102 protein-coding genes, 1 tRNA gene, 4 pseudogenes and 1 riboswitch are annotated in these 111,451 nt (G+C 71.1%); of the genes and pseudogenes, 59 read left to right on the top strand and 48 right to left on the bottom strand.

From position 1 onward, the window contains the following. Positions 1 to 184: 184 nt before the first annotated feature. Positions 185 to 1,576, top strand: a complete 1,392-nt coding sequence (locus tag AB0D31_RS04170) for an FtsW/RodA/SpoVE family cell cycle protein (protein ID WP_362716714.1) — start codon at positions 185 to 187, stop codon at positions 1,574 to 1,576. Then, entirely contained in the window at positions 1,573 to 3,030 is a 1,458-nt protein-coding gene (locus AB0D31_RS04175) for a penicillin-binding transpeptidase domain-containing protein (RefSeq protein WP_362716716.1), read from the top strand. Before AB0D31_RS04170 ends, AB0D31_RS04175 begins: the two co-directional genes overlap by 4 nt. 118 nt (positions 3,031 to 3,148) lie before the next feature. Here AB0D31_RS04175 and AB0D31_RS04180 read toward each other — a convergent pair. Next, positions 3,149 to 3,292, bottom strand: a pseudogene (locus AB0D31_RS04180) (Uma2 family endonuclease); the annotation flags it as partial. Between the two features lie 136 nt (positions 3,293 to 3,428). Next, positions 3,429 to 4,535, bottom strand: coding sequence for a ferritin-like domain-containing protein (locus AB0D31_RS04185; RefSeq protein ID WP_362716719.1), 1,107 nt, complete (start codon positions 4,533 to 4,535; stop codon positions 3,429 to 3,431). Positions 4,536 to 4,724: 189 nt separating this feature from the next. Between AB0D31_RS04185 and AB0D31_RS04190 the strand changes: the two genes are divergently transcribed. From AB0D31_RS04190 to AB0D31_RS04205, 4 genes are all read left to right on the top strand, one after another. Beyond that, complete coding sequence (locus AB0D31_RS04190) at positions 4,725 to 5,654, top strand: diiron oxygenase (protein ID WP_362716722.1); 930 nt, start codon at positions 4,725 to 4,727, stop codon at positions 5,652 to 5,654. Positions 5,655 to 5,707: 53 nt separating this feature from the next. Then, on the top strand, positions 5,708 to 6,430 hold the full coding sequence (locus AB0D31_RS04195) for a helix-turn-helix domain-containing protein (RefSeq protein WP_362716724.1): 723 nt from the start codon (positions 5,708 to 5,710) through the stop codon (positions 6,428 to 6,430). A 10-nt stretch (positions 6,431 to 6,440) separates the two neighbouring features. After that, on the top strand, positions 6,441 to 6,740 hold the full coding sequence (locus AB0D31_RS04200; RefSeq protein ID WP_362716727.1) for a hypothetical protein: 300 nt from the start codon (positions 6,441 to 6,443) through the stop codon (positions 6,738 to 6,740). Between the two features lie 105 nt (positions 6,741 to 6,845). Beyond that, complete coding sequence (locus AB0D31_RS04205; protein ID WP_362716730.1) at positions 6,846 to 8,054, top strand: NlpC/P60 family protein; 1,209 nt, start codon at positions 6,846 to 6,848, stop codon at positions 8,052 to 8,054. Here AB0D31_RS04205 and AB0D31_RS04210 read toward each other — a convergent pair. The 5 genes from AB0D31_RS04210 to AB0D31_RS04230 all read right to left on the bottom strand — a co-directional run bounded on the left by AB0D31_RS04210 (position 8,051) and on the right by AB0D31_RS04230 (position 13,664). Then, positions 8,051 to 9,310 (bottom strand): styrene monooxygenase/indole monooxygenase family protein, encoded by a 1,260-nt coding sequence (locus AB0D31_RS04210; protein WP_362716733.1) that lies wholly within the window; start codon positions 9,308 to 9,310, stop codon positions 8,051 to 8,053. The two genes, AB0D31_RS04205 and AB0D31_RS04210, sit on opposite strands and share 4 nt — an antisense overlap. Positions 9,311 to 9,408: 98 nt before the next feature. Beyond that, a complete protein-coding gene (locus tag AB0D31_RS04215; RefSeq protein WP_362716736.1) occupies positions 9,409 to 10,029 on the bottom strand; it encodes an ATP/GTP-binding protein in 621 nt (206 codons plus the stop codon). Next, positions 10,007 to 10,417 (bottom strand): DUF742 domain-containing protein, encoded by a 411-nt coding sequence (locus AB0D31_RS04220; RefSeq protein ID WP_362716737.1) that lies wholly within the window; start codon positions 10,415 to 10,417, stop codon positions 10,007 to 10,009. The genes AB0D31_RS04215 and AB0D31_RS04220 overlap by 23 nt, the downstream gene beginning before the upstream one ends. Continuing rightward, positions 10,414 to 10,929, bottom strand: a complete 516-nt coding sequence (locus AB0D31_RS04225; protein WP_362716740.1) for a roadblock/LC7 domain-containing protein — start codon at positions 10,927 to 10,929, stop codon at positions 10,414 to 10,416. The genes AB0D31_RS04220 and AB0D31_RS04225 overlap by 4 nt, the downstream gene beginning before the upstream one ends. After that, positions 10,926 to 13,664, bottom strand: coding sequence for a nitrate- and nitrite sensing domain-containing protein (locus AB0D31_RS04230; protein WP_362716743.1), 2,739 nt, complete (start codon positions 13,662 to 13,664; stop codon positions 10,926 to 10,928). The genes AB0D31_RS04225 and AB0D31_RS04230 overlap by 4 nt, the downstream gene beginning before the upstream one ends. 336 nt (positions 13,665 to 14,000) lie before the next feature. Here AB0D31_RS04230 and AB0D31_RS04235 point away from each other — a divergent pair, with 336 nt between their 5' ends. Next, complete coding sequence (locus AB0D31_RS04235; RefSeq protein WP_362716745.1) at positions 14,001 to 14,786, top strand: hypothetical protein; 786 nt, start codon at positions 14,001 to 14,003, stop codon at positions 14,784 to 14,786. Between the two features lie 223 nt (positions 14,787 to 15,009). Here AB0D31_RS04235 and AB0D31_RS04240 read toward each other — a convergent pair whose 3' ends face one another. Beyond that, a complete protein-coding gene (locus AB0D31_RS04240) occupies positions 15,010 to 15,465 on the bottom strand; it encodes a MarR family transcriptional regulator (protein ID WP_362716748.1) in 456 nt (151 codons plus the stop codon). 283 nt (positions 15,466 to 15,748) lie between these two features. Between AB0D31_RS04240 and AB0D31_RS04245 the strand changes: the two genes are divergently transcribed. Then, positions 15,749 to 16,573 carry a lysozyme gene (locus AB0D31_RS04245; protein WP_362716751.1) on the top strand — a complete coding sequence of 275 codons (825 nt, stop codon included), beginning with the start codon at positions 15,749 to 15,751 and terminating at the stop codon, positions 16,571 to 16,573. Between the two features lie 156 nt (positions 16,574 to 16,729). After that, complete coding sequence (locus AB0D31_RS04250) at positions 16,730 to 17,530, top strand: trypsin-like serine protease (protein WP_362716754.1); 801 nt, start codon at positions 16,730 to 16,732, stop codon at positions 17,528 to 17,530. A 65-nt stretch (positions 17,531 to 17,595) separates the two neighbouring features. Here the strand turns inward: AB0D31_RS04250 and lon are convergent, their stop codons facing one another. Next, entirely contained in the window at positions 17,596 to 20,010 is a 2,415-nt protein-coding gene (gene lon / locus AB0D31_RS04255; RefSeq protein WP_362716756.1) for an endopeptidase La, read from the bottom strand. Between the two features lie 235 nt (positions 20,011 to 20,245). Here lon and AB0D31_RS04260 point away from each other — a divergent pair, with 235 nt between their 5' ends. Beyond that, complete coding sequence (locus tag AB0D31_RS04260) at positions 20,246 to 20,917, top strand: GNAT family N-acetyltransferase (RefSeq protein ID WP_362716759.1); 672 nt, start codon at positions 20,246 to 20,248, stop codon at positions 20,915 to 20,917. Between the two features lie 118 nt (positions 20,918 to 21,035). On the opposite strand, the gene AB0D31_RS04265 is transcribed toward AB0D31_RS04260, so the two are convergent. After that, on the bottom strand, positions 21,036 to 21,704 hold the full coding sequence (locus tag AB0D31_RS04265) for a rhomboid-like protein (RefSeq protein ID WP_362717091.1): 669 nt from the start codon (positions 21,702 to 21,704) through the stop codon (positions 21,036 to 21,038). Between the two features lie 692 nt (positions 21,705 to 22,396). Here AB0D31_RS04265 and AB0D31_RS04270 point away from each other — a divergent pair. From AB0D31_RS04270 to AB0D31_RS04285, 4 genes are all read left to right on the top strand, one after another. Beyond that, the gene (locus AB0D31_RS04270) at positions 22,397 to 23,065 is read left to right on the top strand and encodes a spermidine synthase (RefSeq protein WP_362716762.1); all 669 of its coding nucleotides are present in this window, start codon (positions 22,397 to 22,399) and stop codon (positions 23,063 to 23,065) included. A gap of 90 nt (positions 23,066 to 23,155) precedes the next feature. After that, positions 23,156 to 23,893: a response regulator transcription factor gene (locus AB0D31_RS04275; RefSeq protein WP_267056350.1), complete on the top strand. Its 738-nt coding sequence runs from the start codon at positions 23,156 to 23,158 to the stop codon at positions 23,891 to 23,893. Continuing rightward, positions 23,890 to 25,080, top strand: coding sequence for a HAMP domain-containing sensor histidine kinase (locus AB0D31_RS04280; RefSeq protein WP_362716765.1), 1,191 nt, complete (start codon positions 23,890 to 23,892; stop codon positions 25,078 to 25,080). Before AB0D31_RS04275 ends, AB0D31_RS04280 begins: the two co-directional genes overlap by 4 nt. 280 nt (positions 25,081 to 25,360) lie before the next feature. After that, positions 25,361 to 29,167 (top strand): multifunctional oxoglutarate decarboxylase/oxoglutarate dehydrogenase thiamine pyrophosphate-binding subunit/dihydrolipoyllysine-residue succinyltransferase subunit, encoded by a 3,807-nt coding sequence (locus tag AB0D31_RS04285; protein ID WP_362716768.1) that lies wholly within the window; start codon positions 25,361 to 25,363, stop codon positions 29,165 to 29,167. 151 nt (positions 29,168 to 29,318) lie between these two features. Here the strand turns inward: AB0D31_RS04285 and AB0D31_RS04290 are convergent, their stop codons facing one another. Then, a complete protein-coding gene (locus tag AB0D31_RS04290; RefSeq protein ID WP_362716770.1) occupies positions 29,319 to 29,546 on the bottom strand; it encodes a DUF6191 domain-containing protein in 228 nt (75 codons plus the stop codon). A gap of 421 nt (positions 29,547 to 29,967) precedes the next feature. On the opposite strand from AB0D31_RS04290, the gene AB0D31_RS04295 reads away from it, so the two are divergent. Beyond that, a complete protein-coding gene (locus AB0D31_RS04295; RefSeq protein WP_030190019.1) occupies positions 29,968 to 30,153 on the top strand; it encodes a DUF6104 family protein in 186 nt (61 codons plus the stop codon). Positions 30,154 to 30,294: 141 nt separating this feature from the next. On the opposite strand, the pseudogene AB0D31_RS04300 reads toward AB0D31_RS04295, so the two are convergent. After that, positions 30,295 to 30,630, bottom strand: a pseudogene (locus AB0D31_RS04300) (hypothetical protein); the annotation flags it as partial. Positions 30,631 to 30,777: 147 nt separating this feature from the next. Between AB0D31_RS04300 and AB0D31_RS04305 the strand changes: the two are divergent. Both AB0D31_RS04305 and AB0D31_RS04310 read left to right on the top strand, forming a co-directional pair. Then, entirely contained in the window at positions 30,778 to 31,782 is a 1,005-nt protein-coding gene (locus AB0D31_RS04305) for a DUF4097 family beta strand repeat-containing protein (protein WP_362716773.1), read from the top strand. Position 31,783: 1 nt separating this feature from the next. Continuing rightward, on the top strand, positions 31,784 to 32,851 hold the full coding sequence (locus AB0D31_RS04310; RefSeq protein WP_362716776.1) for a helix-turn-helix transcriptional regulator: 1,068 nt from the start codon (positions 31,784 to 31,786) through the stop codon (positions 32,849 to 32,851). Between the two features lie 339 nt (positions 32,852 to 33,190). Here the strand turns inward: AB0D31_RS04310 and AB0D31_RS04315 are convergent, their stop codons facing one another. The 4 genes from AB0D31_RS04315 to AB0D31_RS04330 all read right to left on the bottom strand — a co-directional run bounded on the left by AB0D31_RS04315 (position 33,191) and on the right by AB0D31_RS04330 (position 36,532). Next, positions 33,191 to 33,733 (bottom strand): Clp protease N-terminal domain-containing protein, encoded by a 543-nt coding sequence (locus AB0D31_RS04315; protein ID WP_362716779.1) that lies wholly within the window; start codon positions 33,731 to 33,733, stop codon positions 33,191 to 33,193. Continuing rightward, on the bottom strand, positions 33,733 to 33,942 hold the full coding sequence (locus AB0D31_RS04320) for an HTH domain-containing protein (protein WP_100579604.1): 210 nt from the start codon (positions 33,940 to 33,942) through the stop codon (positions 33,733 to 33,735). Before AB0D31_RS04320 ends, AB0D31_RS04315 begins: the two co-directional genes overlap by 1 nt. A 146-nt stretch (positions 33,943 to 34,088) precedes the next feature. After that, positions 34,089 to 35,054, bottom strand: a complete 966-nt coding sequence (locus tag AB0D31_RS04325) for a zinc-binding dehydrogenase (protein ID WP_362716782.1) — start codon at positions 35,052 to 35,054, stop codon at positions 34,089 to 34,091. A gap of 260 nt (positions 35,055 to 35,314) precedes the next feature. After that, entirely contained in the window at positions 35,315 to 36,532 is a 1,218-nt protein-coding gene (locus AB0D31_RS04330) for an NADP-dependent malic enzyme (RefSeq protein ID WP_362716785.1), read from the bottom strand. A 615-nt stretch (positions 36,533 to 37,147) separates the two neighbouring features. On the opposite strand from AB0D31_RS04330, the gene AB0D31_RS04335 reads away from it, so the two are divergent. Genes AB0D31_RS04335 through AB0D31_RS04345 form a run of 3 tightly spaced genes read left to right on the top strand, consistent with a single transcriptional unit; the run spans position 37,148 to position 39,839 of the window. Then, positions 37,148 to 38,104, top strand: a complete 957-nt coding sequence (locus tag AB0D31_RS04335) for an ABC transporter substrate-binding protein (RefSeq protein WP_362716788.1) — start codon at positions 37,148 to 37,150, stop codon at positions 38,102 to 38,104. A 27-nt stretch (positions 38,105 to 38,131) separates the two neighbouring features. Further along, positions 38,132 to 39,067, top strand: a complete 936-nt coding sequence (locus AB0D31_RS04340) for an amino acid ABC transporter permease (protein ID WP_362716790.1) — start codon at positions 38,132 to 38,134, stop codon at positions 39,065 to 39,067. Between the two features lie 4 nt (positions 39,068 to 39,071). Beyond that, positions 39,072 to 39,839: an amino acid ABC transporter ATP-binding protein gene (locus AB0D31_RS04345; protein WP_323177915.1), complete on the top strand. Its 768-nt coding sequence runs from the start codon at positions 39,072 to 39,074 to the stop codon at positions 39,837 to 39,839. 99 nt (positions 39,840 to 39,938) lie between these two features. Here AB0D31_RS04345 and AB0D31_RS04350 read toward each other — a convergent pair whose 3' ends face one another. Beyond that, a complete protein-coding gene (locus AB0D31_RS04350) occupies positions 39,939 to 40,727 on the bottom strand; it encodes a class I SAM-dependent methyltransferase (RefSeq protein WP_362716794.1) in 789 nt (262 codons plus the stop codon). Between the two features lie 182 nt (positions 40,728 to 40,909). On the opposite strand from AB0D31_RS04350, the gene AB0D31_RS04355 reads away from it, so the two are divergent. Then, positions 40,910 to 41,524: a CGNR zinc finger domain-containing protein gene (locus tag AB0D31_RS04355; RefSeq protein WP_362716796.1), complete on the top strand. Its 615-nt coding sequence runs from the start codon at positions 40,910 to 40,912 to the stop codon at positions 41,522 to 41,524. On the opposite strand, the gene sodX is transcribed toward AB0D31_RS04355, so the two are convergent. Continuing rightward, the gene (sodX, locus tag AB0D31_RS04360) at positions 41,443 to 41,868 is read right to left on the bottom strand and encodes a nickel-type superoxide dismutase maturation protease (RefSeq protein WP_362716799.1); all 426 of its coding nucleotides are present in this window, start codon (positions 41,866 to 41,868) and stop codon (positions 41,443 to 41,445) included. The genes AB0D31_RS04355 and sodX overlap by 82 nt on opposite strands. 175 nt (positions 41,869 to 42,043) lie before the next feature. Here sodX and sodN point away from each other — a divergent pair, with 175 nt between their 5' ends. From sodN to AB0D31_RS04375, 3 genes are all read left to right on the top strand, one after another. Continuing rightward, entirely contained in the window at positions 42,044 to 42,439 is a 396-nt protein-coding gene (gene sodN, locus AB0D31_RS04365) for a superoxide dismutase, Ni (protein WP_267056334.1), read from the top strand. Positions 42,440 to 42,706: 267 nt separating this feature from the next. Further along, complete coding sequence (gene cpt, locus AB0D31_RS04370) at positions 42,707 to 43,270, top strand: chloramphenicol phosphotransferase CPT (RefSeq protein ID WP_362716802.1); 564 nt, start codon at positions 42,707 to 42,709, stop codon at positions 43,268 to 43,270. Between the two features lie 40 nt (positions 43,271 to 43,310). Beyond that, on the top strand, positions 43,311 to 43,721 hold the full coding sequence (locus AB0D31_RS04375; RefSeq protein ID WP_362716805.1) for a glyoxalase/bleomycin resistance/extradiol dioxygenase family protein: 411 nt from the start codon (positions 43,311 to 43,313) through the stop codon (positions 43,719 to 43,721). Positions 43,722 to 43,761: 40 nt separating this feature from the next. On the opposite strand, the pseudogene AB0D31_RS04380 reads toward AB0D31_RS04375, so the two are convergent. From AB0D31_RS04380 to AB0D31_RS04395, 4 genes and pseudogenes are all read right to left on the bottom strand, one after another. Beyond that, positions 43,762 to 43,857, bottom strand: a pseudogene (locus AB0D31_RS04380) (GntR family transcriptional regulator); the annotation flags it as partial. A 133-nt stretch (positions 43,858 to 43,990) separates the two neighbouring features. Continuing rightward, positions 43,991 to 44,437: a DUF6304 family protein gene (locus AB0D31_RS04385; RefSeq protein ID WP_362716807.1), complete on the bottom strand. Its 447-nt coding sequence runs from the start codon at positions 44,435 to 44,437 to the stop codon at positions 43,991 to 43,993. 262 nt (positions 44,438 to 44,699) lie between these two features. Next, the gene (locus AB0D31_RS04390; RefSeq protein ID WP_362716810.1) at positions 44,700 to 45,731 is read right to left on the bottom strand and encodes a polyprenyl synthetase family protein; all 1,032 of its coding nucleotides are present in this window, start codon (positions 45,729 to 45,731) and stop codon (positions 44,700 to 44,702) included. 113 nt (positions 45,732 to 45,844) lie between these two features. Further along, on the bottom strand, positions 45,845 to 47,242 hold the full coding sequence (locus tag AB0D31_RS04395) for a family 2B encapsulin nanocompartment shell protein (RefSeq protein ID WP_362716812.1): 1,398 nt from the start codon (positions 47,240 to 47,242) through the stop codon (positions 45,845 to 45,847). Between the two features lie 236 nt (positions 47,243 to 47,478). On the opposite strand from AB0D31_RS04395, the pseudogene AB0D31_RS04400 reads away from it, so the two are divergent. From AB0D31_RS04400 to AB0D31_RS04410, 3 genes and pseudogenes are all read left to right on the top strand, one after another. Then, positions 47,479 to 48,519: pseudogene (locus tag AB0D31_RS04400) on the top strand (FAD-binding oxidoreductase); the annotation flags it as partial. Positions 48,520 to 48,658: 139 nt separating this feature from the next. Further along, the gene (locus AB0D31_RS04405) at positions 48,659 to 49,249 is read left to right on the top strand and encodes a peptidoglycan recognition family protein (RefSeq protein ID WP_362716815.1); all 591 of its coding nucleotides are present in this window, start codon (positions 48,659 to 48,661) and stop codon (positions 49,247 to 49,249) included. 37 nt (positions 49,250 to 49,286) lie between these two features. Continuing rightward, positions 49,287 to 50,168, top strand: a complete 882-nt coding sequence (locus AB0D31_RS04410) for a pyridoxal-phosphate dependent enzyme (RefSeq protein WP_362716818.1) — start codon at positions 49,287 to 49,289, stop codon at positions 50,166 to 50,168. 187 nt (positions 50,169 to 50,355) lie between these two features. Here the strand turns inward: AB0D31_RS04410 and AB0D31_RS04415 are convergent, their stop codons facing one another. Next, entirely contained in the window at positions 50,356 to 51,954 is a 1,599-nt protein-coding gene (locus AB0D31_RS04415; RefSeq protein ID WP_362716821.1) for a Na+/H+ antiporter, read from the bottom strand. A 55-nt stretch (positions 51,955 to 52,009) separates the two neighbouring features. On the opposite strand from AB0D31_RS04415, the gene AB0D31_RS04420 reads away from it, so the two are divergent. From AB0D31_RS04420 to AB0D31_RS04430, 3 genes are all read left to right on the top strand, one after another. Then, entirely contained in the window at positions 52,010 to 52,270 is a 261-nt protein-coding gene (locus AB0D31_RS04420) for a UBP-type zinc finger domain-containing protein (RefSeq protein ID WP_362716824.1), read from the top strand. A 256-nt stretch (positions 52,271 to 52,526) separates the two neighbouring features. Beyond that, positions 52,527 to 52,940: an anti-sigma regulatory factor gene (locus AB0D31_RS04425; RefSeq protein WP_362716826.1), complete on the top strand. Its 414-nt coding sequence runs from the start codon at positions 52,527 to 52,529 to the stop codon at positions 52,938 to 52,940. A gap of 14 nt (positions 52,941 to 52,954) precedes the next feature. Then, positions 52,955 to 53,887 (top strand): RNA polymerase sigma factor SigF, encoded by a 933-nt coding sequence (locus tag AB0D31_RS04430; RefSeq protein ID WP_362716829.1) that lies wholly within the window; start codon positions 52,955 to 52,957, stop codon positions 53,885 to 53,887. A 100-nt stretch (positions 53,888 to 53,987) separates the two neighbouring features. Here the strand turns inward: AB0D31_RS04430 and AB0D31_RS04435 are convergent, their stop codons facing one another. Beyond that, a complete protein-coding gene (locus tag AB0D31_RS04435; protein ID WP_362716832.1) occupies positions 53,988 to 54,422 on the bottom strand; it encodes a hypothetical protein in 435 nt (144 codons plus the stop codon). Positions 54,423 to 54,518: 96 nt separating this feature from the next. Here AB0D31_RS04435 and AB0D31_RS04440 point away from each other — a divergent pair, with 96 nt between their 5' ends. Together AB0D31_RS04440 and AB0D31_RS04445 are read left to right on the top strand one after the other, a co-directional pair. Continuing rightward, positions 54,519 to 55,484: a diacylglycerol kinase family protein gene (locus AB0D31_RS04440; RefSeq protein WP_362716835.1), complete on the top strand. Its 966-nt coding sequence runs from the start codon at positions 54,519 to 54,521 to the stop codon at positions 55,482 to 55,484. A gap of 320 nt (positions 55,485 to 55,804) precedes the next feature. After that, on the top strand, positions 55,805 to 56,062 hold the full coding sequence (locus AB0D31_RS04445) for a WhiB family transcriptional regulator (protein ID WP_004937597.1): 258 nt from the start codon (positions 55,805 to 55,807) through the stop codon (positions 56,060 to 56,062). A gap of 242 nt (positions 56,063 to 56,304) precedes the next feature. Here the strand turns inward: AB0D31_RS04445 and AB0D31_RS04450 are convergent, their stop codons facing one another. Both AB0D31_RS04450 and AB0D31_RS04455 read right to left on the bottom strand, forming a co-directional pair. Further along, entirely contained in the window at positions 56,305 to 57,771 is a 1,467-nt protein-coding gene (locus AB0D31_RS04450) for a PAS domain-containing sensor histidine kinase (RefSeq protein ID WP_362717093.1), read from the bottom strand. A gap of 303 nt (positions 57,772 to 58,074) precedes the next feature. Further along, positions 58,075 to 58,686, bottom strand: coding sequence for a TetR/AcrR family transcriptional regulator (locus AB0D31_RS04455; RefSeq protein WP_362716838.1), 612 nt, complete (start codon positions 58,684 to 58,686; stop codon positions 58,075 to 58,077). 101 nt (positions 58,687 to 58,787) lie between these two features. Here AB0D31_RS04455 and AB0D31_RS04460 point away from each other — a divergent pair, with 101 nt between their 5' ends. Next, on the top strand, positions 58,788 to 59,540 hold the full coding sequence (locus AB0D31_RS04460) for an SDR family oxidoreductase (RefSeq protein WP_362716841.1): 753 nt from the start codon (positions 58,788 to 58,790) through the stop codon (positions 59,538 to 59,540). Positions 59,541 to 59,761: 221 nt separating this feature from the next. After that, positions 59,762 to 60,547, top strand: coding sequence for a glucosamine-6-phosphate deaminase (gene nagB / locus AB0D31_RS04465; RefSeq protein WP_362716844.1), 786 nt, complete (start codon positions 59,762 to 59,764; stop codon positions 60,545 to 60,547). 330 nt (positions 60,548 to 60,877) lie between these two features. Here nagB and AB0D31_RS04470 read toward each other — a convergent pair whose 3' ends face one another. From AB0D31_RS04470 to AB0D31_RS04510, 9 genes are all read right to left on the bottom strand, one after another. Further along, the gene (locus AB0D31_RS04470) at positions 60,878 to 62,047 is read right to left on the bottom strand and encodes an MFS transporter (protein WP_362716847.1); all 1,170 of its coding nucleotides are present in this window, start codon (positions 62,045 to 62,047) and stop codon (positions 60,878 to 60,880) included. 6 nt (positions 62,048 to 62,053) lie between these two features. Next, positions 62,054 to 62,593 (bottom strand): GNAT family N-acetyltransferase, encoded by a 540-nt coding sequence (locus tag AB0D31_RS04475; RefSeq protein ID WP_362716849.1) that lies wholly within the window; start codon positions 62,591 to 62,593, stop codon positions 62,054 to 62,056. Further along, positions 62,590 to 63,774 (bottom strand): type III PLP-dependent enzyme, encoded by a 1,185-nt coding sequence (locus AB0D31_RS04480; protein ID WP_362716852.1) that lies wholly within the window; start codon positions 63,772 to 63,774, stop codon positions 62,590 to 62,592. Before AB0D31_RS04480 ends, AB0D31_RS04475 begins: the two co-directional genes overlap by 4 nt. Continuing rightward, complete coding sequence (locus AB0D31_RS04485; RefSeq protein ID WP_362716855.1) at positions 63,767 to 65,086, bottom strand: DUF6271 family protein; 1,320 nt, start codon at positions 65,084 to 65,086, stop codon at positions 63,767 to 63,769. Before AB0D31_RS04485 ends, AB0D31_RS04480 begins: the two co-directional genes overlap by 8 nt. Beyond that, positions 65,068 to 66,138: a phytanoyl-CoA dioxygenase family protein gene (locus tag AB0D31_RS04490; RefSeq protein ID WP_362716857.1), complete on the bottom strand. Its 1,071-nt coding sequence runs from the start codon at positions 66,136 to 66,138 to the stop codon at positions 65,068 to 65,070. Before AB0D31_RS04490 ends, AB0D31_RS04485 begins: the two co-directional genes overlap by 19 nt. Positions 66,139 to 66,862: 724 nt before the next feature. Continuing rightward, the gene (locus AB0D31_RS04495) at positions 66,863 to 68,392 is read right to left on the bottom strand and encodes a glycoside hydrolase family 3 protein (protein WP_362716860.1); all 1,530 of its coding nucleotides are present in this window, start codon (positions 68,390 to 68,392) and stop codon (positions 66,863 to 66,865) included. 8 nt (positions 68,393 to 68,400) lie between these two features. After that, a complete protein-coding gene (locus AB0D31_RS04500) occupies positions 68,401 to 69,285 on the bottom strand; it encodes a carbohydrate ABC transporter permease (RefSeq protein ID WP_362717095.1) in 885 nt (294 codons plus the stop codon). A gap of 29 nt (positions 69,286 to 69,314) precedes the next feature. After that, entirely contained in the window at positions 69,315 to 70,313 is a 999-nt protein-coding gene (locus tag AB0D31_RS04505; protein WP_362716863.1) for a sugar ABC transporter permease, read from the bottom strand. Positions 70,314 to 70,388: 75 nt separating this feature from the next. Further along, positions 70,389 to 71,669: an extracellular solute-binding protein gene (locus tag AB0D31_RS04510; RefSeq protein ID WP_362716866.1), complete on the bottom strand. Its 1,281-nt coding sequence runs from the start codon at positions 71,667 to 71,669 to the stop codon at positions 70,389 to 70,391. A 461-nt stretch (positions 71,670 to 72,130) separates the two neighbouring features. Between AB0D31_RS04510 and AB0D31_RS04515 the strand changes: the two genes are divergently transcribed. The 16 genes from AB0D31_RS04515 (at position 72,131) to mctP (ending at position 88,782) form a co-directional block, all read left to right on the top strand. Continuing rightward, a complete protein-coding gene (locus tag AB0D31_RS04515; RefSeq protein WP_362717098.1) occupies positions 72,131 to 72,892 on the top strand; it encodes a GntR family transcriptional regulator in 762 nt (253 codons plus the stop codon). 300 nt (positions 72,893 to 73,192) lie between these two features. Next, entirely contained in the window at positions 73,193 to 73,429 is a 237-nt protein-coding gene (locus AB0D31_RS04520; protein ID WP_362716869.1) for a hypothetical protein, read from the top strand. 24 nt (positions 73,430 to 73,453) lie between these two features. Continuing rightward, positions 73,454 to 73,714, top strand: a complete 261-nt coding sequence (locus AB0D31_RS04525) for a hypothetical protein (RefSeq protein WP_362716872.1) — start codon at positions 73,454 to 73,456, stop codon at positions 73,712 to 73,714. A 51-nt stretch (positions 73,715 to 73,765) separates the two neighbouring features. Then, on the top strand, positions 73,766 to 74,785 hold the full coding sequence (locus tag AB0D31_RS04530; RefSeq protein WP_362716875.1) for a glycosyltransferase: 1,020 nt from the start codon (positions 73,766 to 73,768) through the stop codon (positions 74,783 to 74,785). 77 nt (positions 74,786 to 74,862) lie between these two features. Then, the gene (locus AB0D31_RS04535; RefSeq protein ID WP_362716878.1) at positions 74,863 to 75,822 is read left to right on the top strand and encodes a UbiA prenyltransferase family protein; all 960 of its coding nucleotides are present in this window, start codon (positions 74,863 to 74,865) and stop codon (positions 75,820 to 75,822) included. Then, the gene (locus AB0D31_RS04540; RefSeq protein ID WP_362716881.1) at positions 75,819 to 76,769 is read left to right on the top strand and encodes a lysylphosphatidylglycerol synthase domain-containing protein; all 951 of its coding nucleotides are present in this window, start codon (positions 75,819 to 75,821) and stop codon (positions 76,767 to 76,769) included. The genes AB0D31_RS04535 and AB0D31_RS04540 overlap by 4 nt, the downstream gene beginning before the upstream one ends. Before the next feature lie 37 nt (positions 76,770 to 76,806). Next, positions 76,807 to 78,237 carry an aspartate aminotransferase family protein gene (locus tag AB0D31_RS04545; RefSeq protein WP_362716883.1) on the top strand — a complete coding sequence of 477 codons (1,431 nt, stop codon included), beginning with the start codon at positions 76,807 to 76,809 and terminating at the stop codon, positions 78,235 to 78,237. Then, positions 78,231 to 79,277, top strand: a complete 1,047-nt coding sequence (locus AB0D31_RS04550) for an NAD-dependent epimerase/dehydratase family protein (protein ID WP_362716884.1) — start codon at positions 78,231 to 78,233, stop codon at positions 79,275 to 79,277. The genes AB0D31_RS04545 and AB0D31_RS04550 overlap by 7 nt, the downstream gene beginning before the upstream one ends. A 26-nt stretch (positions 79,278 to 79,303) precedes the next feature. Next, positions 79,304 to 80,368, top strand: coding sequence for a glycosyltransferase (locus tag AB0D31_RS04555; RefSeq protein WP_362717101.1), 1,065 nt, complete (start codon positions 79,304 to 79,306; stop codon positions 80,366 to 80,368). Then, entirely contained in the window at positions 80,361 to 81,518 is a 1,158-nt protein-coding gene (locus AB0D31_RS04560; RefSeq protein WP_362716885.1) for an endonuclease/exonuclease/phosphatase family protein, read from the top strand. The genes AB0D31_RS04555 and AB0D31_RS04560 overlap by 8 nt, the downstream gene beginning before the upstream one ends. 7 nt (positions 81,519 to 81,525) lie before the next feature. Next, positions 81,526 to 82,533, top strand: coding sequence for an endonuclease/exonuclease/phosphatase family protein (locus AB0D31_RS04565; RefSeq protein WP_362716888.1), 1,008 nt, complete (start codon positions 81,526 to 81,528; stop codon positions 82,531 to 82,533). After that, positions 82,533 to 83,528 carry an aldo/keto reductase gene (locus AB0D31_RS04570; protein WP_362716891.1) on the top strand — a complete coding sequence of 332 codons (996 nt, stop codon included), beginning with the start codon at positions 82,533 to 82,535 and terminating at the stop codon, positions 83,526 to 83,528. Before AB0D31_RS04565 ends, AB0D31_RS04570 begins: the two co-directional genes overlap by 1 nt. Then, complete coding sequence (locus AB0D31_RS04575) at positions 83,485 to 85,719, top strand: MMPL family transporter (RefSeq protein ID WP_362716894.1); 2,235 nt, start codon at positions 83,485 to 83,487, stop codon at positions 85,717 to 85,719. The genes AB0D31_RS04570 and AB0D31_RS04575 overlap by 44 nt, the downstream gene beginning before the upstream one ends. Positions 85,720 to 85,752: 33 nt before the next feature. Continuing rightward, positions 85,753 to 86,730, top strand: a complete 978-nt coding sequence (locus AB0D31_RS04580) for a helix-turn-helix transcriptional regulator (RefSeq protein ID WP_362716897.1) — start codon at positions 85,753 to 85,755, stop codon at positions 86,728 to 86,730. Positions 86,731 to 86,872: 142 nt separating this feature from the next. Beyond that, entirely contained in the window at positions 86,873 to 87,160 is a 288-nt protein-coding gene (locus tag AB0D31_RS04585; protein WP_362716900.1) for a DUF3311 domain-containing protein, read from the top strand. Next, a complete protein-coding gene (mctP, locus tag AB0D31_RS04590) occupies positions 87,157 to 88,782 on the top strand; it encodes a monocarboxylate uptake permease MctP (protein ID WP_362716903.1) in 1,626 nt (541 codons plus the stop codon). Before AB0D31_RS04585 ends, mctP begins: the two co-directional genes overlap by 4 nt. A 70-nt stretch (positions 88,783 to 88,852) precedes the next feature. Here the strand turns inward: mctP and AB0D31_RS04595 are convergent, their stop codons facing one another. Continuing rightward, positions 88,853 to 89,440: a Uma2 family endonuclease gene (locus tag AB0D31_RS04595; protein ID WP_362716906.1), complete on the bottom strand. Its 588-nt coding sequence runs from the start codon at positions 89,438 to 89,440 to the stop codon at positions 88,853 to 88,855. Between the two features lie 98 nt (positions 89,441 to 89,538). Further along, positions 89,539 to 89,683: riboswitch (cobalamin riboswitch) on the top strand. 123 nt (positions 89,684 to 89,806) lie between these two features. Here AB0D31_RS04595 and AB0D31_RS04600 point away from each other — a divergent pair. Together AB0D31_RS04600 and AB0D31_RS04605 are read left to right on the top strand one after the other, a co-directional pair. Then, on the top strand, positions 89,807 to 92,191 hold the full coding sequence (locus tag AB0D31_RS04600) for a ribonucleoside-diphosphate reductase subunit alpha (protein WP_362716909.1): 2,385 nt from the start codon (positions 89,807 to 89,809) through the stop codon (positions 92,189 to 92,191). After that, positions 92,191 to 93,207 (top strand): ribonucleotide-diphosphate reductase subunit beta, encoded by a 1,017-nt coding sequence (locus tag AB0D31_RS04605; RefSeq protein WP_362716911.1) that lies wholly within the window; start codon positions 92,191 to 92,193, stop codon positions 93,205 to 93,207. The genes AB0D31_RS04600 and AB0D31_RS04605 overlap by 1 nt, the downstream gene beginning before the upstream one ends. A gap of 107 nt (positions 93,208 to 93,314) precedes the next feature. On the opposite strand, the gene def is transcribed toward AB0D31_RS04605, so the two are convergent. The 8 genes from def to AB0D31_RS04645 all read right to left on the bottom strand — a co-directional run bounded on the left by def (position 93,315) and on the right by AB0D31_RS04645 (position 100,875). After that, complete coding sequence (gene def / locus AB0D31_RS04610) at positions 93,315 to 93,947, bottom strand: peptide deformylase (protein ID WP_362716914.1); 633 nt, start codon at positions 93,945 to 93,947, stop codon at positions 93,315 to 93,317. Between the two features lie 80 nt (positions 93,948 to 94,027). After that, positions 94,028 to 95,008: a hypothetical protein gene (locus tag AB0D31_RS04615; RefSeq protein ID WP_328309806.1), complete on the bottom strand. Its 981-nt coding sequence runs from the start codon at positions 95,006 to 95,008 to the stop codon at positions 94,028 to 94,030. 117 nt (positions 95,009 to 95,125) lie between these two features. Next, entirely contained in the window at positions 95,126 to 96,358 is a 1,233-nt protein-coding gene (locus AB0D31_RS04620; protein ID WP_362717103.1) for an HD domain-containing protein, read from the bottom strand. Between the two features lie 20 nt (positions 96,359 to 96,378). Continuing rightward, positions 96,379 to 97,821 carry an HD-GYP domain-containing protein gene (locus AB0D31_RS04625; RefSeq protein ID WP_362716917.1) on the bottom strand — a complete coding sequence of 481 codons (1,443 nt, stop codon included), beginning with the start codon at positions 97,819 to 97,821 and terminating at the stop codon, positions 96,379 to 96,381. Between the two features lie 292 nt (positions 97,822 to 98,113). Further along, complete coding sequence (gene rsrA / locus AB0D31_RS04630; RefSeq protein ID WP_053729872.1) at positions 98,114 to 98,428, bottom strand: mycothiol system anti-sigma-R factor; 315 nt, start codon at positions 98,426 to 98,428, stop codon at positions 98,114 to 98,116. Continuing rightward, the gene (locus AB0D31_RS04635) at positions 98,425 to 99,234 is read right to left on the bottom strand and encodes a sigma-70 family RNA polymerase sigma factor (RefSeq protein ID WP_362716919.1); all 810 of its coding nucleotides are present in this window, start codon (positions 99,232 to 99,234) and stop codon (positions 98,425 to 98,427) included. Before AB0D31_RS04635 ends, rsrA begins: the two co-directional genes overlap by 4 nt. A gap of 126 nt (positions 99,235 to 99,360) precedes the next feature. Then, on the bottom strand, positions 99,361 to 100,005 hold the full coding sequence (locus AB0D31_RS04640) for an alpha/beta family hydrolase (RefSeq protein ID WP_362716922.1): 645 nt from the start codon (positions 100,003 to 100,005) through the stop codon (positions 99,361 to 99,363). Between the two features lie 54 nt (positions 100,006 to 100,059). Then, complete coding sequence (locus tag AB0D31_RS04645) at positions 100,060 to 100,875, bottom strand: SOS response-associated peptidase (RefSeq protein WP_362716925.1); 816 nt, start codon at positions 100,873 to 100,875, stop codon at positions 100,060 to 100,062. 402 nt (positions 100,876 to 101,277) lie between these two features. Between AB0D31_RS04645 and AB0D31_RS04650 the strand changes: the two genes are divergently transcribed. The 4 genes from AB0D31_RS04650 (at position 101,278) to AB0D31_RS04665 (ending at position 104,792) form a co-directional block, all read left to right on the top strand. Next, on the top strand, positions 101,278 to 101,979 hold the full coding sequence (locus AB0D31_RS04650) for a M50 family metallopeptidase (protein WP_362716928.1): 702 nt from the start codon (positions 101,278 to 101,280) through the stop codon (positions 101,977 to 101,979). A 26-nt stretch (positions 101,980 to 102,005) separates the two neighbouring features. Continuing rightward, a complete protein-coding gene (aroA, locus tag AB0D31_RS04655) occupies positions 102,006 to 103,331 on the top strand; it encodes a 3-phosphoshikimate 1-carboxyvinyltransferase (protein WP_362716931.1) in 1,326 nt (441 codons plus the stop codon). Positions 103,332 to 103,346: 15 nt separating this feature from the next. Then, positions 103,347 to 104,360, top strand: coding sequence for a ribosome small subunit-dependent GTPase A (rsgA, locus tag AB0D31_RS04660; RefSeq protein WP_362716934.1), 1,014 nt, complete (start codon positions 103,347 to 103,349; stop codon positions 104,358 to 104,360). Between the two features lie 108 nt (positions 104,361 to 104,468). Then, a complete protein-coding gene (locus tag AB0D31_RS04665; RefSeq protein WP_328309823.1) occupies positions 104,469 to 104,792 on the top strand; it encodes a multidrug efflux SMR transporter in 324 nt (107 codons plus the stop codon). Here the strand turns inward: AB0D31_RS04665 and AB0D31_RS04670 are convergent. Continuing rightward, the gene (locus tag AB0D31_RS04670; protein WP_362716936.1) at positions 104,746 to 105,501 is read right to left on the bottom strand and encodes a TetR/AcrR family transcriptional regulator; all 756 of its coding nucleotides are present in this window, start codon (positions 105,499 to 105,501) and stop codon (positions 104,746 to 104,748) included. The two genes, AB0D31_RS04665 and AB0D31_RS04670, sit on opposite strands and share 47 nt — an antisense overlap. Before the next feature lie 156 nt (positions 105,502 to 105,657). On the opposite strand from AB0D31_RS04670, the gene hisN reads away from it, so the two are divergent. Both hisN and AB0D31_RS04680 read left to right on the top strand, forming a co-directional pair. Beyond that, positions 105,658 to 106,464 (top strand): histidinol-phosphatase, encoded by an 807-nt coding sequence (gene hisN / locus AB0D31_RS04675; RefSeq protein ID WP_362716939.1) that lies wholly within the window; start codon positions 105,658 to 105,660, stop codon positions 106,462 to 106,464. A 257-nt stretch (positions 106,465 to 106,721) separates the two neighbouring features. Next, a complete protein-coding gene (locus AB0D31_RS04680) occupies positions 106,722 to 107,120 on the top strand; it encodes a CBS domain-containing protein (RefSeq protein WP_362716941.1) in 399 nt (132 codons plus the stop codon). A gap of 115 nt (positions 107,121 to 107,235) precedes the next feature. Here the strand turns inward: AB0D31_RS04680 and AB0D31_RS04685 are convergent, their stop codons facing one another. Beyond that, positions 107,236 to 108,687, bottom strand: coding sequence for a catalase (locus tag AB0D31_RS04685; RefSeq protein WP_362716944.1), 1,452 nt, complete (start codon positions 108,685 to 108,687; stop codon positions 107,236 to 107,238). Between the two features lie 145 nt (positions 108,688 to 108,832). On the opposite strand from AB0D31_RS04685, the gene AB0D31_RS04690 reads away from it, so the two are divergent. Next, positions 108,833 to 109,249, top strand: coding sequence for a Fur family transcriptional regulator (locus AB0D31_RS04690; RefSeq protein WP_267056276.1), 417 nt, complete (start codon positions 108,833 to 108,835; stop codon positions 109,247 to 109,249). A 200-nt stretch (positions 109,250 to 109,449) separates the two neighbouring features. Here AB0D31_RS04690 and AB0D31_RS04695 read toward each other — a convergent pair. Together AB0D31_RS04695 and AB0D31_RS04700 are read right to left on the bottom strand one after the other, a co-directional pair. Then, positions 109,450 to 109,523 (bottom strand) — tRNA-Met (locus AB0D31_RS04695). An 85-nt stretch (positions 109,524 to 109,608) separates the two neighbouring features. After that, positions 109,609 to 111,441: a tetratricopeptide repeat protein gene (locus AB0D31_RS04700; RefSeq protein ID WP_362716947.1), complete on the bottom strand. Its 1,833-nt coding sequence runs from the start codon at positions 111,439 to 111,441 to the stop codon at positions 109,609 to 109,611. Positions 111,442 to 111,451: the final 10 nt, after the last annotated feature.

The raw sequence follows: 111,451 nt of genomic DNA on the forward strand, positions 1-111,451 counted from the left end.
CCGCCCCCGCGTCCGGCGGGGGCGGCGCCACGTCGGTGTACACCACCGCACGCTTTCACCTCGACGCCTCACGACATCCGACCGCTTACGACACTCGACGCCTTACGACACCGGACGCCTCACGACACTCGACGCCTTACGACATACGGGGATATAAGACCCGCATCTTGCTACGTTGCCTGGCATGACCGCACCGTCGGCGGCGGATGCCAGCCCGCCCGAGCTCCGCCACCCCAAGCGGCGGGGCGTCGAACTCTCCCTGCTCGTCGGTGCCGTACTCGTCGTGGTCCTCGGCTATGTCGACGTCGGGCTCGCCAGGAACGGCACCGTGCCGCACGATGCCGCACGGTACGGGGCCGGCCTCGGCCTGCTCGCGCTCCTCACCCATCTCGTGGTGCGCTTCCGCGCCCCGTACGCCGACCCCGTACTGCTGCCGATCGCGGTGCTGCTCAACGGGCTCGGCCTGGTGCTGATCTACCGGCTCGACCTCTCGACCCCGGGCAGCCGGGCCGCCCCCGCCCAGCTGGTCTGGTCGACGCTCGGGGTCGCCCTGTTCCTCGCCGTCGTCCTGGTCCTGCGCGACCACCGCGTCCTTCAGCGGTACGCCTACCTCTCGATGGCCGCCGCGCTCGCCCTGATGCTCGCCCCGATCCTCTTCCCGCCGGTCAACGGCGCCAAGATCTGGATCAGGGCCGCGGGGTTCTCCTTCCAGCCCGCCGAGTTCGCCAAGATCCTGCTCGCTGTCTTCTTCGCCGCCTACCTCGCGGCCAACCGGAACGCGCTCGCCTACACCGGACGCAGGATCTGGCGGCTCCAACTGCCCACCGGCCGGGTGCTCGGACCGATCGTGATGATCTGGCTGCTGAGCGTCGGCGTCCTCGTCCTCGAACGCGACCTCGGCACCTCGCTGCTGTTCTTCGGCATCTTCGTGATCATGCTGTACGTGGCGACCGGGCGGACCGGGTGGATCGCGGTGGGCCTGCTGCTCGCCTCGGCGGGCGCGGCCGCGGTGGCCCTGTTCGAACCTCATGTGCACGCCCGGGTCACCGACTGGCTCGACCCGTACGCCACCATCGACGCGGGCCTCGGCCCGAGCCAGCTCGCCCAGTCCCTGTTCTCCTTCGCCGCCGGCGGCACCCTCGGCTCCGGGCTCGGCCTCGGCCACTCCCTCCTGATCGGCTTCGCCGCCAAGTCCGACTTCATCCTGGCCACGGCCGGGGAGGAGCTCGGCCTGTCCGGACTGACCGCGATCTTCCTGCTGTACGCGCTGCTCGTCGCGCGGGGCTACCGCGCCGGGCTCAGCCTCATCAGCCCCTTCGGGCGGCTGCTCGCCATCGGGCTTTCCTCGATCCTGGCGCTCCAGGTCTTCGTCATCGCGGGCGGCGTGATGGGCCTCATCCCGCTCACCGGCATGGCGATGCCGTTCCTCGCGCAGGGCGGCTCGTCCGTGGTCACCAACTGGATCATCGTGGCGCTGCTCATCCGGATCAGTGACTCCGCCCGCCGCCCGCTGCCCACGGTGGAGACGGGCGTCATCGCACAGCCGCAGCCGACGATGGAGGAAACGGCCACGTGATCCGCTACATCCGGCGGGCGGCCGCCTTCTGCTTCGTCCTGCTGGTGGCGCTCCTGGTGAACGCGGCCCGCGTCCAGGTCTTCCAGGCCGACGCGCTCGACGCCAACCCCGCCAACCGCCGCCTGGCGATTGCCCGTTACCACCAGCCGCGCGGCGCCATCATGGTCGGCGACGAGCGCGTCACCGGATCGAAGGACACCGGTCAGCAGCTGCGCTACGAGCGGACGTACAAGAACGGGCCGCTGTACGCGAGCGTCACCGGGTACGCCTCCCAGACGTACGGCACCACGCTGGTCGAGAACGCCGAGGACTCCGTCCTTTCGGGCACCTCGCCGCTCCTCTCGGTGTTTCCGCTGTGGAACGACCTGACCCGCAGCCGGCACTCCGGTGGCCGGGCCGTCACCACCATCAAGGCGTCCATGCAGCAGGCCGCGTTCAGCGGCCTGGCCGGCAAGAGGGGTGCGGTCGCGGCGCTCGAACCGGCGACGGGCAAGATCCTGGCCCTGGTCAGCAGCCCCTCCTACGAGCCCGGTGTCCTGTCGGGCACGGGCAGGCCGGTGGCGAACGCCTGGTCGCGCCTGACGAGCGACCCCGACCAGCCCATGCTGAACCGCGCGATCCGGCAGACCTATCCGCCCGGCTCCGCCTTCAAGATCGTGACGGCGGCGGCCGCGCTCGACGCGGGGGTGGTCACGGATGTCGACGCGCCCACCGACACCCCGGACCCCTATGTGCTGCCCAACACCTCGACGACCCTGCCCAACGAGGCGAGCGGCTGCGGCAACGCCTCGCTCTCGTACGCGGTCAACGTGTCCTGCAACACGGTGATGGCGGGGCTCGGCGTGAAGGTGGGGCTGACCAGGATGGTGGAGGCGGTGGGGAAGTTCGGCTTCAACGACACGAAGATCAAGATCCCGTCGGGTGTCGCCAAGTCCAACTTCGACACCCGGATGAGCCCCGACCAGCTGGCCCTCTCCTCCATCGGCCAGTTCGACACGACGGCCACCCCGCTCCAGATGGCGATGGTCTCGGCGGCCGTCGCCAACGGCGGGGAGCTCAAGTACCCCTATCTGGTGGACCGTACGACGACGGCGCGCGGCACGACCGTCGCCACGACCCGGCAGCGGACCTATCAGCGGGCGATGAACCCGGCGACCGCGCTGCGGCTCCAGCAGATGATGGTGGACGTGGTGAAGACCGGCACCGGCACCAGCGCTGCGATCCCGGGGGCGACGGTCGGCGGCAAGACCGGCACCGCGCAGAACGGCATCGGCAACATCGGCAGCCCGTACGCCTGGTTCATCTCCTGGGCCCAGGCCGACGGCTCACCGCGTCCGGCGGTGGCGGTGGCGGTGGTGGTCGAGGACGCGTCGGCGAACCGGGGCGACATCAGCGGCGGCGGCGACGCGGCCCCGATCGCGAAGGCGGTGATGGAGGCGGCGCTGAGCCGGTGACCCGGGGCGCGGTCAGCGGCGGCGGTCCAGCGCGGTCAGGTCGATCTCGATGGGGAAGGGGAGGTCGACCTTGAGCTCCTTGTGGAACACTCCGGCCGGGCCGTACGCCTTGGTGCCTGAAGACGAGGCTCCTGTCGATCAGTTCCGTGTGGGGAGGGAGATTGGGGAGCCGGTCCAGGTCGTCCGCCGTCCAGCCACCCTCGGGGGGACGGGGCCACCGGTACTCGCCGTCCAGCTCGTGCTCACCTGTGCCGCCCGCGATCGCTCCGATGCCCCGGAGTCTGTCTCGCTCCCTGGCCCACCCAGGGGTCGCCCCGGATGTGCCACACGAACAGATGGCGGCCGGTCGCGCCGTTGGCGAGGAGGGCGGCGCGACCGGGGCCGGGGCCGGGGCGGTGTCAGGACGCCGCGCCCTCCTCGATCGCGCCCGCCACCTCAGCCACCCTCGCCGACTCCTCCTCCTCGAAGCGGTCGCGGTCGAGCTGCTCGGCGATCTCCTCGTCCTGGGCCATCAGGAGGTCGAGGTTGGAGTCGCCGAGGTCGAAGACGCCCATGTCGAGGTAGGCCTTCTGGAGGCGTTCGCCCCACAGGCCGATGTCCTTCACACAGGGGACGATGCGACTGAACAGCAGCTTCCTGAACAGGTGCAGGAACTCGCTCTCCTCGCTCAGCTGCTCGGCCTCCTTCTTCGGGATGCCGAAGTTCTCCAGGACCTCGACCCCGCGCAGCCGGTCGCGCATCAAGTAGCAGCCCTCGATGACGAATTCCTCGCGCTCCTTCAGCTCGGCGTCGGTGAGCTGCTTGTAGTAGTCGCGCAGCGCCATGCGGCCGAAGGCCACGTGCCGGGCCTCGTCCTGCATGACGTACGCCAATATCTGCTTCGGCAGCGGCTTGTCCGTGGTGTCGCGGATCATGCCGAAGGCGGCGAGCGCCAGGCCTTCGATGAGGACCTGCATGCCGAGGTAGGGCATGTCCCAGCGGGAGTCGCGCAGGGTGTCGCCGAGCAGCGCCTGGAGGTTGTCGTTGACCGGGTAGAGCATGCCGAGCTTGTCGTGCAGGAAGCGGCCGTAGATCTCGGCGTGCCGGGCCTCGTCCATGGTCTGCGTCGCCGAGTAGAACTTGGCGTCCAGGTCGGGCACCGACTCCACGATGCGGGCGGCGCACACCATCGCACCCTGCTCGCCGTGGAGGAACTGGCTGAACTGCCAGGAGGTGTAGTGCAGGCGCAGCTCGCCCTTGTCGCGTTCGGTCATCTTGGCCCAGTGCGGGGTGCCGTAGAGGGTCATCGCCTCGTCGGGGGTGCCCAGCGGGTCGTACGGGTCGACCTCAAGGTCCCAGTCGATGCGCTTGGCACCGTCCCACTGCTTGTCCTTGCCCTTCTGGTAGAGGGCGAGCAGCCGGTCGCGCCCGTCGTCGTACTCCCAGCTGAAGCGGGCTGCGCCGGTGGCCGGCACCTGCCAGAGCGTCTCCTGCGGGCCGTTCACATAGAGGTCGTGCGTCGACACGTGCGGCTCCTTCGCTCGCGGACGGCGTCGTCCAGCGGCTCAACTTCTGCACAACGTTGTGCAGTTGGCAGGTTCACACGGCGGTAGACGCGGGGTCAACAAGTCGCGCGCAAGGGATTGACGGGCTTGCTGACAAGGAGTCTCATAAGGGTTGACCCCAGGTAACCCAGCCACGAGGTGCCCCTCGCCATGACGACCGTGACCGAACGCGACGTACTCCGCGACGCACTCGGCCTGCTCAGGGACCGCGAGCAGGTCGCCGAGCGGCTGCTCGAATCGTCCGCCAAGCACTCCTTCGACCCCGACAAGGAGCTGGACTGGGACGCGCCGATCGAGGACGGCAAGTGGTTCTGGCCGCCGGAGCTGCTCTCCCTGTACGACACCCCGCTGTGGCGGAAGATGTCCGAGGACCAGCGCATGGAGCTGGCCCGCCACGAGGCCGCCTCGCTCGCCTCGCTCGGCATCTGGTTCGAGATCATCCTGATGCAGCTGCTCGTCCGGCACATCTACGACAAGTCGCTCACCAGCAACCACGTCCGCTACGCGCTCACCGAGATCGCCGACGAGTGCCGCCACTCGATGATGTTCGCCCGCATGATCAAGAAGGGCGGTGCGCCGGCCTACCGGGTGCCGAGGGTGTACCACAACCTCGCCCGCGTCCTGAAGACCGTCTCGACCACGCCGGGCTCCTTCGCCGCCACCCTGCTCGGCGAGGAGATCCTCGACTGGATGCAGCGGCTCACCTTCCCCGACGAGCGCGTCCAGTCCATCGTGCGCGGCGTGACCCGCATCCATGTGGTCGAGGAGGCCCGCCATGTGCGGTACGCCCGCGAGGAGTTGCGGCGTCAGATGGTCTCCGCGCCGCGCTGGGAGCGGCAGTTGACCCGGGTCAGCTGCGGCGAGGCGGCCCGCGTCTTCGCCACCTGCTTCGTCAACCCCCAGGTGTACGAGAACGTCGGCCTCGACCGCCGCGAGGCCGTGGCCCAGGTGAAGGCGAGCGGCCACCGCCGCGAGGTCATGCAGAGCGGCGCGGGCCGCCTCACCGAATTCCTCGACGACATAGGCGTGCTGAACGGGGTGAGCCGGCGGTTGTGGAAGAGCTCGGGGCTGCTGGCGTAGAGCCGGTCCGGACTCCCGGCGTACAGACCCGCCCAGGGGATTACGCTGCCCGTATGACCTCAGCCGCCACCCCCGCCTACCGCAGGCTCAGCGTCGAGGAGCGCCGCGTTCAGCTCCTCGGCGCCGCCCTGTCGCTCTTCGCGCACCGGGCCCCCGAGGACGTCTCGCTCGACGACGTGGCCGAGGCGGCGGGGGTGTCGCGGCCGTTGGTCTACCGCTACTTCCCGGGCGGCAAGCAGCAGTTGTACGAGGCTGCGCTGCGCTCGGCCGCCGACGAGCTGGAGCTGTGCTTCTCCGAGGTACACAGCGGCCCGCTCACCCAGCGGCTCACCCGCGCGCTCGACCGCTACCTCGCCTTCGTCGACCAGCACGACGCCGGGTTCTCGGCGCTGCTCCAGGGCGGCAGCATGGCCGAGACCTCGCGCACCACGGCCATCGTCGACGAGGTGCGGCGGGCCGCCGCCGAACAGATCCTGGTCCACCTGGAGGTCGCCGACCCCGGCCCGCGGCTGCGGATGATGGTGCGCACCTGGATCGCCGCGGTCGAGGCGGCCTCGCTGATCTGGCTCGACGAGGACAAGCGGCCCCCACTGCCCGAGCTGCGCGACTGGCTGGTGGACCATCTGGTGGCGCTGCTCACCGTCACCGCCGCCACCGACGAGCAGACCGCGGGGGCGGTACGCGCCGCGCTCGGCCAGGAGCGGGCCGACGGCGCGGCGGGTGTGCTGGCGCGCCGGGTGATACCCGTCGTGCGCGAGGCGGGCCACCTGCTGTGAGACTTGGGGGGTGCGAAGCGAGAACACCCTCTTTGTGGGCGGCCCCCTCGACGGGCGCGTCCTGCCGGTACTGACCGGCCCGACCGGCAAGCCCCCGCAGTGGTACGAGGTGCCCGTACCCGATGCGGAGGGCGGCTCCGCGACGGTGCACGCCTACCGTCTGGAGCCGGCCTCCCACACCAAGCGGCTCGGCCTCCCGCGCGGCTGGAAGTACACCTACGTCCCCGAGGGCCGCGAGCCGCGCCGCTGGCCGTGGACGAAGAAGAGCCCCGGCGCAAGCCCCCGCACCGGGCTGCCGCCGCACGAGTGAGCCGAATACCCCGTTCACCCTCTCCACGGAGATTGTCCCGGTAAGGCATGCCACGATCCGATCCGGTGGGGCCGGAAGGACCGGCCCGGGACCGGAGGTGAGGACATGTCAGCTCGCGTGCGCCCGGTGTGCGCGGCGGCCGTCGCCGTGGCCCTGGCGACGGCGGGGGTGGCCCCGCTCGCGGTGGCCGCGCCCCGGCCACCCGGCGAGTCCACGACCGCGCTCCCCGACCAGCCACCCGAGACCGCGACAGCACTCCCCGACCAGCCACCCGAGACCTCGGCCCCCGCCCTGCTCGGCCGGCTCCAGACGCTGTACCGGCAGACGGAGGAGGCGACCGAGGCGTACAAGACCACCGACGTCGAGCTGAAGCGCCGCGAGGCCGAGGACAAGAAGCTCACCGCGTCGCTGGCCACGGCACGGACCGCGCTCGCACGGAGCAGGGCAGACGCCGGCCGGCTCGCCCGCGAGCAGTACCAGGGCCGCAGCGATCTCTCCACATACCTAAGGGTGTTGCTCGCCGACGATCCGCAGAGCGCCCTCGACCAACGCCACTTCCTGGCCCGCGCGGCCGGTGAACGCCAGGCCACCGTGGACCGGCTCACCCGGAGCGAGCGACAGGCAGCCGACCTCGCGACGGCCTCACGCCGGGCACTCGCCGAGCAGCAGGCACTCGCCCAGCGGCAGCAGCGGGAGAAGGACGACGTGGAGCAGCGCCTCAAGGAGGTCGAGAAACTCCTCGCCGACCTCTCCCCCGAGCAGCTCGCCGAACTCGGCCGTCTCGAACAGCGGGGCACCGACCGGGCCCAGCAGAGCCTGCTCGCATCGGGCGCCCTCACGGGCACCCGGGCCCCGTCGCCGGAGGGCGACCGGGCGCTCACGTACGCGGTCGACCAGATCGGCAAACCCTATGTGTGGGGCGCGGAGGGGCCGGAGTCCTACGACTGCTCGGGGCTCACCTCGCAGGCGTGGTCGCACGCCGGCCGTGCCATCCCGCGCACCAGCCAGGAGCAGTGGGCCGAGCTGCCGCACATCGCGCTGACCTCGCTGCGCCCGGGCGACCTGGTGGTCTACTTCCCCCGGGCCACCCACGTGGCGATGTACCTGGGTGACGGTCTGGTGGTGCAGGCGCCCCGGCCCGGCGCGCGGGTCAAGGTCTCCCCCATCGCTGCCAACCCGCTGCTCGGCGCGGTCCGCCCGGACCCGGCGGCGGCCCCGCTCACCCCGCTCTCCGCGTACCACCCCCCGAAGCTCCCCGAAGGAGCGGCACAGGGGATGGACACGGGGTACTCCTCCGACGCGGAGCCCAACTAGCCCTGCGCGGCGCCCACTTCGGTCAGGTAGGCATTGGTCTTCTCCGGCTCGAAGAAGAAGTTCTCGAAGTCGGCCGGATTGTCGAAGCCGTTGGCGAACCGGTCGGCGACGGGCTGGAGCTGACCGGCCGCGCCGATCAGGTTCAGGACGTGCTCCGGCGGCACGCCCAGCATGGCGTTGGTCCACTTCGTCACGTGCTGGGCGGTGGACCAGTACCGCTCGAAGGTGGCCCGCATCCACGCCTCGTCGAACTCGGCATCACCGTGCTCGACGATGGAGGCGAGGTATGAAGCGGCGCACTTGGAGGCCGAGTTGGAGCCCTGGCCGGTGATCGGGTCGTTCGCCACGACGACGTCGGCGACGCCGAGCACCAGGCCACCGCCGGGCAGCCGGCCGACGGGGTTGCGCACGGTCGGCGCGTAGCGGCCGGCCAGGGTGCCGCCCGCGTCGGTCAGCTCGACCTTGGTGGCACGGGCGTACTCCCAGGGCAGGAAGCGCTCCATCAGCTCCAGGGTGAGCGCCAGGTGCGCGGCCGGGTCCTGTACGCCGTTGAACACGTCGAGGGGGCCGCCGGGTACGCCCTCCCAGAACAGGATGTCCGCGCGGCCCGACACCGTGAGGGTCGGCATGACGAACAGCTCGCCCACGCCCGGCACCAGGTTGCAGCGCACCGCCTCGAAGTCGGGGTGCTCCGGGCGCGGGCCGAGGCCGTGCACATAGGAGACGGCGAGCGCGCGCTGCGGCTCGGTGTACGGGGAGCGGGACGCGTCGCGGCCGAACATCGAGACCAGCTCGCCCTTGCCCGCCGAGACCAGGACCAGGTCGTAGGTGCGGGCGAAGAAGTCGAGGTCGGAGACGGCTGCGCCGTGGATGACCAGCTGGCCGCCGCGCTGCGCGAAGGTCTCCATCCAGCCGGCCATCTTGACCCGCTGGTCGACGGATTGCGCGAAGCCGTCGAGCTTGCCCACCCAGTCGATGGCCCGGGGGCCGATCTCGGGGGCCAGCTCGGGCGGCGCCGCCACCGAGACGCCGACGCCCTCGATCTTCGGGGCCTGGGACTCCCAGAAGTTCAGGGCCAGGTCGCGCTCGTGCTGCAACGCGGTGTGGAACATGCACTGCGTGGACATGACCCGGCCGGACCGGATCTCGTCCGCGGTGCGGTTCGACATCAGGGTGACCTCGTACCCCTGGGCCTGGAGTCCGAGGGCGAGCTGGAGCCCGGACTGGCCGGCTCCGACGATGAGTATTCTCCGCATGCGGGACCGTTCTCCGTTATCTGCGTAGCGAACCGTTGGGGGGCGGGTCTGTTCGGGGCGGGGGCTGATCTGGGCGGGGGTCTGTGCGAGGCGGGCCGCTATTCGGGGCACGCCTCCAGTGCGTGGCCGACCAGGCCGAGCAGGGACTCGATCACCGAGACCCGGTCGCGCGCGTCCATGATCACCACCGGGATGTGCGGTGCCACGGTGAGCGCCTCGCGCACGTCCTCGGGCTCGAACGACTCGGTGCCCTCGAAGTGGTTGACGGCCACGATGTACGGCAGTCCGCAGCTCTCGAAGTAGTCGAGCGCGGGGAAGCAGTCCGTCAGGCGCCGGGTGTCGGCGAGCACGACCGCGCCGATCGCGCCGCGCACGATGTCGTCCCACATGAACCAGAACCGCTGCTGGCCGGGTGTGCCGAACACGTACAGGACGAGGTCGTCGTCGAGCGTGATGCGGCCGAAGTCCATGGCGACCGTGGTGGTCAGCTTCTCCGGGGTCGCCGTGAGGTCGTCGGTGTCCTCGCTCGCCCGGGTCATCACCGCCTCGGTCTGGAGCGGGGTGATCTCGGAGACGGACGAGACGAACGTGGTCTTGCCCACGCCGAAGCCGCCCGCGACCACGACCTTCGTGGCGATGGGGGCCCGGCTGCGGTCCTGCTGCCAGGGTTGCAACTCCTCGTCGGGGAGCGGCAGTTCAGAGACGGCGGCGGAGTCCACTCAGCACCCTTTCGAGCAGTGCGCGGTCGGGCTGGCCCGGGGCGTGCCCGGTGCCGTAGACGCGTATCTTTCCCTGGTCGGCGAGGTCGCTGAGGAGCACCCTGACCACGCCGAGCGGCATCTTGAGGAGCGCGGAGATCTCGGCGACGGTACGCATCGCGCGGCAGATCTCCACGATGGCGAGCATCTCCGGCATGACCCGGTGCGTGCTGCCGCCGAGCTCCTTGCGCTCCGGGGGCGCTTCGATGGCCGCGACGAACGTCTCGACGAGCAGGACGTGGCCGAACCGGGTGCGGCCGCCGGTCAGCGAGTACGGGCGGACGCGGGCGGGCTTCCGGTCCGCGCCGCGTATCGGGAGCCGCGCGGATTTCTCGGCGGGCGGGGTCACTGGGCGGCCTCCATCGACTGGCGCAGTTGGCTGCGGACTTCGGGGGTCAGGACATGGCCGGCACGGCCCACGAAGAGCGCCATGTGGTAGGCGATGACGCTCATGTCGCAGTCCGGGGTGGCGTGCACGCCGAGCAGGGAGCCGTCACTGATGGACATGACGAAGACGCTGCCCTCCTCCATCGCGACCATCGTCTGCTTGACGCCGCCGCCGTCCATGAGCCGGGCGGCCCCCACGGTGAGGCTGCCGATGCCGGAGACGATGGTGGCGAGGTCGGCGCTGGAGCCGCGCGGGCCCTGCCGGGCGACGGCGACCTGGCGTTGCTCGGGGTCGGAGGAGAGCAGCAGCAAGCCGTCCGACGAGACGACCGCGACGGAGATGAGCCCTGGCACCTCCTCGACCAGGTTCCCCAGCAGCCACTGCAGATTGCGGGCCTCGGTGCTCGCTCCGATCGTTCCGGTGCCGGGCGTGCCGCTGCCGGGCCTGCCGTGGCCGGTGCCGGTCGCACTCATCCGCGTACCTCCTCGACTGTCTCCCCCGTGTCCGTGTCTGCCTGCTGTTTGTCCGACTGCTGTTCGTCTGCCTGCTGTTGCGTGGTGTCGAGCTCCGCCGCCACGTCGCGGCGGCCCTCGTTCGCGCCCTGCTGGAACCCTCCGAGCCGGCGCCGCAGCGCCTCGGCGGCGGCGCTGCCGCCCTTGCGCTCCGGCGCCTGGGCGGGCCCCGCCGCGACGACCCGGGGGGTCCGCTTGGGCAGCCCCTTGTCAGTGAGCCGCTGCGCGGGCTCGGGCGCGGGTTCGGGCTCGTGCAGCGCCCCCGGCTCGGGCAGCGGCTCCGGCTCGGGCTGCTGTCCCGGCTCGGGCTGCTGTCCCGGCTCGGGCTGCTGCCGCTCGGGCTCCCGCAGGGGTGCCTGCGGCTCGGGCGCGGCGGTACGGGGCTCGGGGAGCCGCATCTCGAAGGTCGGCTCATCGAGGAGGGCGGGGGCCGGCTCGGGCGCGGGCGGCTCGACGGGTTCGGCGGGCTCGGTCCGGTCGCGGGGCTCGGCCGGTTCGGCGGGTCCAGCCGCGGTCGGCTCGGCGGGGCGAGCCATCTCGCCCGAGCGCTCCGTACGCTCCGGGAGCACATTGGAGTTGGCCTCGGCGAGGGCGCCCGGCAGGGTGAAGCGCGGGGCGCCGCCCGGGGCGGACATCAGATGGGGGGCCGTCTCCGGCGGTGCGGCGGGCAGGATCGCGCCGGGCAGCACCACGACCGCGGCGACACCGCCCTGGTTCTGCTCGCGCAGCTCGATCCGTACGCCGTGCCGGTGGGCGAGCAGCGCCGAGACGTGCAGGCCGAGGCCGCCCGCTTCGGTGCCGGGCTCACCGGGCTCGTACGACGCCGGGTCGGCGAGCCGGCGGTTGAGTTCGGCGCGCCGCTCGGGCGGCACTCCGATGCCCCCGTCCTGGATGGAGAGCATGATGTCGCCGCCCTCCAACTGCCAGCCGGAGAGCTGCACTTGGGACTCGGGCGGCGAGAACGAGGTGGCGTTCTCCAGGAGCTCGGCGACCAGGTGGCTCAGGTCGTCGGCGGCGTACCCGGCGACCTGCGCGTACGGCGGCAGCGCCTGGATGGCGACCCGCTCGTACCGTTCGATCTCGCTGACCGCGGCGCGCATGACGTCGACGAGCGGGACCGGGCCCGGATGGTTGTGGTGGTGCTCGACGCCGGCCAGGACCAGGAGGTTCTCGCCGTGGCGGCGGATGACGGTGGCCAGATGGTCGAGCTTGAACAGGACCGCGAGCTGGTCGGGGTCCTCCTCGTGCTCCTCCAGGCCCTCGATCACGCTGAGCTGACGCTCGATCAGGCCGAGGCTGCGCAGGCCCAGATTGACGAAGGCGTGCTTCACGGTGCCGCGCGCCTTTTCGAGCTCTGCCGTCAACTCCCGTACGCGGGCGAGCAGTACGCCCTTGTCGGCGGCGAGCCGGGCCTGCCGGCCGCGCTGCCTGACGAGGTCCTCGTCGAGTCCTTCCGCCCGCGTGTGCTGCTCCGTGAACCGGCCGTGCAGCTCGTTGAGGGAGCGTACGACCTCGGCGAACTCGTCGTTGCGGCCGGTGAAGCGCACCGGCTCCTCGCTCTCCGGCGCCCCCGCGAGGCGGGCCGAGCCGCGCCGCAGCACCGCGAGCGGGCGGGTCAGGCTGCGGGCAGTGGCGGAGGAGACGCCGATGGCGAGCAGCACCAGCGCGCCGATCAGGCCGATCCGCAGTTCGAGGGCGCTCACGTCGTCGTCGCGCAGCTGCTCGAACCGCTTGACCTGCGCGGTGGCGAGAGCGGCCTCGGCGCCGCGCATCCGGTCGATCCGCGCGGAGAGCGCGGCGTTCACCGCGTCCGGGTCGGACTTGCGGTCGGTGGCGCTGAGCTGGGGCTGGTCGGTGAGGCGGGTGAGGTAGCCGTCGGCGGCCTCGACGTCGGGGCCGGTGACGGTGGTGGCGACCTTGTCGCGGGCGTCGGCGCCGGCCGCCTGGTCGAAGTCGGCCAGCGCGGACTGCTCGCGCACATGGGCCTGCTGGGCGGCGGCGCTCAGCGCGTCCCGCGCCCGGCCCGCGTCGCCGTCGCTCTTCTCCTTCTGTACGTACCTGCCGACGACCGGGTCGAAGACCCGGACGGACTGGCCCGCCGGCACCGAGAGCGCGCCGAGCAGCAGCCCGCGGGTGGCCGACGCCTGCTCGACGGCGCGGCCGAGCGCGCCGGGCGCCCGTACGGCCTCGGCCGCGCGGGGCGGCGTACGGTCGGCGAGTTCGTCGGCGACGGCGAGCAGGGTGGCCACGATGTCGGAGTACGCCTTCTGCGCCTCCAGGGCCGTGCCCTTGCCGGTGAGCGCGGTGCGGCGCACGGCCGGCACGGTGGCGAGGTCACGGGCGAGGGTCGCGGGGGCGGTGTCGCGGAGCTCGTCGATCTGCCGGTCGACGCGCGCCGCGGGTTCCTTCAGCGCCGCGTCCTGCCCGGCGGGCCGGCCGGCCGCCACGTACTGCGTGACGGCGTCGCGTTCGTCGCCCAGCGCGTGGGCGAGGCTGACCGCCTGCTGGTTCAGCTGGGCGAGGGTGGTCAGGTGCTGCGAGTCCGTGAGGCCCGCGGAGGCCGCGAAGAGGGTGGGCGCGCCGGCTCCGAGCACGGCGAGGGAGACGACGGCGACGGAGACGACCAGGCGGCTCCGCACCCGTACGGTGCGTTGTGCGCGTGTGCCGTCGTCGCCCCGAGGCCGCTTGTTCTGCACCGGTGCTCTCAACCTTCACTCGTGTTTGCCAGTCCACCAAGGAAGCCAAGGTGACGACTGGTCATGACGAGTAGTCACTGCTCGGCCACCTGAACGAGTGAACATCACTACGGAGTTGACCATCAACTCCCCCGGAGCGCCCCGGCACGCCCCCGTGAGACGCCGGTTGGAAGTTCCGCGCGGCCTTTGGCAGGATGCCCGCCCACAGCTGAGCGGAGTGACGGATTCACCCGTGATTATGCGGTTCGCGCCCAGGTACAGGCCAATTGACGGGGTGTCCGGCAGCCCGGGCGCGGTCGTGGAGGTGCCGTGAATGCGTCGTGCAGACTGGCTGACATGCGCATCCAGCTCGCCACCCTTCCCGGAGACCCCGCCCGCCCCAACGAGGACTGGGCCGCCACCGCGTTGCCCGCCTCGGGCCTGGGCGGAGTGCTTGTCGTCCTCGACGGAGTGACACCGTTGCCCGGCAATGGGGACTGCGTGCACGACGTGCCCTGGTTCACCGCGCGGCTCGGCGGCGCTTTGACCGAACTGTCGGCTTCCCGCCGGGATCTGACGCTGGCCGACATTCTGGCCGAGTCCATACGGCGCACCGCCGACCTCCATCGCACCACCTGTGACCTTTCTCACGCTCGCACGCCTCAGGCAACCGTGGTGCTCGCGCGGTGGGACGCGGCCGAGCTGGAGTACCTCGTCCTGTCGGACTCCGCGCTGCTCGTCGAGACGGCCGACGGGACGGTGCGGGCGATCCTGGACGACCGGCTCGACCGGGTGCCGCGGGCGTCCCTGGCGACCGAGGAGCTCGCGGACGCGCTGGTACGCAACAAGGAGGGCGGCTTCTTCACCGCGGCGGCGGATCCCTCGGTGGCGGCCCGCGCGGTGACCGGCCGCGAATCGCTCGCCGGGGTGCGGGCGGTGCTCGCCCTCACGGACGGCGCGACGCGCTGGGTCGACGTGTTTCGCGAGGGGTCGTGGGCGGATTGTGTGGGCCTGATCCGCAAGGCGGGGCCGGAGGGGTTGATCGAGCGGGTCCGTGAGCTCGAGGTCGCCGACGGTGAGCGGAACTTCCTGCGGCGGGGCAAGCGCCACGACGACGCGACGGTCCTCCTGGCCGAGCTGTAGCCCCACCCCCGGGCCCGGGTGCCCCACAGGTGGAACGGGCTGAGGTCCAAACCCCTGAGGCTCCGCCCCAGACCCCGTTCGCGCCTTGAGGGCGCTCGTCCTCAGACGCCGGACGGGCTGAGGATGCCGCGGCCAGGCACCCCGCCACGGGGGAGGAATGCCCAGACCATGCACCCTGCCAAGGGCAGCCCACCCAGGGGCGCGGGGAACTGCGCGGGACGGGTCAGTTGTCGGCTGCGGCGGCGTTCAGCTGGTGGAGGAGGCGGGCCAGCTCGGAGACCTCCGTACGGTCCCAGTTGGCCAGTTTGCGGACGTACCGCTCGCGCCGAGCGTCCCGCACCCGCCCGAACCTCGCCGTCCCCTCCCCCGTGATCCGCACCAGGGACGCACGCCCGTCCGCCGGATCGGGTTCCCGGGTGACCAGGCCCAGGTCCTCCAGGGCGTGCAGCTGGCGGCTCATCGTCGCCTTGCCCACGCCGAAGTACCCGGCGAGTTCCGTGGCCCGCTGCGGTCCGGCCTCGTCGAGGCGCACCAGCAGCCCGTACGCCGCCGGTTCGAGATCGGGGTGGACCTCGCGGGCCATTTCGCCGGACGAGGCCCTGGCCCGCCGCAGAAAAACGGCCAGCTCGCGTTCGAGCGCGAGGAACTCCTGATCCGGACCGTGCACGTCGGCTCCCATGCCCTAGGTGTGTCGTGACGGCACAGTATTTCCCAGCGAGCTGTGCGCCTCGCGTCCCGGATGACGCCGGACCCGGCCGCGGCTGAAAGTTTCCGCCGGACCACGCCGTCGCCGCAGCGTGTCGCGGCCGCCAAAGGTCTGAACCAACGGCATACCCTGAAGCCTCTTTCGCGCCAACGGTCTACGTGCGTAGCGTCGTTCGTGACATGTCCACAGCGATACGTCGCCATGTCGACCCGAGCCGTCAAGTCCCAGCCCCCACCGAGCCTTTCGGAGGCACGCAATGCCCGTGCACAGATCCGGAACGGCCCGCCGCGGACCCATCGCCGCGGCCGGGATCCTCCTCTCCTCCCTCGCCCTCGTCCTCGGCTCCACCGGGACCTCCGGCGCCGCCGACACCCCACCGCGCGGCTCCGCGACCCTGGGCATGGGCGTCGCCGCGCACGACGGCGTCGGCGGTCTGCCCCGCGGCACTCGTGCCGTCCAGACCGAGGGCGTCGACACCAGCAGCCACAACGGCAACGTCGCCTGGTCCACGCTGTGGAACACCGGCGTGAAGTGGGCCTACGTCAAGGCCACCGAGGGCACGTACTACAACAACCCCTCCTTCCCGCAGCAGTACAACGGCTCGTACGACGTCGGCATGATCCGCGGCGCCTACCACTTCGCCACCCCGGACACCACGAGCGGCGCCGCCCAGGCCGGCTACTTCGTGGACCACGGCGGCGGCTGGTCGCACGACGGCCGGACCCTGCCGGGCGCGCTCGACATCGAGTGGAACCCGTACGGAGCCGCCTGCTACGGCAAGTCTGCGTCCGGCATGGTCAGCTGGATCCGCGACTTCGCCAACGAGTACCGGGCCCGTACCGGACGGGACGCGGTGATCTACACCGCCGCCAGCTGGTGGAGCCAGTGCACCGGGAACTCCGGCGCCTTCGGGGCCACCAACCCGCTCTGGATCGCCCGCTACAACACCGACCCCGGCGCCCTGCCGGCCGGCTGGGACTACTACACGATGTGGCAGTACACCTCGTCCGGCCCGACGGTCGGCGACCACTCCCGCTTCAACGGGGCGTACGACCGGGTGCAGGCACTGGCCAACGGCTGACGCCTCCCCCACATGGACGGGGCCCCCGACGCTGCGTCGCCGGGGGCCTTTCCGTCTCTCCGGACCGCTCGGCCCACCGCGTCCGACCTCCCCGAACGGGCCACAAGCCGCACAGGTGACCCCATTCCTCGTGCTCCATGCGTCAGGATGGAGGCCATGCACACCTTGGGATGGGTGAGACGGGCGGCGACTCCGGTGGCCGCGGTCGCGGTCGTGCTGTTCGCCGGCGCGGGATGCGGCGGTCCCGCCGCGTCGTCCCCGCAGTCCGAGGCGGCACCCTCCGGCGCCCCCCGCACCCAGTCGAGCGCGGTGCCCGCGCCGAGCACACCCGCGGTCGGCGTCCTGGTCAGCGGGGGTGAGCACTACTGCACGGCGAGCGTGGTGAGCAGCCCGCGCGGCAACGTCATCGCCACCGCGGCGCACTGCGCGAACGCCCACCCGGCCGACGAGGTGGAGTTCGCACCGGGCTTCTCGGGGGCGGACGGGGGCACGTCTCCGTACGGGAAGTGGAAGGTACGGGCCGTTCAGATCGACGACCGGTGGACCGCGAACCAGGACGACGCGGTGGACTACGCCTTCCTCACGGTGGAGCCGGACGCGCAGGGCCGCAGCGTGCAGAGCGTGGTCGGCTCCTCGACGCCGGAGTGGGGCGCGGGGCCCGAGCAGCGGGTGACCGTCGTGGGCTATCCGATCGAGGACCACAACCCCGAGAACCGGCCCGTCATCTGCACCACCGACACCCACCGCGATACCGATGTGCAGGCGATGATGCGGATGCTGTGCTCGGGCTTCTGGGACGGTACGAGCGGCAGCCCCTGGCTGACCGGCTATCAGGGCGCCGACCGGATGGGCCGGATCATCGGCGTGCTGAGCGGTGGTGACACGGACGCGGAGTCGACGGCGGTCCTGTTCGACGCGGGCGCCCGCTCGCTGTACGAGCGGGCCACCCGCGCCTGACCTCAGGGAACCACGCGGTGCTCAGGCGCGGCCACCGGCGCCTGACCGCAGGAACCACGCGGTGCTCAGGCGGCCGCGGCCATCGCGACCTGCGCCGGGGCGAGCGCGATCTCCAGGACCTGGCGGACGTCGGTCACCGGGTGAACCTCCAGCTTCTCCAGCACCTCGGCCGGGACGTCGTCCAGGTCGGCCTCGTTGCGCTTGGGGATCACGACGGTGGTGATCCCGGCGCGGTGCGCGGCGAGCAGCTTCTGCTTGAGGCCGCCGATCGGCAGCACCCGGCCGGTGAGCGACACCTCGCCGGTCATCGCCACGTCGGTGCGGACCTGCCGTCCCGACAGGAGCGAGGAGAGCGCCGTCACCAGGGTGATGCCGGCGCTCGGGCCGTCCTTGGGGACCGCGCCCGCCGGGAAGTGGACGTGCACGCCCCGGTCCTTCAAGTCCCCTACGGGGAGCTCCAGTTCGGCGCCGTGCGAGCGCAGGAAGCTCAGCGCTATCTGCGCGGACTCCTTCATCACGTCGCCGAGCTGACCGGTGAGGGTCAGGCCCGCCGCGCCCGTCTCGGGGTCGGCGAGGGAGGCCTCCACGAACAGGACGTCGCCGCCGGCGCCGGTGACGGCGAGGCCGGTGGCCACACCGGGCACCGCGGTGCGCCGCTCCGCCGGGTCCTGCGCGGACTCCGGCACGTGGTGCGGGCGTCCGATCAGGCCCCGCAGGTCGTCGGGGGCGATGGTGAACGGCAGCTCGCGCCGGCCCAGTTCGTGCTCGGCGGCCACCTTGCGCAGCAGCCGGGCGAGGGAGCGCTCCAGGTTCCGTACGCCCGCCTCCCGGGTGTACTCCCCCGCGAGCCTGCGCAGCGAGGCGTCGTCGAGGACGACCTCGCCGGTGTCGAGCCCGGCCCGCTCCAGCTGGCGCGGGAGCAGGTGGTCGCGGGCGATGACGACCTTCTCGTCCTCTGTGTAGCCGTCGAGCCTGACCAGCTCCATGCGGTCGAGCAGCGCCTCGGGGATGGCTTCGAGGACGTTGGCGGTGGCGAGGAAGACCACGTCGCTGAGGTCGAGCTCGACCTCCAGATAGTGGTCGCGGAAGGTGTGGTTCTGCGCCGGGTCGAGGACTTCGAGCAGGGCGGCGGCCGGGTCGCCCCGGAAGTCGGAGCCCACCTTGTCGATCTCGTCGAGCAGCACCACCGGGTTCATCGACCCGGCCTCCTTGATGGCCCGCACGATACGTCCGGGCAGGGCGCCGACGTAGGTACGCCGGTGCCCGCGGATCTCGGCCTCGTCGCGTACGCCGCCGAGCGCGACCCGCACGAAGGTGCGCCCCATGGCGTGCGCCACGGATTCGCCGAGCGAGGTCTTGCCCACTCCGGGCGGGCCGACGAGGGCGAGCACGGCGCCGCCGCGACGGCCGCCGACGACCCCGAGCCCGCGGTCGGCGCGCCGCTTGCGCACCGCGAGGTACTCGGTGATGCGTTCCTTCACGTCGTCGAGTCCGGCGTGCTCGGCGTCGAGGACGGCGCGCGCTGCGCGGATGTCGTACACGTCCTCGGTGCTCTCGTTCCACGGCAGTTCGAGGACGGTGTCGAGCCAGGTGCGGATCCAGGAGCCCTCGGGCGACTGGTCGCTGGCGCGCTCCAGCTTCTCGACTTCCTTGAGCGCGGCCTCGCGGACCTTCTCCGGGAGGTCGGCGGCCTCGACGCGGGCACGGTAGTCGTCGCTCTCGTCCTCCTCGCCGCTCTCGCCGTTCAGCTCGCGCAGCTCCTTGCGTACGGCGTCGAGCTGGCGGCGCAGCAGGAACTCGCGCTGCTGCTTGTCCACGCCTTCCTGTACGTCCTTGGCGATGGACTCGGCGACGTCCTGCTCGGCGAGGTGCTCGCGGAGCTGTTCGGTGGCGAGCTTGAGGCGCGCGACCGGGTCGCTGGTCTCCAGGAGCTCGGCCTTCTGCGCGGTGGTGAGGAACGGTGAGTAGCCGGAGTTGTCGGCGAGCGCCGAGACGCCCTCGATCTGCTGGACGCGGTCGACGACCTGCCAGGCACCGCGCCGCTTGAGCCAGTCGGTGGCGAGCGCCTTGTACTCCTTGACCAGTTCGGTCACCTGGCCGGGCAGGGGGTCGGGCAGGGTCTCCTCGACCCGGGTGCCCTCCACCCACAGGGCGGCGCCGGGCCCGGTGGTGCCGGCCCCGATCCGCACGCGGTGGCGGCCCCGGATGAGGGCGCCGGGGTCGCCGTCGGAGAGCCGTCCGACCTGCTCGACGGTCCCGAGCACACCGGTCGCGGCGTACGTACCGTCGATGCGCGGCACGAGCAGCACCTGCGGCTTCCCGGCATCGGGCCGGGCCGCCGCCTGAGCCGCCTCGACGGCGGCCCGCACCTCGGCATCGGACAGGTCGAGCGGCACCACCATGCCGGGCAGCACGACCTCGTCGTCGAGCGGCAGCACGGGCAGGTTGGTCGAGGTGTACGCCGTGGACTCGGTAGCCATGATCTCCCCTTCGGCAGTCAAGTTGAGCTATGCCGACTCAATGCATGTGAGTCGAGGAATGTTCCCCGACAGGCGTTCGCTCTGAGCGATCACAAGAAAACCGCCTGCCAGCAGGCGCTCGCCGTGATCTCCTGCGTCGAATCCGGTTGCACGGAGACGGGGACGCAGTAAGGCGCAGACCGGCAATTCATCTATTACTAATTCTTCATCACCCAGGACAACCCAGGGGGCGGCAATGACGGTGACGACGGCGGCGGTACCGGATCGGGCCGCGATCGGGGGGCTCGTGCGGGCCTGGATCGACGGATGGGTCGTTTCGCGGGGGACGTCGGATCCCATGGACCGGCCGTGGGGCTGGACCATTGACGCCGGGCAGGTCCATCACGTGTCCCGGCACGTGCTTCCCGTGCCCGCCGAGGACGACGTGCGCGGGCTCGTCGCCGCCACGCGTGCGCCCGGGACATGGCTGAAGTTGTTCGCCGACGACGACACCGTGCGGCCGTGGCTCGGCGAGGGGTGGCAGTTCGACAAGCCGGGCTTCCTGATGTCCGTTCCGCTCGCCGCCGAGCGGCCCGAGGTGCCGGCCGGCTACACGCTCACCTCGTGGACCCGGGGCGGCGTCTCCCGCGTCCTTGTCCGTACCGCCGAGGGACACTTCGCCGCGCGGGGTCAGATCGCGCCGACCGGCTCGACCGCCGTGGCCGATCAGATCGAGACCGCATCCGGCCACCAGCGCCGGGGCCTGGGCAGCCTGGTCATGCGCACCCTGCAGAACACCGCCCACGCGGCGGGCGCCACCACCGGCATCCTGGTCGGCACCCCCGAGGGCCGCTCCCTCTACACCAGTCTCGGCTGGCAGACCCACGCCCCGATGGCGAGCCTCCACTTCACCCCGGCCACGGACTGACGGGTCTGTACGGGGCGGGCCTGTACGAGACGGGTCAGTACAAGACGGGCCTGTACGAGACGGGCCTGCCCAACGGCGGTCGGACCGCGTTTTCGGGGAGTGACACCCACCGGCGGCCTCAGCCCGTCGGCCCCGGCCGCCGTACCCGCCGTACCGCCGGCCAGCAGGCGAGGCCCACGAGCAGCGCTATCGGATGGCCCCACGCGGCGAGCGGGTCCGAGATGTCCAGCAGGTCCTGGGTCAGCAGCACCCCCACCACGGCGAGCGACGTCCAGCGCAGGAAGGGAGCGAGCAGCCCGGCCAGGGCGCCCACCGTGGCCATCAGGCCGAAGCTGATGCCGTAGTCCAGGCGGTGCAGCGAGGTCTCGGGGAGATGCCCTGCCAGCACCGAAAGAGCCACCGGGATCTCGGTGGCCAGCGTCGCCACGACGTGGCCGAGCAGGAAGACGCCCGCCGTGCGCCACCCTCCTATGCGGTGTTCGAGCGCGGCGAGGACGAAGACGAAGGCGACCGCGTACGGCGAAACGACACCCCCCGCTATCCACAGCGCGCTCGCGAAGAGCGCGAGGACCGGCCGCGTCGAAAGGTTCGCGACGTCGGTGCTCGACCCCTGGAGCAGGGCGTTCACGGTGTCCGGGTCGCCGTACCGGGCGTACAGCGAGGTCGCGAGGAGCAGCAGGGCATAGTCGAAGGCGAACGGGGTCACGGCGGGTGAGGGCAGCAGCCGCCTGATCCGCGCGAGGCCGCCGCCGCGCACGCCCGGCGCCGTGGACGGCCGGCCCACCAGCGGGCCCGGGGGCTCGCTCCTCGGCCACTGCGCGGGGATCGCGTCAAGGGCGGTGGCACCCGGCGGGCCCGCCACGTCGGGAGTCAGGGCGGGAGTCGGCCGGGGAATGAGCGGGCGAGCCGGCGCACCCGGGACGACGTTCTGCGGCACGACGGTGCGCGGAGCATCAGCTGAGGAGGCGTTCCCGGGCGTGCCGGGCTGCCTGATGTCGAGCGGGTGCACCGGGTGCGGCCCCTTCCCCGGGACGCGGCGGGCGCGCCCCGAACCAAGCCACGCCCGCGTACCCGGCCGTGCCGCGTACCGCTTGCGTCTGCTCGCCTGCATTCACTTGCCTGTGTCCCACGTGCGCGTGTCTGCGCCGCGGACGTCTGCCTGCTTCACCCGTGCCCACGTCGCCTCTGCTCTGCCCGCCCGCGCGTCTGCCCACCCACGTCCCTTCAACGCACACCTTCCGCGAACGACTCCAGCCGCGTCTATGGCGTGCGCCACACGAGACAACCTTTGACACATCCTGTGCGTCAGGGGTGTCCGGCACATACCCGGCCCCCCGGCCGGCGAACCGTGGGCCCGGCGGCTCCGGCGCACGCCACGGCCGTGATCGCCGGTCCGCGTGCGCGGCCGCCCGGTGAACACCCCCGCCGCGCCCGGCAATTGGGGTGCGCGGCGGCGACCGGCGCGGCATTCTCGCGGGCATGGACGACATCGCCACCCTCGACCGGCGCCAAGGACCGCACGGGGAGGTCGTGCTGCGCAGGCGCGGAGCCCATTTCGAGATCATCGCCAACGGGTGCTTCCTCATGGACACATCGGACGGCCGCTCGGAACGCCTTCTCGTCGATGCGGCGTACGACACACTTCTGCCAACCGTGAGCGACCCTCACGTTCTCATCGGCGGCCTCGGCGTGGGCTTCTCCCTCGCACATGCGGCGCAGGACCCGCGCTGGGGTCAAATCGCCGTGGTCGAGCGGGAGGACGCCGTCATCGACTGGCACCGCACCGGTCCACTCCGCGCCATTTCGGAGCGCGCGCTGTCCGATTCGCGTACCCGGATCATCCATGCCGATCTGGTCGATTACGTACGTACCGCCCAGGATCGCTTCGACGCGCTCTGCCTCGACATCGACAATGGGCCCGGCTGGACCGTCACCGAGGGCAACGACAGCCTGTACTCACCGGCCGGACTCGCCCACTGTGTACGGCGGTTGAACCCCGGCGGGGTGCTCGCCGTATGGTCCGCCCAGCCGTCCCCCGCCTTCGACCAGGCTCTCCGGAATGCCGGGTTCACCGGGGTAAGTACCAAAGAGGTCCGAGTTGCCCGGGGCGTCCCTGACGTGGTCCATCTCGGCGTTCGCCCTGCGTAGCCGAGATACGGAAAGTGCCTCTAGTCTCTGACCGACACAGGGGATCACCCCACGGATCCCCGGGCGAGCACAGTCAGGGCGGGGCAACCGATGGAGCAGACTCACACCGGCAACAACGGCGTCGCGGCGACCCCCGGCGCCCAGCGCAGGGTGCTGGTCGTCGAGGACGACACGACGATCGTGGACGCCATCGCGGCCCGGCTGCGGGCCGAGGGCTTCCAGGTGCAGACGGCACTCGACGGCCCCGCCGCCGTCGACACGGCCGAGGCCTGGCAGCCGGACCTCATGGTCCTCGACATCATGCTGCCCGGCTTCGACGGCCTGGAGGTCTGCCGCCGGGTGCAGGCCCGCCGCCCTGTGCCGGTCCTCATGCTGACGGCCCGCGACGACGAGACGGACATGCTGGTCGGGCTCGGCGTCGGTGCGGACGACTACATGACCAAGCCGTTCTCGATGCGCGAGCTCGCGGCCCGGGTGCATGTCCTGCTGCGCCGGGTGGAGCGGGCCGCGCTCGCCGCCACCACGCCGCGCACCGGCATACTCCGCCTCGGCGAGCTGGAGATCGACCACGCGCAGCGCCGGGTCCGGGTGCGCGGCGAGGACGTCCATCTGACGCCGACCGAGTTCGACCTGCTGAGCTGCCTGGCGAACACGCCGCGCGCCGTGCTCTCCCGCGAGCAGCTGCTCGCCGAGGTGTGGGACTGGGCCGACGCGTCCGGCACCCGCACCGTGGACAGCCACATCAAGGCGCTGCGCCGGAAGATCGGCGCCGAGCGGATCCGTACGGTCCACGGCGTCGGGTACGCGCTGGAGACCCCGGCGCCATGAGCCGGGCGGGAGACCGGGCCCGGCAGCTGCGCGGCAGCGGTGAGCGGCCCGGGTGGGACGAGCCGGGCAGACGCGGCCAATGGGCCCGGACCAGGCGGGGTCTGAAGGGCCGGATCGCGGCCGGGCTGCGGTCGGTGTCGATATCGATCAAGACGAAGCTCGGCAGCCTCGTCGTGGTCTCCGTCTTCATCACGACCGGGCTGCTCATGGTGGCCCTCCAGACCCGCACCGAGCTCCGCTTCATCACCGTCTTCTCGGTGATAGCGACCCTGCTGATCACCCAGTTCGTCGCGCACGGGCTCACCGCCCCACTGGACGAGATGAACACCGTCGCCCGCGCCATCTCGCACGGCGACTACACGCGCCGGGTGCGCGGCGCCGACCGCCGTGACGAGCTCGGCGACCTGGCGGGCACCATCAACCGCATGGCCGACGATCTGGAGGCCGTGGACCGCCACCGCAAGGAACTCGTGGCGAATGTCTCGCACGAGCTGCGCACACCCATCGCGGCGCTGCGCGCGGTCCTGGAGAACGTGGTCGACGGCGTCTCGGCTGCCGACCCCGAGACGATGCGTACGGCCCTGAAGCAGACCGAGCGCCTGGGCCGCCTGGTCGAGACCCTCCTGGACCTCTCCCGCCTGGACAACGGCGTCGTGACGCTGCGTGCCCACCGTTTCGAGGTGTGGCCGTATCTGTCGGGCGTCCTCAAGGAGGCCAACCTGGCGGCCGCCCAGCGCAAGCTCTCCTCGGGCTCGGGCAACCACCAGCGCACCGACGTCCATCTGCACCTGGACGTGTCGCCGCCCGAGCTGACCGCGCACGCGGACACGGAGCGGCTCCACCAGGTCGTGGCGAATCTCATCGACAACGCCGTCAAGCACTCTCCGCCGCACGGCCGGGTGACCGTACGGGCCCGGCGCGGCGCGCATCCCGGCTCGCTCGACCTGGAGGTCCTCGACGAGGGTCCCGGGATCCCGCAGTCGGAGTGGCACCGGGTCTTCGAACGCTTCAACCGCGGCACCGCGCCCTCGCCGCACGGGCCGGGCAGCGACGGCGGCACGGGGCTCGGCCTCGCCATCGCGCGCTGGGCGGTGGACCTCCACGGTGGCCGGATCGGCGTGGCCGAATCCGCGCGCGGCTGCCGGATCCAGGTCACCCTTCCGGGGACCCCCCATCCGCAAAATTGACGTAAAGTTCGAACCGGAAGCGGCCGTTCTGCGTGGTGATCAGCGGAAGCGGACCTTCCGGGGCGCGGTCCAGCGGGCCGCGGCCGCGCTCTCGCATACCCGAAGGCGCCGGGGAGAAGCGGAACCACGCTTGTTTCCCGCCATTTCAGGCCCCGAAACACGGGTTCCGGTGTGACTTACGCGACTGTGGCCTGCCCCGTCTGCGCGTCCCGGCCGGCAAGGCGTAGCCTTTATTTCCGCTGTCCATCACCTTGTGAAGCGGAAGAGGGCGGTTACCGCCGTGTCGTCTCAGTCCCCCAGTAATTCGAGCGTCTCGACCGACCAAGACGGGCAGGGCAAGAACCCTGCGGCCGGCTTTGGTGCCAATGAGTGGCTTGTCGACGAGATCTATCAGCAGTACCTCCAGGACCCCAATTCGGTCGACCGTGCCTGGTGGGACTTCTTCGCCGACTACAAGCCGGGCGCCACCGGCACGGCGGACAACCCTGTTCAGGGTGCTCCCACCGCGGCCGCGCCCGCCGCAGCCGCGCCGGCACCGGCCACCCCGGCCGCCGCCCCGGCGCCGGCGAAGGCCGCGGCTCCGGCCGCCGTCCCGGCTCCGGTCCAGGCGAAGCCGGCTGCTGCCGCGCCCGCTGCGCCCGCCAAGCCCGCCGCCGCACCGGCCGCCGCGAAGCCGGCCGCCAAGGCCGCCCAGGCGGCTGAGGCCACCGAGGCCCCGGCGGGCCCGGAGTACGTGACGCTGCGCGGCCCCGCCGCCGCGGTCGCCAAGAACATGAACGCCTCGATCGAGGTCCCCACGGCGACGTCCGTGCGCGCGGTCCCGGTGAAGCTGCTGTTCGACAACCGGATCGTGATCAACAACCACCTCAAGCGCGCCCGGGGCGGGAAGATCTCCTTCACGCACCTCATCGGGTACGCGATGGTGCAGGCGATCAAGGCCATGCCGTCGATGAACTACGCGTTCGTCGAGAAGGACGGCAAGCCGACCCTGGTCAAGCCGGAGCACATCAACTTCGGCCTCGCCATCGACCTGGTGAAGCCCAACGGCGACCGCCAGCTCGTCGTCGCCGGCATCAAGAAGGCCGAGACGCTCGACTTCTTCGAGTTCTGGCAGGCGTACGAGGACATCGTCCGCCGCGCCCGGAACAACAAGCTGACGATGGACGACTTCACCGGCGTCACCGTCTCGCTGACCAACCCCGGCGGCCTCGGCACCGTGCACTCCGTGCCGCGTCTGATGCCCGGACAGTCGGTCATCATGGGCGTCGGCTCGATGGACTACCCGGCCGAGTTCCAGGGCACCTCGCAGGACACGCTGAACAAGCTGGGCATCTCGAAGGTGATGACCCTCACCTCGACGTACGACCACCGGGTGATCCAGGGCGCCGCGTCGGGCGAGTTCCTGCGCATCGTCGCCAACCTGCTCCTCGGCGACAGCGGCTTCTTCGACGACATCTTCGAAGCGCTGCGCATCCCCTACGAGCCGGTCCGCTGGCTCAAGGACATCGACGCCTCGCACGACGACGACGTCACGAAGGCCGCCCGCGTCTTCGAGCTGATCCACTCCTACCGGGTCCGCGGCCACGTCATGGCCGACACCGACCCGCTGGAGTACCGCCAGCGCAAGCACCCCGACCTGGACATCACCGAGCACGGCCTCACCCTGTGGGACCTGGAGCGGGAGTTCGCGGTCGGCGGCTTCGCCGGCAAGTCCCTGATGAAGCTGCGCGACGTCCTCGGCGTGCTGCGCGACTCGTACTGCCGCACCACCGGCATCGAGTTCATGCACATCCAGGACCCCAAGCAGCGCAAGTGGATCCAGGACCGCGTCGAGCGCTCGCACTCCAAGCCGGAGCGCGAGGAGCAGCTGCGCATCCTGCGCCGCCTGAACGCCGCCGAGGCGTTCGAGACGTTCCTGCAGACCAAGTACGTCGGCCAGAAGCGGTTCTCGCTGGAGGGCGGCGAGTCGGTCATTCCGCTGCTCGACGCCGTCATCGACAGCGCCGCTGAGTCCCGCCTGGACGAGGTCGTCATCGGCATGGCCCACCGCGGCCGCCTGAACGTTCTCGCCAACATCGTCGGCAAGTCGTACGCGCAGATCTTCCGCGAGTTCGAGGGCAACCTCGACCCGAAGTCGATGCACGGCTCCGGCGACGTGAAGTACCACCTGGGCGCGTCGGGCACCTTCACCGGCCTTGACGGCGAGCAGATCAAGGTCTCGCTCGTCGCGAACCCCTCGCACCTGGAGGCCGTCGACCCGGTCCTCGAAGGTGTCGCCCGCGCCAAGCAGGACGTCATCAACAAGGGCGGCACGGACTTCACGGTCCTGCCCGTCGCCCTGCACGGTGACGCGGCCTTCGCGGGCCAGGGTGTCGTCGCCGAGACCCTGAACATGTCGCAGCTGCGCGGCTACCGCACCGGCGGCACGGTCCACATCGTCATCAACAACCAGGTCGGCTTCACCGCCGCCCCGGAGTCGTCGCGCTCGTCCATGTACGCCACCGACGTGGCCCGCATGATCGAGGCGCCGATCATCCACGTGAACGGCGACGACCCGGAGGCCGTGGTCCGCGTCGCGCGGCTCGCCTTCGAGTTCCGCCAGACGTTCAACAAGGACGTCGTGATCGACCTCATCTGCTACCGCCGCCGCGGTCACAACGAGGGCGACAACCCGCAGTTCACCAACCCGCAGATGTACAACCTGATCGACAAGAAGCGCTCGGTGCGCAAGCTCTACACCGAGTCGCTCATCGGTCGCGGCGACATCACCCTGGAAGAGGCCGAGCAGGCCCTGCAGGACTTCCAGGGCCAGCTGGAGAAGGTGTTCGCGGAGGTCCGCGAGGCCACCTCGGCGCCGGGCGAGATCCAGTCGTCCGACCACCAGGCGGAGTTCCCCGTCGCGGTCTCCACCGCGGTCTCCCAGGAGGCCGTGAAGCGCATCGCCGAGTCGCAGGTGAACATCCCCGAGCGGATCACCGTGCACCCGCGTCTGATGCCGCAGATGCAGCGCCGCGCCGCCTCCGTGGAGGACGGCACGATCGACTGGGGCATGGGCGAGACCCTGGCCATCGGTTCGCTGCTCATGGAGGGCGTCCCGGTCCGGCTCTCCGGCCAGGACACCCGCCGCGGCACCTTCGGCCAGCGCCACGCGGTCCTCGTCGACCAGGTCACGGGCGAGGACTACACCCCGCTCATGTACCTCTCCGACGAGCAGGCGCGCTACAACGTCTACGACTCGCTGCTCTCGGAGTACGCGGCGATGGGCTTCGAGTACGGCTACTCGCTGGCCCGTCCCGAGTCCCTGGTGATGTGGGAAGCGCAGTTCGGCGACTTCGTCAACGGCGCCCAGACGGTCGTCGACGAGTTCATCTCGTCGGCCGAGCAGAAGTGGGGCCAGACCTCCGGCGTCACGCTGCTGCTGCCGCACGGCTACGAGGGCCAGGGCCCGGACCACTCGTCCGCCCGCCCGGAGCGCTTCCTCCAGATGTGCGCGCAGAACAACATGACGGTCGCCATGCCGACGCTGCCGTCGAACTACTTCCACCTGCTGCGCTGGCAGGTCCACAACCCGCACCACAAGCCGCTCATCGTCTTCACCCCGAAGTCGATGCTGCGTCTGAAGGCGGCGGCGTCGAAGGCCGAGGAGTTCACCACCGGCGGCTTCCGCCCGGTGATCGGCGACGAGCACGTGGACGCGAGCGCGGTCCGCAAGGTCGTCTTCTGCGCGGGCAAGGTCTACTACGACCTGGCCGCCGAGCGCGAGAAGCGCGGCGCGACGGACACGGCGATCATCCGCATCGAGCGCCTGTACCCGCTGCCGGGTGCCGAGCTCCAGGCGGAGATCGCCAAGTTCCCGAACGCCGAGAAGTACCTGTGGGCCCAGGAGGAGCCGGCGAACCAGGGTGCCTGGCCGTTCATCGCGCTGAACCTGATCGACCACCTGGACCTGGCCGTCGGCGCGGACGTGCCGCACGGCGAGCGCCTGCGCCGCATCTCGCGCCCGCACGGCTCGTCTCCCGCGGTGGGCTCGAAGAAGCGCCATGAGCAGGAGCAGGAGCAGCTGGTGAGCGAGGTCTTCGAGGCGTAGCCGCTCCTCGAAGGCCGTACGCACGCGAAGGGCCCGGCACTCCCCATCCAGGGAGTGCCGGGCCCTTCGGCGGGGTGGCGATTCAGAGAGTGCCGAGCCCCTCGGCGTGGTCGCGATGCGGAGAGCGCTGGGCCCCTCAGCGTGGTCGCGCTCAGTTCTGGCCGGCGTCCCCGCTCGTGCCGTCGACCGCGCTCCTACCGTCGTCCGCGTGGTCGGCGCCGCCGGGTGGGGGCACCCGTATGACCACGCTGCCGCTGTCTATGGGGCCGCGCCCCGGATCGGAGTCCCCGACCTCGTCGAGCGTGATCTCCTGACGGCGGCGCTCCTCTTCCGTGTGCCGCCGCCCTGGCGCGAAAAGCTCGTCGAGCCCACCGAACATCCGAAGCCACCTCCGTCAGCCGTCCCGTACCTGCATAACGCCGTGCGGCGCCTGTCGGATCCCGATCATGGCCGCCGGTTCCGCCGGCCGCGCCCCGGGCAGACCCCGTGGCAGCGTTCGGTGACGCTGACCTCGCGGTACCCCGGTCCCGCCCGGCGAACCGGGCCCGCGGCCCTCACATGGTCGGCACAGCGAGCTTGGTGGCCGGCTCGGGGTGCCGGCGCCGGAGTTCGTCGACGAGCCGGCGCAGCGGCGATTCGGCGTGACCGGGAAGCTACCGGCGAAGTGCCAATGGACAGTCCATGCGGCTAAAGCACGCGTGCACGCGTAAAGCACGAGCGGCGCCCGCCCGGGGACGGCCGCCCGATACCCCCCGATACCCTGGGGCCGACCATCCGGCACGTCCTCCCAGGAGCAAGTTGTGTACTTCACCGACCGCGGCATCGAGGAGCTGGAGAAGCGGCGCGGCGAGGAAGAGGTCACCTTCGAGTGGCTCGCCGAGCAGCTGCGCACCTTCGTCGACCTGAACCCGGACTTCGAGGTCCCCGTAGAGCGGCTCGCCACCTGGCTGGCCCGGCTCGACGACGAGGACGAGGACGAGGAGTAGGGACAGGAGCAGGAGCAGGCGGTCCGGGGAAGGCCGGCGCTGCGGGGCGGGGGCGCGCCTGACGCGTAATACGCGTCAACCGCAGACGCGCCGGATGCGCGACGCGTCCCGCACCCGGTCGGCCCTTTCGCCCGGGGTCAGACCGACGGGCAGGGCCACCCCGGTACGGGCCAGGGCGTAGCCCGCCCGGGAATCGTCCCACCACAGCGCCAGCGCGGGGCGGCCCCCGCCGACCGTCAGCGCCCCCGTCCAGCCGGCGAGCACCTGGTCGACGGGGTCGTCACCGGACAGCCAGGACGTGGCCGAGGGGACGAGCACACTCCAGCCCTCCCCGGCCGGCGCCAGGAGCATCGGCTCGCGCAACAGAGGGGCGACGGGGCGGACCACCGCGGGTTCGGCGCGACAGAGGAGCAGCGCTCCGGGGGCGGGGACTGGGGGGACGCGCACGCCCTCACGCCAGGTCGCACAACGGGGTATTTCGCACCAGAGGCACCCGCGCGGGCGGCGCCGGCGGGGCGTGAGTACACCTTGACTTTCCCGAACCGCGATATATCGTGTTGAGTCAGAGACGCGATATGTTGCGTCTGATCGTATCCGTGCGCAGCGCCCCCAGGAGGTCAGTACATGCCCGAGTCCACGTGGGCCGTCCGAGAGTCGCAGAAGCTCACGTTCGACGAGCCGCTGACCAAGTTCCACGTCCGCGTCGTCAACGGAACTGTGAACGTGGTGGGCACCGAGGAAAGTTCCTCGCGCCTGGAGATCACCTCGGTCGAGGGACCACCCCTGATCGTGACGCGACAGGGCTCGACCCTCACCGTCGCCTACGAGGACCTGCCGTGGCGGGGCTTCCTGAAGTGGTTCGACCGCAAGGGCTGGAACCGCAGCGCGGTGGTCTCGCTCGCCGTGCCGGCGGACGCGGACGTTGAGCTGGGCATGGTCGGCGCGGGCGCCGTGGTCTCCGGGATCCGGGGGCGTACGGAGGTGCGGGGCGTCAGCGGTGACGCGACCCTCGTCCAGCTCGCCGGGACGGTCCGCGCCGACAGCGTCACCGGCCATGTGGAGGCCCAGGCGGTCACGGGCGACCTCCACTTCAAGACCGTGTCCGGCAATCTGACCGTCGTCGAGGGTTCGGGGGCGGCCGTGGCGGCCGAGTCCGTGAGCGGCGACATGATGCTCGACCTCGACCCGGGTACGAAGACCACCGACATCCGCCTGACCACGGTGTCCGGCGAGATCGCCATCCGGCTGCCGCACCCGGCGGACGCCCACGTCGAGGCCAACACCGCGAGCGGGGCCATCTCCAGCGCCTTCGAGGACCTGCGGGTCGGCGGGCAGTGGGGCATGAAGAAGATCACCGGCACGCTGGGGGCGGGGACGGGGACCCTCAAGGCCACGACGGTCTCGGGCTCGATCGCGCTGCTGCGCAGGCCGGCGGCGGAGGAGGGCCCGTTCGAGCCCCCCTTCGAGACCCCCTTCGAGAACACGCCGCCGGACGGCACCGCCTCCCCCACGACCGGCCGGCCGGGCCCGAACGACCCGACCGACGCGATCGACCCCACCGGACCCGTGGACCCCACCGGCCCCGTCGGCCCGACCGGCCCCGTCGGCCCGACCAAGAAGGTGCTCTGACATGCCCCCTGTCTTCGCCCACGGACGTCTCCGTCTCTACCTCCTCAAGCTGCTCGACGAGGCCCCGCGCCACGGCTACGAGGTGATCCGCCTGCTCGAAGAGCGCTTCCAGGGGCTGTACGCGCCGAGCGCCGGCACGGTCTACCCGCGGCTCGCCAAGCTGGAGGCCGAGGGTCTTGTCACCCACACCACCGAGGGCGGCCGCAAGGTGTACTCGATCACCGACGCGGGCCGTGCGGAGTTGGCGGGCCGGGGTGGTGAACTCGCCGATCTGGAGCTGGAGATCCGCGAATCCGTCTCCGAACTCGCCGCCGAGATCCGCGACGACGTACGCGGGGCGGCCGGCAGCCTGCGCGACGACATGCGCCGCGCGGCCCACGAATCCCGTACGGGTCAGGGCTCGGCCGGCGCCGGCCGGGGCGCCCGCAAGGGATTCCCGGACGCCTCCGACTTCTTCGACGGTACGTGGGGTGACGCGGAGGGATGGCAGCAGGCGAAGGAGGAGTTCAAGCGCGCGAAGCAGGAGTGGAAGGAGCAGGCGCGCCGGGCGAAGGACGAGTCCAGGCGGGCCCGCGACGAGGCCCAGGAGGCGCGCCGCGAGGCCAGGGAGGCGCAGGAGAAGGCGCGCGAGGACATGCAGCGGGTCGCCCGCGACGTTCAGCGCCAGGTGCAGGAGCACTTCGCGCGGGGCGACTGGCCGACGGGCGTACGCGAGGGTCTCGCCGAAATCACCAAGGAGCTGGGCCGCTTCGGCTTCGGCCCGACGGCCCACGAGCCTGCGGCTGAGCGGGAGCGGGCGGCTGAGCGGGAGCGCGCGGCCCGGCCGGAGCCTGCGACTGAGCCGGAGCCTGCGACTGAGCCGGGGTCTGCGGCTGGGCCGGAGCCCGAGTGGGCGCGGGAGGCGTCGTCCGGTGACCCGGCGCGGGATCTGGACCGGCTGCTCGACCGGTTCCGGGACGACATCCGGGATGCGGCCCGGGACCACGGGGTGACGGAGCCCCAACTGGACGCGGCTCGTGGCTACTTGGCGCGGGCGGCGGCGCACATCGCGGCCACACTCCGCCCCTGACGAGCGCGCCGGACGGCGCGGGAGCCGGCCGGGTCCGAGGCTCAGCCCCAGGGCCCGGCCTTCGGGTGCGGCCCGCGGGTGGCCGGTCGCGCCGTTCCCCGCGCCCCTGGGCGGGCTGCCCTTGGCGGGGTGCCCGCCAGAGGCACACCCGCCCCTGGCAGCTTGGCCCTGGCGGGGTGCCCAGCAGAGGCTCACCCAGCCCGTCATGGGCCCCTGGCCCTTAAGGCCTTGGGGGAGATTGAGGACAAGCGCCGTTCAAGGCGCGACCGGGGTCTGGGGCGGAGCCCCAGGGAGCTGCCACCCTCAAGTAGCCGCACGGGGGTGGGTGGGCAAGCCCCCTCAGATGCCGAGCACCCGCTCAACCTCCCCATACGTCCCCCCGAACTCCGCGAGGACCTCCCCCACCACACCCGGCATCACCACAAGCGCCAGCAGCACATGCTCGTCACCGATCGACTTCCGCTTCCGCGCCACAGCCATCCGCAGCGACTTCTCCAGCACCTTCTTCGCCCCCTTCGTGAAGGCCGGCCTCCCCGAGGGCCACGCCTTGCCCGGCTCCGCGCCGGAGAGCGCACCGGGCCCATGGGCTTCCTCCACCCGCGCGACGATCTCCTCGACGGAGATGCCGAGCCCCGCCAGCGCGTCCTCGTCCGCCTTGGACATGCCGCCCCGGCGCCGCGCGGCGGCCAGCGCCTCGGCGATCTCGCCGCGCCGGGCGGTGACGCCGAGGGAGCCGAGCGCGAGGGCCGCCCTGGTGCCCTCGCGATCGAGGAGGGCGAAGAGCAGATGTTCCTCGGTCACCACCGGGGACCCCGCACGGGACGCGTACTCGACCGCCCCCGTCACCACCCCCCGCGCATCCACCGTGAATCGCTCGAACATCAAGTCCTCCCGTGCTTCTTGTGGACGGCCTGGCGGCTGACCCCCAGCTCCGCGGCGATCTCCTGCCATGACCAGCCCTGATTGCGGGCGCTTCGTACCTGTACGGATTCGAGCTGTTCCAGGAGCCGTCGCAGCGCGGCGACGGCTCGCAGTCCGACCCTCGGGTCGCGGTCGCCGGCTCGTGCGGCGAGATCGGTGGCCTCGGTCATACATGTCAACTTACATTGACATCACGACCCCGTCAACCAAAGTTGACGCGCGGGCTGGAGAAAAGGCCGCGGCCCCGCGCACAAGAACAGGCGCGGAACCGCGGCCCCGAAGCCGGCCCGAATGGGCCGAACCGGCCGGCCCTGCCTCACCCCACCGTGAGCACGACCTTCCCGAACAGGTCGCCCGACGCCACCTTCTCGAAGCCCTCGCGCGCCCGGTCCAGCGGAAGCACCTCGTCGATGACAGGACGTACACCCGTCGCCGAGCAGAACGCGAGCAGGTCCTCCAGCTCGTCCTTGGTACCCATCGTGGAGCCCACGACCTTGAGCTCAAGGAAGAAGATGCGGGTCAGCTCGGCGTGGGCGGGGCGGTCGCCGCTGGTGGCGCCGGAGATGACCAGGGTGCCGCCGGGGCGCAGGGACTTCACCGAGTGCGACCAGGTCGCCGCGCCCACCGTCTCGATCACCGCGTCGACGCGCTGCGGCAGCCGCGCACCGGACTCGTACGCCTCGACCGCGCCCAGCTCGACGGCCCGCTTGCGCTTGGCCTCGTCGCGGCTGGTGGCGAAGACCCGGAGGCCGGCCGCCTTGCCGAGCACGATCGCGGCGGTGGCGACCCCGCCTCCCGCGCCCTGCACGAGCACCGAGTCCCCCGGCCGTACACCGGCGTTGGTGAACAGCATCCGGTAGGCGGTCAGCCACGCCGTCGGCAGGCACGCGGCCTCCGCGAAGCTCATCCCCTTCGGCTTGGGCAGCACGTTCCAGGTGGGCACGGTGACCTGCTCGGCGAAGGTGCCCTGGTACTTCTCGGTGAGGATCGAGCGGCCCTCGGCGGGGCCGACCCCGTGGCCGCTCTGGCCGATCACCGAGTGCAGGACGACCTCGTTGCCGTCCGCGTCGATCCCGGCCGCGTCGCAGCCGAGGATCATCGGCAGCTTGTCCTCGGTGATGCCGACGCCGCGCAGCGACCAGACGTCGTGGTGGTTGAGGGAGGCGGCCCGTACGTCGATGAGGCTCCAGCCGGGGCGTACCTCGGGGGCCGGCCGCTCCCCCAACTCAAGGCCGCTGAGCGGCTGGTCACGGTCGATGCGGGCGGCGTAGGCGGCGAACATGGCCCTGACCCTAGGGTGCGCGGCCCGGCTGCCGGAACCTCCCACGACTGTGACACCCCGCACGCCGCGCCAGGCCACGAAAGGGCCCCGCGGGGATCGCACGAAAGAGCCGTGCCGGGCTCCCCCGAAGGAGAGCCCGGCACGGCTCGTACGAACTGCTGCCGGTACTGGTGCCGGTACGGCTACCGGTACTGGTGCCGGTAGCAGGACCGGTCCGCGACCTACTGGTACTGCTACCGGTCCGTGGGCTACCGGTACGGCTACCGGCGCGCCACGCCCTCGGCGCGGGCGGCGGCCGCCACCGCGGCGGTGACGGCGGGGGCGACCCGCTCGTCGAACGGCGACGGGATGACGTAGTCGGCGGCGAGCTGGTCGCCCACGACGTCGGCCAGCGCGTTGGCCGCGGCGATCTTCATGCCCTCGGTGATCCGGGAAGCCCGGACCTGGAGGGCGCCCGCGAAGATGCCGGGGAACGCGAGCACGTTGTTGATCTGGTTCGGGTAGTCCGAGCGGCCGGTGGCCACGACCGACGCGTACTTGTGCGCGATGTCGGGGTGCACCTCGGGGTTCGGGTTGGCCATCGCGAAGACGAAGGCACCCGGCGCCATGGAGGCGACGGCGGGCTCGGGGACCGTACCGCCCGAGACGCCGATGAACACGTCCGCGCCGGCGAGCGCGTGCTCCAGGGAGCCGCTCAGGCCCGCCTTGTTGGTGAGCTCGGCGAGCTCCCGCTTGACGTCCGTCAGGTCCGTACGGTCGCTGCTGACGATGCCCTTGCGGTCGGTGACCGCCACATCGCCGAGGCCCGCTTCGAGCAGGAACTTGGCGATGGCGACACCGGCCGCGCCCGCTCCGGAGATCACGGCGCGCAGGTCGCCGAGGGTGCGTCCGGTGAGCTTCGCGGCGTTGCGCAGGGCGGCCAGGGTGACGACGGCCGTGCCGTGCTGGTCGTCGTGGAAGACCGGGATGTCCAGGGCTTCCTGCAGGCGCCGCTCGATCTCGAAGCAGCGCGGGGCCGAGATGTCCTCCAGGTTCACCCCGCCGAAGGAGGGCGCGAGGCGGACGACGGTCTCGATGATCTCGTCCGTGTCGGTGGTCGCCAGCGCGATCGGCACCGCGTCGACGCCGCCGAACTGCTTGAAGAGGATCGCCTTGCCCTCCATGACCGGGAGGGAGGCCTCGGGACCGATGTCACCGAGTCCGAGCACCGCGGTGCCGTCCGTCACGACGGCGACCACCTGCGACTTCCAGGTGTAGTCGTGGACCAGCTCCGGGTTCTCCGCGATCGCGCTGCACACCTTGGCGACGCCCGGCGTGTAGGCGAGGGACAGGTCGTCCTTGTCCCGGATCGGCACGGTGGCCTGCACGGCCATCTTGCCGCCGCGGTGGAGCGCGAAGGCGGGGTCGAAGGATTCGACGGAATCTCCGTAACCCTCCGTGCCGCTGTCGCTGCGAGGATTGACGATCTCCGCTGCCATGGTGTTGTACCCCTTAAGTCTTCATCAGTTGAGGGTGGCCACTCCTTGTTGAGGAGGGGTGGGCGGACCCGCGTACGTTCCCCACTGAGGGCGGTTGGCCCGCCCCGCGGGGAGGAGGTACGTACGCGCGGGCGCGCCGCACACGCGCCCTGAGCCCCGGATGAGGGGTGTAAGGATCCTTCTTACCGGACAGAGACGTCCGCCGACGAGTCCATAGTGGCCCAGCGCCGACGCTCCGTCGCAAGCGGCCTCCGTACCGTGACACGACTCTTCACGTGTTGTCACGACAAGTCGGTTACGCGGCATGAAACATGTCCGCGCCGCGAGATGAACCGGAGATTCTGCGGTCCGTGCGGGCCCTGCCCGCACATGGTCCGGCGCCCGGGGCCGGGATGTGGCGGCCTGGACGGTTTCGGGGGGTGACCCGTTATCCGATTTTGACATGGCTGCGACCCTGATTTCCGCGGTCCGAATGGCAAGATGCGACTTCACACGCGGTTCACACCGCGGTCGCGACACCCGAGGATGCGTGCACGACCACCGCCAGGACCTGTGCGTTCTCGCTGTGCGCACTCCATGGCCACTCCACTCACCACCTGCCGGAGGAACCCGACCATGACCGCAAGCACCACCCGCCGTACGACCGCCGCCACGTCCCGGATTGCCGCGGTCGGCGCGATCGCGGTCGCGGGCGCCCTGCTGGTCACCGGCTGCGGTGACCAGACGAAGAAGGGCTCGGCCCCCGAGTCCTCGGGCTCCAGCTCCGCCCCGCTGTTCTCCAAGCTCCCCGCGAACATCCAGAAGGCCGGCGTCATCAAGGTCGGTACGGACGCCACGTACGCGCCCATGGAGTTCAAGCAGGGCGAGAACATCGTCGGCATCGACCCCGACATCGCCGCGGCCCTCGGCAAGCAGCTCGGCGTGAAGTTCGAGTTCACCAGCGGCACCTTCGACACCCTGCTCGGCGCGCTGCCCACCGGCCGCTACGACGCGGTGATGTCCTCGGTGAGCGACACCAAGGCCCGCCAGGAAGGCCTTGACAAGAGCGGCAAGAAGACCGGTACGGGCGTCGACTTCGTCGACTACTACACCGCGAGCACCGGCATCCTGGTCAAGAAGGGCAACCCGCAGGGCATCAAGTCCACCGACGACCTCTGCGGCAAGACCATCGCCGTGCAGCGCGGCACCACCTATGAGCAGGCCGCCAAGGACCTCGCCGCCAAGTGCGAGAAGGACGGCAAGGGCAAGCTGAGCTTCGAGCCCTTCTCCACCGACGCCGAGGCGCAGACCCGCGTCAAGGCCGGCGGCGCCGTGGCCGACCTGAACGACTCCCCCGTCGCCGCGTACATCGCGAAGACCGCGGGCGGCGGCGCCGACTTCGAGTCGGTCGCCAACCCCTCGGACGCGGGCCCGTTCGGCATCGCGGTGGACAAGAAGAACACCCAGCTGCGCGACGCTCTGTCGCAGGCCCTTGACGCGATCATCAAGGACGGCTCCTACAAGGCGGCCATCGACAAGTGGGGCGGCGCGCAGGGCGCCGTCACCAAGGCAGCCATCAACGGCGGCTCCTGACCCGCGCACCACTGAAGGGCAGTCGCTGTGACTGACAAGCTCGACAAGACCCCCTCCGGCCCGGCCGACGCCGCGCCGGAGCAGGTCCCCCCGGATGTCATCCGGGCCATCCCGGTCCGCCACTACGGCCGCTGGGTCAGCGCCGTACTCGTCGTCGCCGTGCTCGGCGCGCTCGCGTACGCGTTCGCCCAGGGCAATGTGCGCTGGGCCACCGTCACGGACAAGCTGTTCGACTCCAGCATCCTGACCGGCCTGTGGCACACCGTGCTGATCAGCGTCGTCTCGATGGCGGTGGGTCTGGCCCTCGGTGTGCTGTTCGCCGTGATGCGGCTCTCGAAGAACCCGGTGACCAGCTCGGTCGCCTGGCTGTACATCTGGTTCTTCCGCGGCACCCCGGTCTACGTACAGCTCCTGATCTGGTTCAACCTGGCGCTGATCTTCCCGATCCTGAACCTCGGGTTCTACAAGGACTACATGACCGCGGTCATGACTCCGTTCCTCGCCGCCCTGCTCGGCCTCGGTCTCAACGAGGGCGCGTACATGGCGGAGATCGTCCGGGCCGGCATCCAGTCGGTGGACGAGGGACAGACCGAGGCATCGCACGCGCTCGGCATGACGCAGATGCAGACCATGCGCCGTGTGGTGCTCCCCCAGTCGATGCGGGTGATCATCCCGCCGACGGGCAACGAGTTCATCAACATGCTGAAGACGTCGTCGCTGGTCGTCGCCGTCCAGTACCAGGACCTGCTGCGCAGCGCCCAGGACGTCGCCGCGACCTCGTTCGCGGTGATGGAGATGCTCTTCGTGGCCTCGATCTGGTACCTGGCCCTGACCAGCGTGTTCAGCGTCGGCCAGTACTACCTGGAGCGCCGCTTCGCCCGTGGTTCGCTGCGCGCCCTGCCGCCGACGCCGCTGGAGCGCATCAAGTCGAACCTGCTCTCCCTTACCAACTGGCGGCGGTGACCCCATGACTGCACAACCGATGGTCAAGGCGGAGGGCGTCCACAAGTCGTTCGGCCCCGCCCACATCCTCAAGGGCATCGACCTGGAGGTGGCCGAGGGCGAGGTCTTCTGCCTCATCGGCCCCTCGGGCTCGGGCAAGTCGACGTTCCTGCGCTGCATCAACCACCTGGAGCAGATCAACGCCGGGCGGCTATATGTCGACGGCGAGCTGGTCGGGTACCGCCAGAAGGGCGACAAGCTCTACGAGCTGAAGGACAGCGAAGTCGCCCTGAAGCGCCGGGACATCGGCATGGTCTTCCAGCGCTTCAACCTGTTCCCGCACATGACGGCCGTCGAGAACGTCATGGAGGCGCCGGTCCAGGTCAAGCGGGAGTCGAAGTCGGTGGCCCGCGAGCGGGCGCTGAAGCTCCTCGACCGGGTGGGCCTCGCCGACAAGGCGGGCAACTACCCCTCGCAGCTCTCCGGCGGCCAGCAGCAGCGCGTGGCGATCGCCCGCGCGCTGGCGATGCAGCCGAAGCTGATGCTCTTCGACGAGCCGACATCGGCGCTCGACCCCGAGCTGGTGGGCGACGTCCTGGACGTCATGCGGGGCCTCGCCGAGGACGGCATGACGATGATCGTGGTCACCCACGAGATGGGCTTCGCGCGCGAGGTCGGCGACTCGCTGGTCTTCATGGACGACGGCGTGGTGGTCGAAGCCGGCCACCCGCGCGACGTCCTGACCAACCCGCAGCACGACCGGACGAAGTCGTTCCTGTCCAAGGTGCTGTAGGTCGCTCTGGCGCCGTAGGTCGCTCCGCGGAAACTCCACGGGAACTCCATGGGAAGGGGGGTTGAGGGCACGCGCCCTCAACCCCCCTTCCCGTGCGCGCTACTTGAGGGCGAGAAGCAGGGTGTCCGAGGGGGAGGCCCACACGGGCCGGGCCTCGGCGAAACCGGCGGCGCGCAGGGCCTCGGCGTGCCAGGAGGCGGACGACATGTCACCGTCGGCGTGCTCGCCGTAGATCTCGTAGCGCCGGGCGGTCGGTTCCGCGAGTACGGGATCCTTGGCGGCCAGCGCCCACCAGTCGGCCCAGTCGAGGGCCCCCGCGGCCTTGGCGCGGTCCATCTGGGCGTGGCGGTGGGCGCGCTCGGCGGCGTTGATGCGGGGCGTGGCGGGGTCGATCATGTGGTCGGCATTCATGAACACGCCAGCATCGCGGACCAGCCCGCCGATCTGCCCGTAGAGCACGGCGAGCGGTTCGCTGTGCAGCCAGTGCAGGGCGGTCGCCGTGAGCACGGCGTCGTAGGTGTCGTACGGGAGCGACGCGGCCCACTGCGGGTCCTTGAGGTCGGCGGTCACGAAGGTGACCCGGCCGTCCCCGGTGAAGGTGCCCTCGGCGATGGCGAGGAGCGCGGGGTCCAGGTCCACGCCCGTGCTGATGGCGTCCGGGAACCTCTTGAGGAGGCGGTCCGTAATACTCCCCGTACCGCACGCGAGGTCGAGCACGCGCGGTGCGGGCCCGACGCAGGCCTCGACCATGTCGAGCATCACCCGGAAGCGTTCCTCGCGGTCCGGCATGTACCACTCCTGCTGCCGGTCCCAGCTGTCCTGCCAGCCCCGCCAGGAGGCAGGAGCCCCGGCCCCGGCCCCTGCGGTCGGCGCCACACCCTTATCCATCCCCGCACCCGTACCCATATCCGTCCCCTTCCCCGTACCCGAACCTGTGCCCGTATCCGTCCCCATACTCGTCTCCGACACCGGAACCCCTCCTTGGGAGCCCACTGTGTAATACCCTCGAAGGGTACCCAGCCGTTACCTGAATCCCTCCCGACCCTAGACCGCCGCCGTAAGGACTACAAGTGGAACTGGCCTATTACTCGGACTATGCCGTACGCCTGGTCAACACCGAGGAGCCGGCCCGCAACAAGGACACGCTGACGTCGGTCGACGCGGTCCGCGAACTGTTCGGCGGCAACCAGTCGGCGGCCCGCAGGGCGACGGACGCGGACGTGACGCGCTTCCGCTCGGTACGAGCCCGGCTGAGGGCGGTCTTCGAGGCGGCCGACCGGGGCGAGGAGGTGCAGGCGGTCGACCTGCTCAACTCCCTGCTCCTCGAATTCCCCGTCAGCCCGCAGGTGTCGGGGCACGAACACCGCGACGCGGACGACCGGCCGCTGTGGCACATGCACCTGGCCGACCACCCCTCGAACGCGACGGCCGGTTACGCCGCGATCGCCTCCATGGGCCTCGCCTTCCACCTCACGGAGTTCGGCGTCGACCGGCTCGGCCTGTGCGAGGCAGCGCCGTGCCGCAACGCCTATCTCGACACCTCGACCAACCGCTCGCGCCGCTACTGCTCGGACCGGTGCGCGACCCGCGCCAACGTGGCTGCCTACCGGGCCCGCAAGCGCCAGGAGACCGAGCGGTCGGAGAGCACCGGCCTGACGGACGAGACGGCCCAGGAGGCCAGGTAGCCGACCGTGCGCCGGCGCCCGGCCGTCAGCGGCCGAAAGCGCCCGCGCACCCGGCCGAGCACGAGCTCGACCGGCACGGTGCCGAACGCCCTGCTGTCCACGACCTCGTCGTCGGTGTTGTCGCCCAGCACCCACCAGCCGCTCTCGCGCCGCTCCATCAGCCGCTTGACGATGAGCAGGTCCTGCTGGAGCGGATGCCGGAGCACGGCCACGTCCCCGGCCCGCAGCTCCGCTCCGTAGTGCACAAGCAGCTGATCCCCGTGCAACAGCGTGGGGACCATCGAGGTCCCCAGGACCTCCGCGATCCCCAACGGCACCCTCGGTTCCCGCCCCTCGTCCGTCATACGTCACCCGCCTCCAGGCCACCGGCACCCCGCCGCCACACCCACGGTACGTTCCGCCACGAGTCCCGGGGTGACCCTGGACTTTTGACCTAAGCCCATGGGGGCACCCGCGAAATACCGTCTCTCACCGAGTAATGTCCCACCTGAGAAGACGATCACGAGGAAGGACAGCTCAATGCTTTCCCGCCTGTTTGCCCCCAAGGTGAAGGTCAGCGCGCACTGCGACCTGCCCTGCGGTGTGTACGACCCGGCCCAGGCCCGCATCGAGGCGGAGTCGGTCAAGGCCGTACAGGAGAAGTTCCAGGCCAACGAGGACCCGCACTTCCGTGCGCGTGCCGTGGTCATCAAGGAACAGCGTGCGGAGCTCGCGAAGCACCACGTCTCCGTGCTGTGGAGCGACTACTTCAAGCCCCCGCACTTCGAGAAGTACCCCCAGCTCCACCAGCTGGTCAACGACACGCTCAAGGCCCTCTCCACGGCGAAGGCCTCGACCGACCCGAAGACCGGCGAGAAGGCGCTCGAGCTCATCGCCGAGATCGACCGCATCTTCTGGGAGACCAAGAAGGCCTGACCTCTGGTCAGCCTTCGTGGGCCTGCGACTGCCTCGGCGGTCGCGGAGTCTCCCCGTCCGCACCCGCTCCCCAGGCCGCCGACCATGGCGTCTCCTGACGGGGCGGGTGCGGCTTTTTCTGCGGCGGCGAACCGTCCGGCCCGGTGCAGTCCCACGACCTCTTGCGGTACATCACTCTCCAGATCACCGCTCCCCCCTGTTACTGGACCGTTCCCGGCCCGGAAATATTCGATGGGCCCACACGGCGCGTTGGCCTACGTTGGGGCCGTGACGGATCAGACGCATGCGTCCCGCTACCAGGTCATCGTGCTCAACGGCGGGTCCAGTTCCGGGAAGTCCGGGATCGCCCGGTGTCTTCAGGCGGTGCTGCCCGGGGCCTGGTTGACATGCGGGGTGGACTCCCTCGACGGGGCGATGCCCGCCTCCCTCCGGGGTGGCGGGGACGGTCTCGGGATCGGGGCGGACGGAACGGTGACCGTGGGGCCCGAGTACCGGCGGCTGTCGAACGCCTGGGCGTGCGGTGTCGCCGCCATGGTGCGGGCCGGCGCCCGCGTGGTCCTCGACGAGGTGTTCCTGGACGGCGCCGACGCGCAGAAGCGCTGGCTGCACGCTCTGGACGGGCTCGACGTGCTCTGGGTAGGGATCCGCTGCGACCCCGACACCGCCGCCGGACGCGAGACCGCCCGGGGCGACCGCATGCCCGGCATGGCCCGGGGACAGGCCGAGGCCGTGCACCGTGGGGTGCGGTACGACATCGAGGTGGACTCCGCCGGAGCCGAGGCGATGGCCTGCGCCCAGCTGATCACCGAGCACGTCCTGCCCTGCGCGTGATCGCGGGCACACCGCGGACGTTCCGGGTTAGGTTCGGGGCATGGAACCTCTGGAGCCTCCGTACCCCCGGCTTCTCGTCGACCGCTATGAGCCGGCCTTCCGCTTCTACGACGCGGTCCTCCCCGGACTCACCGGCTGCACCCTCGCCCGCGGCAACTCCGCTTCCGGTTACGCCAGTTGGGATGCCGGTGACGGACGCACCGCGCTCGCCCTGTTCGCCCGGGCCGCGATGGTCGCCGCACTCGGCGAGGACTCCGTGCCGGACGGCGGCGCGTCCCTCGTCATCCGCATGGCGACACCAGAGGCGCTCGACGCGGCCGTCTCGCTCTGCGCCGAGGCCGGCGGCACCCTGGCGGCCCCGGCACGTGAACTGCCCGCCTGGGGGCCCGGGTTGAGGGCCGCACACATCCTCGACCCGGACGGCAATCTGGTGGAGCTCCAGACCTACTGAGGGCCCGGGAGCCGGCTCCACACGCCCAATCCCCACACCCAAGCTCGATCAGCCCCTCCTCGCGCATGCGCTGGTAACCCCTCAGCGCCGTACGGAGGTTGACGCCCAGCGGGTCCGCGAGGGAGCGGGCCTACGGGCTTGAGGAGGGGTGCGGAGGGGCGGGGGCCGGGAAGATCGGAGCGGCCGCCCTGCACCGCGGAGTCCTGGGGACTCCCCGATGCGCGGCGGCCGCGTGAGGAACGGGGGGAGGGGGCTAGGGCAGGGACGGGCTAGATCGCATCCAGGGGCGACCGCTGGAGGCTTGAGCCGGACGGGAGTTGGCGCCGGATGTCGTCGAGCACCGAGCCGAAGTCGAGCTCCGCCCGGCCGCTGGCGTACACCGCTCCCCCGAAGTGCAGCGCGACCCCGAGGTCCGGCTCCGGCGGCTTGAGGGAGAGCAGACAGCTGAGCGTGGCCTCCTGAACGGCGCCGTCGTCCGAAGCGACGGGCACGGGCATGTCCCATTCGAGTACGAAGTCCCGGAGGTTGCCGCCGTCGAGCGCGAAGGTGCCGCTCTCCGTCGGTATCCCCGGCACCGGGCCGAGCGAGTCGAAGCTCGCTCCGGCGAAGTCGACCCCCCTGATGCGGGTCCGCAGTTGCGTCCCGTCAGTGGTGATCGTCAGCGCTTCTGATCCTAGGCGGTCGCGATACCAACCCGCCCATGACTGTGGTGTCATGGGCGGAGATTAGCGGCGTACCCGGCCGTTCGTCACAGGGGGTGACCGAAATGGGTGTTACCGCCGCCTTGCGTACTTTGACACGACCGCCCCGTTGTCGCACGTTCGCGACCCACTCAACTCGAAGCGGCGGGCGGCGAATTCACCCGGGACGATCTTGCTTCCGGCGCCTGACCGGGCATCGGGTAGGGCTGAGGTTCCGCGCCGTTGACGCGCAGTGAACACGGGCGGCGGGGCGCGTTCGCCGGCACCCCCATACGCCTCAGCCGCTGCGGCGGGTGACGAACTCGGCCAGGGCCAGTAGTTCACCTGCCGCCGTGAGGTCGGGTACGGCGCCCGCGAGGTGGTCGACGGCGCGGGCCATCCGGTCAGCGGCGTGGAGCTGGGCCCAGTCGCGGCCGCCCGCCCGCTCCACCGCGTCGGCCGCCTCGCGCACCGCGCCCTCCCCCATCGCGCCTTCGTACAGGGCGGCGAGTTCGACCGCGGCCGGGGTGCCCGAGCCGAGCGCGGCGACGACGGGCAGCGACTTCCCGTGGGCGGCGAGGTCGGCGCCGGCGGGTTCCCCGGCATGCCCCGGGTCGCCCCAGATCCCGATGAGGTCGTCGATGAGCTGGAAGGCGAGCCCGGCCTCGCGGCCGAACGCGTCCATGGCGGCGACCTCCTCCTCGCCCGCACCGGCGTACAGCGCCCCGAGTGCGCAGGCGCATCCGAGCAGCGCGCCGGTCTTCGCCATCGCCATCGCGAGGCATGCGTCGAGCGAGACGTCGTGCGGGGCCCGGCGCTCGAAGGCGCGGTCGGCCTGCCGGCCCGCGCGGAGTTCGACGACGCAGGCGGCGAGCCGGGCCGAGGCCGCGGCCGCCGCGGGGTGGCCGTCCTCGGCGATGAGACGCGGCGCGAAGGCGAGCAGCGCGTCGCCCACGACGACGGCGTCCGGAATGCCGAAGGCGGTCCGGGCGGTGGGGCGGTGGTGTCGTGTGGCGTCCGCGTCGATGACGTCGTCGTGGAGCAGGGTGAAGGTGTGGAGGAGCTCCACGGCGGCCGCCGCCCGCACCGCCGCTTCGGGGCGGCCGCCGAACGCGGTCGCGGCGGCGAACACGAGGGCCGGGCGGATCGCCGTGCCCGCCCGGGCGCCGGGCGGGGCGCCGTCGGTGCGCTCCCAGCCGAAGTGGTCCAGGGCGACCCGGCGCATGGATGTGGGCAGCGATTCGACGGTGGCGCGCAGGTGGGGCGTGATGACGGCGCGGGTCCGCGCCAGCAGCTCGACGGCCTCACGGCCCTCCATGGCATCCGGCATCGCCAACTAGGGTGACCTTTCTCGCGGTTGACACGGACGCCGGGCCGGGGCGCACCACGCCGGGGCACGCCCGGACCGGGCACACCACGTGGGGACACCCCCGGACCGTGATCTCACCGCCAGCGGCTGACCTCGACGTTCTCCAGGACGCCGAGCGCGTCGGGCACCAGGATGGCGGCCGAGTAGTAGGCCGTGACCAGGTAGGAGATGATCGCCTGCTCGTCGATGCCCATGAAGCGGACCGAGAGGCTCGGCTCGATCTCGTCCGGGATGCCCGACTGCTGGAGCCCGATGACGCCTTGTTCGGCCTCGCCGGTACGCATGCAGATGATCGAGGTCGTACGGGCCTCGCTCACCGGGATCTTGTTGCACGGGAAGATCGGCACACCTCGCCAGGCCATCACATGGTTGCCCGCGACCTCCACGGACTCCGGCACCAGGCCGCGCTTGTTGCATTCGCGGCCGAAGGCGGCGATCGCGCGGGGGTGGGCGAGGAAGAGCTTGTTGCCGCGGCGGCGCGAGAGCAGCTCGTCCATGTCGTCGGGGCTCGGTACACCGTCGTGCGGCTGGAGCCGCTGGCCGTAGTCGCAGTTGGTCAGGAGGCCGAACTCGCGGTTGTTGACGAGCTCGTGTTCCTGGCGCTCGCGCAGCGCCTCGACGGTGAGCCTGAGCTGGTGCTCGGTCTGGTTCATCGGCTGGTTGTAAAGGTCGGCCACCCGGCTGTGGACCTTCAACACCGTTTGCGCGACCGAGAGTTCGTACTCGCGGGGCGATCCCTCGTAGTCGACGTACGTGTGCGGGATGACCGCTTCGCCGACATGGCCGGCGGAGAGGTCGATCGCCGCCTCGCCGTAGGTGTTGGTGCGCTGCTCCGGCAGCCCCGAGACCGCCGTGAGGTGCGCGTGCAGCGACTCGGAGCGCTCGGCGAGGTTGAGCACGTCGGCCCGGGTCAGGACCAGGACGGTGCACGCGGTGGTGGCCCGGACCGTGCACTCCCAGGTGGCGTCGCCCGAGACCAGGGCCTGGTCGCCGAAGTACGCCCCGTCGGCGAGGAAGCCGAGCCCGGTCTCGTCGCCGTACTGGCCGGTGCCGACCTTCTCGACCCTGCCGTGCGCCAGCAGGAAGACGCGGTCCGTGACATCGCCCGAGGCGGCGATGGTCTCGCCCGCCGCGAACTCGCGCTGTTCGCAGCGGGTGGCGAGCTCACCGAGCACCGTCTCGTCCTCGTACTCCCGCAGGGCGGGCAGCTCGCCCAGTTCGGCCGGGATGACGGTGACCCGCTCCCCGGTCTGGACGAAGGTGATCCGCCCGTCGCCCACGGAGTAGCTGAGCCGTCGGTTGACCCGGTACGTACCGCCCTGCACCTGCACCCACGGCAGCATGCGCAGCAGCCAGCGGGAGGTGATCTCCTGCATCTGGGGGGCGGACTTGGTGGTGGTCGCCAAGTTCCGCGCGGCGGCTGTGCCGAGACTCTGCTGTGCGCGGTTCTCGGGACCTGCCTCGACCGACATGTGACTCCTTCTGGGCGCTCTCACGATCTTCAAGCTGCAGCGCCGAGAACCCTTCCATTACGGAGAGTCGACACGCCATTACTCAAACGAGTGGGATTGGAGTGCCGACGAGCCGGGAAGTCGCCGCGAAGCGCTCGAACAGGGCCCGCACACACCCGCGGCCGAGCGGGCGCCTGGACCAGCCCGGTCCCGCCGACCGGCCTTCCCCCACCATGTCCGCCTCCATGTGCGCCCACCATGTCCGCCTCCATGTCCGCGCCACGTACCTGGTCGACCACCCCGACGAGCGCCCGGACGTGATGCTCGGCCGCATCGCCCACAAGCACGCCTCGCTCGGTGTCACCGCCGAGCAGTACGAGGTCGTGCACGAGCACCTGTTCGCCGCGATCGCGGAGGTGCTCGGGGAGGCCGTGACCGCCGAGGTGGCCGCGGCGTGGGACGAGGTGTACTGGCTGATGGCGAACGCCCTCATCGCGATCGAGGCCCGCCTCTACGCGGAGCGGGGTGTGCTCGCGGGCGACGTCTGGCGCGAGTGGACCGTGGCCGGCCGCACCGAGGAGACCGCCGACTGCGCCACCTTCCGGCTGCGCCCCGCCGACGGCGCGCCCGCGCCCGCCTTCACACCCGGCCAGTACGTCTCCGTACAGGTCGAACTGGCCGATGGCGCGCGGCAGATACGCCAGTACAGCCTGAGCTCGGCGCCCGGCGGCCAGCTGCGCTCGATCACCGTCAAGCGCGTCACGGGCACGCCCGACGGTCGCGTCACGGGCACGCCCGACGGTGAGGTTTCCGGCCACCTCCACGCGCATCTGCGCGAGGGCGACTCGCTGCGTGTCTCGGCCCCGTACGGCGATCTCGTGCTCGATGCGGACGGGGCCCCGCTGCTGCTCGCGTCGGCGGGGATCGGCTGCACGCCGATGGTGTCGATGCTGGAGCAGCTCGCGGCCACCGGCCACCGCTCGCCGGTGACCGTGGTGCACGGCGACCGCTCCCCCGCCGCGCACCCGCTGCGCGAGGACCACGCGGCGCTCACCGCCAAACTCCCCGACGCGGCGGCCCACTTCTGGTACGAGGACCCCGAGCCCGGCCACCCCGCCGACCGCACCGGCCTGGTCGACCTGACGGCGCTGCCGGTCCCGTCCGGCACCCGCGCCTACCTCTGCGGCCCGCTCCCGTTCCTGCGCTCGGTCCGCACCCAGCTGCTCGCCAAGGGGGTGGCCGCCGCCGACATCCACTACGAGGTCTTCGGCCCCGACCTCTGGCAGGCCCACGCCTGACGCGGCGCACGGCGGCGGCGGCGAGGGGGTCCGGAGTGTCCGGATCGACTCGCTCACCAAACCGAACAGATCGCCCCATAGGGGGAGTTGGGGTACAAGCGGTACGAGATGTTCTGCACCGCTCTGGAAGGAGGCGGCCATGGCCCCACCCATGTCCGCAGACCAGTTCCTCGCCGCCCTGCGCGCCGAGGGCCTCACCGTCGTCGAGGTCGGCCAGTGGCGCAGCCACAACCGGGCCGGCCACGGCGGCTGGGGCCCGATCAACGGCGTCGTCATCCACCACACCGCCACGCACGGATCCGACGCCACGGTCCGTCTCTGCTACGACGGCTACGAGTCACTGCCCGGCCCGCTCTGCCACGGCGTGATCACCAAGGACGGCCGGGTACACCTCGTCGGCAACGGCCGCGCCAATCACGCGGGGGCCGGTGACGCGGACGTGCTGCGCGCGGTGATCGCCGAGAAGCGGCTGCCGCCGCCGGTGCGCAACGACACCGACGGCAACACGCACTTCTACGGCTTCGAGTGCGAGAACCTCGGCGACGGCGAGGACCCGTGGCCCCAGGCGCAGCTCGACGCGATCGAGAAGGCCGCGGCCGCCGTGTGCCGCCACTACGGCTGGACCGAGCGTTCCGTCATCGGTCACAAGGAGTGGCAGGTCGGCAAGGTCGATCCGCGCGGCTTCACCATGGACTGGCTGCGCGAACGCGTGCACGAGCGGCTGAAGTGACCCTGTGCGTGAGACGTGGTGACGTGACAATGGACGCATGAACCCCGAAACGCTCGCCCCCCGCCTGCCCTCCCCCCTGGAGGAAGCGGTGGACGAGCGTTTCGCGCGGCACGGGGTGCGGCTGTTCCTCAAGCGGGACGACCTGATCCACCCGGACCTGGTCGGCAACAAATGGCGCAAGCTCGTGCTGAACCTTCGGGCGGCGGCCGGCCGGCCCGTCCTCACCTTCGGCGGTGCCTACTCCAACCACCTGCGGGCGACCGCGGCCGCCGGGCGTCTCCTCGGCTTCCCCACGATCGGCGTCGTCCGGGGCGACGAACTGGCGGGCCGCCCGCTCAACGACTCCCTCGCCCGGTGCGCCGCGGACGGCATGCGGCTCCACTTCGTCGACCGCGCGACCTACCGCCGCAAGTCCTCGCCCGACGTGCTGGCGGACCTCCTCGACCTGCTCGGCCGTGACGCGTACGTCGTGCCCGAAGGCGGCAGCAACTCCCTGGCGGTACGCGGCTGTACGGCGCTCGGCGAGGAGCTGCGCGGGGTCACGGACGTGGCCGGGGTGGCCTGCGGCACGGGCGGCACCCTGGCCGGCCTGGCCGCCGGGCTCGCCCCGGGCCAGCGGGCGATCGGCGTACCGGTCCTGAAGGGAGCCTTCCTGACCTCGGAGATCCGCACCCTCCAACAGTCGGCCTTCGGCGGCCCCCGCGGCACCTGGACCCTGGAGGACCGCTTCCACTTCGGCGGGTACGCACGTGTCCCGCGCGAACTCGACGCGTTCGCGCGGGACTTCGAGGAGCGGCACGGGGTCGGGGTGGAGCGGGTGTATGTGGCGAAGCTGCTGTACGGGTTGGTCAGCTTGGCGCAGGAGGGAGCGTTCGCGCGCGGAGCGCGGGTGACAGCGGTGATCACGGGCCACCCCTGACCGCTCGGCCCCGCCCGACAGGGCCCCCTCAACCCGCCCTACCACTCGACCCCGGCCGACAGGGCCCCCTCAACCCACCTAACCGCTCGGCCCTGGCCGACAGGGGCCACCTCAGCCCGTCCGGCGATTGAGGACGAGCGCTCTTCAGGCGCGAACGGGGTCTGGGGCGGAGCCCCAAGGGGTGGGGTCAGGGTTCGCCCTCGCGGTAGGCCGCGGCCTCTTCCAGGTCCAGCCGGCGCAGCAACGTCCGCATCATCTCGTCATCGATCCGCCGAGCATCCCGCAGGGAAACGAACACCTCCCGCTCCGATTCGATCATCGCGCGCGAAAGCCGACGGTACGTGTCGTCCGCCGACTCCCCCGTCGCCTCGTTGACCGCCCCGAGCCGCTCCCACACCGCGTTGCGCCGCCGCTCAAGCACCGTCCGCAGCCGCGCGGCGAGCGGCGGCGGCAGGGCGTTGCGCTCATCGGTGAGCAGTTCGTCGAGGCGGGCCTCGGCCGCGCGTGAGGCCTCGCTCTGGGCCTGCGCCTCGGCGAGCGTCTCGGCCTGGGCGTCGCGCCCGGGAAGCTTGAGCAGCCGGATCAGCGGCGGCAGGGTCAGGCCCTGCACGACGAGCGTGCCGATCACCGTCGTGAAGGTCAAAAAGAGCACCAGGTTGCGCGCGGGGAACGCCGAACCGTCCTCCATGGTCAGCGGGATGGAGAAGGCGATGGCGAGCGAGACCACGCCGCGCATCCCGGCCCACCCCACGATCACCGGCGCCGTCCAGTCGACCTCGGGCTCCCGGCTCCGTACCTTCTCGGACAGCGCGCGCGGCAGGAACGTAGCCGGAAAGACCCAGACGAACCGGGCCGCCACCACCAGAGCGAACACCCCCACCGCGTACCAGACCGCCTCGCCGACCCCGTACTCCCCAAGTCCCTTGAGCACCACCGGCATTTGCAGCCCGATCAGCGCGAACACCGCCGATTCGAGAAGGAAGGCGACCATCTTCCAGACCGCCTCCTCCTGAAGCCGGGTCGCGAAGTCGACCTGCCAGGAGCGGTGTCCGAGGTAGAGCGCGACGACCACGACGGCGAGCACCCCCGACGCCCCGACCTGCTCCGCCGCCGCGTAGGCGATGAACGGGATGAGCAGCGAGAGGGTGTTCTGGAGCAGCGCCTCGTGCAGATGGCGGCGGAGCCAGTGGATCGGCAGCATGAGGACGAGTCCGACCCCGATGCCGCCGACGGAGGCGAGCGCGAATTCCTTGAGCCCGCCGCCCCAGGTGGCTCCCGCCCCGACGGCCGAGGCGAGCGCCACCTTGTACGCGGTGATCGCGGTCGCGTCGTTCACCAGGGACTCGCCCTGGAGGATCGTGGTGATGCGGCTGGGCAGCCGCAGCCGGCGCGCGATGGCGGTGGCCGCGACCGCGTCGGGCGGCGCGATCACCGCGCCGAGCACGAGCGCCGCGGTGATCGGCAGATCGGGCACGAGCAGATACGCGAGGTAGCCGACCACCACCGTCGCGAACAGGGTGTAACCGACGGAGAGCAGCGCCACCGGCCGCAGGTTGGCGCGCAGATCGAGGTAGGAACTCTCCAGCGCCGCCGTGTGCAGCAGCGGGGGCAGTACGAGCGGCAGCACGATGTGCGGGTCGAGGGTGTACGCGGGGACGCCGGGCACGTACGCCCCGATCAGCCCCACCGCCACCAGGAGCAGCGGCGCCGGCACCGGTGTCCTGCGCGCCCCTCCCGCGACCGCCGCGCTCGCCGCGATCAGTGCCACCAGCGGCAATGCATCCATCAGACCGTCCGTCCCCACTCACCCGCGCCGGGCGCTCCGTCGTAACCTGGCCATCATGAGCGAGTGTCCGCACGTTGCAGAACTGCCGCGCCCCGAGCCGTCCCCGCTGAACGACACCTGCCCCGAGTGTCTGAAGGAGGGTACGCACCCCGTCCAGCTGCGCCTGTGCCTGGTCTGCGGTCACGTCGGCTGCTGTGATTCGTCGCCCAACCAGCACGCCACGGCCCACTTCAAGGAGACCGGGCACGCGGTGATGCGGACCTTCGAGCCCGGTGAGAGCTGGCGCTGGTGTTTCGTCGACGGACTGCTGGTGTGACGGCGGGGGTTCGACGCCCCGGTGCCTGGGTACGTCAACCCGGTCCCGGTTCACAGCAATTGGGCACTGCAAACCTCTAGCCACTGTCCGTACTCATAGGCTTACCATGAGTGACAGCCGCCGGGAGAGCTTCCGGCGACAGGGCACCATGGATCGCGATAGCGTCGCCAGTCCAGGTACGGACCCCGTACCCACGGCCCGGGACTTCTCCCCTCCCCGGGCCCCGACAGAGCTTTGTGCCACCTTGGAGGTGAGGGTGTCCCAGATCGCAGGCGAGCCCGGGAATCAGGACTTCGTAGAAGTCCGGCTGCCGGCCGCGGGTGCCTACCTGTCAGTGCTGCGTACGGCCACGGCCGGCCTCGCGGCACGTTTGGACTTCACCCTCGACGAGATCGAGGATCTGCGCATCGCGGTCGACGAGGCCTGCGCGATCCTGCTCCAGCAGGCCGTACCGGGCTCCGTGCTGAGCTGTGTGTTCCGCCTCGTCGACGACTCACTGGAGGTCACGGTCGCGGCCCCGACCACCGACGGCCGGGCCCCGGAGCGTGACACCTTCGCCTGGACGGTGCTCTCCGCCCTGGCCGGCAAGGTCGACTCCTCCGTGGCCGACGACCGTACGGTCTCCATCAGCCTGTACAAACAGCGCGGCGCGGGACCCGGACCGGCGTGAGCGGGGAGGGTCCGGTGCGGGACGACGAGCGCATCCCCGACGTGCCGCGCTCCGCGGACATCCCGGAGCAGCAGGCCCGGCCGCACCCGGTGGACAGCCCTGTGGACGGCCCAGATGGCCTTTTGTACGCGGCGGAGCAGGCAGAGCGGGCGGCCTTTATGAGCGAGCACATCGAGCACAGGCACCACGATCCACATGATCGCAGCGGGGCGCGGGTGATGTTCGTCGAGCTGCGCAAGCTGCCCGAGGGCTCGCCGGAAAAGGCCGAGCTGCGCAACAGGCTGGTACGGATGCATCTGCCGCTGGTCGAGCATCTGGCGCGGCGCTTCCGCAACCGGGGTGAGCCGCTCGACGATCTGACCCAGGTCGCCACGATCGGTCTGATCAAGTCGGTGGACCGCTTCGACCCCGAGCGGGGCGTGGAGTTCTCCACGTACGCGACGCCCACCGTCGTCGGCGAGATCAAGCGGCACTTCCGCGACAAGGGCTGGGCGGTGCGGGTGCCGCGCCGGCTCCAGGAGCTGCGGCTCGCGCTGACCACGGCGACCGCGGAGCTCTCCCAGCAGCACGGCCGCTCACCGACGGTGCACGAACTGGCCGAGCGGCTCGGCATTTCCGAGGAAGAGGTCCTGGAGGGCCTGGAGTCGGCCAACGCCTATTCCACGCTCTCGCTCGACGTGCCGGACACGGACGACGAGTCGCCGGCGGTGGCGGACACCCTGGGCGCGGAGGACGAGGCGCTCGAAGGCGTCGAGTACCGCGAGTCGCTCAAGCCGCTCCTCGAAGACCTTCCACCGCGCGAGAAGCGGATCCTGCTGTTGCGCTTCTTCGGCAACATGACCCAGTCGCAGATCGCGCAGGAGGTCGGCATCTCGCAGATGCACGTCTCACGTCTGCTGGCGCGCACGCTCGCGCAGCTGCGGGAGCGGCTGCTCGTGGAGGAGTAGACGCGCGCCTCATCACCTACGGCTGCGGGGCCGGAGGCATTGCCTCCGGCCCCGCAGCCGTGTCCCCCATGGGGGCTGGACGTCGCGCATCTACGTGGGACTAGGCGTCGCGCACCGGTCCGCGGATGCCGAGCGCCTCGGTGGTGGCGGGGTTGACCAGGAGGACGAGCGCCGTGATGGCCACCGCCGCGAGCACGATGCCCGCGGGGATCCACGGGGCGCCGTCGGAGCGCAGGAACATCCAGGCGATCGGCAGCGCCATGATGTGGGTGATCATCGAGGGGCCCCGGCTCCAGCGGCGGCGGAGCAGCAGGCCCCGGGCGGCGATCAGCGGGATCAGGCCGAGGACCACGAGGGTCACCCCGCCGGTCTCGGCCTGGGTGGGCCGGTCCGGCTTGCCGGTCAGGCCCATCACGAGCATGAAGAGGCCACCGGCGACCAGGGCGAGCCCTTCGAGCGCGGACAGCGCGGCCGCGGCGGTCAGCCGGCCGGGGCGCGGTCCGACGGGGGCTTCGGAGGTCTGCTCTGTACTCACCCCGCCAGGGTAGCCCGGAGCCGTCGGGCCTCTCGGAGGGCCGGCCGGTCCGGCCCACGTACGTCCCGATACCCCCCGGTAGGTAGGCTGGCGCCCATGCGTGCACTTCTCGTGGTCAACCCGGCGGCTACCACCACCAGTGCGCGCACGCGTGACGTCCTCCTGCACGCGCTCGCCAGCGAGATGAAGCTGGAGGCGGTCACCACCGAGTACCGGGGGCACGCCAAGGACCTCGGGCGGCGGGCCGCCGAGAGCAGTGACATCGATCTCGTGGTGGCGCTCGGCGGCGACGGCACGGTCAACGAGGTCGTGAACGGGCTGCTGCACAACGGCCCGAGTCCCGAACTCCCGGAATTCGCGGTGGTCCCCGGCGGCTCGACCAATGTCTTCGCGCGCGCCCTCGGCCTCCCCAATGACGCTGTGGAGTCGACCGGTGTCATTTTGGATGCGTTGCGCGAGGAACGGAGCCGGACGGTGAGCCTGGGGCTCGCCTCCGGGGTGCCGGGCAGCGTGGACGAGGGCGTTCCCGAACGCTGGTTCACTTTCTGTGCCGGGTTCGGATTCGACGCGGGTGTGGTGGGCCGGGTCGAACAGCAGCGGGAGCGCGGAAAGCGCTCGACGCACGCCCTCTATTTGCGCCAGGTGGCGCGCCAGTTCTTCGGCGAGCCCCACCGCAGACACGGCCAGATCACGCTGGAGCGGCCGGACGTGGAGACGGTCGAGGATCTCGTCCTGTCGATAGTCTGCAACACCTCTCCCTACACCTACCTGGGCAATCGTCCGCTGTACGCGTCCACCGAGGCCTCCTTCGAGACGGCGCTGGACGTCCTGGCGCTGACCCGGATGACCACACCGTCGGCGACCCGTTACGCGACCCAGTTGCTCACTTCCACGCCAGATCGCGGTCCGCGCGGCAAGCACGCCGTATCACTGCACGACTTGACGGACTTCACCTTGCATTCCAAGGCCCCGCTCCCGTTCCAGATGGACGGTGACCACCTGGGCCTGCGTACTAGCGTCGCGTTCACAGGCGTACGCCGTGCACTGCGTGTGATTGTGTGAGTGGAAGGGCCCAAAGTCCTTTCACTCGAACGTTTAGGCTGGCATCCACCCCATGGAAGTACGACTGTGACCCAGTCGACACCGAGGAATCCAAAAAAACTTTCCTGAAGGGGTTGTATCCGCCGCCGAGGTTTGCGAATCTCTACATGGCGATCGGGACGGCCCGCAACACCGGCCTCCACTGAAAGCCAGAACCCCTCCTCAAAACCAGGACCACCACCAGTCCAACTGGAAGATGGCCCTTCCCTTGTTGAGGGATTCGTGAAAGCGTTCACATTCACAAGCACCCCCCGCACGTAACACAAAGAGAGGTAGCAGCCATGGACTGGCGTCACAACGCCGTTTGTCGTGAGGAAGACCCCGAGCTGTTCTTCCCCATCGGCAACACCGGTCCTGCGCTGCTGCAGATCGAGGAAGCCAAGGCCGTCTGCCGCCGCTGCCCCGTCATGGAGCAGTGCCTGCAGTGGGCGCTCGAGTCCGGCCAGGACTCCGGCGTCTGGGGTGGCCTCAGCGAGGACGAGCGCCGCGCGATGAAGCGCCGTGCCGCTCGCAACCGGGCGCGCAACGCGACCGCCTGAGCCCCCACTTCCTGCCTTAGCTTCGCGCGGCGCGTACAGAGCGTACGCACTCACCGCCCCCCGAGCCGCAGCGCGCAGCAGTAACAACCCACAGCATTCGAGCCCCGAACCGTGTCTCATGGTTCGGGGCTCGCTGCTGTGTACGCCGCGCCGCATACGGTCGCGGCGGGTCGAGTACGGCGATGGGGGCGGGTCGAGTACGGCGATGAGGACCGTGTACGTCGGTGAAGGTCGGGTACGCGTTACTTCTCGGGGCCCACCGGGATGTCGAGCACGACCTTCGTGCCGCGCTCCGGTGCCGGCACCATGTCGAAGCTTCCGCCCAACTCGCCCTCGACCAGGGTCCGTACGATCTGGAGGCCCAGATTTCCGGTGCGCTGCGCGTCGAAGCCCTCGGGCAGACCCCGGCCGTCGTCCCGCACGGTGATCAGCAGCCGCGCGTCCTCGCGGGTGCCGCCGCGCAGCGCCGCGACCTCGACCGAGCCCTGGTCTCCGGGGACGAAGGCGTGCTCAAGTGCGTTCTGCAGCACCTCGGTGAGCACCATGGACAGCGGGGTGGCGACTTCCGCGTCGAGTATCCCGAAGCGGCCGGTGCGACGGCACTCGATCTTGCCCGGTGAGATCTCGGCGACCATGGCCAGCACCCGGTCGGCGATCTCGTCGAACTGGACGCGCTCATCCAGGTTCTGAGACAGCGTCTCGTGCACGATGGCGATCGAACCAACGCGCCTGACCGCCTCGTTGAGCGCTTCGCGGCCCTGGTCGGAGTCCATCCGGCGGGCCTGGAGGCGCAACAGGGCAGCCACCGTCTGGAGGTTGTTCTTCACCCGGTGGTGGATCTCCCGGATGGTGGCGTCCTTGGTGATCAACTCCCGCTCGCGGCGGCGCAGTTCGGTCACGTCGCGCAGCAGGACGAGCGAGCCGATGCGCGTCCCCTTCGGCTTGAGCGGAATGGCGCGCAGCTGGATGACCCCGTCATCGCCCTCGACCTCGGCCTCGCGGGGCGCATAGCCGCTGGCGAGTTTGGCGATGGCCTCGTCCACCGGGCCGCGCGAGGGTGCGAGCTCTGCGGTGAGCTGGCCCAGGTGCTGGCCGACCAGGTCGGACGCGAGGCCGAGCCGGTGGTAGGCGGAGAGCGCGTTGGGCGAGGCGTACTGGACGATGCCGTCCGCGTCCAGCCTGATCAGGCCGTCGCCGGCGCGGGGCGACGCGTCCATGTCGACCTGCTGGCCCGGGAAGGGGAAGGAGCCGGCGGCGATCATCTGGGCGAGGTCGGACGCGGACTGGAGGTAGGTGAGTTCGAGCCGCGAGGGTGTACGGACGGTGAGCAGGTTGGTGTTCCGCGCGATGACGCCGAGGACCCGCCCCTCCCGGCGCACCGGGATCGACTCGACGCGGACCGGAACCTCCTCGCGCCACTCCGGGTCGCCCTCACGCACGATACGGCCCTCGTCGAGCGCGGCGTCGAGGAGCGGGCGCCGGCCGCGCGGGACGAGATGGCCGACCATGTCGTCCTGGTAGGACGTGGGTCCGGTGTTGGGGCGCATCTGGGCGACCGACACATAGCGGGTGCCGTCCAGGGTGGGGACCCACAGGACGAGGTCGGCGAAGGAGAGGTCGGAGAGCAGCTGCCACTCCGAGACCAGCAGATGGAGCCACTCGAGGTCGGACTCACTCAGAGCGGTGTGCTGGCGTACGAGGTCGTTCATGGAGGGCACGGTGCGAGCGTACCCGCGTCCACCGGCGGAAATGACTGCGGGCCGCGGCGCCGGGACGGGACCCTCGACCCGTCCGGGCACCGCAGCCCGGTTGCCGGCCGACGGGTGTGCGGTCCCCTCGGCCTTCACAGAGAGGTCACGGCGCGGTCAGGGCAGAGAGCGCCGGGGCCTCGGTTCCGCCCGCCTGTGCGGGGTGGGCGGAAGTCTGATGTGTTCATTGTGGACTAGACCATTCTGCCCTGTCCATCCATGTGCACGACGCAATATTCCGTGCCGGCATCGGGGGCGCAACCCTCAGGGGCGTAGCGTCGGCGCCCCGGGCCAGACGGTCATGGCCGCCACGGCGACCGCTTCGAGGTCGGCGCGGGTGGCGCCGTCCCTGGCCTGCTGGGACATGCCCTGGAAAACCGTGGCGACGAATCGGGCGAGGGTGCCCGCGTCGGTGGTTCCAGGCAGCCGGCCCGCCTCGATGTCGGCGGCGATCCGGGTCTCGATCGCGCCGAGGCCTGCGGTGCGCTGCTCGCGCAGGGCGTCGCTGACGGCCTCGGTCGTGCAGTTGGCCGCGGCGCTGATCACCATGCAGCCGTAGGGGTGCGCCGGGTCGGTGAACTCGGCGGCGGCCTCGCGCAGCAGCCGCGCGACGCTCTCCCGCGCGGTCGGCTCCTCGGTGAGCGCCCGCGTCGCGAAGGCCCCGTGGGTGGCCTGGTAGCCGCAGAAGACCTCCTCGAAGAGGGCCTGCTTGTCCCCGAAGGCGGCGTACAGGCTGGGCGCGCCGATGCCCATGGCCCGGGTCAGATCGGCGATGGAAGTCACCTCGTAGCCGCGCCGCCAGAACTCCATCGTGGCCTGCTCCAGAGCCGTGTCCCGGTCGAAGGATCGGGGCCGCCCGCGCTGTTTCGTCGCCATGCCACCATCCTACCCCTTCTGTAGCGCCCGCTAAAGAAAGCGTGTTACGTTGTTTCCGTAGCGACCGCTACAGAACTTATCGGGGCGGAAGGGGCGCGGCCATGGGCTCGCTCGACGGAAAGACGGCGCTGGTCACGGGCGGCAGCAGGGGCATCGGGCGGGGCATCGCCGAGCGGCTCGGCCGGGACGGGGCACGGGTGGCCGTGCACTACGCCACGAACGACGTGGCGGCGAAGGAGACGGTCGCCGCGATCGAGGCGGCGGGCGGTTCGGCCTTCACCGTCGGCCAGGAGCTGGGGGTTCCGGGGGACGCGGCGGCCCTGTGGGAGACCTTCGACCGGCAGGCCGACGGAGTGGACATCCTGGTCAACAACGCGGGCATCGGGTGGCCCGTGCCGTTCGGGGAGGTCACCGAGGAGACGTACGACCGCCTCTTCGCGGTCAACACCAAGGCGCCATTCTTCGTGACGCAGCTCGGCCTGGCCCGGCTGCGCGACGGCGGGCGCGTCGTCAACATATCCAGCGGACTGGCGCGCGCCGCGATGATGCCGCAGACGCTCACGTACGCCATGACCAAGGGCGCGCTCGACGTCCTGACCCGGAACCTGTCCAAGGTCCTCGGGCCGCGCGGGATCACGGTCAACTCGGTGGCGCCCGGGGTCGTCGACACCGACATCAACGCGGAGTGGCTGCGCGCCGACGAGCAGGCGTGGGCGGCGACGGCGGCGATGTCTCCGCTCGGCCGGGTCGGCGAGGCGTCCGACATCGCCGATGTGGTGGCGTTCCTGGCATCGGACGACGCTCGCTGGATTACGGGGCAGTGGCTGGACGCCACGGGCGGGGCGATCGCCTAGGGGGCAGGCGAGGCGGCGTCTCGCGACCAGGCTGCCCGCTTGACGTGGTGGGAATGCCCGGGGGGGCCGTGCCTCCGAATGGCCGCCTCCGCATGCGTTCCGGTCACCCCGCCGGTCGACCATGGGAGCGGCGCGACAGCCCGCCGGAGGGGCTGCCACTCTGCTAGATTGGTCTATACCACGTCCGTTGTAGTTTCACGTCTCCAGATCGGCAGGCCCTCGTGGAAGTTGTCATCGTCCCGGACGCCAAGGCAGGCGGCGAGCTCATCGCGGAGTCGATCGCCGCCCTGTGGCGACGCAAGCCCGACGCGCTGCTCGGCGTGGCCACCGGATCGACCCCGATCCCGATCTACGACGCGCTGACCGCCAAGGTCTCCGCCGGTGACGTCGACGTCTCGCGGGCCCGCGTGTGCCAGCTCGACGAGTACGTCGGGCTGCCCGCCGGGCACCCCGAGTCCTACCGGGCCACGGTGATTCGCCAGGTCGTCGAGCCGCTCGGGCTCGGCCCCGACTCCTTCATCGGCCCGGACGGCTCCGCCGATGACGTGCAGGCGGCGTGCGAGGCGTACGACTTGGCGCTGGCCTCGGCCGGCGGGGTCGACCTCCAGATCCTGGGTATCGGCACCGACGGGCACATCGGCTTCAACGAGCCCTGCTCATCGATCGCCTCGCGCACGCGGATCAAGACGCTGACCGAGCAGACCCGCGTCGACAACGCGCGCTTCTTCGACGACGACATCGACCAGGTGCCGCACCACGTGATCACGCAGGGCATCGGCACGATCCTTGAGGCCCGGCATCTGGTGCTGCTCGCGACGGGTGAGGGCAAGGCGGAAGCGGTGGCGCAGACGGTGGAGGGGCCGGTCGCCGCGGTGGTGCCCGCCTCGGCGCTCCAGCTGCACCAGCACGCGACGGTTGTCGTGGACGAGGCCGCGGCGTCCAAGCTGAAGCTGGCCCCGTACTTCCGGCACACCTTCGCCAACAAGCCGGTGTGGCAGGGGCTCTAGCGAACCCCGGGCGCGGGGCCACGCAGCTCCCCGCGCCCCTCGCCTCCGCGACGGGCCGCTCGTGCAAACCGGGCCCGTTACCCCCCAGGGCGCGGGGAACTGCGCGAGCCACCCAGCACGGCCCGCAGGCAAAAAGCGAACCGTCCACCCCCAGCGGCGCGGGGAACTGCGCGGGCGACCCACCACCGCCCGCGGACGAAAACGCGGTTGAAGGCGCCGCCCGCTCACCCGTCCTGGGCCGGGCCGGGCCGGGCCGCAAAGGGGAGCTCGTCCCGTCCTGGGCCGGGGTGCAAACGGGGAGCTCGTCCCGTCGTGGGCCGGGGTGGCGGGCTACACCCGGGCCAGCTGCGGGAAGCGGATCCGTGTCGCGCACAGCGAGACCAGCAGGGCCGACGCCGCCACCGCCCCCATTCCCCACGCCAGACTCGTCCCGTTCGCGATGAACCCGATCACCGCCGGCCCGGCCAACAACCCCGTCGTCCCCATCGCCGCGACCAGCGCCAGCGCGTCCGAGCCCTGGCGGGCCGCCGCGACGTACACGCACGGCGTCACCGCCGCGATGCCGAGGCCCACGCAGGCGAACCCGATCAGCGCCGGAACCACTCCCCCGGCCAGCAACGCGAGCGCGAGGCCCGTCCCGGCGAGCGCGCTGCCCGCCCGTACGATGCGGTCGTCGCCCCACTTCGTGCGCCAGCCGTCCGCGAAGAGACGGGCCAGCACCATCATCACCGAGACGACAGCGATGCCCAGCGGGGCGAGTTCCGCCGCCGCGCCCGCGCTGTCCTTCAGATAGAGCGCCGACCAGTCGTTCATGGCGCCCTCGGTCACCGTGCCGAACGCCATCGCGAGGCCCATCCATATCGTCACCCGCGTGGGGAGCGTCAGCCCGCGCCGCTTCGGTTCGGCGGGCTCGTCCGACCGTACGGGCTCCGGGGTCTCCCGCAGCAGGCCGCCGCGCGCGGCCAGTACCAGCACCACCACCAGCACCGCCGCCGCGCCGAAGTGGGCCGGCAGGGCGGAGGACAGTGACGTCACTCCGGATGCGAGTAGTGCCGCGAACAGCGAGCCCGCGCTGAACGTGGCGTGCATCCGGGCCATCGTCGTGCGCTTGTACGTGACCTCCAGCGCCGCCGCCTGCGCGTTCATCGCGACGTTCAGGCACCCCACCGCGACCCCGTCGCAGAAGACGATGAGTAGCGTGACGGGGTAGTCCGGCGTGACGGAGAGCGCGAGGAGGACCGCGCCGAGACCCAGCGCCGAGACCACCGCGAGCCGCCGCGAGCCCAGCCGTCGGGTCAGGGTGGCCACCAGCGGGAAGGACACCGCCGCGCCCGCCCCGCAGACCATCAGAAGCAGCCCGAGTTCCGCCTCGGACAGGTCGAGCCTCGTCTTCAGCGCGGGGATCCGCGAGACCCATGTGGCGTACTGGAAGCCGAGACAACAGAACAGGGCGGCGATCGCCACCTGCGACCGACGGTATGCGTCGAGGGCGCCGAACATACGGATTTAGCCTACTTCCATGGACATGTACACCGCGTTCGCGCCGTAACTCGACGGCAGTTCGACCTCGGGGTGGGGGCGGTAGCCCAGCGGTGCCCATACGACATGGGCCCCTCGCACGGCCACCATGGATATGTGGTCGAAGCCCAACTCCCTTGCTGCATGCAGGAGATGGGTGAGCAGGCGGGGGCCCAGGCCCCGGCCGCGCAACTCCTTGGCCATCACCAGGTCGTGCGCGTGCAGGTTGCGGGAGGCCGGCGATGCGGGGCCCTCCTCGGCCCTGCTGAGGTCCGGGCTGGTGAGCGGCGGGTACGGCAGGGCGAGGAGGTAGCCGCCGACGCGCCCCTCGTGTTCGATCACGAAGCAAGTCCCGGGAAAGTAACGGGACTTCAAGGCCGCGCGGCCCTCGGACAGGCCGTCCTCGGTGTAGGCATCCGCTTCGAGGGCGACGATCGCGTCCCAGTCGTCCTCGGCCAGTGGGCGGATGACGACGTCCGGGTCGAGGATGAGCGGGGCGTCCGGCGCGGTCACCGGCTGGGATGTCACTGCGAGCCTCCTATGCACGTGTACGGCAGCGGGTCGAAGCCGTTGAAGCCCTGGGTGGTGTAGCCGACGGCGTAGGCGCCGCAGGAGTGGATCCAGACGGGGTCCCCCGAGGAGGCCGCGGCGGGGACCCGCACCAGGCCGGCCTCGTGGTCGAACGCGTCGTCGCTGTCGCAGGTGGGGCCGGCCACCACGGCTGAGACGCGGTCACCCTCGATGTGGCCGGGGAACTCCAGGCGGTACTGCAACGCGTCCATCTCGTACAGGCCGTTGAACTTGCCGCAGCTCAGATACAGCCAGTGCCGGCGCTCGTCCGCACCGGTGCTCCCAGGGCCTGTCCGGGCGGTGAGCCGGGCCACCCGGGCCCGGATCGCGCCGTGGTCGGCGACCAGGTGGCGGCCGGGTTCCATCAGGAACTCCAGGGGCGACGCCGACTCCGCGCGGAGCCGCTCCATGCCCTCACGGAGCACGGTGAAGATCTTGTCCATCGGCGGGTCGAGGGGACGACCCGACGTGTCGAGGCAGCCGAGGGCGGGCAGGCCGCCGCCGAGGTTGATCCGGTCGAGGAGGATGCCGCGCCCGCCCAGCACCACGACCAGGTCGGTCAGGTCGTCGAGCGCGTCGCGCCAGGCCTCCGCCGTCATCTGCTGCGAGCCGACGTGCACGGAGAGACCCGACGGGATCAGGCCCGCGTCACGGGCCGCCTCCAGGACGCGGACCGCGTCCTCGGCCGAGCAGCCGAACTTCTGGCTCAGGCCCCACAGCGCGCCCTCGCCGCTGGTGGCGAGGCGGCAGAACACCCGTGAACCGGGCGCGTACCGGGCGATCGCCGCGACGTCCTCGATGCTGTCGGTGGCGAAGTCGCGTACGCCCATGCGGTACGCGTCGGCGATGTTCTCGTCCGACTTGATCGTGTTGCCGTAGTGGATCCGGTCGAGCGGTACCCCGGTCCTGAGGGCCTGCTCGATCTCGTTGGGTCCTGCCGCGTCGAAGCCCGCGCCCTGCCGGGCCAGGCAGGCGAGCACCTCGTCCACGGGGCACGCCTTCATGGCGAAACGGACCGAGATGCCCGGGAGTTCGCGCAGCAGCGCCGCGTACTGGCCCTCGATGCCGTCGAGGTCGAAGAAGATCCGGTCGTCGGTGGCGGCCGCGAGGGCCGCCCGGATGGCCGTGCTCTCACGCATCCTCGACACCCCGTACCGGACGCTCGGAGCGAGCGGCCGCCACCAGGGGCCCCCACGCCTCGATGAGCAGCGCGAAGTCCTCGATGTCGGCCTGCGCCTCGGCGAGCAGCCGTTCACGCAGCGGCAGCAGATGATCGGCGAACTCGGCGTATTTGGCGCCCAGTTGGCGGTAGCAGTGGTCGAGGACGTCGAGTCTGCGGATGTTCTCGGAGCGGTCCGTGGACGCGGCCTTCGCGGCGAGGTCGGCGATGGTCGCGGCGCGTACGTGGTGGTGTTCGTCGAGCAGCGCTCCGCGCGCCTCCTCCATCGCCGTGTAGACGGGGTAGAGGTAGAGCATCGACAGGAGGAACTTGGTGAACCGCAGTTGGTAGGCGGTGAATCCGGGGCCGGTACGCCGCTCGGGGGTGTAGTAGTTCACGATGTGCCGGTTGTGCACCACGCCGGGCAGTGTCGCGTCGCGCACCAGGTGGAGCAGGAAGTAGTCGCTGCCTATGGTGCTGGTGGCGGGCGGCAGCGGGACGCGTTCGTAGACCTCGTGGTCGAGGCCGATGTTGCACATGTCGACGCGCCAGATGTCGGGGGTGCCGAGCGTCGACTCGTCGTGGGTGAAGGGGTCGGTGCCGGCACCGACGAACGAGTCGTCGACCAGTTCGCGGCGCTGCTCGGGCGGGGTGCCGGCCTCGGCCCACAGGCCGACCACCTCGTAGTAGATCTCGGGGTCGAGCTCCCGGATCTCCCCGATGTCCACGGACAGTTCGCCCACGAAGGAGCTGCCGACCATCGCGACCGGCTTGGAGACGTCGGCCGGGTCGAGCCGGGTCCGGGTGACGCCGGGCACGGCGTCCACGGCGCGCTTGCCGAGGGAGAGCAGTTCGTGGTGGATGGGGTGGACGGGTTCGCCGTCCAGGATCTGGTAGCTGCTGTCGGAGTCCCTGCGGTGTACGGAATCGCAGCCCAGCGCGCTCGCGATGAGGAACGCGCGGTTGGTGCAGGCCCCGTACGACACGTCGGAGGGCAGCATGAGGTCGAGCACCAGGTCGGGCTTGGTGAGGCCGGCGCGCTCGATGACGCGCTGCAGGAAGTCGCGCTGCCTCGCCTCGTCGAGGTGGTGCACGACGATCCCGGGCACGGGCGCCAACTCGCGCACGGTGCGGGCGTGTTCGGCTCGGCTCGCTGGGTCGGAGGAGTCCAGGACGAGCAGGTGCACCTCGACGTCGAAGTGGGTGACGGCGTGGGCCGCCTCCTCGTGGACCGCCGCGATCGTGGCGGCGCAGGCCCGGTTGGTCGGCAGCGTCAGGCAGATGCGTCGCACGCGGGCTCCTCGGTCGGGGCGGCGGGCCCGGCGGTCCCCCACGATTCGAGGCCGAGCAGCTTCGCGCCGAGGTCGTTCAGGGAGGCGGTGGGGTACCGGAGGGACTCGTGGCGCCGGGCGTCGCCGACGAGCGTCTTGTTCCAGTCCGGGGTGCTGAGGCTGCGCCAGGACTCGACGCGGGACTTGCGCACCTCGTGGTCCGATTCGAGCGCGGGCATCATCGAGAGGTACTGGACCGCTCGGACACCGTTGTCGGAGGTGTTGCGGGCGACGCCGTGCGCGAGCAGGCCGTTCCAGATCAGCAGGTCGCCGGCCTTGAGCTCGGGCCGCACGACGGGGAACTCGGTGCGGTCGGCGCCCGGTCTGATCGGATCGCGGTCACCGGGCTGGGCGACCTTCCACTCCTCGAACCGGCGGAACAGCTCCGGCGAGCACTGGAAACCGCCGTGGTCGTCCTGGGTGTCGTTGAGCGCGATGATGCCCTGGACACGCTGCGGCAGCACACCGAGCGTGGTGTCGACGTCCCAGTGCAGCTCGATGTCGAAGCCGGTGTCGGTGGGCTCGATGTGAGCGCGGTCGCGGTCCTTGACGTTGGGCGGGTTCAGGTTGAGCCGGTCGAGGGTGACCCAGAGCTCCTCGCAGTCCCACACGTCGGCGAACGCGTCGTACACCCGCTGCGTCTGGCGGCTGTCCCACAGGAGCTGGTGGTGGTACGCCTCGACGAACCCGTAGACGTGCAGGTGCTGTTCGAGCTCGGAGGCGAAGGACCGGTTCTCGTCGTACCAGGTCTCGGGGCGCTCGGGGTCGAGGCCCTGGAAGTCCCAGGTGAAGTCGAGGAGTCGCTGGGCGGCGGTGGCCGGGATCGCCTCCTTCACTATGACGTAGCCGTACGTCTGCCAGAACGCGAAGTCGTCCTCGGACAGCACGCGCAGCGGGCGCGTCTTCTCGATGTTCCGCAGCGGGGTGCGGGCGAGGTAGGTCTCGCCGCCGTCGGAGCTGAAGTAGGGACGGCCGGAGGCGGCTCGGTAGAGGTATCGGTCGGGTGCCGGCATGCGATCACTCCAGAGTTCGGATGGTCGGTGGCTGAGCGGGTCCCCGGTGGCGCGGAGATCCGGGCCCTGGCGCGGGCGTCCTGAGGCGGGGATCGGCGGGGTCGGCGGGGTGGGGCGCGGCGGCCGGGCGGCATCGGCCGGCGGCCGGATGGGGGCACGGTCGGCGGCGGAGCGCGGCGGCGGGCGGCGCGCTCGGGCGGCCCTTGCCCCGGCCGGTGCGCCAACGAGCATTGCGCCGGCAAACAGGCCTGCGGAAACCGGAGTTGGTGAGCTCGGCGCATCGTCGCGCCGACCGGTCGTCCGGTGAAAGGAGGGGGCCTCCACGACGGCAGGGCCGGGGTTGCCACCTCCTCGCGCTCGGTGCCGCTCAGGGGTCGAGGGCACCCACACCGATCTTGCGTACCACCAAGGTGGACTAGACCAACTTGTGGTGTCAAGCCCGAAGTTGGGGCGGTGCGAAGCCCATTTCGGGCCGGTTCACGCACCGGACATACGGCAGATACGTACTGTCAAGTAGAGGGCCCCGAAACCGGGTTGGCGGCCTCGCGGCGGGCCGTCCGGAGCGCCACGCTCCGCAGGCTCCGCACAACTCGGCCCTTGCGTACATGGAAAGTCGGCCCGTTCGTACATCCCCTCCACCGGGCTCCGGCGCTACCCGCACATGCAAACGTGGCGGGGTGACGGTCCGCCGACCGTCACCCCGCCACGTGATCCCTGGGCGGTGTCAGACCCCCGCGATGGCCTCAGCCGCCGCCTTGCCGCACACCCGCGCCGCGCCGTGCGTGGCGATGTGCAGCGCGCCGCGCGGAGCCGCCAGCGGCACACCCATCTCGACCACGACCGTGTCCGGGCGGGCCGCGAGGAGCGCGTCGAGGGCCGCCGCCATCCACGGGTGGCGGTGCTCGTCGCGGACGACGGCGACGATCCGGCGCTCGCCGGCCGCCGCGAGGACGTCGGCGGCGGCACTGTCCGCGCCGTAGGTGCCGCTCTCGGTGCCCGGCAGCAGGGCCGTGAGCTCGCCGCCGATGCTCCACGGCGTCTCGCTGCTCACCGCGATGTTCATGACGGGCGTGAAGGTCGCCACATACGGGGCGCTCTCCAGCGGACGCCACGACGGCGACGCGGTGATCCGGGCGGCGCGGCGCGCGGCCACCAGGCCGATGCCGGTGGCGACACCGCTGTCGGTACCGGGCGCGGTCCCCTCCTGCACCGCCGCGCCCGGCCCCGTCACATCCCCCCTGGCCCGCTGGGCCCACGACGCCAGCGCACGCACCCGTGCGGCGGCGTCGGCCAGCCGGTCCTCGGCGAGGTCGCCGTCCCGTACCGCCTGGACCAGCGCGTCGCGCAGCCGCAGTACGGTGCCTTCGTCGCACAGGCCGCCGCCGACACACAGTGCGTCGGCGCCCGCCGCGATGGCGAGGACGGAGCCCCGCTCGATGCCGACGGTCCCGGCGATGGCCTGCATCTCCACCGCGTCCGAGACGATCAGCCCGTCGTAGCCGAGCTCCTCGCGCAGCAACCCGGTGAGGATGCGCGGGCTGAGCGTGGCGGGGCGGGCGGGGTCGAGCGCGGGAAGGAGGATGTGCGCACTCATGACCGACTTGGAACCCGCGGCGATCGCCGCGCGGAACGGCACCAGCTCACGGGCGTGCAGCGTGTCGAGGTCCACGTCGATGCGGGGCATCGCGTGGTGCGAGTCGACGTTGGTGTCGCCGTGGCCGGGGAAGTGCTTGGTGCAGGCGGCGACGCCGGCCGACTGGAGGCCCTCGATGTAGGCGGCGGTGTGCCGGGCCACCAGCGCGGTGTCCGCCCCGAAGGCCCGTACGCCGATGATCGGGTTGTCCGGGTTGGAGTTCACATCGGCCGACGGCGCCCAGTTGAGGTTGACGCCGCACTCGGCGAGCCGGCGGCCCAGCTCGCGGGCGACCTCACGGGTCAGCTCCAGGTCGTCGACGGCGCCGAGCGCCAGGTTGCCCGGGAAGGACGAGCCGGTGCGCACCTCTATGCGGGTGACATCACCGCCCTCCTCGTCGATCGCCACCAGGACGTCGTCCCGCTCGGCCCTCAACTGGGCTGTCAGGGCCGCCACTTGGGGCGCGGTGACGATGTTGCGGCCGAACAGGCCGACGGAGGCGAGGCCTTCGCCGATACGACGGAGCAGCCAGTCCGGCGCGGTGGTGCCGGTGAACCCGGGCTGGAGCACGGCGAGGGCGTCGCGGGTCAGTGTGTCGGAACCCGTGGTCATAGTCGTCATGGGCGGGGTTATCCCTTCACTGCGCCGGCCGTCAGACCCGCGGCCATCTTGCGCTGGACGAGGAGGAAGAGAATCACGATGGGAACGGCCATCATGGTCGATCCGGCCATCATCGGGGCGTACTCGGTGCCGTGCTGTGTGGTGAAGCTCGACAGCCAGACGGTGGCCGTCTGGTGATTCTGACTCATCAGCATGAGGGCGTAGAGGTACTCGTTCCAGGCCTGGATGAAACCGTAGACCGAGGTGGCCACCATGCCGGGGGCGAGCAGCGGGAAGACCACGCGGATGAAGGCGCCGGTACGGGTGCACCCGTCGACCATGGCCGCCTCCTCCAGCTCCTTGGGGACGTTGACGATGAAACCGCGCAGCGTCCACACCGTGAAGGGCAGGATGAAGGTCAGGTACGTGATGATCAGGCCCGAGAGCTTGTCGTACTGACCGAGGTCATTGAGGAGCAGGAAGACCGGGATGATCATCGCGACCAGCGGCACCATCTGGACCGTGAGGATGCCGACGATGACGATCTTGCGGCCGCGGAAGGCGAACCGGGAGATGGCGATCGCGGCGAGCAGGCCGACCGCGATGCCGATGACGACGACCACCAGCGACACCAGCAGGGACCGGCCGATCGAACCCCAGAAGTCGCCGATCTGGAGCGCACGCCGGAAGTTGTCGAGCGTGACGTGCGTCGGGAACAGGTGCGGGTTGGGGTCGATCGCTTCCTTGGCGGGCTTGAACGCGGTGTTCAGCATCCAGTAGACCGGGAAGCCCGCGGTGGCGAAGACGAGCAGGCCGAGCAGGTTCCAGCCCAGCTTGTTCTTCTTGCGGGAGGTCTTGGTGCGGGGGAGCTTGGTGCGCGTGGCGGCGGGCGCCACGGCGGTCGAGGCAGCCATCGCCACGCCGTCCTTTCCGATCGTGGCGCTCACTCGACGTCCCCGATCTTGAGCATCTGCCGCATGTAGACCGCGATCACACCGAGCAGCAGGACCACGGTGAGCAGGGCGATCGCGGAGCCCTGCGAGTAGTCGTTGACGACGAAGGCCTTGTCGTAGGAGTACGTGGTGAGGAGCTGGTACTCCGGTTCGGGGTGGCCGCCCCGCATCACGAAGACCTGCGGGAAGACGCCCATGTCCCAGATCACCGAGAGCGTCGCCAGCATGACGATGATGGGCTTGAGGATCGGCAGGGTGACGTGCCGGAACACGCCCCAGGAGCCGGCGCCGTCGAGCCGGGCGGCCTCTTCGAGCTCCTTGGGCACCTGGGTGAGGCCCGCGCTGAGCGTGATGACCACGAACGGCACCGCGCCCCACACCACGAGCAACATGATCACCGCGAGGCCCTGGGTGCTGCTGATGAACCAGTTGTGTCCGGTGACGTCGACGCCGGGGATTTGGCTGAGCAGCCAGTTCAGTACGCCGTAGTCGGTGTCGAACATCCACTTGAAGATGGTGATGGCGACGACGATCGGCATGCCCCAACTCGCCACCAGGGCAACGTTGATGAGGGTCTTGACCCATCCCGAGACGCGCTGGAGCAGCAGGGCTATGAGCATGCCGATGACCATCGTCAGGACGACGGCGGAGGCGGCGAACAGGATGGTGCGCACGACGACTTGCCAGAACTCGGCGTCACCGAGGACGGTGCTGAAGTTGTCGAAGCCGACCGATTCCGCGGCCTGGAAGCCCCAGAGCTGCGGCTGCCCGAACTTCTCGAAGGACAGGGTGACGAGGCGTACCAGCGGATAGCCGAGCACGAGGGCGAGGACGATCAGACAGGGCGCGAGCAGTGCCCAGGGCACCGCCGCTCCTCCGCCCGCGCCACGCTTCTTGTCCGGCTTTCCCGGCCGGCCGGATCCGGCGCCCGGTTGTGGGTCGCGCCGCGCCGGCGGCACCTTGGCGGTGGTTGTCTCTGCGGCACTCATCGCGCGCTCCTGGGGATCCCTCTCTGGAACTGGTCAGGCAGGGCCCCGTCGGCGTGACGGGGCCCTGCCCAGAGGTCACTTGTTGTTGATGACCTTGTCGATCGCGGCGTCCGCGTCCTTCGCGGCGGCCTCGACCGTCTTCTTGCCGGTGCCGATGGCCTGGAGCATGTCCTGGAGGGTCTTGGCCTTCTCGACCTGGCCCCAGCCCGGCGCCATCGGGACGAACCAGCTGGACTCGGCCGCGGTGGCCGGCACGGCCGTCTTCGGGTCCGTCTTCAGCGGCGCGAGGTCCGTCTTGTTGTTGGGCAGGTTGCCCTTGGCGACCAGGCCCTTCTGGCCCTGGGTGCCGGTGAACGCGTTGATCCACTCGGCGGCGAGGCCCTGCGCCTTGGACTTGACCGGAACCGCGAGGTCCGAGCCGCCGAGGAAGACCGGCATGGCCTTGCCGGACGGGGCCGGCATCACGAAGCTCTCGATCTTGTCGGCGAGCTTGCCGACCTTGTCGTTCTCCGGCAGGGCGGCGTTGGCGCCCTCCCAGGCCGGGCTGAAGACGAGGAAGGACTTGCCCTGGCCGTAGACGATCGGGCGGTCCGCCTCGTCCTTGGTCTTGTCGCCCTTCATGTACTTGTCGACGACGTTCTTGAACTCGGTGAGGCCCTTGATGGACTCCGGCGAGGACAGGTTGGCCTTGAACTTGTCGCCGTCCTGCTTGGCGATGGAGCCGCCGGCGTCGTAGACGAAGGACATGGCCGCGTACCAGTCACGGGTGGGCTGGTACCAGGCGCTGAACTTGTCGCCCTGCTTGGCCTGCACCTTGTCCAGGTCGGCGGTCAGCTCGGCGTACGTCTTGGGCGTCGCGGTGATGCCCGCGTCCGTGGCGATGTCCTTGCGCCAGGTCGCGGTGCGGCCGCCGGCGTAGTAGGGGACGCCGTAGGTCTTGCCGTTGTACGTGACGGAGGCCTTGAGCCCGTCGAGCCAAGCGGCGGAGTTGTCGAACTTCGACGGGTCGACCTCGGCGAAGGCGCCCTTGACCGAGTAGGCGAGCATCTCGGTGTTGCCCATCTCGACCACGTCCGGCGCCTTGTCGGTCGCGAGGACGGCGTCGAGCTTGGCGTTCTTGTCCGGCCAGCCGTAGTACTCGTGGTTGATCTTCAGACCGGGGTGCTTGGCGATGATCGCGTCGTCCGCGGCCTTCACCAGCTCGGGCCAGTTCTTCTGGGCGTCGACCGTCAGCCAGACGGTCAGCTCCTTGGCGTCGCCCCCCGCGGCGCCGTCCTTGCTGTCACTGCCGCCGCATGCCGCGGCACCGATCATGATGCCCGCGACGCCGATCGCCGCGATGAGCTTGCGCTTCACGCCACACTCCTCAGGGATGAGAAACCCCCCGCCCACCGCGATGCCACATACGCGAAGTACTACCCGTGGGACTGGGATCTGGTCTTTAATGGTTTAGACCAGTACCGGGAGCTTGGCCTAGACCTTTAGGGGTGTCAAGGGTCGATAAGAACGCTGAGACCGTCCGTTATCGGACCGACACCTCACCGTTCCTCACGCCCCACGAGTCGGCTCCGTCCGGCCTGTTGCGCCCCGTCGGGCTGCCCCGGAGGGCCTCCTGGGGCTTTAATGGTTTAGACCAACTTGCATACTCCCCCGCACGTCCGCCGCGCGGCGGTGTATAAGAAGGGCTTGTCGATCGCGTTACCGGACCGACACCCTGACGGAGGGCGACGACCCGTGACCGGTCCGTGCCACCATGTGAGCCGCGACAGACGGAGGAGCCGGTGACGGCAGCAGCGCAGCACTCGGGAAGGCAGTCCATGGCCGCCGACGGGAGCGGCACGACGGAGGCGGGCGCCGGGGTCCGCACGGCCCGTGTGCCGAAGTACTACCGCCTCAAGCGCCACTTGCTGGACATGACGGAGACCCTCCCGCCCGGCACCCCGGTGCCGCCCGAGCGGACGCTGGCCGCCGAGTTCGACACCTCCCGCACCACCGTGCGCCAGGCCCTTCAGGAGCTGGTCGTCGAGGGCCGCCTGGAGCGCATCCAGGGCAAGGGCACCTTCGTCGCCAAGCCGAAGGTCTCCCAGCCGCTCCAACTCTCCTCGTACACCGAGGACATGAGGGCCCAGGGTCTCGAACCCACCTCCCAGCTCCTCGACATCGGCTACGTCACCGCCGACGACACCCTCGCCGGGCTGCTCGACATCACCGCCGGCGGCCGGGTGCTGCGCATCGAGCGGCTGCGCCTGGCGAGCGGCGAGCCGATGGCCATCGAGACCACCCACCTGTCCGCGAAGCGCTTCCCGGCGCTCCGCCGCTCCCTGGTGAAGTACACCTCGCTCTACACCGCGCTCGCCGAGGTGTACGGAGTGCACCTGGCCGAGGCCGAGGAGACCATCGAGACCTCCCTCGCCACCCCGCGCGAGGCCGGGCTGCTCGGCACCGACGTGGGCCTGCCGATGCTCATGCTGTCGCGGCACTCCCTGGACGGCGAGGGCGAGCCGGTGGAGTGGGTGCGCTCGGTCTACCGGGGCGACCGGTACAAGTTCGTCGCCCGCCTCAAGCGCCCCACCGACTGAGCCCCGCCCCCACACCGCAGGAAACCGGCCACGCCCCTCCGGGGGGCGTGGCCGTTCCGCGTTCCGGGCCACCCCGGTCCAACTCCAGCCGCACTCCGGCACGTTGTGCCTGGCAGCTTGGTGCCGCCCCGGACGAAGACCCTGCTGAGCCCGGTGTCCGCGGCGCCGAGGGGGCCGGCCGGGGTGGCACCGTCCTGCCGCGCGGTTGTGGCCAGCCCGTTTCCGATGACACCCCGGCCGCGGTCGGCCAGTCTTGAACTCGCCAAAGGAAATCAAGCTCCTGACGAAAAGGTGGTTCCCATGCGTGCCAGGTTCCGTTCGATTGCGGCTCTTCTCCTTCCGGTGGCCGCCTCGGTCGCTTTCCTGTCCATCGCGCAGGGAAACACCGCGATGCCCGCCCATCACCTCGCCGACTCCGCCACCACCACCGTCACCGCGACCGTTCCGGCCGTTGACTCCGGTAATGCCGCTGCCTCCAATGACTCCGGCAATGCCGGTGATTCTGGTGATTCCGGTGACGGATTCTCCTGGGGCTGACCCATCTATCTCGTCGGCATCTCGATGACCGCCTCCGCCGGGGACCGTGCCGAGCCCCCGACGAGGACCCAGGTCATCGAGACCCTCCGCCGGGTCGACGCTTCCTGTCTCCAGGCGGGGCCGGCCCGTGCGCTGATCCTCGGGCAGTCGATCCGGCTCGCCCTCTACCTGCGGAGTCCGGACGAGACCGAGGCCGTGACCCGGGCCCTGGACATGTGCGTGCGGCTGCTCGCCGCGTCGCCCGAATTCGCCCGCTTCCACATCACGGACTTCAGGCTCCTGTGACCGCCGGAATTCCCGTACCCCACACTTCAGCACTGCAGAAACGGAATCGTCATGCCCAGGGCCCGCCCGAGCGTGTCCGTCATCATCCCCAATTACAACTACGAAAAGACGCTGCGGGCCTGTCTGGAATCGGTGTTCGCGCAGAGCTGTGCACCGCTCGACGTCATCGTCGTCGACGACGCGAGCACCGACCGTTCACGGGACATCGCGCGTGAATTCCCCTGTGTGCTCATCGCGAGTCCGCACAACGGGGGTGTGTCCGCGGCCCGTAACCTCGGCGCCGCCGCCGCCCGTGGCGAGATCCTGTTCTTCCTCGACTCCGACACCGCGCTGGACCCGGACGCCGTGGCGAACGCCGTCGACCAGCTCGTGGCCGACCCGGCCCTCGGCTGTGTCCACGGCGTCCTCGATCCCGAGCCGCTCTTCGACGACGGTCCCGTGGAGCGCTATCACGCCCTGCACGCCCACTTCTGGCGCCGTCGCGGCGCCGGCGAGGTGCGGACCGCGTTCTTCGCGCTCGGCGCCATCTGGAAACACGTCTTCGAGGAGATCGGCCCGTTCGACGAGAACCTGCGCGATTCGGAGGACGTCGAGTACAGCGGGCGGCTCGTCGAGAAGTACCGCATCCGCATGGACCGGACCGTCACCGGGCGGCACGACGACGTCGACCGGCTGCTGCCCATGCTGCGCGAACAGTACCGGCGCTCCCAGCTCCTGGTCGCCGCGGTCGGCCAGATGCGGGCGGGCGGGCTCAGCGCCAACCGGCCACTCGGCGTGCTCGCCGCCGCCCTCGCCCCGCCCACCCTGCTGCTCGGCCTCCTGTCGCCGTGGCTGCTCCTGGTGCCCGCCCTGTGCGCGCTGGTCTTCGCCTGCGCCGACCCGGGGCTCAGCGCCTTCGTGCTGCGCACCAAGGGGCCCGGCTTCCTCCTGTACTTCACCGGCGTCCACTTCGTGCTGCACCTCGCGCTGGTGCTCGGCGCCGCACGCGGTGTCGTGCGCTGGCTCACCGAACCGGACTTCGGGCCCACCGTCCGCCGCCGCACCCCGGTGCCCACCACCGTCCGGAGGTGACCCCGGGGCCCCGCACCCCGCCCCGACTCCCCACCCGGTGTCCCCCGCCACCGCCCGTCAGCAACTGGAGCCTGTCCATGGCCACTTACGGCCCCACGCTCGCCCAGCAGCCGGTCCGCACCCAGCAGGCCCGGCCCCCCAGCCTCCTCCGCGATCTCACCTCCCTCGTCCGGCCCGGCCAGTGGTCCAAGAACCTGGTGGTGGTGCCGTTCGGACTGCTCGGCGCCGAGCGCCCGGCCGGACAGCTGCTCGGCGGCGCCGCCGCGGCCGTCGTCGCCTTCACCCTGGCCTCCGCGCTGGTCTACCTGGTCAACGACATCAGCGACCGCGACCGGGACCGCAGCCATCCGCAGAAGCGCAACCGCCCCATCGCCGCCGGGCGGGTCGGGGTGGGGACCGCCGTCGCGTTCGCCGCGGTGATCGTGGTCCTGCTCGGCGCGGCCGTGGCCGGCTGCGCGCTGCTCGGTGTCACCCCGGCCCTCGCCTGGTGGCCGGTCCTCGCCTACCTCGCCCTCAACGTGGCGTACAGCAGAGGCCTCAAACACGTGCCGCTGCTCGACGTGTTCATCGTGGCGCTCGGCTTCGTGCTCAGACTCGTCCAGGGCGCGCTCGCCGCGTCCTCGCCCGTGCCGGACTGGCTTGTGCTCTGCGTCTTCTCGCTGTGCCTGATGCTGATCCTCGGCAAGCGGCGCCACGAGATGACCGTGGGCGGCGTCCTGCACCGCCCCGCCCTGCGCGGCTACACCGTCGGCTTTCTCGACCACCTCCTCGTGTTCGCGGCCGTGTTGTGCGCCATCAGCTATGTGAACCAGGTACAGGGCAGCACCCTGTTCGGCGACCATGGCACCGCCGTCGCGATGCTCACCGCCCCCTTCGCGCTGTTCGGCCTGGCCCGCTACCTCCAGCTGCTCATGGTCGACTCCGGCGGCGGCAACCCGTCGCGGGCCCTGTTCCGGGACCGGGTGACCGTGTCCAACGCGCTGGTGTGGTCCTGCCTGGTCGGCGGCTCCGTGCTCTTCGTCCACACCGCGTCATGACCGCCGCCGACCTCGCCCCGGCCGCCCCGCGGGGCCTCGCCCGCCGGGCCGTGCCCGTCCTGTTCCCGCTCGCCGTCGCCGCCGGCATCGGCTTCGCCCTGCACGACCGGATCGGCGACCTGGCCGACCTGGTGGTACGCCCCGGAGCCGTGCCCTATCTGCTTGGCGCGCTCACTGCCAACGCGGGCGCCGTACTGCTCTCCATGGCCACCTGGCGCACCCTGCTCGGCGATCTCGGCCCGAAGGTGCCGGGCGCGGCCGCCACCCGGATCTTCTTCACCTCCTTCCTCAGCAAGTACCTGCCGGGGGCGGTCTGGGGGGTGCTCGCCCAGGTGAAGATGGGCCGCGCGGTGGGCGTACCCGGGCCCGTGATGGTCGCCGTCTTCCTGCTCAACCTGATGGCGGCGGTCCTCACCGGACTCACCATCGGCCCGGTCGCGGCGCCCTGGACCCTGGGCGGCGACGCCTGGTGGCTGCTGCTTCCCGTCGCGGTCACGCTCACCTGCGCCGCGCGGCCCGGCCTGGTCAACTCCCTTGCGGCGCTGGGTGCCAGGCTCGCCCGCCGCCCCGCGCCCACCGCCACCGCGAGCGGGCCGGGGATGCGCCGGGCGATGGCCTCGGCCGCCGCGTCCTGGGCGGTGTCCGGCCTTCACCTGTGGGCGCTCGCCGTGATGCTCGGCGCGCCCGCGGCCAAGGCGCTGCCGGTGTGTGTGGGCGGGTTCGCGCTCGCCACCGCCGCCGCCAGCCTGGTGGTCGTCCTGCCGGACGGCTGGGGCGCCCGCGAGGCCGTCCTGATGCTCGCGCTCTCCGCGGTGCTGCCCTGGCAGGCCGCCGCCGCCGCGGCCGTCGCCAGCCGCGTGGTCTGCACCCTGAGCGAGGTCCTGGTCGGCGGCGCCGCGCTGCTCCTGACCCGGACCTCCGGCCGGCCCACCGCCGTCCCCGCGTAAAGCCCCTTTTCCGTACGCCCCACACCGAGGGATCCCCATGCCACAGCTGTACTCCGTCGACGACTGCGAGTCGCTGACCACCAAGCAGGTCCACGGCCTGTACAAGGACCACGTCAACCGCAGCCAGGTCTCCCTCATGACGTCCTTCGGCTTCGGCCAGGAGCTCGTCGCGAGCGCCGAGGGCGCCTACATCCTCCAACGCGACGGCCGCCGCGTCCTGGACTTCACCGGCGGGGTCGGGGTGCTCAACCACGGCCACAACCACCCCCGCATCCTTGAGGCCCGCCGGCGCTTCCAGGCCGAGCACCGGATGGAAGTCCACAAGACCTACTTCTCGCCCTACATCGCGGCCCTCGGGCACAACCTGGCCGAGCTGCTGCCGGGCGACCTGACCATGTCGTTCTTCCCCAACTCCGGTGCGGAGGCGGTCGAAGGCGCGGTGAAGCTGGCGTACAAGTACCACGGCGGGCGGCGCTCGCGGGTGCTGCGGGCCGACATCAGCTTCCACGGCAAGCTGCTCGGCTCGGGCAGCCTGACCGGGCAGAACCAGTCCACCTTCCAGTTCCCCGGCATCCCCGGCGTCGGCGTCTTCCCGTACGGGAATCTGGCCGCAGTCGAGGCGGAGGTCGCCAAGTCCCGTACCGCGAACGGCGATTCGGACGTCTACTGCATCCTGATCGAACCGCTCAGCGCGTCCACCATGAACGTCTGCTCGGAGGAGTTCCTGCGCGGGCTGCGGGAGCTGTGCACGCGCGAGGACATCGTGCTGCTCTTCGACGAGATCTACACCGGCTGGGGCAAGACCGGCAGCCTCTTCTACTTCATGCGGTACGAGGGCCTGGTTCCCGACATCCTCACCACCTCCAAGTCGTTCGGCGGCGGCAAGTCCTCCATCTCGGCGTTCATCGCCCGGGAGCCGGTCTTCCGCAAGGCCTACGACAACCTCACCGACGCGCTGCTCCAGTCGACGAGCACCACCTACTACGGGTTCGGCGAGGAAGCGGTCACCGCCATCGAGGCGGTCAACATCGCGGTGGAGGACGACTATCCGGCCCGGGCCCGCGCCATCGAGCGCATCCTCGGACCCGGTCTGGAACGCATCGCCAAGGAGCACCCGGACGTGGTGGCCGAGGTGCGCGGCGCGGGCGCCCTGCACGGGGTGTTCCTGCACAAGGGCCCCAAGGTCCTTGAGCTGGTCACCAAGCTGGTGCCCGGCGCGATGACGAAGGACCCGCGTTTTCGCACCAAGCTCATCACGTCCTCCGTGGTCAACGCGCTCTACCGGGACCACGGCATCTACGCCTACTACACCCTCAACGGCGACAACCCGCTGATGGCCGCGCCCTCGCTGATCACCGAGGACCACGAGGTCGAGTACTTCCTGGAGTCCCTGGACGCCACCCTCGCGCAGGGTCTGCCGCGTCTGCTCACCCGTTTCGTCAAGGAGAAGGTGTCGTCGCTGTGGTAGCCAGGACAGTCGTGACCGGCGGTGCCGGAATGCTCGGTTCGACCCTCGTGGAGCGGCTGCTCGCCGACGGGCACGACGTGCACTGTGTGGACCTCAGGGCGCCGCGCACCCGCCACGAGCGCCTCACCCACACGGTCTCGGACGTGCGGGACGGGGCGGCGATGAAGCGGGCGACGGACGGCGCGGACGTGGTCGTGCACTGCGCGGCGGCGTTGCCCAGCTATCCGGCCGACCAGATCCGTTCGGTGATCGTCGGGGGTACGGAGTCGGTTCTTGGCGCGGCCGAGGCCAACGCGGTGCCGCGCTTCGTACACATATCGTCGACCGCCGTGTACGGCCTGCCCAAGGTGGTGCCGACGCCCGAGGAGTATCCGCGGGAACCGGTCGACACCTACAGCGCGGCCAAGGCGGAGGCCGAGGAGGTCGCCGAGCGGTTCCGCGGCCGGGAGATGTGCCTGCCGATCCTGCGGCCCAAGACGTTCCTGGGGCCCGGCCGCATGGGCCTGTTCGCGATGCTCTTCGAATGGGCCGAGGAGGGGCGGCACTTCCCCGTACTCGGCAGGGGCGACGTCCGCATCCAGATGTTCGACGTCGACGACCTGGTGGACGCGGTCGTCACCGCGATGGAGGCGCCGGCCGAGCGCGCCGACGGCACCTTCAACCTCGGCGCCACCGAGTTCGGCACCATCCGCGAGGACTTCCAGGCGGTCCTGGACGCGGCCGGGCACGGCAGGCGGGTCCGCTCGCTGCCCGCGAGGCCCGCGCTCGCCGCGCTCAGCGCCCTCCAGCGCACCGGCCTCTCGCCGGTCTACGGACGCCTGCTGCACAAGCTGCTCGACGACTCCTACGTCAGCACCGACCGGGCCCGCGAGCAGCTCGGTTTCCGTCCGCGCCACTCCAACCAGGACGCGATCCTGCGCACGTACGCCTGGTGGCGCGAGCACCGGCGGACCGCGAACCCGTCCGCCAAGGGGCAGGGCGTCACCAGTGTCGAACCGTGGCGGCAGGGAGCACTCTCCCTCGCCAAGGTGCTGTTCTAAGAGATCCGAGGAGAAACACCGTGTCCATCGACCAGCAGCCCTTGGTCTCCGTGATCATCCCCAACTACAACTACGGCCGCTCGATCGGCCTGTGTGTCGAGGCGGCGCAGAACCAGACGTACCCGCACACCGAGATCATCGTCATCGACGACTGCAGTACCGACGACTCCGCCGCCACCGCCGCCGCCCTCGGGGCCCGCGTGGTGAGCACCGGCACCAACAGCGGGGTCGCCGTGGCCCGCAACCTGGGAGCCGAGCTGGCCCGGGGCGAGGTGCTTGTCTTCCTCGACTCCGACGTGGCGATGCACCCGGACGCGATCGAGCGCTCGGTGGCCCTGCTCGCCGAGGGCGCGGACGGCATCAAGTACGGCGCTGTGTGCGGTACTTACGAGCCCGAGCCGCTCATTCGGGACAGCCTGATCGAGGAGTACCGCTCGCTCCAGCAGTACTACCTGCTGCTGAAGTCCGAGGGTGTCATCGACACCGTGCACACGGCGATCCTGGCGATACCGCGTGCGGTCTTCGACGAGGTGGGGCCGTTCAACCCGCTGCTTCGCCACACCGAGGACCAGGACTACGGGCGGCGGATCTCGGAGCGGTACAAGGTGCTCAGCTCGGTGGAGGTGCGCGGACGCCACGACCACGACGACACGGTACGGATCGTCCTGGGCAAGGTGTTCAGCCGGGCCCGCCTCGCGGTGCCGCTGATCCTGAGCCGGCGCGCCCTCCAGGGCGGCTTCGTGACAGGACCCCGCGCGGGCGCCAGCCTTGCGGCGCCGCTCGCGGTGACGGCCCTGGCCGCGCCGCTGCTGTGGGGCGCGGTGTGGTTCCTGCTCCCGGCGGCCCTGTTCGTCCTGTCGGTGCTCGGCGACCTCGACATGTACCGGGTGGTCCGCAGACACCGGGGGCGCCTGTTCCTCGGGTACTTCGTGGCCGTCAACTTCGCTGTGAACCTGACCGTGTTCGCGGCGATCGGGGTGGCGGGCGTGCAGTGGCTGTGCTCGTCACGCTTCCGGCACCTCTACGATCCTCAGCCCCGCCCTTCGCAGAGCGCGGCGCTCGGTTCGACGGTCGGTGCCGCCGGTGTCTGATCTGCGGACGGCGCCCGTCGAAGCCGTCGCGGCGCCGGCGCCGGACGTCCCGCGGGCGCGGGTCGCCCGGCGCCGGGCGGGGCGCCTGGTGTGCTGGGCGGCGCTCGGCTGGGTGGTGTGCCTGGTGGTGGAGTGGCTCGTCGACGGCCGCTACTGGTTCGGCGAACTCGTGGGCGGAATTCCGCCGTTCGCGTTCGTCGTGGTGCCGCTGCTGCTCGCCGCGCTGATCCCGCTGGCGCGCGGCGCCGACCGGTGGCGCACCGGCGGCGCCGTCGCGGTGGCGCTCGCGCTGGGCGTCGGACAGTCGGGGATCAACTTCGGTGCGCTGTGGTCCCCGGAGCACACGGCAGGCCCGGAGTCGGTACGGGTCGTCGCCTGGAACACCAACTCGTGGAACCAACTCCTCGGCACCCAGGACCATTTCTACACGTTCTTGAAGTCGAAGAAGGCCGATGTCTATCTGCTGCACGAGTACCAGCACCTGACCCCGGACCGTAAGGGCCGCGAGCCCGTCGACGACCTGGCGCGGCTGCGCGCGGAGTTCCCCGGATACGAGGTCACCGTCGAGGGCGAGCTGGTCACGCTCTCCCGCTTCCCGGTCGTCGCGCGGCCCGCGGTCGGCCCGGCCCGCGCCGTGACGCCGGACGCGGACTGGGACACGCGCTACCGGCAGGCCAAGGTGCTGCGTACCGATCTGCTGATCAAGGGGCGGACCATGTCGTTCTACAACCTCCACATGCCGGTCTGGAACAGCATGACCGACGGGCCGCTCTCGGGCGCCTTCTACCGCCACCTGCGCCAGAACTTCGGTCCCCGGCAGGCCCAGTACGCGGGCCTTGAGGACGACGTGACCCGCAACCCCAACCCGGTGGTCGTGGCCGGCGACTTCAACACCACGGCGGCCATGTCCGAACTCGACGGGCTGCGCTCGCGGCTGGACGACGCGGTGAGCGCGAGCGACGACCTCTACCCGACGAGCTGGGAGGAGGGCGGCTGGAAGCCGTTCTGGCGCACCGACTGGGCGTTCACCGGCCATGGCGTCACCGCGGACGCGTACCGCTTCGACTCCCCCGAGAAGCTGTCCGACCACGCGGTGCAGGATCTCTGGGTGACGGTGCCGGCGGCGCCGAAGAGCACCGGGGGAAGGTGAGCCCGCCGTGTCCCCCGCCACCCTCACCACCCTCTGCGCGCTCGGATGGGGCGTCTTCCTCGGCGCGCACCTCGCTTTCAACGGCCGCTGGTGGCCCTGGCTCGCGGTGTCGCTGCTGCCGCCGCCGCTCTTCGCCGCCGTACCGCTCGCGCTGCTCATGGCGTCGGCCGCCACCGGCAGCGAGTCAGGGCTGGCGCTCGCGGCCGGATGCCTGCTCGCCGGCTGGTCGCAGGACGGCATCAACTACCGTGCGCTGAGGCGTGGTTCGCAGCCGATGGCCCAGAGCGACGGCGTCCGGGTGGTGTCGTGGAACACCCAGCACTGGAACCAGGGCCGCGAGCCGGACCGGTTCTACGCCTTCCTGCACACCCTGCCCGCCGACGTCTACCTGCTCCAGGAGTATCTGAACGGGTTCGAGGGCGGCGAGGTGTGGGACATCGACGACGAGGAGCGGCTGCGTCGCGAGTTCCCCGGCCACCACCTGGCCGTCGACAACAACGCGGTGACCCTGTCCCGGTTTCCGCTCGCCGCTCCCCCGGTGCCCGTCGGCGCCTGCTCGCTCCGGGTCGACCTGCGCACGCCGGACGGTGTCCTGTCGACGTACAACGTGCACATCCCGGTCCAGCTCACGGTGATGAACCCGTTCGGCGCGGCGTTCTTCCGGGACATGCGGCGCCGCCACGAGGCGCGGCGGCGCGAGTACGACGCGCTCGTCGCCGATCTGCTCGCCAACCCCCATCCGTTCCTGGTCTCCGGGGACTTCAACACCAGCGCGGCGATCGGCGACATCCGCCGGATGCCGAGGACCGCGCACGACGCCATCGGCGCCAACCGCTCGCTGTTCCCGGCGAGTTGGCACGCCCGGTGGAGGGTACGGCTCTGGCGCATCGACTGGGTGTTCACCAGCGCCGGGATCCGCGTCGGCCAGTACGCGTTCCGCGACCCGGGCGGTCTCTCCGACCATCTGGCGCAGGACGTCACCATCACCACCACCATCGAGGAGATGAACCACTGATGCAGTACCGACAGCTGGGCGGCAAGGACGGCCTGCGGGTGAGCACCCTGTGCCTCGGCACGCTCCCCTTCGGCACCCGGATCGACGAGGCGGCCGCGTTCGCCGTCCTCGACCGGTTCTACGAGGCGGGCGGCACCTTCCTGGACACGGCGAACACGTACGCCTTCTGGGCGCCGGGCGCCACCGGCGCGGAGAGCGAGCTCGTCATCGGCAAGTGGCTGAGCAGCCGGGGCGTGCGGGACGAGATGGTGCTGGCCACCAAGGTCGGCGCGCTGCCCGAGCCACTCGACGCGCCGTGGCCGGAGGCCGCCGAGGGCCTGTCGGCGCCGGTCCTTCGCCGGCAGGTGGAGGCCAGCCTGCGCCATCTGGGCACCGACCGGATCGACCTCTACTACGCGCACATCGACGACCGGAAGACGCCGGTCGAAGAGACGATGGGCGCGTTCGCGGAGCTGGCCGACGCCGGGAAGATCTCGCTCTCCGGGTGCAGCAACTTCGCGGCCTGGCGGGTGGAGGAGTCGCGCGGCGCCGCCGAGCGCGCGGGCGGCCCGGCGTACGCGGCGGTCCAGCAGCGCTACACCTACCTCCAGCCGCGGCCGGGCGCCGACTTCGGAGTGAACCCGCACGCCTCCGAGGAACTCCTCGACTACCTGGCCGCCCGCCCCGAGCTGACGTTCGTCGCATACACCACCCAGCTGACGGGGGCGTACAACAACCCGGCCAAGGAGATCCCCGAGCAGTACCGGCACGCCGGTTCGACCCGGCGGCTCGCGGTACTCGGCGAAGTCGCCAAGGAGCTCGGGATGACGCCCGGCCAGGTCGTGCTCGCCTGGGCGCTCGGCGGCGCGCTGCCGGTCCTGCCGGTGATCGGGGCGAGCGGAGTGGGCCAGCTGGAGGAGTCTTTGGACGCGGTGGACCTCGTCCTGGACGACGAGGTCAGGGCCCGGCTCGATGCGGCAGGTCTCGATGCGGCGGGTCTCGATGCGGCGAGTTGAGCGGTACGCCGTCGGCCTCGCCCGCTTCTGCGTGGGCCACCGCGGGGTGGTGTGCCTGCTGTGGCTTGCGGTGCTCCTTGTGGGCGGGGCCGCGGCGGCGGGCGGCCTCGGCCGCCTGGACCAGAGCTTCACCGCCTCGGGCCAGGACGGCTCCCGGGCCAACGCGGCGATCACCGAGCGGTACGGGTCCGGTGCCGGCGTCGCCCCCCTGGTCGCCGTCGTCACCTGGCCGGACGGCACCGACGGCCGCGCGCCCGGCGCGGCCGCCCGGTTGGCGTCCGGTCTCGCCGCGGCGACGGCGCCGGGCACCCGGGTCCTCTCGTACGCCGACACCGGCGACGAGACGTTCTCCTCCCGCGACGGACGCACCACCTACGCCCTGGTGTATCCGCGCTCCGGCGAGCCCGACCTGGCCGGGCTCGCGGTCGTGCGGGACGCCACCGAGCGGCTGCGGACCGGGCTGCGCGCGGCCCTGCCCACCGCTCGGGTCAATGTGACGGGTGTGCTGCCGCTCCAGGAGGACAGCGCCGCCACCGGTCCGGGCGCCGGCCTTCTCCTGGTCAAGGTGGCCTGCGCGCTGGCGGCGCTCGCGCTGCTCGTGCGGGCGTTCCGGCTCCCGCTCGTGCTCCTTCCGCTGCTGTTGGCGGTCGTGTCGTCGGTGGCGGCCCTGCTGGTGGCCGTCGCCCTCGCGGGTGTCGTGGAGCTGAGCTTCGTCGTGGTCTATCTGATTCCGGTGGCGGCCCTGGCCCTCTCGGTGCGCCGCTCGGCGCTTCTGCTGGCGGCTTGGCGCTCAGCCCCGACGAACGGGGCGGACGCGTTGTCGGCGGCACGCCGGGCGGGAGCCGCGGTGGCGGGCCCGGCGGCGGCCGGCGCCCTGGCCGCGGCCGTGCCCCTGCTGGCGCTCGCCCTGTTCCCCGTCCCGTTCCTGCGCTCGATCGGCATCGCGGGCGCCGCGGTCTGCCTGGCTGCCGCCCTTGCCTCCCTCACCCTGGCTCCCGCGCTCCTGTCGTGGCTGCCGCACGGACGGTCCACGGAGAACCGGAAGCCTTCGGCGCGGCCCCGGTGGCGCCAACGCAGGCCACGGACAGGTCAGTTGCACTCCGGGAGTCGGACGGTTCATCGCCTGTCGGCCGTCGGTGTGCTGGTCACCCTCGGACTGCTCACGGCCGCCGCCGGGTTCCTGACCGCGGGCAATCCGGTGGCCGGGGCGCTGGTGCGCGGCGGCCCGGCCCGGGACGGGCTCGACCAGCTGACGGCGGCCGGGATCCCGTCCGGAGTCCTCAACCCCCTTGATCTGCTGGCCCCTTCGGGCGTCGACCCCGACCGCGTGGCGTCCTCGGTCGCCCGGATCCCCGGCGTCCTGAGTGCGACCGCGCCGCAGGGCGCGCCCTGGCGCCTCGAAGGGTCCGCCCTTATCGCCGTACTCCCGTCCGGGGAGCCGATGACGGGCTCCGGCCGGCGGACGACGGCGGACGTGCGGTCGGCAGCGGCTGCGGCCGGAGCACAGGCCGGCGGCTCGGGGGTACCCGAACTCGACCTGGTCCAGGGCGTGTACCGGGTGGTTCCGTTCGCCCTCGCACTCATGGCGCTGCTTGCCTTCGCCGTGATCGCCCGGCTGCGGTCCGTCCGGTGGGGCCTGCGGGGAGCGGGGTTCGCCCTGGTCACCCCGGTCGCGGCGAGTGGGGTCCTGGTGCTGGTCTGGCAGTACGGCGCCGCTGCCCGACTGCTCGGCGGGGTGGGTGCGACAGGCGCGGTGACCGGATGGATTCCCCTGGTGGCGGGCGCCTTCGCCTTCCTCGACGCCGTCGATCGCACCGTCGCGTCGCACCCCGGGTATCGCTCCCGGTCCGGCGCCGGCCCCTTGGTGGCGCTGTCGCTTCTGGCCATCGGGATCGGCCCTCAAGTGGAGCTGGCCGTTCTGGCGACGGGACTCGGCGGGGCGGCGCTGCTGGGTTCCGCACTATTCCGCGCCCTGCCCGCACTGCCCGCACTGCCCGATCTGCCCGACCTGCCCAACTCGCCCGCGCTGCCCGCGCTGCCCGAACGGTCACACCGGGCCCTCCACGAAAAGGACACAGAATCCACCACAAGTGCCCTTCCGGCCACCCTGACGTCATCCTATTGGTCTAGACCTAGATCACCGCTCGGCCATACGATCCCCCTGGCCGAACCATCGGACCACGCACAGTGACATGACGGCATACGCGAACCTGGGGGAACCCGCATGCTTGAGGCGCTCGGAATCCAGCAGTCCACGGAAATGGTCTACCGACTACTGCTGGAGAGACCGGAGCACGGCGTACCGGAGTTGGCCGAGGAGTTGGGCTGGCCGGAGGACGAGGTCCGGGCGGCCCTCGCCCATCTCGCCGATCTCCGGCTCGTCCTCATGGACGAGGCGTCGCAGGGGGCCGCCCCGTTCAACCCGGATGTCGGGTTCGCCTTCCTGCTCTCGCGGGCCGAGGCCGAACTGACCAAGCGCAGGCGCCAGATGGAGCGGGCCGAGCAGGCGGTGTCCGCGATCCTGGCCAGGTTCAGCGAGGGCGGCACCTTCCGGCACGACGTGGTCGACCGTATCCACGGGGTGGACGCGGTGCGCGAACGCCTGGAGGATCTGGCCGGCAGCGCCCGCGCCGAATGCCTCTCCCTGCTGCCGGGCGGCGCCCAGCTGCCCGACACCATGGACGCGAGCCAGCCCCTGGACGAGCTGGCCCTGGAACGCGGAGTGAAGATCCGCAGCATCTACCAGGAGAGCTTCCGCAACGACGCGCCCACCCTGGAGTACGTACGCTGGTACTGCGATCTGGGCGGCGAGGCCCGCACGGTGCCCATCGTCCCGATGCTGATGGTGATCGTCGACCGCAGTGCGGCCCTGGTCCCGGTGGACCCGGCCGACGCGCGGGCCGGGGCCCTCGAAGTGCGCAGCCGCGGCCTCGTCAACGCGCTGGTCGTCCTCTTCGACCATCTGTGGGAGTCCGGCACCCCGTTCGGGGAGGCCCCGCGGCGCAACGAGCACGACCTCTCCCCGCAGGAACGGGAGTTGCTGCTGCTCCTCGGCATCGGGTGCACGGACGACGTGGCCGCCCGCCGGCTCGGGATCTCGCTGCGCACGGTGCGCCGGATGAGCTCGGAACTCATGTCGCGCCTGGGAGCCCGCAGCCGCTTCGAGGCGGGGGTGCGGGCGACCAAGGAGGGGTGGCTGTGACGTTCTGACGGAGCGTCGCCGAAGAACCCGACGCGTCCGGAATCCGGACGGGGGTTCCCTTGGCCGGGACTGTCCCCTAGATTTCCTGCGCATTACCAAGTGATCCAACGCACAGGTGATCGTGAGGGGACGGAGCCACCCAATGCCGGAATCGACGGAAGTGAAGAGACCGGTGATCACGCCCGTGCGCGTGGTCATCGCTCTCTGCCTGATCGCGCCCCTGGTGGCGATGGTGTGGGTGGGCTCGTACGCCAAGGCCGACCCGAAGCTCGGCGGTATCCCGTTCTTCTACTGGTACCAGATGCTCTGGGTGCTCATCTCGACCGCGCTCACCATGATCGCGTACAAGCTGTGGCAGCACGACCAGCGTTCGCGCGCGTCCGCCACCGCCGCGGTCTCCTTCGACAAGAAGGGGGGTGAGTCCCGGTGAAGGACGGCGTGAACGGCGTCGCACTCGGCGTCTTCATCTTCTTCTTCGTGGCCGTCACCGTGATCGGCTTCATGGCCGCCCGCTGGCGCAAGGCCGAGACCGCGGCGAGCCTCGATGAATGGGGCCTGGGCGGCCGGTCGTTCGGCACCTGGGTCACCTGGTTCCTGCTCGGCGGCGATCTCTACACGGCCTATACGTTCGTGGCCGTCCCCGCCGCGATCTACGCGGCCGGCGCGGCGGGCTTCTTCGCGGTCCCGTACACGATCCTCGTCTACCCGCTGATCTTCACCTTCCTGCCGCGCCTGTGGTCGGTCTCGCACAAGCACGGCTACGTGACCACCTCGGACTTCGTGCGCGGTCGGTTCGGCTCCAAGGGCCTCTCGCTCGCGGTCGCCATCACCGGCATCCTCGCCACGATGCCGTACATCGCGCTTCAACTGGTCGGCATCCAGGCCGTGCTGGACGTGATGGGCGTGGGCGGCGAGTCCGGCAACTGGTTCGTCAAGGACCTGCCGCTGCTCATCGCCTTCGCGGTGCTGGCGGCGTACACGTACTCCTCGGGGCTCCGCGCGCCCGCGCTGATCGCGTTCGTGAAGGACGGCCTGATCTACCTCGTGATCGCCGTCGCGATCATCTACATCCCGATCAAGCTGGGCGGCTTCGACGCCATCTTCAGCGCGGCGGAGCACAAGTTCGCGACGCCGAACCCGAAGACCGGGCAGCCGACCGGGGCGCTCGTGCCCGGCCACGCCGGCCAGTGGACCTACGCCACGCTCGCGCTCGGCTCGGCGCTCGCGCTCTTCATGTATCCGCATTCGATCACGGCGACGCTCTCCTCGCGCAGCCGCAACGTCATCCGCCGCAACACCACGATCCTGCCGCTGTACTCCCTGATGCTGGGCCTGCTGGCCCTGCTCGGCTTCATGGCGATCGCGGCCGGCGTCAAGGTCACGAACGGGCAGCTCGCCATCCCGCAGCTCTTCGAGGACATGTTCCCCGACTGGTTCGCGGGCGTCGCCTTCGCGGCGATCGGCATCGGCGCGCTGGTCCCGGCGGCGATCATGTCGATCGCGGCCGCGAACCTCTTCACCCGCAACATCTACAAGGACTTCATCAAGCCGGACGCGACGCCGTCGCAGGAGGCCAAGGTCTCCAAGCTGGTCTCGCTCGTGGTGAAGGTCGGCGCGCTGGTCTTCGTCCTGACCATGGACAAGACCGTCGCCATCAACTTCCAGCTGCTGGGCGGGATCTGGATCCTGCAGACCTTCCCGGCGCTGGTCGGCGGTCTGTTCACGCGCTGGTTCCACCGCTGGGCGCTGCTCGCCGGCTGGGCGGTCGGCATGGTGTACGGCACGCTCGCCGCGTACGGGGTGGGCTCGCCCACGCAGAAGCACTTCGGCGGCTCCTCCAAGGAGATCCCGGGCATCGGCGAGATCGGCTACATCGGCCTCACCGCGTTCGTCCTGAACGTGGTGGTCACCGTGGTCCTGACCTTCGTCCTGCGCGCAGTGAAGGCCCCCGACGGCGTCGACGAGACCTCGCCGGCGGACTACACGGCGGACGCGGGCGACCCCGGTGTCGCCACGGAACTGCCGCCGGCGACGGCGGGGGCGGCGCACTGAGGTTCGCTGTCGGCACGGGGAAGGGCCGCCGCACCCTGGGAGGGTGCGGCGGTCCTTTCGTATGCACCGATCAGCGCGTCCAGTCCTTGAGCTGCTCGGTCTGGAGGGTGATGTTGACGGGATCGGGGAGCGTGATGTCCGTGCCGTACGGCACGATGTGGACGCTCTCGTACCGGTGGCCGTTGGGCTGGCTGTAGACGGAAACCTCGCACTTGGCCCGGTCGATGAGCAGGTATACGGGGATGCCGGTTTCCGCGTAGGCGCGTGGCTTCTCGACATGGTCTCGCCGGTGCGTGTCGGAGTCCCACGAGGTCACCTCGACCACCATGAGGATCGGCTCGGGCTCCACCCAGTCGCCCTGCCCGACGAAAGCGTCCGGATGAGCGAGCACCGCATCGGGGATGGCGCGACCAGTCCGGTATTTCTCCGCCTTGATCCCCTGCCCGGGGTGCAGGAAGAGGTCGTCCGGCCGAGCCTGCATGCAGATTTTGAGCAGCCACTGAACGATCCGGTTGTGGTCCCCGTCCGGCATGGCCTTGCTCCTGATGACCCCGTAGATGAATTCGAGCCGCGTCCCCTCCCGCTCACGGGCCGCTATGCGTGCGACGGCCTCGAAATCCTCCGTCAACATGTGGGGCCGGTCTGTAGTCGAGGTCATCGCGGCTCGCCTCCTTCAAGGGCTCTGTCCCGACGATAGCGGAGCCCTATGACAGGCGGGCGTGGACCGACCGGCGACACAACATGTGGGGGGTGCCGTCAACAGTGCCCCCCACATGTATGCTCGTGCTCGCTGTCGCCGCAGGGGAATCCGGTGCGAATCCGGAACTGTCCCGCAACGGTATGACCCGTACGGATACGTACGGGCCGAGTCCGACAACCTGCCGATGGTGCGCCCGGTTCGACCGATCCGGGTGCCAGACGTCCGGGCCTCGCGGTTGGGCCGGTGGACGACGCGCCGAGGGCTGCCCCGAGGCGCGCCGACGCCTCCCCCGAAGGCCCCGTGCCGAGCGAGGGAGTGCCCCACGTGACCATCGCCCCAGCGGATCCCGCTTCAGCGATCACCGATGAGCTCGCGGATGCCCCCGGGACCGCGCTGCTGCGGACCTTGACCGAGTTCACCGCCGACCTCCCGGACACCGACCCGGGCCGGGTCGCCGCCGCCGCGCTGCGGGGCCGCAACGCCCGTTCCGACGCAGCCGAGCTGCGCGAGCTGGCCACCGAGGCGGCCGCGGGGCTCATCTCCGAGGACCCGGCGTACTCCCGCCTCGCCGCCCGCCTGCTCACGGTCACCATCGCCGAAGAGGCCGCGAGCCAGGGCGCGGTGTCGTTCTCCGCGTCCGTGGCCGTCGGCCACCGCGAGGGCCTGATCGCCGACCGCACCGCCGACTTCGTGCTCGCCCACACGGACCGCCTCGACGCCCTCGTGGACACCGCGCTCGCCGACGGCGCCGACGACCGCTTCGGCTACTTCGGCCTGCGCACCCTGTTCTCCCGCTATCTGCTGCGCCACCCGATCACCCGCAAGGTCGTCGAGACCCCCCAGCACTTCATGCTGCGGGTGGCCTCCGGTCTCGCCGAGGACGGCAGCGTACGGGCCCTGGACGAAGTGGCGTCCCTGTACGGCCTGATGAGCCGCCTGGACTATCTGCCGTCCTCCCCCACGCTCTTCAACTCCGGCACCCGCCACCCCCAGATGTCGTCCTGCTACCTGCTCGACTCACCGCTCGACGAGCTGGACTCCATCTACGACCGCTACCACCAGGTGGCGCGCCTCTCCAAACACGCCGGCGGCATCGGGCTCTCGTACTCCCGGATCCGCGGCCGCGGTTCGCTGATCCGGGGCACCAACGGCCACTCCAACGGCATCGTGCCGTTCCTCAAGACGCTGGACGCCTCCGTCGCCGCGGTCAACCAGGGCGGGCGGCGCAAGGGCGCGGCCGCGGTGTACCTGGAGACCTGGCACTGCGACATCGAGGAGTTCCTTGAGCTGCGCGACAACACCGGTGAGGACCAGCGCCGTACGCACAACCTGAACCTCGCGCACTGGATCCCCGACGAGTTCATGCGCCGCGTCGACGCCGACGGCACGTGGTCGCTGTTCTCGCCGGCCGACGTACCCGAGCTCGTCGACCTGTGGGGCGATGAGTTCGACGCCGCCTACCGCAAGGCCGAGGCCGCGGGGCTCGCCCGCAAGACCATGCCGGCCCGTGACCTGTACGGCCGCATGATGCGCACCCTCGCGCAGACCGGCAACGGCTGGATGACGTTCAAGGATGCCTCCAACCGCACCGCTAACCAGACGGCGGAGCCCGGCCACACGGTCCACTCCTCCAACCTGTGCACCGAGATCCTTGAGGTCACCGACGACGGCGAGACGGCCGTGTGCAACCTCGGCTCGGTCAACCTGGGCGCGTTCGTCGACCCCCGGGTCGGCGGCGACGGCATCGACTGGGAGCGGCTCGACGAGACCGTCCGCACCGCGGTCACCTTCCTCGACCGGGTCGTCGACATCAACTTCTACCCGACCGAGCAGGCCGGCCGCTCCAACGCCCGGTGGCGTCCGGTGGGCCTGGGGGCGATGGGGCTCCAGGACGTCTTCTTCAAGCTGCGGCTGCCCTTCGACTCCCCCGAGGCGAAGGCCCTGTCGACGAAGCTGTCCGAGCGGATCATGCTGACCGCGTACGAGGCCTCCGCCGCCCTCGCCGAGCGGTCGGGTCCGCTGCCCGCCTGGGACAAGACCCGTACCGCGCGCGGTGTGCTCCACCCCGACCACTACGACGTCGAGCTGAACTGGCCGGAGCGCTGGGCCGCCCTGCGCGAGCGCATCGCGAAGGTCGGCATGCGCAACTCGCTGCTCCTCGCGATCGCACCGACCGCGACCATCGCGTCCATCGCGGGCGTCTACGAGTGCATCGAGCCGCAGGTCTCCAACCTTTTCAAGCGCGAGACGCTGAGCGGTGAATTCCTCCAGGTCAACGGCTACTTGGTGGAGGAGCTGAAGGCGCTCGGCGTGTGGGACGCGCAGACCCGGGAGGCGCTGCGCGAGGCAAGCGGCTCGGTGCAGGGCTTCGGCTGGATCCCCGCCGACGTCCGCGCCCTGTACCGCACGGCGTGGGAGATCCCGCAGCGCGGCCTGATCGACATGGCCGCCGCCCGCACCCCGTTCCTCGACCAGTCGCAGTCGCTCAACCTGTTCCTGGAGACGCCCACCATCGGCAAGCTGTCGTCGATGTACGCGTACGCCTGGAAGCAGGGCCTGAAGACGACGTACTACCTGCGTTCGCGCCCGGCGACCCGCATCGCCCGCGCCGCGCAGGCCGCCACCGTCCCAGTCCAGCAGGCCGCGCCCGACGCCGACGCGGTCGCCTGTTCCCTGGAAAACCCCGAGTCCTGCGAGGCCTGCCAGTAATGAGCTCAACCGACCACAAGAACCTGCTGGACCCGGGCTTCGAGCTGACCCTGCGTCCCATGCGCTACCCGGACTTCTACGAGCGCTACCGGGACGCGATCAAGAACACCTGGACCGTCGAGGAGGTCGACCTCCACTCCGACGTCGCCGACCTCGCGAAGCTGACGCCGGGCGAGCAGCACATGATCGGCCGCCTGGTCGCGTTCTTCGCGACGGGCGACTCGATCGTCTCCAACAACCTGGTGCTCACCCTCTACAAGCACATCAACTCCCCTGAAGCGCGGCTCTACTTGAGCCGTCAGCTCTTCGAGGAGGCCGTGCACGTCCAGTTCTATCTGACGCTGCTCGACACTTATCTGCCCGACCCGCAGGACCGCGCCGCCGCGTTCGACGCGGTGGAGGAGATCCCCTCGATCCGCGAGAAGGCGCAGTTCTGCTTCAAGTGGATCAACGAGGTGGAGAAGCTCGACCGCCTGGAGACCAAGGCCGACCGGCGCCGTTTCCTGCTCAACCTGATCTGCTTCGCGGCGTGCATCGAGGGCCTGTTCTTCTACGGTGCCTTCGCCTACGTCTACTGGTTCCGCAGCCGGGGTCTCCTGCACGGCCTGGCCACCGGCACCAACTGGGTGTTCCGCGACGAGACGATGCACATGAACTTCGCCTTCGAGGTCGTGGACACCGTCCGCAAGGAAGAGCCCGAGCTCTTCGACGACGCGCTGGAGCAGCAGGTCACCGACATGCTGAAGGAAGCGGTCGCCGCCGAGCTCCAGTTCGGCCGTGACCTGTGCGGCGAGGGCCTGCCCGGCATGAACACCGAGTCGATGCGCGAGTACCTGGAGTGCGTCGCCGACCAGCGGCTGACGCGGCTCGGCTTCCCGGCGGTGTACGGCTCGTCCAACCCGTTCTCGTTCATGGAGCTCCAGGGCGTCCAGGAGCTGACGAACTTCTTCGAGCGGCGTCCGTCCGCCTACCAGGTCGCCGTCGAGGGCTCGGTCGGCTTCGACGAAGAGTTCTAGCCCGGCCAACGGGGTCCGGTCGACACCCGGTCGACGGCGCCAGGTGAACGGCCGAGGCCCCGCTCCCCTCCAGGGGGGGCGGGGCCTCAACTCTTGGGCGTACTACGTCAGTTGTTGGGGACCGTCTCGTAGCGGGCGGTGCCCTCCTCCATCTGACGGAGCGCGTCCTTGCGGTCGCGCTTGGAGAGGCGGTCGATGTAGAGCCGCCCGTACAGGTGGTCCGTCTCGTGCTGGAGGCAGCGCGCGAAGTAGCCGGTGCCGCGCACCTTGATCGGGTTGCCCTGGGCGTCCTGGCCGCTGACCTCTGCGTAGTCGGTGCGGGCGAGCTCGGCGTACGCGGTCGGCACGGACAGGCAGCCCTCGTTGGACTCGTCCAGGACGCGCAGCTCGGCCGGCAGTTCTTCGAGGACGGGGTTGCAGACGAGGCCCACGTGGCGCACGCCCTCGTCGTCGAGGCAGTCGTAGACGAAGACCTTCAGGTCCACGCCGATCTGGTTGGCCGCGAGGCCCACGCCCTCAGCCGCCTTCTGGCTGGCGAACATGTCGTCGACGAGCTTGGCCAGCTCGCCGTCGAAGGCGGTGACGTCCTTGCACTCCTTGTGCAGGACCGGGTTGCCGACGACCGTGATGGGGCGGGCGGTGCCGCGCTCGCGGTAGGCCAGCTCACGCGCCTCGCAGTCCTCCGTGTCCACGACGAACCCGTCGTTCTCGACCTGCTGGTCCGTCTGCTGCTGCGCCATGTCCGCCGTAAGCCTTCCTCAAAAACCCGATTCCGATCCCGTACAGCCTAAGGCCCGGCCCGGCTCCGTTGCCCGGATGCTCAGCAGACTTCCTCGAGATCTCGCCACTCGCGGCTGTCCGGGTTGTCGGCGACCCAGCCGTCGAGGAGCCCGCGCACCAGGCCGGCGGGGGCCGCGAGGCCGCATTCGCGCTCCGGGACCCACAGGTCGCCGTTGGTGCGGTGGCCGAGCGGGCCGGGGTGGCCGGGCTCACTGTGGTCGTGCGGGTCGAGGTGCTCGCCGTCGCCCTCGTCGCTCGGCATCTCCGACTCGGAGCAGGCCCGGCACAGCAGCCGCACCGACGACGACCAGTCCTCGGCGGCGAAGCCGGCGTCGGCCGCGAGGCGCTCCAGGGCGTCCCGGTCGGCCTCGGTGGCGGCCTCCAGGAGGACCACCCAGGTCGGCACCGGTGAGGGCGCCCACAGCTCGATCTCGTCGAAGACCGGGAACGACGGGCCGGCGGCGGTGGTGCGCTCGCCGTGCGGGACGCCGTCGTGGAGCACGACCTCGCCCCAGCGGCGGCCCGAGGACGGCAGCGGGATGGAGAGCACTTCCATGCGGGCCGGGTCGAGCCTGCGGCCCCACACCACCTCGGCCTCGCCCTCGGGCGACAGGCGCACGGCGGCGCTGCCCAGCTCCATGCCGACGGGTTCGCCGCTGCCGGTGGCCTCGCCGGGCACCTTCAGGCCGTACGCCTGCCAGGCGCGGCGGGCCAGCGGCCAGTCCTGGAGCGCGGTGGCCGCGATGCCCACGTTCCACCAGTCGGGGGCGCCGGACTCCTTGTCGAGCAGCGCCACCGCGCGCAGCCCGGCGGCCCTCGCCTGCTCCCAGTCGTGCCGGAACTTGTGCAGGAGCGCCAGGTTGAACCAGGACTCCGACAGCCAGGGCTCCAGGTCCGCGGCGCGCGTCAGCAGCGCGCCGGCGTCCTCGTACCTGCCGTCGCCGATCAGCGTGAACGCACGGTCTGTGGCCTGCCGCCACGAGGCGGAGGGCCGGTGCCGTCCCTTGCCGAAGATCCTCACGATTCCCGCCTGCCCAGACCGGCCCCGACTACCGGGTCGGTCTTACGGTCTCCCAGTTTTCTGGGTTCTTTTCGCATCCAACCATGCCCGGCCGGAAGGCCGCTCATTACTCCTGGGTTACCCAGGTGGCACCCGGGTCAGACAGCCCCGGGCCAGCACGCGTGCCAGGGATTCGACAACGTGCGGATGGTAGTCACGGCCGGTGCCGAGGCGCAGCTGTTCGAGTGCGTTCAGCGGGCTGCCCGGTCCCGCCGTGCCTTCGGCGAGGTCGTCGTAGGCGTTCACCGCGCGGATGATCCGGGCGGCGAGCGGCTGTTCCCGGTACGGGTCGGCCTGCCGCTCGACGATCAGGGCGACGTCGGCGGGGACGCCGGTCTGGCGGACGACGGCGCCGCCGAGCAGGGCGATGCGGCGCTGTTCGCCGGCGGGCAGGGCGGCGGTGGCGCCGGCGGGGACGGGGTCGAGCAGGGACAGCTGCCCGATGTCGTGCATGAGCGCGGCGTACTCCAGGACGGTCAGCTCGCTCTCGGAGAGCCCGAGCTCGCGCCCGACGGCCCGGCTGAGCTGGGCGACCCGGCGGGCGTGGCCCGGTTTGGTGTATCCGGCGATCTCGGTGGCGCGGGCCAGTGAGGTGATGGTCTGGCGGTAGGTGGTGCGGACGGCGGCGTACCGCCGGAAGGCCAGTTGGGTGAGGAGCAGCGGCACACAGAAGACGGGCAGCGCCCACAGGCCGGCGACGGCGACCGCGAGGGCGATCACGGTGCCGGTGGCGCAGACGGCGGAGCCGATGCCGAGCAGTCCGCGCAGCTCGTCACGGAGGAGCGGGCCGAAGGGATAGCGGGTGCGGGCGCACAGGAGCAGGGCGGCGACCACCGCGTCGCACAGCGCGGTCAGCACGAGCAGCAGCAGGAGGACGAAGGCGAAGGAGGGTCCGTAACCGACCCGGTCGTCGAGCAGCCCGGAGTTGTAGAGCGGTTGAAAGCAGACGGCGGCGAAAGCCACGGTGAGCACCCGGCGGGCCATCTCGTCCGCGCTCGGCCCGCGCCCGGCGGCCACATGCGGTACGGAACCGAGCAGCATCGCGGCCACCACCACGGCGATCACCTGGAGCACCCCGTGCCGGGTGGCGTGCCCGGCGCTCTCGCCGAGCAGCGCGTAGGCCAGCGCTCCCGCGGAGGCGAGCGGCGCGGGGTCCCGCTCGCCGTCCCTGGCACCCCACCGGGCCAGCTCCCCCACGACGATGAGGGCGCCGAAGGCGGCCGCGGTGCGGGGCTCGGTGAGGCCGCCGCGCAGGGTCGCGACGAGCGCCCAGGCGGTGAGGGCCGAGGCCAGGGCGTGGGTGACGAGCACGGGGGCGGTGGCCCGGGCGGTCACGTCCGGCCGCCGGGGCGCGGGAGGGGCGCGGCTCGGGGCGGGCGCGGGTGGGCCGGCGGCTGGGCGTGATCCGCTCCGGTGGGCCTGGGCACAGGCACGTTTCCGCGGCCGCCCGGCGTCCCCGGCTCGTCCGCGGTGACCTCCACGTGCCAGCCGTGGCGGGTGAGCGCCCGCACCAGGCCGTCCACCATCCGCGGGTCGAACTGTGCGCCCGCACAGCGTTCCAGTTCGGTGACGGCTGCCGCGACGGGCCGGGCCCGCCGGTAGGAGCGGGTCGAGGTCATCGCGTCGAACGCGTCGGCCACCGCCACCACCCGGGCGGCCTCGGGGATCTGGGTGCCGACGAGCCCGTAGGGGTAGCCGCTGCCGTCGAGCCGTTCGTGGTGGTGCAGGATCGCGGCGCGGGCCTCGCCGAGGAAGCCGATGCCGCGGACCATCTCATGGCCGTACTCGGGGTGCAGCTCGATCACCGCGCGCTCCTCCGGGGTGAGCGGGCCGTCCTTCCTGAGGACCCGGGTCGGCACGCCGAGCTTGCCGACGTCGTGGAGGATCCCGGCGAACCGGATGACCTCCAACCGCCCTTCCTCCATGCCGAGTTCGCGGGCGATCATCTCCGAGGCCCGGCCGACGCGTTCGCTGTGGCCGCGGGTGTAGCGGTCCTTGATGTCGACGGCCTGGACGAGGGCGCGGATGGTGGCCTGGTGGGCGGCGCGCTCGCGCTGGTACTGGGCGAAGACCCAGCAGGAGATGTACATGGGAAGCAGCACGAACAGCGCGGCGGGCGGCCCGAACCGGCTGCGCCACAGCACGGCCATCATCAGCCCGGCGAGCCCGTGCACACAGTGCGGGGCGAGCGAGCGCAGCAGGAGACCGCGCCAGGCGGTGCGGGCGGGGCGGCGTTCGGCGGTGGCGAGAATGAGCCCGTCGAGCGCGGTGAGGACCAGGCAGAAGACGAGGGCGGCGGCCCCGGCCGGCAGCAGGGCGTACGGAAAGTCGGGGGCGGAGCCCGGGCCGCGTCCGCCGAGCGCGGCCCGGCCGCCGAGCAGCTCGTGCGCGCGGGCCGCCGTCGAGGCCGCGAGGGCGAGTTCGGCGGCCCGCCAGGCCCGGCGCACCCGGCGCGGCTCGTCCTCGACGTACGCGATGAGCGCGCCCGGCACCGCGACGAGGGCGGCCGCGGCGGGCGGAAGCAGGAAGACGGCGGCGAGCAGCACCGGAAAGAAGGATCCTGCGGCGATCGGCACGTCCACCCGGCCGGCCAGGACCGGGCAGCGGGCCGGCCATTCGCAGAGCGCGTACAGACCGGCCAGGAGCGCGACGGCCGGCCAGGGCACGCCCTGGTGCAGCACGGGCAGGGCACACGCAGTGGCGCCCACGACGGCGCACGTGACGGCGAGGCGCGCGCCTGCCGGAATGTCCCGCGGTCCCCGCGGCTCCGCCATGGCCCCCACCTCCCCATCCGCCCGGGCAGCCCGTTGCGTACAGCTTCGCGAGGATAGGCCCGTGGGCGGCGGCGGTCAGGCGCATGGACCAAATAGGGGGTTTCGAGCCACCCGGATTCGCACCTACGGGTGACGTGGCGCGGAAAATGGTGTGGGAAAGCGACGCGGGAAAAGCGGAGAGCGGCCCCGGCCGATGGCCGGGACCGCTCTCAACTGTCCTGCCGCGGGCGGCAGTTCACCATTCTTGATCGTCGCTCGTGATCGTCCGCGGCACAGCGGGCGGGCGCCAAGGTCACTCGGGCCTGAGCGTCGGCACCTCTCCCGTGACGACGTCCTGCTCGGGCACGGCCTGCCCCGAGCGGATCAGGTCGATGCGGCCCATCACCTTGGAGCGCAGGTCACTCGGCACGTCGTCCGAGCCGCAGCAGCGCTTGACCAGCTTCTTGACGGCCTGCTCCAGGCCGTACTTCTCCAGGCACGGCGAGCACTCCTCGAAGTGCACCTCGAACTTGTTGCAGTCCGTGGGCGGCATCTCGTGGTCCAGGAACTCATACAGATGGTCCAGGACCTCGGAGCAGTCCGTCTCGTGCGGCTCTCCGCAGCTCATGAGCCCGAGCCTTTCGCTTCGTCCGACTCACCGGCGCCGGCCGGGACGAGCCCGCGGTCACGGGCGTAGTCCTCCAGCATTCCGCGCAGTTGGCGGCGGCCCCGGTGCAGTCGGGACATCACCGTACCGATGGGTGTACCCATGATGTCCGCGATCTCCTTGTACGCAAAGCCCTCTACGTCCGCGAGATACACGGCGATGCGGAACTCCTCCGGAATGGCCTGGAGGGCGGCCTTCACGTCCGAGTCGGGCAGGTGGTCGAGCGCCTGCGACTCGGCGGAGCGCAGCCCCGTGGACATGTGGGACTCGGCGCGCGCGAGCTGCCAGTCCTCGATCTCCTCGGCGGCGCTGCGCTGGGGCTCGCGCTGCTTCTTGCGGTAGGAGTTGATGAAGGTGTTGGTGAGAATCCGGTAGAGCCAAGCCTTCAGGTTGGTGCCCTCGCGGAACTGGTGGAACGACCCGTACGCCTTGGCGTACGTCTCCTGCACCAGGTCCTCCGCATCGGCCGGGTTGCGCGTCATGCGCAGCGCCGCCGAGTACATCTGGTCGAGGTAGCCCAGGGCGTCCCGCTCGAAGCGCGCGTTGCGCTCGGCGGTGGTCTCTTCCACGTGGCCGTCGTCGGTCCCTGTGACCGGACCCACCTCCTCGAACGGTGTGCTGGGCCCGAAGCCGGACCCACTCGAATCGGAGGATAGACGACGATCCGCCCCGCCCGCCGCTCGAATAGAGCTGGCCTTGGCCGCGGAAAGCACCGTCCACTCCAGGTCAGAGGCGGCCTTGCGGCTCGGGCAGATGGTCGAACCCATGCGACGGACTCCCTCTCCACAGCTGGTCTGCGTATCCCTTACGTCGCCCATAACAGCCGCCTCCCGTCCGGCATTCCCGGCGTCGGACGGCGAGCTTGCCGACGTCAGAGGGCGAGCTTCGCTGCGTCAGAGGGCGAGCGCGCCGAGCCAGCCGCCGACCGCCACCGTGATCACCTCCAGTGCGTCCTGCTGGGTGAGGGAGCCGCGCTTGGGGACGGCGAACCCGTGGTCGGCGCCGGGCACCTCCGTCATCCCGTACGGCCCATCGGGGAATTCGGCGGGCTTGCCGAAGGGGTCGTTGCCGCCCTGCACGACCAGGGTGGGGACGCCTGCGCCGAGCAGCTCGGGGGCCCGGGTCTTCTCGGGCCTGCCCGGGGGGTGCAGCGGGAAGCTCAGGGCCAGGACCCCGGCCGCGCCGAGCTCCGCCGCCGTGCGGCAGGCCACCCGCGCCCCGGCGCTGCGGCCGCCCGCGACGACGGGCAGCCCCTTCGCGGTCAGGGCGGGCCACAGGTCGCGCCAGCCGGTGTCCAGCGTCTTCGGCGCCGGGGCCAGCTTCTTGCCGGCCACTCGCCACGGCTGCTCCACCAGGGCCACACTCACCCCGAGCGGGGGCAGCGCGGCGGCCAGGGCCTGCAGGTCGCGGGCCTCGATGCCGCCACCCGCACCATGGCTCACCGCAAGGACGAGGCGGGCCTCGGCCGCGGGCCGCCAGGTGATGCGCGCCTCACCGGCGCCGGTCTCAACGATCTCGCTGTCGCTCACGGACCCCATCCTGCGACAGAACAAGGGGCGCGATGGGCAGCCGGGACGCGGATCAGAAAAGGATCAGAACAAGGTGCCCTCTTCCGGTCCCTCCAGCTCCTTCAGCAGTTCGGGTCCGTTGTTGCGCACGTTGCTGACGGCCGTCGACACCGGGTACGCCCGCATCAGGCCGCCCGGCGGCGGTGCGAGCAGGTCCCGCACCTCCTCGCTGTCCTGACGGGCCGGGTCCAGCCACGCCGACCAGCGGTCCGGGGTCAGCATCAGCGGCATCCGGGGGTGGATGTCGGCGAGGGAGAACGGGCCCTCCGCGGGGGCGACACCCAGCGGACCGGTCTCCGCCTCGGTGGTCACCACCGAGCAGGTCACCCACCACGCCGCCGGGTGGTCGTCGGGCAGGGTGCGGTCGCGCCAGAACTCGTAGAGCCCGGCCATCGCGAAGACCGAGCCGTCCGACGGGGTCACGAAGTACGGCTGCTTGCGCGGCCGCTTCTTCCTGCCCTCGACCTCCAGCTCGCGCTCCCCCGTGCCGGTGACCCATTCGTAGTAGCCGTCGGCGGGGATGATGCAGCGGCGCGAGGAGAACGGCTTCCTGAAGGAGGGCTTCTCGTGGACCGTCTCGGCCCGCGCGTTGATCATCCGGGCGGCGCCCTCGGGTGACTTCGCCCACGAAGGGACGAGCCCCCACTTCAGCTTGCGCAGCTGACGGACCGGGCGGGGCTCATCGGTGTCCTTGAGGGGGCGTTCGAGGACGACGTAGACCTCTTTGGTGGGGGCCACGTTCCAGTCGGGCTCCACCGTTTCGGCCGGGTCCCACTTCTCCACGTCGAAGACCCCGGCGAGATCCTCGGGCGCGCGACTCGCCGCGTACCTGCCGCACATGTCCAGCCTCCCCAACTGAGCCGCACCGACGCTGGTCGTACGGCCGTGTCCCGCACCGAGCCACCGCGGTGCGCCGTCTTCGCAGCCCCCAAGGGTGGCAGACCGCCGGTACCGGCCGGCGGGGGAGCCCGGTGGCCGGTGCACGCCCGGGGTGGCCTGCGCCGTCCGGGACGGCGGAACCTTTCGCACGGCGGTGCTCGTCCTATCCATCACGCACGGCGGTGCTCGTCCTATCCATCACGCACGGCGGTGCTCGTCCTATCCATCACGCACGGCGGTGCTCGCCCTGTCCAGCACACACCGCGCGCTACCCGGCCCGGGCCGACCACCCGCCGCACGCCTGTGCGGTGCCCGGTGCCAGACTGCCACGGCGCCCGTACCCCATGAGGAGCCGTCCCCGACATGTCAGCGCTGCAAGACCTCCAGCTCTTCGGCACCCAGAGCCCACCGGACCGGTGGCTGGTCGTCGCGACCGGCCTGGTCGCGCTCGCCGCGGTCGTCCCGCACAGCCTGTGGCGGCTGTCCCGCAACGCCATCACCATCGCCCACGAGGGCGGCCACGGCCTGGTGGCGCTCGTCTCGGGGCGCCGCCTCGACGGCATCCGGCTGCACTCCGACACCAGCGGCCTCACCGTGAGCCGGGGCAAGCCCTACGGCCTGGGAATGATCCTCACCGCGGCCGCCGGATACACCGCGCCGCCCTTGCTCGGCCTCGGCGGCGCCTGGCTGCTCACCGCCCACCACGTCACGCTCTTCCTGTGGCTGGCCACGGCGCTGCTCCTCGCCATGCTGGTGATGATCCGCAACGCGTACGGCGTCCTGACCGCGGTGATCACCGGCGCCGCGTTCCTGCTCATCTCGTGGCTGACCGGCCCCGATGTGCAGTCCGCGTTCGCGTACACGGCCGTGTGGTTCCTGCTGCTCGGCGGCGTACGCCCGGCGTTCGAGCTCCAGCGCAAGCGCCGCCGGCACAACGACGGCGACTCGGACGCCGACCAGCTCGCCCGGCTCACCCACGTACCGCCGGCGCTCTGGCTCTTCCTCTTCCACGCGGTTTCTGTCTGTTCCCTGATCGGTGGGGGCCGCTGGCTGCTCGGTGTCTAGTCCACGGCCCCACTAAAGTAAGGACCATGACCGAAACGCCCGTGCACCACGCCCTCTGGCCCGCCCCTCTCGCGAGCAAAGCCGTCGACGCGACGGTCACCGTGCCCGGATCGAAATCGGTCACCAATCGCGGGCTCGTCCTGGCCGCGCTTGCCGCCGAACCCGGCTGGCTGCGCCGCCCCCTGCGCTCCCGCGACACCCTCCTGATGGCGGAGGCCCTGCGCACCCTGGGGGTCGGCATCGAGGAGGGCGTGGGCCCCGACGGCTCAGGCGAGGCCTGGCGCGTGATCCCGGCCGGCCTGCACGGCCCGGCCACCGTCGACGTCGGCAACGCCGGCACCGTCATGCGCTTCCTTCCCCCCGTCGCCGCGCTCGCCGACGGACCGGTCCGCTTCGACGGCGACCCGCGCTCCTACGAGCGCCCGCTCGGCGGCGTCATCGACGGGCTGCGCGCGCTCGGCGCCCGCATCGACGACGACAACCGCAGCGCGCTCCCCCTCACCGTGCACGGCGCGGGCGCCCTCGAAGGCGGCCGGGTGGAGATCGACGCCTCGTCCAGCTCCCAGTTCGTCTCGTCCCTGCTGCTCTCCGCACCCCGCTTCAACCAGGGCGTCGAGGTACGCCACGTGGGCGCGGCCCTGCCGTCGATGCCGCACATCCGGATGACGGTCGACATGCTGCGCTGCGTCGGCGCCCAGGTGGACGAGCCGGAGACGGGCGGCGAGCCGAACGTGTGGCGGGTCACCCACTCCGCGCTGCTCGGCCGCGACCTGACCGTCGAGCCCGACCTCTCCAACGCCCAGCCGTTCCTGGCCGCCGCGCTCATCACCGCCGGCACCGTCGTCATCTCCGACTGGCCGGCCCGCACCACCCAGCCCGGCGACCAGCTGCGCCAGATCTTCACCGAGATGGGCGGCGCCTGCCAACTGACCGACCGCGGGCTGGTGTTCACGGGCTCCGGCCGTATCCACGGCATCGACGTCGACCTGAGCGAGGTCGGCGAGCTCACTCCGGGCATCGCCGCCGTCGCGGCGCTCGCCGACTCGCCCTCCACGCTGCGCGGCGTCGCGCACCTGCGGCTGCACGAGACGGACCGCCTGGCCGCGCTCACCAAGGAGATCAACGAGCTCGGCGGTGATGTGACGGAGACCGAGGACGGGCTGCACATCCGCCCGCGCGCCCTGCACGGCGGCGTCTTCCACACCTACGACGACCACCGGATGGCGACGGCCGGCGCGATCATCGGCCTCGCGGTGGAGGGCGTGCACATCGAGAACGTGGCGACGACGGCCAAGACGCTGCCCGACTTCCCCGACATGTGGGAATCCATGCTGGCGGGGTCGGGAAGCTGAGCGGGGCTTAAGACCATGCGCCGCTACGGCAAGAACCCGGACGAGGACGACATCCGCGTCCGCCCCAACCCCAAGGGCAACCGCCCTCGCACCAGCATCCGCCCCAAGCACGAGGACGCGGCCGAGGGCATGGTCCTCACCGTGGACCGCGGCCGGCTCACCTGCCTGGTCGAGGGCCGCTCGATCCACGCCATGAAGGCCCGCGAACTGGGCCGCAAGGCGGCGGTGGTGGGCGACCGGGTCGACATCGTGGGCGATCTGTCCGGCAAGAAGGACACGCTCGCCCGGATCGTACGGATCGGCAAGCGCACCTCGGTGCTGCGGCGCACCGCCGACGACGACGACCCGTACGAGCGCGTCGTCGTCGCCAACGCCGACCAGCTCGCCATCGTCACCGCGCTCGCCGACCCCGAGCCGCGCCCCCGCCTCATCGACCGCTGTCTGGTGGCGGCGTACGACGGCGGGCTCGCACCGCTCCTGGTCCTGACCAAGTCGGACCTGGCGCCGGCCGGTGAACTCCTGGACATGTACGGCGCGTTGGGCGTCCCGTTCGTGGTCACCTCACGCGAGGAGCTGTACGAGGGCGACGCGGCGGACCGGGTGCGCGAGCATCTGCACGGCCGGGTCACCGCGTTCGTCGGCCACTCGGGCGTCGGCAAGACGACCCTGGTCAACGCGCTGGTGCCGGAGGCACAGCGGCGCGTCACCGGCCATGTCAACGCGGTCACCGGGCGCGGCCGCCACACCACCACGTCCGCGCTCGCGCTGCCCCTGGACAGCGCGGACGGCGGCTGGGTCGTCGACACCCCGGGCGTACGCTCCTTCGGCCTGCACCACGTCGACCCGTCCCGGGTGATCCTGGCCTTCCCCGATCTCGTGCCGGGCACCGAGAACTGTCCGCGCGCGTGCAGCCACGACGAGGCGGAGTGCGCGCTCGACCAGTGGGTCGCGGACGGGCACGCGGATCCGGCCCGGCTGTACTCGTTGCGCCGTCTGCTCGCGACACGGGAGCGACGCGAGGGGGACTGACCGTTTCCCCGGGCGGGTACGTGCCTCGCATTGCATAATCACACCAGGTGTTGACCGTGCAGTGACCATGCAGTCGGTGACGAGACGCGTTGCGGGAGGCCCAGGACAATGGCGTGGCTGCTGGTCGTGGTGGCGGGGATCCTGGAAACAGGGTTCGCCGTCTGCTTGAAGCTGTCGCACGGTTTCACCCGGCTGTGGCCGACGATCGCGTTCGCCTCGTTCGCACTCGGCTCCTTCGGTCTGCTGACGCTGTCGCTTCGGAAGCTGGACGTGGGGCCCGCCTACGCGGTGTGGACGGGCATCGGGGCGGCCGGTACCGCCATCTACGGCATGGTCTTCCTCGGCGATGTGGTCTCGACCCTGAAACTGGTGTCGATCTCGCTGGTCATCGTGGGTGTGATCGGCCTGCAGATCTCGGGCTCGGCGCACTGACCCGGGCCGCTCCGGCCGTCGCCGGCGCGTCCACCCGTGAGCCGGGTCGTCCCACCGCGCGCACCGACAGCCCGGCGAGCACCGCGCGCAGCTGTCCGGCGTGGCCCTCGCCCCGTCCGACCGGCGCCACCACGAAGGACAGGCCGAGCCGAACCGCCGTCTCGCAGTAGCGGCCGAGCTCCACCGGATCGGCTCCGGGCACCTCCCGTTCGAGCACCGCGAGCGCCCTGTCCCGTACCGCGGCGACGAGTTCGGCCGGGCCGGGCACCCCGGCGTCGGCCCGGCGCTGGGCGGGCACGGCGGATACCGGCGCGGTGGTACGGACCGAGGGCGCGGGAAGCCGTTCGCTCCAGGCGCCCGTGAGCAGCGCTCGCACCAGGGCGCTGGAACGGGCCGAACCGAGCGTCCACTCCGCGACGCGGACCAGGCGCTCGGCTGAGCAGCGGACCAGGCGCTCGGCTGAGCCGGAGGGGTCGGGGGCAGGGGGCCCGGGCTCGGCGAGCGCTCTGTCGACGCCGCGCAGATACACGTCGGCCTCCCAGCGCACCAGCGCGCGGGCGAGCCCCTCCTTGCTGCCGAACTCGTTGTAGAGGGTCTGCCGCGAAACCCCGGCGGCGGCCGCCACGTCCACCATGCGCACCGCCGGCCACGGCAGTTCCGCGAGCGCCGAGAGAGCGGCGTCCAGTAAGGATTCCCGCGCTGTGGGCATGGTCGCCTCCCGGGCCCCCGACGGCCTGCGGGCGGCTCCGCGTTCAGCGTTGACGGGCGCCAATCAAGTGTCAAGGGGCGCCAGGGGCGGGCACGGGGGCGTCCCGGAGTGCGGGCGCTGTGGTCCGTACCGCGGACGGTCGCTACGGTGGTGGCCATGCCCGACTATCACGATGATCTGCGTCTCGCCCACGTCCTCGCGGACGCCGCCGACGCGGCCACCATGGACCGGTTCAAGGCGCTCGACCTGGTGGTCGAGACGAAGCCCGACATGACGCCGGTGAGCGAGGCCGACAAGGCGGCCGAAGAGGTCATCCGGGGGCATCTGCACCGGGCGCGGCCGCGTGACGCGATCCTCGGCGAGGAGTACGGCCTTGAGGGCACGGGCCCGCGGCGCTGGGTGGTCGACCCGATCGACGGCACCAAGAACTACGTCCGCGGCGTGCCGGTGTGGGCGACCCTGATCTCCCTGATGGAGGCCGGTCAGAACGGCTTCCAGCCGGTGGTCGGCGTCGTGTCGGCGCCCGCCCTGAACCGGCGCTGGTGGGCGGCGAAAGGCCACGGCGCGTTCACCGGCCGCAGCCTCACCTCGGCGACCCGCCTGAAGGTGTCCAGCGTCTCCAAGCTGCCCGACGCCTCGTTCGCGTACTCCTCGCTGAGCGGCTGGGAGGAGCAGGGCAAGCTCGACGACTTCCTCGATCTGACCCGGGAGTGCTGGCGCACCCGGGCGTACGGCGACTTCTGGCCGTACATGATGGTCGCCGAGGGCTCGGTGGACTTCTGCGCGGAGCCCGAGCTGTCGATGTGGGACATGGCGGCCAATGTGATCGTGGTGCAGGAGGCCGGGGGCGTCTTCACCGGCCTCGACGGCCGGCCCGGCCCGCACAGCGGCAACGCGGCGGCGTCCAACGGCCTGCTCCACGAGGAACTGCTCGGCTACCTGGGCGACGCGCCCCAGTCCTGACGGCGGTGCGCATGCTCGGGCCGGCTCAGGCTTGGCCTCCGGCCGGCTCGGGCTTGGCCCGGCTCGCGCATGGGGCCGCTGTGGGGCGTGAGTCGTACTTTTACGCGCCCCTCAACTTACTTCTACCCACCCCTTGTTGACGACCGGCCGTGATGCGACTCTAGGAGTCCCCCCACTTGTGAACTTGTGAATTCCTTCCGGAGCGGGCTCCGTTCGCCGTGCCGGTAGTCGAATCCACCCAGGAGGTGGCTCCTTTCATGCTCGTCCGTGACGCCATGAGCACGATGGTCCTCACCATCGGCCCCGCCCACACCCTCCGGCAAGCCTCCCGCCTGATGTCCGCGCGCCGGGTCGGCGCGGCCATCGTCCTCGACCCCGACACCAGCGGCCTCGGCATCCTCACCGAGCGCGACATCCTCAACTCCGTCGGCCTGGGCCAGGACCCCGACCACGAGACCGCCGCCACCCACACCACCACGGACGTCGTCTTCGCGGCGCCGGCCTGGACCCTGGTCGAGGCCGCGACGGCGATGACGCACGGCGGCTTCCGCCATCTGATCGTCCTCGACGACCACGGACCGGTCGGCATCGTCTCGGTCCGCGACATCATCCGCTGCTGGTCCCCGACGCGCCGCGAGAGCGCACTGACGGGCTGACCCGCCGGCCTGCTGACCACGGGCGGGCATTCCTCATCCTCGCCCGGCGGACGCCAGAGGGCCGGACCCCCGAAGGGGTCCGGCCCTCTGTTCATCCCCGGCGAGCGGGCCCGGTTCAGCCGCGAAGGGCCTGGACCGCGGCTTCGAGCCGCTTGCCGAAGTCGGCGTCCGCCTGGCGGAAGTTGTTGATCGCGCGGTCGGCGATGTCGTCACGGGACACCTTGGCGATGAACCCGGCCAGGTTGTCGATGAGACGGGCCTTCTCGTCCTCGGAGTAGAGCCGGTAGAGGTTTCCGGCCTGCACGAAGTCGTTGTCCTCGGCGTGCACCGGCGCGACGGTGGTGCCGGTGACCCCGGTGACGGTGCTGCCCTGCCAGAGCGGGCGGTCGGTCTGGACGGGACCGCCGAAGCTGTTGGGCTCGTAGTTCTTCGTGCCCTTGTGGCGGCCGTCGTACAGGTAGCCGTCACGGGAGTTGGTGCGCGCCTGGGTGGCGTGCGGGCGGTTCACCGGAAGGTGGTCGGCGTTGATGCCGACGCGGTAGCGGTGGGCGTCGCCGTACGCGAAGAGACGGCCCTGGAGCATCTTGTCCGGGGAGGGACCGATGCCGGGGACGAAGTGCGCGGGGCTGAAGACGGACTGCTCGACCTCGGCGAAGATGTTCTCCGGGTTGCGGTTGAGCTCCAGCTTGCCGATCTCGATCGGCGGGTAGTCCGCGTGCGGCCACACCTTGGTGAGGTCGAACGGGTTGAAGCGGTACGTCGCCGCGTCCGCCTCCGGCATGATCTGCACCTGCACGGTCCAGGACGGGAAGTCGCCGCGCTCGATGGCCTCACGCAGGTCGCGCTGGTGGCTGTCGGGGTCCTCGCCTGCGAGCTTGTTGGCCTCGTCCTGGGTGAGGTTCTTGATCCCCTGGTCGGTCTTGAAGTGGTACTTGACCCAGAAGACCTCGCCGGCCTCGTTGTTCCACTGGAACGTGTGCGAGCCGAAGCCGTTCATGTGCCGCAGGGTGGCCGGGATGCCGCGGTCGCCGAAGAGCCACGTCACTTGGTGGGTGCTCTCGGGGCTCAGGCCCCAGAAGTCCCAGACATTGTCGGCTTCCTGGCTGCCGGTGTACGGGTCGCGCTTCTGCGTGTGGATGAAGTCGGGGAACTTGATGGCGTCCTTGATGAAGAAGACGGGCGTGTTGTTGCCGACCAGGTCGTAGTTCCCCTCCTCCGTGTAGAACTTCAGCGCGAAGCCGCGGGGGTCGCGCACGGCGTCGGCGGAGCCGAGGTTGCCGGCCACGGTGGAGAAGCGCAGGAAGGTCTCGGTCTCCTTGCCGACCTCGGAGAGGAACGCGGCGCGCGTCCACTGCGAGACGTCACGGGTCACGGTGAAGGTGCCGTAAGCACCCGCGCCCCGGGCGTGCACGATGCGCTCCGGGATGCGCTCGCGGTTGAAGTGGGCGAGCTTCTCCAGGAGCGACTGGTCCTGGATCAGGACCGGACCGCCCGCGCCCGCGGTCGCGCTGTTCTGGTTGTCGGCAACCGGTGCGCCGGCCTCCGTGGTGAGCGGTCCCTGTGTCACGTGCGCCTCCTGCGTCATGTCCTGCAAGTCCTGTCCCTGGGTAACTACCGGACTCGATCCTACAATGGACATTGTCTAAGTCAAACAGTGATCCAAACCCACACCTGTTCGGGACTGGGCCTCTTCCCCTGTTAGGCTGGTGCCCATGAGTGACCTGTTGGAGCGATTGCGTGGCCGCGGCTGGCGGATGACCGCACAGCGGCGCGTCGTGGCCGAGGTCCTGAACGGCGACCACGTCCACCTGACCGCTGACGAAGTGCACGCGCGCGCGGTGGAGCGCCTGCCCGAGATCTCCCGGGCCACGGTCTACAACACGCTGGGCGAGCTGGTGACGCTCGGTGAGATCCTTGAGGTCTCCACCGACCGTCGCGCCAAGCGCTACGACCCGAACGCGCACCGCCCGCACCAGCACCTGGTGTGCGCGCAGTGCGGCGCGATCCGCGACGTCCACCCGCAGGGCAATCCGCTGGCGGACCTGCCCGACAGCGAGCGCTTCGGCTTCACTATCGCGGCCGTCGAGGTCACCTACCGCGGCACCTGCCCGAACTGCGCGGCCGCCTGACCGATCCCCCGCAACGCGAAGAAGCCCTCCGGCCGCCGGCCGGAGGGCTTCTTTCTTCTGGCGCTTCCGCCAGGCCGATGCTTGAAACACGGCTGGATACGGCTGGACGCGGCTCACGCGTCGGCCGGGCTGACGCCTGGGCAGACGACAAAACGACTGAGGCCCGAATCCCCCAAAGGATTCGGGCCTCAGCCTGCAAGTAGCGGGGACAGGATTTGAACCTGCGACCTCTGGGTTATGAGCCCAGCGAGCTACCGAGCTGCTCCACCCCGCGTCGGTGAACCCAACCTTACGGGACGGCACCGACCAGCGCAAATCTGTTCCCCTGGGCCCCTCAGCCCCCAGGGACCCCGGGTCCTCTAGGCCGTGAGCTCCTGGTGCAGCGCCTCGCGCAGCCGCGCCGCGCGCTCCGCGACCTCCGCGGGGCCCAGCTCGACCGCCCTCGCACACCAGCGCTGCCCTTCGCTCAGCTCGCCGTGGCGGGCGGCGAGCAGGGCGAGGCGCAGCGCGGCCCGCCCGTGTCCGGCGTGGGCCGCGCGGGTCCACCACAGGGCCGCCTCGCGCTCGCGGCCCTCACGGGCCAGCAGCAGCCCGAGGTTGAACGCGCCGTTGCGGCTGCCGGCCTCGGCCGCCTCCCCGTACCAGCGCGCGGCCGCCTCCAGGTCGCCCCGCGCGGCGGCCAGCATGCCGACCCGCACCTGCGCGCGGCGATGGCCCTGCTGCGCGGCACGCTCGTACCACTCCTCGCACTCCGTCTTCTCGGCCATCGGCTCGCCGAGCGCCGGCGGCCCGGGCGGGGGCTGGCGCGCGTCGAGGACGGTGGCGAGCCGGAACGCGGCCTCGGCGCTGCCGCCGCCCGCCGCGCACCGCAGATGGCGCTCGGCGGCCTGCTCCTCGCCGTCCCGCAACAGCGCGATGCCGACCTGGAGGGCGGCGTCGGTGTGTCCGGCGGCCGCGGCCCGCTCGTACCACTTCAGGGCGGTGCGGTCGTCGTCGCGCCCGGCGAAGAGGATGCCGAGGTTGAAGGCGGCGTCCACGCTGCCGGCCTCGGCGGCCTTGGAGAACCAGGGCTCGGCGCCGGTCGGGTCGCCGGCCTGGAGCAGCAGGATCGCGAGCGCGTTGGCCGCCTCGCGGTGTCCGCTGTACGCCGCTCTGCGGTACCACTGCTCGGCCTGGGCCGTCCGGTTCTGCGCGGCGCAGAGCAGCCCGAGGTTGTACGCCCCGTTCACGTCGCCCGCGGTCATGGCCGCGCGGTACCAGCGCTCGGCGGTCTGCTGTTCGCCGCGCGCGGCGTGCAGCGCGCCGAGCGCGTTGGCGGCGTTGCCGTCGCCGTCCTGGGCGGCGCGCAGCCACCACACGGCGGCGCTCTCCTCGTCTCCCGCGTCGCGCAGCAGAAAGCCGAGCGCGCAGGCGGCCTTGGCCTCGCCGTCCTTGGCGGAGGTCAGATACCAGCGACCCGCTTCCTTCAGGTCGCCGCGCTTCTCCAGGATCGCGCCGAGGTGCAGGGCGGCGCGGCGGTGGCCACGCGCGGCGGCCTGCCGGTACCACGGCTCGGCCTCGTCGGCGGCGCTCTCCCCTTCGGGCGCCCGTTCGACAGCGATGTCACCGTGGCCTTCGCCGGCCGTCCCGTCCTCGCCGCGCCGGTCGATGAGGCGGGCAAGACGGTAGGCGGCCTCGCGGTGGCCCTGCTCCGCGGCGGCGCGCAGCCACCGCTCGGCGCCCACGTCGCTGCGGTGTTCCAAGAGGTCGGCGAGGGCGTACGCGCCGAGCGCGTGGCCCTGCTCGGCGGACTGGCGCAGCCAGTACTCGGCGGCCGGCTCGTCGCCGCGCTCGCGGTAGTGGCGGCCGAGCGCGTGCGCCGCTGCGGCGGATCCGGCGACGGCGGCGATGCGCCACCAACCGGCCGCCTCGTCGGTGTAGCCGCGCTGGTGGAGCAGGACACCCAGGTTGTTGGCGGCGGCCCGGTCGCCCTCGGCGGTGGCGCCACGAAGGTAGGGCTCGGCGCTGTCGAGGTCGCCGCGGCGCAGCAGCAGGGAACCGAGGACGCTCATCGACTCGGCGTCGCCGCCGTCGGCGGCACGCCGGTGCCGCGCCTCGGTCTCGGCGTCAGCGGTGTCAACATCCTCATCCGAGCGTGTCTGCACAAACCGCCCTGTCTCCAACAGACTTGCCCTGTCCCCCATAAATACCATCGTCGCACCA

It is taken from the genome of Streptomyces sp. NPDC048361, assembly GCF_040651795.1.
GTDB lineage: Bacteria > Actinomycetota > Actinomycetes > Streptomycetales > Streptomycetaceae > Streptomyces.

What these genes read in the sequence shown, in the direction of transcription:
- AB0D31_RS04640 (WP_362716922.1), bottom strand. Translation starts at nt 100,005, where the DNA reads ATGGGGTCCGTGAGCGACAGCGAGATCGTTGAGACCGGCGCCGGTGAG.
- AB0D31_RS04645 (WP_362716925.1), bottom strand. Translation starts at nt 100,875, where the DNA reads ATGTGCGGCAGGTACGCGGCGAGTCGCGCGCCCGAGGATCTCGCCGGG.
- AB0D31_RS04625 (WP_362716917.1), bottom strand. Translation starts at nt 97,821, where the DNA reads ATGGCGGAGCCGCGGGGACCGCGGGACATTCCGGCAGGCGCGCGCCTC.
- AB0D31_RS04310 (WP_362716776.1), top strand. Translation starts at nt 31,784, where the DNA reads ATGCCCCCTGTCTTCGCCCACGGACGTCTCCGTCTCTACCTCCTCAAG.
- lon (WP_362716756.1), bottom strand. Translation starts at nt 20,010, where the DNA reads ATGGCTACCGAGTCCACGGCGTACACCTCGACCAACCTGCCCGTGCTG.
- AB0D31_RS04260 (WP_362716759.1), top strand. Translation starts at nt 20,246, where the DNA reads ATGACGGTGACGACGGCGGCGGTACCGGATCGGGCCGCGATCGGGGGG.
- AB0D31_RS04235 (WP_362716745.1), top strand. Translation starts at nt 14,001, where the DNA reads ATGCGCATCCAGCTCGCCACCCTTCCCGGAGACCCCGCCCGCCCCAAC.
- AB0D31_RS04440 (WP_362716835.1), top strand. Translation starts at nt 54,519, where the DNA reads ATGCGTGCACTTCTCGTGGTCAACCCGGCGGCTACCACCACCAGTGCG.
- AB0D31_RS04315 (WP_362716779.1), bottom strand. Translation starts at nt 33,733, where the DNA reads ATGTTCGAGCGATTCACGGTGGATGCGCGGGGGGTGGTGACGGGGGCG.
- AB0D31_RS04245 (WP_362716751.1), top strand. Translation starts at nt 15,749, where the DNA reads ATGCCCGTGCACAGATCCGGAACGGCCCGCCGCGGACCCATCGCCGCG.
- AB0D31_RS04665 (WP_328309823.1), top strand. Translation starts at nt 104,469, where the DNA reads ATGGCGTGGCTGCTGGTCGTGGTGGCGGGGATCCTGGAAACAGGGTTC.
- AB0D31_RS04455 (WP_362716838.1), bottom strand. Translation starts at nt 58,686, where the DNA reads ATGGCGACGAAACAGCGCGGGCGGCCCCGATCCTTCGACCGGGACACG.
- AB0D31_RS04195 (WP_362716724.1), top strand. Translation starts at nt 5,708, where the DNA reads ATGACCTCAGCCGCCACCCCCGCCTACCGCAGGCTCAGCGTCGAGGAG.
- AB0D31_RS04210 (WP_362716733.1), bottom strand. Translation starts at nt 9,310, where the DNA reads ATGCGGAGAATACTCATCGTCGGAGCCGGCCAGTCCGGGCTCCAGCTC.
- AB0D31_RS04680 (WP_362716941.1), top strand. Translation starts at nt 106,722, where the DNA reads ATGCTCGTCCGTGACGCCATGAGCACGATGGTCCTCACCATCGGCCCC.
- AB0D31_RS04505 (WP_362716863.1), bottom strand. Translation starts at nt 70,313, where the DNA reads ATGAGTGCCGCAGAGACAACCACCGCCAAGGTGCCGCCGGCGCGGCGC.
- AB0D31_RS04280 (WP_362716765.1), top strand. Translation starts at nt 23,890, where the DNA reads ATGAGCCGGGCGGGAGACCGGGCCCGGCAGCTGCGCGGCAGCGGTGAG.
- AB0D31_RS04320 (WP_100579604.1), bottom strand. Translation starts at nt 33,942, where the DNA reads ATGACCGAGGCCACCGATCTCGCCGCACGAGCCGGCGACCGCGACCCG.
- AB0D31_RS04170 (WP_362716714.1), top strand. Translation starts at nt 185, where the DNA reads ATGACCGCACCGTCGGCGGCGGATGCCAGCCCGCCCGAGCTCCGCCAC.
- AB0D31_RS04450 (WP_362717093.1), bottom strand. Translation starts at nt 57,771, where the DNA reads ATGAACGACCTCGTACGCCAGCACACCGCTCTGAGTGAGTCCGACCTC.
- sodN (WP_267056334.1), top strand. Translation starts at nt 42,044, where the DNA reads ATGCTTTCCCGCCTGTTTGCCCCCAAGGTGAAGGTCAGCGCGCACTGC.
- AB0D31_RS04460 (WP_362716841.1), top strand. Translation starts at nt 58,788, where the DNA reads ATGGGCTCGCTCGACGGAAAGACGGCGCTGGTCACGGGCGGCAGCAGG.
- aroA (WP_362716931.1), top strand. Translation starts at nt 102,006, where the DNA reads ATGACCGAAACGCCCGTGCACCACGCCCTCTGGCCCGCCCCTCTCGCG.
- AB0D31_RS04470 (WP_362716847.1), bottom strand. Translation starts at nt 62,047, where the DNA reads ATGTTCGGCGCCCTCGACGCATACCGTCGGTCGCAGGTGGCGATCGCC.
- AB0D31_RS04690 (WP_267056276.1), top strand. Translation starts at nt 108,833, where the DNA reads ATGAGTGACCTGTTGGAGCGATTGCGTGGCCGCGGCTGGCGGATGACC.
- AB0D31_RS04540 (WP_362716881.1), top strand. Translation starts at nt 75,819, where the DNA reads ATGACCGCCGCCGACCTCGCCCCGGCCGCCCCGCGGGGCCTCGCCCGC.
- AB0D31_RS04395 (WP_362716812.1), bottom strand. Translation starts at nt 47,242, where the DNA reads ATGTCGGTCGAGGCAGGTCCCGAGAACCGCGCACAGCAGAGTCTCGGC.
- AB0D31_RS04330 (WP_362716785.1), bottom strand. Translation starts at nt 36,532, where the DNA reads ATGGCAGCGGAGATCGTCAATCCTCGCAGCGACAGCGGCACGGAGGGT.
- AB0D31_RS04480 (WP_362716852.1), bottom strand. Translation starts at nt 63,774, where the DNA reads ATGCGTGAGAGCACGGCCATCCGGGCGGCCCTCGCGGCCGCCACCGAC.
- AB0D31_RS04700 (WP_362716947.1), bottom strand. Translation starts at nt 111,441, where the DNA reads ATGGTATTTATGGGGGACAGGGCAAGTCTGTTGGAGACAGGGCGGTTT.
- AB0D31_RS04390 (WP_362716810.1), bottom strand. Translation starts at nt 45,731, where the DNA reads ATGCCGGATGCCATGGAGGGCCGTGAGGCCGTCGAGCTGCTGGCGCGG.
- AB0D31_RS04570 (WP_362716891.1), top strand. Translation starts at nt 82,533, where the DNA reads ATGCAGTACCGACAGCTGGGCGGCAAGGACGGCCTGCGGGTGAGCACC.
- AB0D31_RS04190 (WP_362716722.1), top strand. Translation starts at nt 4,725, where the DNA reads ATGACGACCGTGACCGAACGCGACGTACTCCGCGACGCACTCGGCCTG.
- AB0D31_RS04375 (WP_362716805.1), top strand. Translation starts at nt 43,311, where the DNA reads ATGGAACCTCTGGAGCCTCCGTACCCCCGGCTTCTCGTCGACCGCTAT.
- AB0D31_RS04275 (WP_267056350.1), top strand. Translation starts at nt 23,156, where the DNA reads ATGGAGCAGACTCACACCGGCAACAACGGCGTCGCGGCGACCCCCGGC.
- AB0D31_RS04670 (WP_362716936.1), bottom strand. Translation starts at nt 105,501, where the DNA reads ATGCCCACAGCGCGGGAATCCTTACTGGACGCCGCTCTCTCGGCGCTC.
- AB0D31_RS04305 (WP_362716773.1), top strand. Translation starts at nt 30,778, where the DNA reads ATGCCCGAGTCCACGTGGGCCGTCCGAGAGTCGCAGAAGCTCACGTTC.
- AB0D31_RS04525 (WP_362716872.1), top strand. Translation starts at nt 73,454, where the DNA reads ATGACCGCCTCCGCCGGGGACCGTGCCGAGCCCCCGACGAGGACCCAG.
- AB0D31_RS04520 (WP_362716869.1), top strand. Translation starts at nt 73,193, where the DNA reads ATGCGTGCCAGGTTCCGTTCGATTGCGGCTCTTCTCCTTCCGGTGGCC.
- rsrA (WP_053729872.1), bottom strand. Translation starts at nt 98,428, where the DNA reads ATGAGCTGCGGAGAGCCGCACGAGACGGACTGCTCCGAGGTCCTGGAC.
- AB0D31_RS04575 (WP_362716894.1), top strand. Translation starts at nt 83,485, where the DNA reads ATGCGGCAGGTCTCGATGCGGCGGGTCTCGATGCGGCGAGTTGAGCGG.
- AB0D31_RS04500 (WP_362717095.1), bottom strand. Translation starts at nt 69,285, where the DNA reads ATGGCTGCCTCGACCGCCGTGGCGCCCGCCGCCACGCGCACCAAGCTC.
- AB0D31_RS04415 (WP_362716821.1), bottom strand. Translation starts at nt 51,954, where the DNA reads ATGGATGCATTGCCGCTGGTGGCACTGATCGCGGCGAGCGCGGCGGTC.
- rsgA (WP_362716934.1), top strand. Translation starts at nt 103,347, where the DNA reads ATGCGCCGCTACGGCAAGAACCCGGACGAGGACGACATCCGCGTCCGC.
- hisN (WP_362716939.1), top strand. Translation starts at nt 105,658, where the DNA reads ATGCCCGACTATCACGATGATCTGCGTCTCGCCCACGTCCTCGCGGAC.
- AB0D31_RS04240 (WP_362716748.1), bottom strand. Translation starts at nt 15,465, where the DNA reads ATGGGAGCCGACGTGCACGGTCCGGATCAGGAGTTCCTCGCGCTCGAA.
- AB0D31_RS04650 (WP_362716928.1), top strand. Translation starts at nt 101,278, where the DNA reads ATGTCAGCGCTGCAAGACCTCCAGCTCTTCGGCACCCAGAGCCCACCG.
- AB0D31_RS04580 (WP_362716897.1), top strand. Translation starts at nt 85,753, where the DNA reads ATGCTTGAGGCGCTCGGAATCCAGCAGTCCACGGAAATGGTCTACCGA.
- AB0D31_RS04410 (WP_362716818.1), top strand. Translation starts at nt 49,287, where the DNA reads ATGAACCCCGAAACGCTCGCCCCCCGCCTGCCCTCCCCCCTGGAGGAA.
- AB0D31_RS04535 (WP_362716878.1), top strand. Translation starts at nt 74,863, where the DNA reads ATGGCCACTTACGGCCCCACGCTCGCCCAGCAGCCGGTCCGCACCCAG.
- AB0D31_RS04445 (WP_004937597.1), top strand. Translation starts at nt 55,805, where the DNA reads ATGGACTGGCGTCACAACGCCGTTTGTCGTGAGGAAGACCCCGAGCTG.
- AB0D31_RS04345 (WP_323177915.1), top strand. Translation starts at nt 39,072, where the DNA reads ATGACTGCACAACCGATGGTCAAGGCGGAGGGCGTCCACAAGTCGTTC.
- AB0D31_RS04595 (WP_362716906.1), bottom strand. Translation starts at nt 89,440, where the DNA reads ATGACCTCGACTACAGACCGGCCCCACATGTTGACGGAGGATTTCGAG.
- AB0D31_RS04250 (WP_362716754.1), top strand. Translation starts at nt 16,730, where the DNA reads ATGCACACCTTGGGATGGGTGAGACGGGCGGCGACTCCGGTGGCCGCG.
- AB0D31_RS04385 (WP_362716807.1), bottom strand. Translation starts at nt 44,437, where the DNA reads ATGACACCACAGTCATGGGCGGGTTGGTATCGCGACCGCCTAGGATCA.
- def (WP_362716914.1), bottom strand. Translation starts at nt 93,947, where the DNA reads ATGGCGCAGCAGCAGACGGACCAGCAGGTCGAGAACGACGGGTTCGTC.
- AB0D31_RS04530 (WP_362716875.1), top strand. Translation starts at nt 73,766, where the DNA reads ATGCCCAGGGCCCGCCCGAGCGTGTCCGTCATCATCCCCAATTACAAC.
- AB0D31_RS04270 (WP_362716762.1), top strand. Translation starts at nt 22,397, where the DNA reads ATGGACGACATCGCCACCCTCGACCGGCGCCAAGGACCGCACGGGGAG.
- AB0D31_RS04225 (WP_362716740.1), bottom strand. Translation starts at nt 10,929, where the DNA reads ATGAGTGCGACCGGCACCGGCCACGGCAGGCCCGGCAGCGGCACGCCC.
- AB0D31_RS04205 (WP_362716730.1), top strand. Translation starts at nt 6,846, where the DNA reads ATGTCAGCTCGCGTGCGCCCGGTGTGCGCGGCGGCCGTCGCCGTGGCC.
- AB0D31_RS04405 (WP_362716815.1), top strand. Translation starts at nt 48,659, where the DNA reads ATGGCCCCACCCATGTCCGCAGACCAGTTCCTCGCCGCCCTGCGCGCC.
- AB0D31_RS04605 (WP_362716911.1), top strand. Translation starts at nt 92,191, where the DNA reads ATGAGCTCAACCGACCACAAGAACCTGCTGGACCCGGGCTTCGAGCTG.
- AB0D31_RS04490 (WP_362716857.1), bottom strand. Translation starts at nt 66,138, where the DNA reads ATGCCGGCACCCGACCGATACCTCTACCGAGCCGCCTCCGGCCGTCCC.
- sodX (WP_362716799.1), bottom strand. Translation starts at nt 41,868, where the DNA reads ATGACGGACGAGGGGCGGGAACCGAGGGTGCCGTTGGGGATCGCGGAG.
- AB0D31_RS04420 (WP_362716824.1), top strand. Translation starts at nt 52,010, where the DNA reads ATGAGCGAGTGTCCGCACGTTGCAGAACTGCCGCGCCCCGAGCCGTCC.
- AB0D31_RS04545 (WP_362716883.1), top strand. Translation starts at nt 76,807, where the DNA reads ATGCCACAGCTGTACTCCGTCGACGACTGCGAGTCGCTGACCACCAAG.
- AB0D31_RS04325 (WP_362716782.1), bottom strand. Translation starts at nt 35,054, where the DNA reads ATGTTCGCCGCCTACGCCGCCCGCATCGACCGTGACCAGCCGCTCAGC.
- AB0D31_RS04495 (WP_362716860.1), bottom strand. Translation starts at nt 68,392, where the DNA reads ATGACGACTATGACCACGGGTTCCGACACACTGACCCGCGACGCCCTC.
- AB0D31_RS04350 (WP_362716794.1), bottom strand. Translation starts at nt 40,727, where the DNA reads ATGGATAAGGGTGTGGCGCCGACCGCAGGGGCCGGGGCCGGGGCTCCT.
- AB0D31_RS04335 (WP_362716788.1), top strand. Translation starts at nt 37,148, where the DNA reads ATGACCGCAAGCACCACCCGCCGTACGACCGCCGCCACGTCCCGGATT.
- AB0D31_RS04635 (WP_362716919.1), bottom strand. Translation starts at nt 99,234, where the DNA reads ATGGGTTCGACCATCTGCCCGAGCCGCAAGGCCGCCTCTGACCTGGAG.
- AB0D31_RS04515 (WP_362717098.1), top strand. Translation starts at nt 72,131, where the DNA reads ATGGCCGCCGACGGGAGCGGCACGACGGAGGCGGGCGCCGGGGTCCGC.
- AB0D31_RS04585 (WP_362716900.1), top strand. Translation starts at nt 86,873, where the DNA reads ATGCCGGAATCGACGGAAGTGAAGAGACCGGTGATCACGCCCGTGCGC.
- AB0D31_RS04290 (WP_362716770.1), bottom strand. Translation starts at nt 29,546, where the DNA reads ATGTTCGGTGGGCTCGACGAGCTTTTCGCGCCAGGGCGGCGGCACACG.